The 115,343-nt window shown below is 46.1% G+C and carries 108 protein-coding genes, 12 tRNA genes and 1 rRNA gene (1 of these 121 running past the window's edge); 104 read left to right on the forward strand and 17 right to left on the reverse strand.

Annotated elements, in window-relative coordinates; genetic code table 11:
- The first annotated feature begins 7 nt into the window (after positions 1 to 7).
- The 14 genes from rrf (at position 8) to BLV66_RS00070 (ending at position 1,900) form a co-directional block, all read left to right on the forward strand.
- Positions 8 to 123, forward strand: a 5S ribosomal RNA gene (rrf, locus tag BLV66_RS00005).
- A gap of 10 nt (positions 124 to 133) precedes the next feature.
- Positions 134 to 207 (forward strand) — tRNA-Asn (locus tag BLV66_RS00010).
- A gap of 52 nt (positions 208 to 259) precedes the next feature.
- Positions 260 to 348, forward strand: a tRNA-Ser gene (locus tag BLV66_RS00015).
- A 24-nt stretch (positions 349 to 372) separates the two neighbouring features.
- Positions 373 to 444: transfer RNA gene (locus BLV66_RS00020), tRNA-Glu, on the forward strand.
- A gap of 16 nt (positions 445 to 460) precedes the next feature.
- Positions 461 to 533, forward strand: a tRNA-Val gene (locus BLV66_RS00025).
- A gap of 2 nt (positions 534 to 535) precedes the next feature.
- Positions 536 to 608, forward strand: a tRNA-Asp gene (locus BLV66_RS00030).
- A 19-nt stretch (positions 609 to 627) separates the two neighbouring features.
- Positions 628 to 700: transfer RNA gene (locus BLV66_RS00035), tRNA-Phe, on the forward strand.
- A gap of 13 nt (positions 701 to 713) precedes the next feature.
- A tRNA-Tyr gene (locus BLV66_RS00040) sits at positions 714 to 794 on the forward strand.
- 23 nt (positions 795 to 817) lie between these two features.
- Positions 818 to 888, forward strand: a tRNA-Trp gene (locus tag BLV66_RS00045).
- Positions 889 to 908: 20 nt separating this feature from the next.
- Positions 909 to 981 (forward strand) — tRNA-His (locus BLV66_RS00050).
- 8 nt (positions 982 to 989) lie between these two features.
- Positions 990 to 1,061 (forward strand) — tRNA-Gln (locus BLV66_RS00055).
- Positions 1,062 to 1,083: 22 nt separating this feature from the next.
- Positions 1,084 to 1,154 (forward strand) — tRNA-Cys (locus BLV66_RS00060).
- Positions 1,155 to 1,193: 39 nt separating this feature from the next.
- A tRNA-Leu gene (locus BLV66_RS00065) sits at positions 1,194 to 1,277 on the forward strand.
- Positions 1,278 to 1,522: 245 nt separating this feature from the next.
- Positions 1,523 to 1,900: a MerR family transcriptional regulator gene (locus tag BLV66_RS00070; protein ID WP_086985512.1), complete on the forward strand. Its 378-nt coding sequence runs from the start codon at positions 1,523 to 1,525 to the stop codon at positions 1,898 to 1,900.
- Positions 1,901 to 2,029: 129 nt separating this feature from the next.
- Here BLV66_RS00070 and BLV66_RS00075 read toward each other — a convergent pair whose 3' ends face one another.
- From BLV66_RS00075 to BLV66_RS00095, 5 genes are all read right to left on the reverse strand, one after another.
- Positions 2,030 to 3,796, reverse strand: a complete 1,767-nt coding sequence (locus BLV66_RS00075; protein ID WP_086985511.1) for a 1-deoxy-D-xylulose-5-phosphate synthase — start codon at positions 3,794 to 3,796, stop codon at positions 2,030 to 2,032.
- 35 nt (positions 3,797 to 3,831) lie between these two features.
- Positions 3,832 to 4,185, reverse strand: coding sequence for a MerR family transcriptional regulator (locus BLV66_RS00080; RefSeq protein WP_086985510.1), 354 nt, complete (start codon positions 4,183 to 4,185; stop codon positions 3,832 to 3,834).
- 374 nt (positions 4,186 to 4,559) lie between these two features.
- Positions 4,560 to 7,199 carry a YhgE/Pip domain-containing protein gene (locus tag BLV66_RS00085; protein WP_086985509.1) on the reverse strand — a complete coding sequence of 880 codons (2,640 nt, stop codon included), beginning with the start codon at positions 7,197 to 7,199 and terminating at the stop codon, positions 4,560 to 4,562.
- Positions 7,200 to 7,218: 19 nt separating this feature from the next.
- Positions 7,219 to 7,695 (reverse strand): RrF2 family transcriptional regulator, encoded by a 477-nt coding sequence (locus tag BLV66_RS00090; protein WP_086985508.1) that lies wholly within the window; start codon positions 7,693 to 7,695, stop codon positions 7,219 to 7,221.
- 147 nt (positions 7,696 to 7,842) lie between these two features.
- Positions 7,843 to 8,253 (reverse strand): Hsp20/alpha crystallin family protein, encoded by a 411-nt coding sequence (locus BLV66_RS00095; RefSeq protein ID WP_086985507.1) that lies wholly within the window; start codon positions 8,251 to 8,253, stop codon positions 7,843 to 7,845.
- A gap of 216 nt (positions 8,254 to 8,469) precedes the next feature.
- Between BLV66_RS00095 and BLV66_RS00100 the strand changes: the two genes are divergently transcribed.
- The 4 genes from BLV66_RS00100 (at position 8,470) to BLV66_RS00115 (ending at position 12,942) form a co-directional block, all read left to right on the forward strand.
- Positions 8,470 to 9,327, forward strand: a complete 858-nt coding sequence (locus tag BLV66_RS00100; protein WP_086985506.1) for a methyltransferase domain-containing protein — start codon at positions 8,470 to 8,472, stop codon at positions 9,325 to 9,327.
- A gap of 255 nt (positions 9,328 to 9,582) precedes the next feature.
- On the forward strand, positions 9,583 to 10,740 hold the full coding sequence (gene queG, locus BLV66_RS00105; RefSeq protein WP_086985505.1) for a tRNA epoxyqueuosine(34) reductase QueG: 1,158 nt from the start codon (positions 9,583 to 9,585) through the stop codon (positions 10,738 to 10,740).
- Positions 10,741 to 10,766: 26 nt separating this feature from the next.
- A complete protein-coding gene (gene trmL, locus BLV66_RS00110) occupies positions 10,767 to 11,276 on the forward strand; it encodes a tRNA (uridine(34)/cytosine(34)/5-carboxymethylaminomethyluridine(34)-2'-O)-methyltransferase TrmL (RefSeq protein WP_086985504.1) in 510 nt (169 codons plus the stop codon).
- A gap of 133 nt (positions 11,277 to 11,409) precedes the next feature.
- On the forward strand, positions 11,410 to 12,942 hold the full coding sequence (locus BLV66_RS00115; protein WP_425445307.1) for a phosphohexomutase domain-containing protein: 1,533 nt from the start codon (positions 11,410 to 11,412) through the stop codon (positions 12,940 to 12,942).
- A 69-nt stretch (positions 12,943 to 13,011) separates the two neighbouring features.
- On the opposite strand, the gene BLV66_RS00120 is transcribed toward BLV66_RS00115, so the two are convergent.
- Positions 13,012 to 14,382: a hemolysin family protein gene (locus BLV66_RS00120; protein WP_086985502.1), complete on the reverse strand. Its 1,371-nt coding sequence runs from the start codon at positions 14,380 to 14,382 to the stop codon at positions 13,012 to 13,014.
- A gap of 459 nt (positions 14,383 to 14,841) precedes the next feature.
- Here BLV66_RS00120 and BLV66_RS00125 point away from each other — a divergent pair, with 459 nt between their 5' ends.
- The 5 genes from BLV66_RS00125 to BLV66_RS00145 all read left to right on the forward strand — a co-directional run bounded on the left by BLV66_RS00125 (position 14,842) and on the right by BLV66_RS00145 (position 22,978).
- Positions 14,842 to 16,941, forward strand: a complete 2,100-nt coding sequence (locus tag BLV66_RS00125) for a PBP1A family penicillin-binding protein (RefSeq protein ID WP_086985501.1) — start codon at positions 14,842 to 14,844, stop codon at positions 16,939 to 16,941.
- Positions 16,942 to 17,358: 417 nt separating this feature from the next.
- Positions 17,359 to 17,709 (forward strand): YlbF/YmcA family competence regulator, encoded by a 351-nt coding sequence (locus BLV66_RS00130; protein WP_086985500.1) that lies wholly within the window; start codon positions 17,359 to 17,361, stop codon positions 17,707 to 17,709.
- A gap of 213 nt (positions 17,710 to 17,922) precedes the next feature.
- A complete protein-coding gene (locus BLV66_RS00135; protein ID WP_176974072.1) occupies positions 17,923 to 19,182 on the forward strand; it encodes a metallophosphoesterase family protein in 1,260 nt (419 codons plus the stop codon).
- Positions 19,163 to 21,988 (forward strand): ATP-binding protein, encoded by a 2,826-nt coding sequence (locus BLV66_RS00140; protein ID WP_176974073.1) that lies wholly within the window; start codon positions 19,163 to 19,165, stop codon positions 21,986 to 21,988. Before BLV66_RS00135 ends, BLV66_RS00140 begins: the two co-directional genes overlap by 20 nt.
- A 21-nt stretch (positions 21,989 to 22,009) precedes the next feature.
- Positions 22,010 to 22,978, forward strand: coding sequence for a 3'-5' exoribonuclease YhaM family protein (locus tag BLV66_RS00145; protein WP_086985497.1), 969 nt, complete (start codon positions 22,010 to 22,012; stop codon positions 22,976 to 22,978).
- Between the two features lie 346 nt (positions 22,979 to 23,324).
- Here BLV66_RS00145 and BLV66_RS00150 read toward each other — a convergent pair whose 3' ends face one another.
- Complete coding sequence (locus tag BLV66_RS00150) at positions 23,325 to 24,290, reverse strand: peptidylprolyl isomerase (RefSeq protein ID WP_086985496.1); 966 nt, start codon at positions 24,288 to 24,290, stop codon at positions 23,325 to 23,327.
- A gap of 231 nt (positions 24,291 to 24,521) precedes the next feature.
- Positions 24,522 to 25,394, reverse strand: coding sequence for an aldo/keto reductase (locus BLV66_RS00155; protein ID WP_086985495.1), 873 nt, complete (start codon positions 25,392 to 25,394; stop codon positions 24,522 to 24,524).
- A gap of 146 nt (positions 25,395 to 25,540) precedes the next feature.
- Between BLV66_RS00155 and BLV66_RS00160 the strand changes: the two genes are divergently transcribed.
- On the forward strand, positions 25,541 to 25,969 hold the full coding sequence (locus BLV66_RS00160) for a MarR family winged helix-turn-helix transcriptional regulator (protein ID WP_218131783.1): 429 nt from the start codon (positions 25,541 to 25,543) through the stop codon (positions 25,967 to 25,969).
- Positions 25,970 to 26,072: 103 nt separating this feature from the next.
- Here the strand turns inward: BLV66_RS00160 and BLV66_RS00165 are convergent, their stop codons facing one another.
- Together BLV66_RS00165 and BLV66_RS00170 are read right to left on the reverse strand one after the other, a co-directional pair.
- The gene (locus tag BLV66_RS00165; RefSeq protein WP_086985494.1) at positions 26,073 to 26,453 is read right to left on the reverse strand and encodes a YtxH domain-containing protein; all 381 of its coding nucleotides are present in this window, start codon (positions 26,451 to 26,453) and stop codon (positions 26,073 to 26,075) included.
- A gap of 2 nt (positions 26,454 to 26,455) precedes the next feature.
- A complete protein-coding gene (locus tag BLV66_RS00170; RefSeq protein ID WP_086985493.1) occupies positions 26,456 to 26,890 on the reverse strand; it encodes an HIT family protein in 435 nt (144 codons plus the stop codon).
- 174 nt (positions 26,891 to 27,064) lie between these two features.
- Between BLV66_RS00170 and BLV66_RS00175 the strand changes: the two genes are divergently transcribed.
- The 4 genes from BLV66_RS00175 to trmB all read left to right on the forward strand — a co-directional run bounded on the left by BLV66_RS00175 (position 27,065) and on the right by trmB (position 30,817).
- Positions 27,065 to 27,802 (forward strand): ABC transporter ATP-binding protein, encoded by a 738-nt coding sequence (locus BLV66_RS00175; RefSeq protein WP_086985492.1) that lies wholly within the window; start codon positions 27,065 to 27,067, stop codon positions 27,800 to 27,802.
- The gene (locus BLV66_RS00180) at positions 27,799 to 29,031 is read left to right on the forward strand and encodes an ABC transporter permease (protein WP_086985491.1); all 1,233 of its coding nucleotides are present in this window, start codon (positions 27,799 to 27,801) and stop codon (positions 29,029 to 29,031) included. The genes BLV66_RS00175 and BLV66_RS00180 overlap by 4 nt, the downstream gene beginning before the upstream one ends.
- Before the next feature lie 249 nt (positions 29,032 to 29,280).
- The gene (locus BLV66_RS00185) at positions 29,281 to 30,078 is read left to right on the forward strand and encodes a phosphotransferase family protein (RefSeq protein ID WP_086985490.1); all 798 of its coding nucleotides are present in this window, start codon (positions 29,281 to 29,283) and stop codon (positions 30,076 to 30,078) included.
- 73 nt (positions 30,079 to 30,151) lie between these two features.
- On the forward strand, positions 30,152 to 30,817 hold the full coding sequence (trmB, locus tag BLV66_RS00190) for a tRNA (guanosine(46)-N7)-methyltransferase TrmB (RefSeq protein WP_086985489.1): 666 nt from the start codon (positions 30,152 to 30,154) through the stop codon (positions 30,815 to 30,817).
- Between the two features lie 170 nt (positions 30,818 to 30,987).
- Here trmB and BLV66_RS00195 read toward each other — a convergent pair whose 3' ends face one another.
- On the reverse strand, positions 30,988 to 31,341 hold the full coding sequence (locus BLV66_RS00195) for a PepSY domain-containing protein (RefSeq protein WP_245826652.1): 354 nt from the start codon (positions 31,339 to 31,341) through the stop codon (positions 30,988 to 30,990).
- A gap of 252 nt (positions 31,342 to 31,593) precedes the next feature.
- Between BLV66_RS00195 and pepA the strand changes: the two genes are divergently transcribed.
- The 25 genes from pepA to lplA all read left to right on the forward strand — a co-directional run bounded on the left by pepA (position 31,594) and on the right by lplA (position 56,633).
- Complete coding sequence (gene pepA, locus BLV66_RS00200; RefSeq protein ID WP_086985488.1) at positions 31,594 to 32,670, forward strand: glutamyl aminopeptidase; 1,077 nt, start codon at positions 31,594 to 31,596, stop codon at positions 32,668 to 32,670.
- A 14-nt stretch (positions 32,671 to 32,684) separates the two neighbouring features.
- Positions 32,685 to 32,996, forward strand: a complete 312-nt coding sequence (locus tag BLV66_RS00205) for a thioredoxin family protein (protein ID WP_086985487.1) — start codon at positions 32,685 to 32,687, stop codon at positions 32,994 to 32,996.
- Positions 32,997 to 33,050: 54 nt separating this feature from the next.
- Positions 33,051 to 33,665 carry a YtpR family tRNA-binding protein gene (gene ytpR, locus BLV66_RS00210; protein ID WP_086985486.1) on the forward strand — a complete coding sequence of 205 codons (615 nt, stop codon included), beginning with the start codon at positions 33,051 to 33,053 and terminating at the stop codon, positions 33,663 to 33,665.
- Positions 33,666 to 33,766: 101 nt separating this feature from the next.
- Positions 33,767 to 34,462: a hypothetical protein gene (locus BLV66_RS00215; RefSeq protein ID WP_086985485.1), complete on the forward strand. Its 696-nt coding sequence runs from the start codon at positions 33,767 to 33,769 to the stop codon at positions 34,460 to 34,462.
- Between the two features lie 242 nt (positions 34,463 to 34,704).
- On the forward strand, positions 34,705 to 36,036 hold the full coding sequence (gene murC, locus BLV66_RS00220; RefSeq protein ID WP_086985484.1) for a UDP-N-acetylmuramate--L-alanine ligase: 1,332 nt from the start codon (positions 34,705 to 34,707) through the stop codon (positions 36,034 to 36,036).
- A 286-nt stretch (positions 36,037 to 36,322) separates the two neighbouring features.
- On the forward strand, positions 36,323 to 36,868 hold the full coding sequence (locus tag BLV66_RS00225) for a MaoC/PaaZ C-terminal domain-containing protein (protein WP_086985483.1): 546 nt from the start codon (positions 36,323 to 36,325) through the stop codon (positions 36,866 to 36,868).
- Between the two features lie 21 nt (positions 36,869 to 36,889).
- On the forward strand, positions 36,890 to 39,541 hold the full coding sequence (gene polA, locus BLV66_RS00230) for a DNA polymerase I (protein WP_086985482.1): 2,652 nt from the start codon (positions 36,890 to 36,892) through the stop codon (positions 39,539 to 39,541).
- A 38-nt stretch (positions 39,542 to 39,579) separates the two neighbouring features.
- Positions 39,580 to 40,464: a DNA-formamidopyrimidine glycosylase gene (mutM, locus tag BLV66_RS00235; protein ID WP_086985481.1), complete on the forward strand. Its 885-nt coding sequence runs from the start codon at positions 39,580 to 39,582 to the stop codon at positions 40,462 to 40,464.
- A gap of 6 nt (positions 40,465 to 40,470) precedes the next feature.
- Positions 40,471 to 41,070 carry a dephospho-CoA kinase gene (gene coaE / locus BLV66_RS00240; RefSeq protein ID WP_086985480.1) on the forward strand — a complete coding sequence of 200 codons (600 nt, stop codon included), beginning with the start codon at positions 40,471 to 40,473 and terminating at the stop codon, positions 41,068 to 41,070.
- A 95-nt stretch (positions 41,071 to 41,165) separates the two neighbouring features.
- Entirely contained in the window at positions 41,166 to 41,708 is a 543-nt protein-coding gene (nrdR, locus tag BLV66_RS00245) for a transcriptional regulator NrdR (protein WP_086985479.1), read from the forward strand.
- Positions 41,708 to 43,141, forward strand: coding sequence for a replication initiation and membrane attachment family protein (locus BLV66_RS00250; RefSeq protein WP_086985478.1), 1,434 nt, complete (start codon positions 41,708 to 41,710; stop codon positions 43,139 to 43,141). Before nrdR ends, BLV66_RS00250 begins: the two co-directional genes overlap by 1 nt.
- Positions 43,141 to 44,067 carry a primosomal protein DnaI gene (dnaI, locus tag BLV66_RS00255; RefSeq protein ID WP_086985477.1) on the forward strand — a complete coding sequence of 309 codons (927 nt, stop codon included), beginning with the start codon at positions 43,141 to 43,143 and terminating at the stop codon, positions 44,065 to 44,067. Before BLV66_RS00250 ends, dnaI begins: the two co-directional genes overlap by 1 nt.
- 595 nt (positions 44,068 to 44,662) lie before the next feature.
- The gene (thrS, locus tag BLV66_RS00260; RefSeq protein WP_086985476.1) at positions 44,663 to 46,597 is read left to right on the forward strand and encodes a threonine--tRNA ligase; all 1,935 of its coding nucleotides are present in this window, start codon (positions 44,663 to 44,665) and stop codon (positions 46,595 to 46,597) included.
- A gap of 320 nt (positions 46,598 to 46,917) precedes the next feature.
- Positions 46,918 to 48,108: an amidohydrolase gene (locus BLV66_RS00265; RefSeq protein WP_086985475.1), complete on the forward strand. Its 1,191-nt coding sequence runs from the start codon at positions 46,918 to 46,920 to the stop codon at positions 48,106 to 48,108.
- Between the two features lie 18 nt (positions 48,109 to 48,126).
- Positions 48,127 to 48,684, forward strand: coding sequence for a GTP cyclohydrolase I FolE (gene folE, locus BLV66_RS00270; protein ID WP_086985474.1), 558 nt, complete (start codon positions 48,127 to 48,129; stop codon positions 48,682 to 48,684).
- 85 nt (positions 48,685 to 48,769) lie between these two features.
- On the forward strand, positions 48,770 to 49,549 hold the full coding sequence (gene folP, locus BLV66_RS00275; RefSeq protein ID WP_086986002.1) for a dihydropteroate synthase: 780 nt from the start codon (positions 48,770 to 48,772) through the stop codon (positions 49,547 to 49,549).
- A complete protein-coding gene (gene folB / locus BLV66_RS00280) occupies positions 49,542 to 49,910 on the forward strand; it encodes a dihydroneopterin aldolase (protein ID WP_086985473.1) in 369 nt (122 codons plus the stop codon). The genes folP and folB overlap by 8 nt, the downstream gene beginning before the upstream one ends.
- A gap of 4 nt (positions 49,911 to 49,914) precedes the next feature.
- Entirely contained in the window at positions 49,915 to 50,415 is a 501-nt protein-coding gene (folK, locus tag BLV66_RS00285; RefSeq protein ID WP_086985472.1) for a 2-amino-4-hydroxy-6-hydroxymethyldihydropteridine diphosphokinase, read from the forward strand.
- 260 nt (positions 50,416 to 50,675) lie between these two features.
- On the forward strand, positions 50,676 to 51,179 hold the full coding sequence (infC, locus tag BLV66_RS00290; protein WP_086628383.1) for a translation initiation factor IF-3: 504 nt from the start codon (positions 50,676 to 50,678) through the stop codon (positions 51,177 to 51,179).
- Between the two features lie 30 nt (positions 51,180 to 51,209).
- Positions 51,210 to 51,410, forward strand: coding sequence for a 50S ribosomal protein L35 (gene rpmI / locus BLV66_RS00295; RefSeq protein WP_086628382.1), 201 nt, complete (start codon positions 51,210 to 51,212; stop codon positions 51,408 to 51,410).
- Positions 51,411 to 51,463: 53 nt separating this feature from the next.
- The gene (gene rplT, locus BLV66_RS00300) at positions 51,464 to 51,823 is read left to right on the forward strand and encodes a 50S ribosomal protein L20 (protein WP_086628381.1); all 360 of its coding nucleotides are present in this window, start codon (positions 51,464 to 51,466) and stop codon (positions 51,821 to 51,823) included.
- 112 nt (positions 51,824 to 51,935) lie between these two features.
- A complete protein-coding gene (locus BLV66_RS00305; RefSeq protein ID WP_086985471.1) occupies positions 51,936 to 53,021 on the forward strand; it encodes a M42 family metallopeptidase in 1,086 nt (361 codons plus the stop codon).
- Positions 53,022 to 53,139: 118 nt separating this feature from the next.
- The gene (gene hemG, locus BLV66_RS00310) at positions 53,140 to 54,570 is read left to right on the forward strand and encodes a protoporphyrinogen oxidase (protein WP_086985470.1); all 1,431 of its coding nucleotides are present in this window, start codon (positions 53,140 to 53,142) and stop codon (positions 54,568 to 54,570) included.
- Between the two features lie 237 nt (positions 54,571 to 54,807).
- On the forward strand, positions 54,808 to 55,548 hold the full coding sequence (locus BLV66_RS00315) for an MBL fold metallo-hydrolase (RefSeq protein ID WP_086985469.1): 741 nt from the start codon (positions 54,808 to 54,810) through the stop codon (positions 55,546 to 55,548).
- A gap of 77 nt (positions 55,549 to 55,625) precedes the next feature.
- The gene (gene lplA, locus BLV66_RS00320; RefSeq protein ID WP_086985468.1) at positions 55,626 to 56,633 is read left to right on the forward strand and encodes a lipoate--protein ligase; all 1,008 of its coding nucleotides are present in this window, start codon (positions 55,626 to 55,628) and stop codon (positions 56,631 to 56,633) included.
- 204 nt (positions 56,634 to 56,837) lie between these two features.
- Here the strand turns inward: lplA and trpS are convergent, their stop codons facing one another.
- Positions 56,838 to 57,830, reverse strand: a complete 993-nt coding sequence (trpS, locus tag BLV66_RS00325; RefSeq protein ID WP_086985467.1) for a tryptophan--tRNA ligase — start codon at positions 57,828 to 57,830, stop codon at positions 56,838 to 56,840.
- 388 nt (positions 57,831 to 58,218) lie between these two features.
- Between trpS and spxA the strand changes: the two genes are divergently transcribed.
- The 4 genes from spxA to pepF all read left to right on the forward strand — a co-directional run bounded on the left by spxA (position 58,219) and on the right by pepF (position 63,053).
- Positions 58,219 to 58,617: a transcriptional regulator SpxA gene (gene spxA / locus BLV66_RS00330; RefSeq protein ID WP_086985466.1), complete on the forward strand. Its 399-nt coding sequence runs from the start codon at positions 58,219 to 58,221 to the stop codon at positions 58,615 to 58,617.
- 218 nt (positions 58,618 to 58,835) lie between these two features.
- The gene (locus BLV66_RS00335) at positions 58,836 to 59,498 is read left to right on the forward strand and encodes an adaptor protein MecA (RefSeq protein WP_342746285.1); all 663 of its coding nucleotides are present in this window, start codon (positions 58,836 to 58,838) and stop codon (positions 59,496 to 59,498) included.
- Between the two features lie 488 nt (positions 59,499 to 59,986).
- Complete coding sequence (locus BLV66_RS00345) at positions 59,987 to 61,153, forward strand: competence protein CoiA (protein WP_176974075.1); 1,167 nt, start codon at positions 59,987 to 59,989, stop codon at positions 61,151 to 61,153.
- 82 nt (positions 61,154 to 61,235) lie between these two features.
- Positions 61,236 to 63,053, forward strand: a complete 1,818-nt coding sequence (gene pepF / locus BLV66_RS00350; RefSeq protein WP_086985463.1) for an oligoendopeptidase F — start codon at positions 61,236 to 61,238, stop codon at positions 63,051 to 63,053.
- A 50-nt stretch (positions 63,054 to 63,103) separates the two neighbouring features.
- On the opposite strand, the gene BLV66_RS00355 is transcribed toward pepF, so the two are convergent.
- Both BLV66_RS00355 and BLV66_RS00360 read right to left on the reverse strand, forming a co-directional pair.
- On the reverse strand, positions 63,104 to 63,802 hold the full coding sequence (locus BLV66_RS00355; protein WP_086985462.1) for a DsbA family protein: 699 nt from the start codon (positions 63,800 to 63,802) through the stop codon (positions 63,104 to 63,106).
- A gap of 362 nt (positions 63,803 to 64,164) precedes the next feature.
- Positions 64,165 to 64,758, reverse strand: coding sequence for a CYTH domain-containing protein (locus BLV66_RS00360; protein WP_176974076.1), 594 nt, complete (start codon positions 64,756 to 64,758; stop codon positions 64,165 to 64,167).
- A gap of 301 nt (positions 64,759 to 65,059) precedes the next feature.
- Here BLV66_RS00360 and yjbM point away from each other — a divergent pair, with 301 nt between their 5' ends.
- The 5 genes from yjbM to mgtE all read left to right on the forward strand — a co-directional run bounded on the left by yjbM (position 65,060) and on the right by mgtE (position 70,050).
- Entirely contained in the window at positions 65,060 to 65,701 is a 642-nt protein-coding gene (gene yjbM / locus BLV66_RS00365) for a GTP diphosphokinase (protein WP_086628370.1), read from the forward strand.
- 23 nt (positions 65,702 to 65,724) lie between these two features.
- Positions 65,725 to 66,555 (forward strand): NAD kinase, encoded by an 831-nt coding sequence (locus BLV66_RS00370; protein WP_086985460.1) that lies wholly within the window; start codon positions 65,725 to 65,727, stop codon positions 66,553 to 66,555.
- Positions 66,556 to 66,557: 2 nt separating this feature from the next.
- The gene (locus BLV66_RS00375; protein WP_086985459.1) at positions 66,558 to 67,511 is read left to right on the forward strand and encodes an NAD(P)-dependent oxidoreductase; all 954 of its coding nucleotides are present in this window, start codon (positions 66,558 to 66,560) and stop codon (positions 67,509 to 67,511) included.
- 258 nt (positions 67,512 to 67,769) lie between these two features.
- A complete protein-coding gene (locus tag BLV66_RS00380) occupies positions 67,770 to 68,699 on the forward strand; it encodes an RluA family pseudouridine synthase (protein WP_086985458.1) in 930 nt (309 codons plus the stop codon).
- Entirely contained in the window at positions 68,680 to 70,050 is a 1,371-nt protein-coding gene (gene mgtE, locus BLV66_RS00385) for a magnesium transporter (protein WP_086985457.1), read from the forward strand. Before BLV66_RS00380 ends, mgtE begins: the two co-directional genes overlap by 20 nt.
- A 187-nt stretch (positions 70,051 to 70,237) precedes the next feature.
- Here mgtE and BLV66_RS00390 read toward each other — a convergent pair whose 3' ends face one another.
- On the reverse strand, positions 70,238 to 70,672 hold the full coding sequence (locus tag BLV66_RS00390) for a GNAT family N-acetyltransferase (protein WP_086985456.1): 435 nt from the start codon (positions 70,670 to 70,672) through the stop codon (positions 70,238 to 70,240).
- 156 nt (positions 70,673 to 70,828) lie between these two features.
- Between BLV66_RS00390 and BLV66_RS00395 the strand changes: the two genes are divergently transcribed.
- The 5 genes from BLV66_RS00395 to BLV66_RS00415 all read left to right on the forward strand — a co-directional run bounded on the left by BLV66_RS00395 (position 70,829) and on the right by BLV66_RS00415 (position 78,349).
- Entirely contained in the window at positions 70,829 to 71,905 is a 1,077-nt protein-coding gene (locus BLV66_RS00395) for a M42 family metallopeptidase (protein WP_086985455.1), read from the forward strand.
- Positions 71,893 to 72,996, forward strand: coding sequence for an AI-2E family transporter (locus tag BLV66_RS00400; protein ID WP_086985454.1), 1,104 nt, complete (start codon positions 71,893 to 71,895; stop codon positions 72,994 to 72,996). The genes BLV66_RS00395 and BLV66_RS00400 overlap by 13 nt, the downstream gene beginning before the upstream one ends.
- A gap of 180 nt (positions 72,997 to 73,176) precedes the next feature.
- On the forward strand, positions 73,177 to 74,535 hold the full coding sequence (locus BLV66_RS00405; protein ID WP_086985453.1) for an FAD-dependent oxidoreductase: 1,359 nt from the start codon (positions 73,177 to 73,179) through the stop codon (positions 74,533 to 74,535).
- 177 nt (positions 74,536 to 74,712) lie between these two features.
- The gene (locus BLV66_RS00410; RefSeq protein WP_086985452.1) at positions 74,713 to 76,098 is read left to right on the forward strand and encodes a hemolysin family protein; all 1,386 of its coding nucleotides are present in this window, start codon (positions 74,713 to 74,715) and stop codon (positions 76,096 to 76,098) included.
- A gap of 673 nt (positions 76,099 to 76,771) precedes the next feature.
- On the forward strand, positions 76,772 to 78,349 hold the full coding sequence (locus BLV66_RS00415; protein ID WP_086985451.1) for a peptide chain release factor 3: 1,578 nt from the start codon (positions 76,772 to 76,774) through the stop codon (positions 78,347 to 78,349).
- 98 nt (positions 78,350 to 78,447) lie between these two features.
- Here the strand turns inward: BLV66_RS00415 and BLV66_RS00420 are convergent, their stop codons facing one another.
- Complete coding sequence (locus BLV66_RS00420; protein WP_086985450.1) at positions 78,448 to 78,723, reverse strand: DUF1827 family protein; 276 nt, start codon at positions 78,721 to 78,723, stop codon at positions 78,448 to 78,450.
- A gap of 165 nt (positions 78,724 to 78,888) precedes the next feature.
- The gene (locus BLV66_RS00425) at positions 78,889 to 81,087 is read right to left on the reverse strand and encodes an ATP-dependent Clp protease ATP-binding subunit (RefSeq protein WP_086985449.1); all 2,199 of its coding nucleotides are present in this window, start codon (positions 81,085 to 81,087) and stop codon (positions 78,889 to 78,891) included.
- A gap of 396 nt (positions 81,088 to 81,483) precedes the next feature.
- Between BLV66_RS00425 and BLV66_RS00430 the strand changes: the two genes are divergently transcribed.
- From BLV66_RS00430 to ileS, 37 genes are all read left to right on the forward strand, one after another.
- Entirely contained in the window at positions 81,484 to 81,750 is a 267-nt protein-coding gene (locus tag BLV66_RS00430) for a phosphocarrier protein HPr (protein ID WP_086985448.1), read from the forward strand.
- A 1-nt stretch (position 81,751) separates the two neighbouring features.
- A complete protein-coding gene (gene ptsP, locus BLV66_RS00435) occupies positions 81,752 to 83,482 on the forward strand; it encodes a phosphoenolpyruvate--protein phosphotransferase (RefSeq protein WP_086985447.1) in 1,731 nt (576 codons plus the stop codon).
- 210 nt (positions 83,483 to 83,692) lie between these two features.
- Positions 83,693 to 84,898, forward strand: a complete 1,206-nt coding sequence (locus BLV66_RS00440) for a glycosyltransferase (RefSeq protein WP_086985446.1) — start codon at positions 83,693 to 83,695, stop codon at positions 84,896 to 84,898.
- Positions 84,899 to 85,017: 119 nt separating this feature from the next.
- On the forward strand, positions 85,018 to 85,884 hold the full coding sequence (locus tag BLV66_RS00445; RefSeq protein WP_086985445.1) for an NAD(P)-dependent oxidoreductase: 867 nt from the start codon (positions 85,018 to 85,020) through the stop codon (positions 85,882 to 85,884).
- Positions 85,885 to 85,993: 109 nt separating this feature from the next.
- Positions 85,994 to 86,224 carry a YkuJ family protein gene (locus tag BLV66_RS00450; RefSeq protein ID WP_086628356.1) on the forward strand — a complete coding sequence of 77 codons (231 nt, stop codon included), beginning with the start codon at positions 85,994 to 85,996 and terminating at the stop codon, positions 86,222 to 86,224.
- Between the two features lie 189 nt (positions 86,225 to 86,413).
- Positions 86,414 to 87,703 carry a homoserine dehydrogenase gene (locus BLV66_RS00455; RefSeq protein WP_086985444.1) on the forward strand — a complete coding sequence of 430 codons (1,290 nt, stop codon included), beginning with the start codon at positions 86,414 to 86,416 and terminating at the stop codon, positions 87,701 to 87,703.
- 81 nt (positions 87,704 to 87,784) lie between these two features.
- A complete protein-coding gene (gene thrB / locus BLV66_RS00460; protein WP_086985443.1) occupies positions 87,785 to 88,654 on the forward strand; it encodes a homoserine kinase in 870 nt (289 codons plus the stop codon).
- A gap of 799 nt (positions 88,655 to 89,453) precedes the next feature.
- Positions 89,454 to 89,981, forward strand: a complete 528-nt coding sequence (locus BLV66_RS00465; protein ID WP_086985442.1) for a YqeG family HAD IIIA-type phosphatase — start codon at positions 89,454 to 89,456, stop codon at positions 89,979 to 89,981.
- The gene (gene yqeH / locus BLV66_RS00470; protein WP_086985441.1) at positions 89,974 to 91,101 is read left to right on the forward strand and encodes a ribosome biogenesis GTPase YqeH; all 1,128 of its coding nucleotides are present in this window, start codon (positions 89,974 to 89,976) and stop codon (positions 91,099 to 91,101) included. Before BLV66_RS00465 ends, yqeH begins: the two co-directional genes overlap by 8 nt.
- Before the next feature lie 22 nt (positions 91,102 to 91,123).
- Positions 91,124 to 91,435: a ribosome assembly RNA-binding protein YhbY gene (gene yhbY, locus BLV66_RS00475; RefSeq protein ID WP_086985440.1), complete on the forward strand. Its 312-nt coding sequence runs from the start codon at positions 91,124 to 91,126 to the stop codon at positions 91,433 to 91,435.
- Between the two features lie 77 nt (positions 91,436 to 91,512).
- Positions 91,513 to 92,139 carry a nicotinate-nucleotide adenylyltransferase gene (locus BLV66_RS00480; RefSeq protein ID WP_086986000.1) on the forward strand — a complete coding sequence of 209 codons (627 nt, stop codon included), beginning with the start codon at positions 91,513 to 91,515 and terminating at the stop codon, positions 92,137 to 92,139.
- Positions 92,126 to 92,740: a bis(5'-nucleosyl)-tetraphosphatase (symmetrical) YqeK gene (gene yqeK / locus BLV66_RS00485; protein ID WP_086985439.1), complete on the forward strand. Its 615-nt coding sequence runs from the start codon at positions 92,126 to 92,128 to the stop codon at positions 92,738 to 92,740. The genes BLV66_RS00480 and yqeK overlap by 14 nt, the downstream gene beginning before the upstream one ends.
- Positions 92,740 to 93,105 carry a ribosome silencing factor gene (gene rsfS / locus BLV66_RS00490; RefSeq protein ID WP_086628349.1) on the forward strand — a complete coding sequence of 122 codons (366 nt, stop codon included), beginning with the start codon at positions 92,740 to 92,742 and terminating at the stop codon, positions 93,103 to 93,105. Before yqeK ends, rsfS begins: the two co-directional genes overlap by 1 nt.
- Positions 93,102 to 93,845 (forward strand): class I SAM-dependent DNA methyltransferase, encoded by a 744-nt coding sequence (locus BLV66_RS00495; protein WP_086985438.1) that lies wholly within the window; start codon positions 93,102 to 93,104, stop codon positions 93,843 to 93,845. The genes rsfS and BLV66_RS00495 overlap by 4 nt, the downstream gene beginning before the upstream one ends.
- Positions 93,846 to 93,889: 44 nt before the next feature.
- Positions 93,890 to 95,107, forward strand: a complete 1,218-nt coding sequence (locus BLV66_RS00500; RefSeq protein WP_086985437.1) for a nucleotidyltransferase — start codon at positions 93,890 to 93,892, stop codon at positions 95,105 to 95,107.
- Positions 95,108 to 95,249: 142 nt separating this feature from the next.
- The gene (locus BLV66_RS00505) at positions 95,250 to 96,467 is read left to right on the forward strand and encodes a carboxylate--amine ligase (protein WP_086985436.1); all 1,218 of its coding nucleotides are present in this window, start codon (positions 95,250 to 95,252) and stop codon (positions 96,465 to 96,467) included.
- Between the two features lie 41 nt (positions 96,468 to 96,508).
- The gene (locus BLV66_RS00510; protein ID WP_086985435.1) at positions 96,509 to 97,213 is read left to right on the forward strand and encodes an aspartate/glutamate racemase family protein; all 705 of its coding nucleotides are present in this window, start codon (positions 96,509 to 96,511) and stop codon (positions 97,211 to 97,213) included.
- A 94-nt stretch (positions 97,214 to 97,307) separates the two neighbouring features.
- Complete coding sequence (locus BLV66_RS00515; protein WP_159072195.1) at positions 97,308 to 97,865, forward strand: YceD family protein; 558 nt, start codon at positions 97,308 to 97,310, stop codon at positions 97,863 to 97,865.
- Positions 97,866 to 97,925: 60 nt separating this feature from the next.
- A complete protein-coding gene (gene rpmF, locus BLV66_RS00520) occupies positions 97,926 to 98,105 on the forward strand; it encodes a 50S ribosomal protein L32 (RefSeq protein ID WP_086628343.1) in 180 nt (59 codons plus the stop codon).
- A gap of 150 nt (positions 98,106 to 98,255) precedes the next feature.
- Complete coding sequence (locus BLV66_RS00525; RefSeq protein WP_176974077.1) at positions 98,256 to 98,633, forward strand: DUF3397 family protein; 378 nt, start codon at positions 98,256 to 98,258, stop codon at positions 98,631 to 98,633.
- A gap of 33 nt (positions 98,634 to 98,666) precedes the next feature.
- Positions 98,667 to 99,710, forward strand: a complete 1,044-nt coding sequence (locus BLV66_RS00530; RefSeq protein WP_086985432.1) for an LTA glycolipid anchor biosynthesis glycosyltransferase, IagA/BgsA family — start codon at positions 98,667 to 98,669, stop codon at positions 99,708 to 99,710.
- A gap of 256 nt (positions 99,711 to 99,966) precedes the next feature.
- Positions 99,967 to 100,398: a division/cell wall cluster transcriptional repressor MraZ gene (gene mraZ / locus BLV66_RS00535; protein ID WP_086985431.1), complete on the forward strand. Its 432-nt coding sequence runs from the start codon at positions 99,967 to 99,969 to the stop codon at positions 100,396 to 100,398.
- A gap of 7 nt (positions 100,399 to 100,405) precedes the next feature.
- Positions 100,406 to 101,356, forward strand: a complete 951-nt coding sequence (rsmH, locus tag BLV66_RS00540; RefSeq protein WP_086985430.1) for a 16S rRNA (cytosine(1402)-N(4))-methyltransferase RsmH — start codon at positions 100,406 to 100,408, stop codon at positions 101,354 to 101,356.
- A gap of 95 nt (positions 101,357 to 101,451) precedes the next feature.
- Entirely contained in the window at positions 101,452 to 101,835 is a 384-nt protein-coding gene (locus BLV66_RS00545; RefSeq protein ID WP_086985429.1) for a septum formation initiator family protein, read from the forward strand.
- Positions 101,832 to 103,991 (forward strand): penicillin-binding protein, encoded by a 2,160-nt coding sequence (locus BLV66_RS00550; RefSeq protein WP_086985428.1) that lies wholly within the window; start codon positions 101,832 to 101,834, stop codon positions 103,989 to 103,991. Before BLV66_RS00545 ends, BLV66_RS00550 begins: the two co-directional genes overlap by 4 nt.
- Before the next feature lie 65 nt (positions 103,992 to 104,056).
- Positions 104,057 to 105,022, forward strand: coding sequence for a phospho-N-acetylmuramoyl-pentapeptide-transferase (gene mraY / locus BLV66_RS00555; protein WP_086985427.1), 966 nt, complete (start codon positions 104,057 to 104,059; stop codon positions 105,020 to 105,022).
- An 18-nt stretch (positions 105,023 to 105,040) separates the two neighbouring features.
- The gene (gene murD, locus BLV66_RS00560) at positions 105,041 to 106,429 is read left to right on the forward strand and encodes a UDP-N-acetylmuramoyl-L-alanine--D-glutamate ligase (protein WP_086985426.1); all 1,389 of its coding nucleotides are present in this window, start codon (positions 105,041 to 105,043) and stop codon (positions 106,427 to 106,429) included.
- 15 nt (positions 106,430 to 106,444) lie between these two features.
- Positions 106,445 to 107,545 carry an undecaprenyldiphospho-muramoylpentapeptide beta-N-acetylglucosaminyltransferase gene (gene murG, locus BLV66_RS00565; protein WP_086985425.1) on the forward strand — a complete coding sequence of 367 codons (1,101 nt, stop codon included), beginning with the start codon at positions 106,445 to 106,447 and terminating at the stop codon, positions 107,543 to 107,545.
- 18 nt (positions 107,546 to 107,563) lie between these two features.
- Positions 107,564 to 108,508: a cell division protein FtsQ/DivIB gene (locus BLV66_RS00570; RefSeq protein ID WP_086985424.1), complete on the forward strand. Its 945-nt coding sequence runs from the start codon at positions 107,564 to 107,566 to the stop codon at positions 108,506 to 108,508.
- A 254-nt stretch (positions 108,509 to 108,762) separates the two neighbouring features.
- Entirely contained in the window at positions 108,763 to 110,079 is a 1,317-nt protein-coding gene (gene ftsA, locus BLV66_RS00575) for a cell division protein FtsA (RefSeq protein WP_086985423.1), read from the forward strand.
- A 45-nt stretch (positions 110,080 to 110,124) separates the two neighbouring features.
- Positions 110,125 to 111,414, forward strand: coding sequence for a cell division protein FtsZ (gene ftsZ / locus BLV66_RS00580; protein WP_086985422.1), 1,290 nt, complete (start codon positions 110,125 to 110,127; stop codon positions 111,412 to 111,414).
- 2 nt (positions 111,415 to 111,416) lie between these two features.
- Entirely contained in the window at positions 111,417 to 112,100 is a 684-nt protein-coding gene (locus tag BLV66_RS00585) for a YggS family pyridoxal phosphate-dependent enzyme (RefSeq protein ID WP_086985421.1), read from the forward strand.
- A 23-nt stretch (positions 112,101 to 112,123) separates the two neighbouring features.
- Positions 112,124 to 112,597 (forward strand): cell division protein SepF, encoded by a 474-nt coding sequence (locus tag BLV66_RS00590; RefSeq protein WP_086985420.1) that lies wholly within the window; start codon positions 112,124 to 112,126, stop codon positions 112,595 to 112,597.
- Between the two features lie 12 nt (positions 112,598 to 112,609).
- Positions 112,610 to 112,897 (forward strand): YggT family protein, encoded by a 288-nt coding sequence (locus BLV66_RS00595; protein ID WP_086985419.1) that lies wholly within the window; start codon positions 112,610 to 112,612, stop codon positions 112,895 to 112,897.
- Positions 112,898 to 112,936: 39 nt separating this feature from the next.
- Positions 112,937 to 113,716 carry a YlmH family RNA-binding protein gene (locus tag BLV66_RS00600; RefSeq protein WP_086985418.1) on the forward strand — a complete coding sequence of 260 codons (780 nt, stop codon included), beginning with the start codon at positions 112,937 to 112,939 and terminating at the stop codon, positions 113,714 to 113,716.
- Positions 113,717 to 113,745: 29 nt separating this feature from the next.
- Positions 113,746 to 114,408: a DivIVA domain-containing protein gene (locus tag BLV66_RS00605; RefSeq protein WP_086985417.1), complete on the forward strand. Its 663-nt coding sequence runs from the start codon at positions 113,746 to 113,748 to the stop codon at positions 114,406 to 114,408.
- Positions 114,409 to 114,917: 509 nt separating this feature from the next.
- Positions 114,918 to 115,343: the 5' end (the start) of an isoleucine--tRNA ligase gene (gene ileS, locus BLV66_RS00610; protein WP_086985416.1), read on the forward strand. Its footprint extends 2,355 nt past the window's final position; only the first 426 of its 2,781 coding nucleotides appear in the window; it begins with the start codon at positions 114,918 to 114,920; its stop codon lies off the right edge, out of view.

Consider the following 115,343-nt stretch of genomic DNA (forward strand, 5'->3'; position numbering starts at 1 on the left):
AAAAATGTGCGGTGACGATGGCAAGAAGGTCACACCTGTTCCCATCTCGAACACAGAAGTTAAGCTTCTTAGCGCCGATTGTAGTGAAGGGTTTCCCTTTGTGAGAGTAGGACGTTGCCGCGCTTTTTGCTTTTCCGCAATAGCTCAGTTGGTAGTAGCGCATGACTGTTAATCATGATGTCGTAGGTTCGAGTCCTACTTGCGGAGTTTTTCGGTTAAGTCTCATGCATTTGATATGAATAAGATTTTATCGGAACTTGGAGAGTTGTCCGAGCGGCCGAAGGAGCACGATTGGAAATCGTGTAGGCGGGTTAAACTGTCTCAAGGGTTCGAATCCCTTACTCTCCGTATTCCCAGTTTAATAAATATCTTGGTCCGTTGGTCAAGCGGTTAAGACACCGCCCTTTCACGGCGGTAACACGGGTTCGATTCCCGTACGGATCATTGTTTCCAGCATTATGGAGGTTTAGCTCAGCTGGGAGAGCGTCTGCCTTACAAGCAGAATGTCGGCGGTTCGATCCCGTCAACCTCCATTGGTTCCGTGGTGTAGGGGTCAACATGCCTGCCTGTCACGCAGGAGATCGCGGGTTCAAATCCCGTCGGAGCCGTTTTTTTAAATTTTATTTTGGTCTGATAGCTCAGTTGGTAGAGCACTTGATTGAAGCTCAAGGTGTCGGCGGTTCGAATCCGTCTCGGACCATTTTTTATATGATGGAGGGATAGCGAAGTGGCTAAACGCGGCGGACTGTAAATCCGCTCTTTCGGGTTCGGCAGTTCGAATCTGCCTCCCTCCATTTTTTAAAAGCTTACTCTGAATAGGGGTATAGTTTAAAGGTAGAACTACGGTCTCCAAAACCGTCAGTGTGGGTTCAAGTCCTACTACCCCTGTTTTTTAAATTTATATCATGGCGATCGTGGCGAAGTGGTTAACGCACCGGTTTGTGGATCCGGCACTCGTGGGTTCAATTCCCATCGGTCGCCCTCTTTATTGGGCTATCGCCAAGCGGTAAGGCAACAGACTTTGACTCTGTCATTCGTTGGTTCGAATCCAGCTAGCCCAGTTTTTTTAAATAGTAACACCTCGGCGGTATAGCCAAGTGGTAAGGCACAGGTCTGCAAAACCTCTATCACCGGTTCAAATCCGGTTACCGCCTTTCCATAAGTAAGATGGAAAATTGCATTCTTCATATCATGCCGGCGTGGCGGAATTGGCAGACGCGCTGGACTCAAAATCCAGTGCCCGCGAGGGCGTGCCGGTTCGACCCCGGCCGCCGGTATCACACAGATAAGCTTGCGACGATGATTTCATCGTTGTACGCTTATTTTTTTTTGCGTAGCGAATCCGTATTTGGGGTTAGAATATAACCAGTGAATGTATATGCAAAAGCGGGTAGAGTGATGGGTATCGTTATCAAAAAAGAAGTCTGAAAGAAGCCCCTGTAGGTGAGAGGTCTTTCGGACTTTGTTTTGCGCCATGAAGGCCTAATTGTTGTATACTGTATGCGAGAAGGGGGATAGCGTTATGAATATATCTGAAGCAGCAAAAATTACAGGGCTCACAGCCGCAACGATGCGTTATTATGAAAGCGAGGGCTTGATCCCTCCGGTTACCCGGAAAAACGGTGGTGTCCGGGATTATCAGCAAGATGATCTTGGTTGGATCGATTTCATCAAGTGTATGCGCAGCGCGGGGATGTCGGTCGAGTCACTTATTGAATATACGACATTGTTCAGAGATGGTACGCAGTCGGATGAAGCGCGCAAAAATATTTTGATCAGGGAAAGAGATCAACTGCTTGCCAAACAGAAGGAAATCAATGAAACAATCGAAAAACTGAACAGTAAGATAAACAGCTTCGAAAGCAAACTGCATGATTCGGAGGAGAGCCTGATCCATTGAAGGCTCCTCAGCTCCGGGATAGTCCGGTAACCGAGTGGAATCATTTCCCATAAAGCAAAAAATCATCCAAATGGACGTTGCACCTAAACGTCTGCTTGGATGATTTTGTTGTTGCGTCAGATTATTAGCTTATGCTAGTGCGTCCAAGATGTCTTTTACGATCAGGTCAGGCATCAGGTGGAATTCTTTATACAGCACTTCCAGCGGAACATTGTCCGTAAATTCCTTTTTCGCGCCGAAATTAAAAACTTTAATAGCTGAGGCCCCATAGAAGGAAGCAATTTGCTCACCGAAACCGCCCGCCAATGAACCGTCCTCGAGCGTGACGACCAAGTCATGGGTCGCTTCCAGTTCCTTCAGTGTATCTGCGTCGACCTCGGTGATGGAGCGCGGATTGATCACGGTGATGTCCTCACCGGTTTCAGCCTTCATCTGATCAGCGACGCGTTCGCCGAGGGAAAGGAAAGAACCCAATGCCAGGATTGCCACTCTTTTACCTTTGCGGAGAATTTCGTAGGTTGGCGCTTGGAAGTCAGCCAGTGTATTTTCTCTGGAGACAACAGGTCCGTTCGGTAATCGTATGGCAATCGGTCCTTTTTCCTGTTTCAGAGCCCAATCCAGCATCGCAAGCAGTTCTTCCTTGCTTGTCGGTGCAAGATAGTTGAAATTAGGAATGCTCTTAATCAATGGGATGTCGAACAGACCCAGATGCGTCACTGCGCCACTGGAGATAGCTCCGCCACTGATGATCAGTACAGCCGGTAATTCGTTGATGCCAAGATCATGTGACATTTGGTCATAGGCTCGCTGCAGGAAGGTGATCGAGTGGAAGACAACCGGTTTGACGCCTCGGGAAGCCAGTCCGGCCGCAAACGTAATCGAGTGTCCTTCGGCGATGCCAACATCGAAATAGTGTTCCGGATGTGCGGCTTTGAACGCATTCAGGCCGAACATACCCGGGATGGCCGCGTTGATTGCAGCCAGTTTCATTTCATCATCATCCACAATTTTAATCAGATGATCCATGATGATTGAATTGTACGATTCCCCGGCAGACTTTCTCAAGCTTTCGCCTGTTTCCAGGTTGAAAGGTGAACGCCAATGGTAGTTCGTTTTTTCCTGAGTAGCTTTTTCGTAGCCGTGGCCTTTTTCGGTGTGGACATGGAGCACAAGTGGATGGCCAAAGTCCTTAATTTCGCGGAATGTTTCGATCATTTTCGCCAAATCGTTTCCTTCCTCGACGTAGCGGTATTCGAAGCCCAGTGCTTTGAATGGATTGTTGGCTGCTTCTCCATTTGTCGTACGCAGCTCGGACAAGGAACGATAAAGACCGCCAAAATTCTCATCGATTGACATTTCATTGTCGTTGACAATAACGATAAGATTGGACCCCAATTCTGCAGCGTTGTTCAGACCTTCAAAGGCCAGTCCACCGCTCAAGGAACCGTCCCCGATCAAGGCAACGATATTTCCTGTTTCCTTCTTCAGATCCCTTGCTTTAGCCATACCGACAGCGAGGCTGATGGATGTGGAGGTATGCCCCACCGTGAAGAAGTCGTGTTCGCTTTCGTGCTGGGAAGTGTAGCCTGTGACGGAATGGAAGTTTTGTTTGTCGACGAAGCCGTGTTTGCGTCCGGTAAGAATTTTGTGAGGGTAGGACTGATGGGAAACATCCCGGACAATCTTATCCTTTGGCGAATCGAAAACATGATGGAAAGCGATCGTCAATTCGGCGACGCCCAGATTCGGACCGACGTGGCCACTGACTTGGCTGACTTTGTTCAATACAAGAGACCTGATTTCTCCAGCCAATTGTTCCATCTCAACGAGGTTTAGTGCCTTAACGTCTGCGGGACTGTTCACTTTGTCTATGATTGTTGTTTGTAGTGTATGCAAATCAAAATCGCTCCTTTTGGTTGTACGTGCAGTTCTCAAGGGTGACCCTGCTCGTAATGTTCTATTTTCTTGTTCAGTTTTTCCAGCGTTTTTCCTAGTTCGTTGTAACGTTCCTCCATTTTTTTCTGTTCTTCAATCAGGATGTCCTTCCTGGCAATGACAGTTTCTTTGCCTTGATTGAACAAAGCCGTGTATTCGATCAAGGATTCGATCGACAAGCCGGCATTGCGCATGCATTTGATGAAATCGATCCATCCAAGATCGGAGTCTTCATACAACCGTACGCCGCCGTTGCCCCTCGTTACGGGCGGAATCAAGCCGATCCGTTCGTAATAGCGCAGAGTTACCGCTGTCAGCCCTGATTTTTCTGCTGCTTCTGAAATATTCATGCTTTTCACCTCCTGATTGGAATAACTTGTTTGATAGCTAAAGCTTACAACTTAAAGTGAAGGTTAAGTCAAGGAAAATTTTCAAATGGCCCCGATTTCCCTGTTGACTTAAAGCCAAGGTTAAGTTTATATGATCCTCAGCTCCGGTCAGATGGCGCTCCCCAGAGTACGAAAGTAACATTCAGAAGCATCTCCGGCGAAGGTCTCCTCATCGGAGAAGGCAAACTGAATATTGGCTGAACTTCGGCGAAGCCGCTGTTCACCGGAGCAAGTGCAACAGTAGCGTAACTGGTGCTGTTGCACCCAGAAAAGAACAAAGAAAACACGCACATCCTGTTGAGGTTGTGCGTGTTTTGACATTCATTGCGTCTTTTTTAAGCAGTTTGGATTTCCATAGCGGCCGATTTTTCCTCGTGCTCATAGTCTTCCTGCTGCAATGTTTTTCGTTTGACTGTGTAGAATAGAATGATCAACAGATTGAACGCAATCAGGATCGCTAACAGGATGAACAGATCCGTGTAGAGGCTTCCTCCGATGCCGAACAACTGGCGGTAAGCATCGATCGAATACGTCATCGGCAGGTAGGGATGGATTGCCTCGAAGAAGCTGTTGGACAGTTGGATTGGGTAAGTGCCGCCGGACCCAGATAACTGCAGAATGAGGAAAATCAACATCAGGAAAGAGCCGACTTTATCAAACAGCAAGTTGAAGAGCATGACGATTGATACCGATACGAGCGCAGTCAAAATGGTGATCAAAAGCATTTTTCCGATCGAGGACGGAGCCAATCCATTGACGCTCAAGAGGAGGCCGACCATAATGAGTGCTTGGCAAACGCCGATTGCTGCAAGTACAGAGATTTTGCTGGCCCACCAGCTGATGCCGTTTTTTGGATATTTCCTTGGGGTAAAGCTGTCGTACATTAGGTTCAAGCTGATTGCACCTACGAAGAGGGCTACGGACATCATGTAGGGTGCCATCCCGGTGCCGTTGTTGACTACTGGTGCCGTTTCAATTTGGTTCGCGATTACCGGTTCAGCCATCATCGCGTAGGTGTTCTCGTTTGCATCGACTTCTTTCAGAGCGGTGCTACCGTCGAGCAATTTAGAACCCAGTTCATCTGTGCCGCTAAGTAATGTGGTCAACCCGGCATTCAGTTGCTCTGAACCATCAGCCAATTGACGGGAGCCATCACTTATTTTAACAGCACCATTTGTAAGCTGTCCGGTTCCTTCTACGAGCAGGCTACCGTTTTCTGCTAGCTGCATAGTTCCGTCGGCCAGTGACTGTGTTCCATTCTGGAGTTCCGTTGCGCCTGATGCAAGAGTTCCGGTCTGTTCATTCAGGGTCTGCAGGCCGGCGCTTACTTGTTCGTTACCGTTCTTAAGGCTCTGTCCGCCTACAGCCAATTGTTCGGAACCGGATGTAAGTTGGGACATGCCGTCAGCCAGTTTTTGGGAGCCGTTTTGTGCGCTTCCGATAGCGGTCTGTAATGATTGGGCACCGGATAAAAGCGATTGGCTGGATTGGCCGATTCGGCCAAAGCCCGATACAAGCGTCGTCGCTCCGCTATAGACACTGGCGTAGCCAGTAGAAAGACTGCTGACGCTGGACTGGAGTGCGGCTACTTGTTGCCCGATGGCAGTGGCATCGATGCCACTCAATCCGGACAGAGCGCTGAGGCCAGTTGCCATTGTTTGGATCGAACCGGCTTGTTCATTTGCGACGGTCGCCAGCTGTGTAGAGACAGCTTGGCTGACGGCTGCGTACTGTTCAGATGTCAATTCGGTACCGCTTTGTGCGATTGCGTCCATGATGGCTGCGGTATTGCTGACAGGATCCGCAGCCGCCGTGATAGTATTGAGTTCGGTTTGAAATGACGAAATCATCGTGGATAAACCGTCCAGTTGAGACAGGGTGGTCGCCAAATCAGATGAAAGACTGGATTGCTGCAGTTGACTGTCGAGCGTTTCAATGCCGTTTTTCATTTGGTCGAGGCCGCTCTGCAATGCAGTCAGTTTTGCTTGTTGTTCCGCACTGGTGAGACTCGTGTTAAGCGCCGCTAAGCCTGCAGTCAACGATGCACTGCCTTCCGACACTTGGCGTATGCCACTGTTTAAAGTGTCCATACCCGTCGAAAGCGTGAGACTATTCGTCACCAAACTGGAAAGCCCGTTGCTCAACGATGTACTGCCTTCAGCTGTTGCAACTGCTCCGTCATTCAACTTACCGACGCCTGTTTGCAATGCCGGCATGGAAGCTGCCAGTTTGGAAGCACCATCGTTCAATGCTTGAGCGCCCTCATCCAGTCGGTCAACCCCACCCAGGTAGGTTTGCAATCCGACCGACAACGTATCGGCACCATCACTGAATGTGAGGGTACTGTTTGCAAGCGTTTCGAGATTTGTGGTTAAGCTTTCGTTGCCTTCCTTAATCTGGACAGTCCCGTCGCTGAGTTGTGCGCTGCCTTCAGCCGCTTCCGTCATTCCATCCGCGACAGCCTGCAGTTGGTCAAAGACGGTTTCAGCGTAGATTGCGGTCACTTCATCAGAGATGGTGTCCTTGATTTCATTTGCGGCAGAAGCGGTCAGCTTGGAGGCAATGTAGCTTCTGCCTGCGCTGGTCCGGTAAGTCAATTCCATCTGTTGGGGTGCTTCATCCAACAAGGTAGTCGCATTTTCCGAGAAATTCTCTGGGATGGTTAGCGCCATATAATAGCTGCCATCCTCTAATCCAGCTTCCGCTTCTTCCTGCGAGACGAAATCGAAGTCCAAAGCATCGGATTCTTGTAAACCGGTTACCAGCGAATCGCCGACGGCCAGGGTTTCTTCATTATACGAAACGGACTTGTCCTGATTCACGACAGCAACCGGCAGTTCGGCCAGTTTACCGTAGGGGTCCCACATGGAACTGAGGAAAAGGACTGTGTAAAGGGAAGGGATCAAGCTTATCCCGAACAGGATCATCATCATTTTTTTCGTTTTGAAAATTGTTTTCCATTCTTGCTTCAACAAAATAGTGCACTTCCTTCATTTAAATTTCGGCAGACAGGACGATGGATTCCCAATCTACGTTTTCGACCCTTTCCGAGCCTTCGACCAAGAGGGAATCGAGTGTGTATTGCTGCAAGCGGGCTTTGAATTGCTGTTCTGCATCGAAGAATACTTCAAGGACTTCCTTTTTTTTGTACTTGATTTTTTCCGCACGCAGGAACACCTTTTCGGCCAGATTGGTCGGCCGGACAAAGCTGTGCGTTCCTTCGATTGCTTCATAGATATGCAACATTGTGATTTCTTCAGGGGTCCAGTTCAGTCTGAATCCGCCGTCCTTACCGGCTTCGGAATCGACCAGTCCTGAAACGACAAGGGAGCGCATCACTTTCTTCAGGTAGGAATCGGAAACAGAAAGACGCTTGCTTAGGATAGTGCTTTTGATGGGACGTTGCTCGATTTGGGTAGCCAGCATGATCAATATGCAGATGGCCTGTTCCACGCCGCTTTTCATTTTCATCTTTTTCGCCTTCTTTCGTAGATATTTTTTATCCATAGATGTATTTTATCTCTTGTGGTTTGATTATTCAAGTGAAAAGATCCATTTGATCGCAAAAAAATAGCCGAGCAAACCAAGAAGCGGTTTGCTCGGTATTTTCTTTATAGATCAGAATATTTCAATTTTACGTTTAGTTGGAGGAGTAGGTTCTTTCTTAGGCAGCACCAAGTTCAGTACGCCTTCCGTCAAAGTGGCGGTGATATCTTCTTCGTTGATGCCTTTCAGATAAATTTCCCTGTGGACGGATCCCGAAGAACGTTCTTGGCGGATGATTTGGCCTTTTTCGTCTTTGTCGACTTTTTCCGATTTGCGATGGGCTGAAATGGAGAGAATGTCGTTATCATAATCCACAGTGATATCCTCTTTGGCGTAGCCCGGCAGATCGGCTGTCACTTGATAATTGTCCTCGGTTTCATGAACATCCATTTTTATTTCCTGGAAGAAACGATTTTGGAACAGCGATCCGGTATCCGACAGCAGGTCGAAGAAACTGTTGCTTCTGCGTAACTCGTTTGACATTTGAAAAATCTCCTTTCTTTTTGTTGAACCTTTTGTTCACCCCCAGTATATACCTACGGCCATCATAATTCCACTGATATGGATGCGATTCCAAAACGCGGTTGCAAAGCAATGGCTGATTCCAAACGGGTTGTATGGTAAACTGTTAGAGGAGTTTTGAGTCAGTTAACGCTTTGCGCCGTGTAATCGGGAAGAGGCCAGAAAGGATAATTAAATATGAAAAAAATTGAAGCGGGCAGTCTATATCTTAAACAGCATCGGAATATTTTTCAGTGTCCTATCTGCAAAGGAAGCTTTGAAACGGTGGATGGACATAGTGTTGTTTGCGCGAATGGGCATCATTTTGATGTATCAAAAAAGGGGACCCTGCATTTGTTGATGAAGGGAGGCCAGAACGAATACGGCAAGGAGATGCTGTCGAGCCGGAAAAATTTGGCGGATACCGGCTTTTTTTATCCGTTATTGGATGCTGTTTATGCCCATATCGATAATCCTGAGTCGGCGATAGTCTTGGATGTCGGCTGCGGAGAAGGTTCTCATCTGCATTATTTGACTGAAAAAGGCTTAGCTGGAACGAAAGTAGGCTTTGACATATCGAAGGATGCGATCCAGTTGGCGGCTGGGAACTTTTTTGAGGATGCTTTCTGGTGCGTGGCCGATCTGGCGCATTCACCTTTTGCGGAAAGTGCTTTCGATGCCATCTTGAACATCTTTTCACCATCGCAGTATCAGGAATTCGATCGTGTTCTGAAGCCGGGCGGAAAGGTCATTAAAGTTGTGCCGAATGCCAAGTATCTGATCGAGTTACGGGAGCAGCTGTACGCCTTGGATACGACAAAGAGAGAGTACGACAACCAACAAGTAGTGGATCGATTCTACGAAATATATCCGGATGCTGTCAGCGAAGAAGTCATCTATACAGTGGATCTTGATGAAAAAAGCTATGGATGGCTGATGGAGATGACGCCATTATCCTGGGGTGCTTCCGAAGAATCACTAGCAAACGCGGCGGCAAATCCTTTGAAGTCCGTCACTGTGGCAGTCACGCTTTTGGTCGCCAGCAAAACGATCTGATTTTCGCTCGCCAGCAATGAAGCCCAAGCTTCCAAAAAATGTTGACACAGTGGTGTGATATGCTATAATATGTATATCATTTTGTAGCCATTATTATCGTTTTGTTCCACAAAATGACCTTGACCAACGTATCGCATTCGCCGTGCCTGACACCGAAACGATACGTTTTTTTGTGCGTATTTTCGCAATCTTTTTCGGAGCTCGACGAAGGCACCGAACGGTACAACAAAATACTGATTGTCAGGAGCAAGAAAAATGAATTTTGCCGCATTGAAGGCTGAAATAATAGAAGAAAGCAAAAAGCTAGGTATCGATAAATTAGGTTTCACGACTGCCGAACCTTTTGAATATATGTTGGAAAGTTTGAAAGAGCAGCACGCGAAAGGCCATTCAGTAGGGTTTGAGCACCCGGTTCTGGATGAACGGATTTATCCGGACCGGATATTCGACGCGCCGCAAGCGATCCTTTCTCTCGCGTTGGCTTACCCGAGCAAAATGACCGAAAAGTCTGAGCGCATGCGCGGGGAACGCCGTGGTAAATTTTCGCGCGCTTCCTGGGGAACTGATTATCATGTTATCCTCCGCGACAGGATGGACCGCTTGATTACCTTCATTCAGGAAAAAATTCCGGACGCCCGCTTCAAGCCGATGGTGGACACGGGTGAATTGATCGATACCGTAGTGGCGCAGCGGGCAGGACTGGGGTTCATCGGGCGCAATGGGCTATTGATCACGCGCGAGTTCGGGTCCTATGTCTACTTGGGGGAAATCATCACGGATATCCCTTTCCCAGCGGATGAGCCGGGTGTCTTCGGCTGTGGGGAGTGCACGCGTTGTGTGGACTTCTGTCCGACCGGAGCGATCCTTGGCAATGGCCAATTGAACCCGAATATTTGCCTTTCCTATCAGACACAGACAAAAGGGTACATGCCGGAAGAGTACCGTAAAAAAATCGGACACGTCATTTACGGATGTGATATTTGCCAGCAAGTTTGCCCGTATAATCGAGGGATGGATTATCATTTGCATCCCGAGATGGAACCAGAACCGGAAAGCGTCACCCCTGTTCTGCAACCGATGCTGACGATTTCGAACCGCGAATTCAAAGAGCAATTCGGACATCTGGCAGGATCGTGGCGCGGCAAAAAGCCGCTGCAGCGCAACGCAGTCATTGCTTTGGCGAATTACCGAGACCGGACGGCGATTCCGGAATTGCTGCGGATGATTGAGAAGGATCCCCGACCGGTGCTGCGCGGGACGGCTGCTTGGGCCGTTGCGGAAATTGTGCGCGAAGCCAATCCGGAATTATTGGCTTTTTTCTCCGAACGACTTATAATCGAAGCGGACAAAGAAACCAAAGCCGAAATGGAGAAGGCTTATCTGAAAATACTTGAAATCAACGAAGCAGATTAATATAACAGAATAAAGGAGTTTCACTTATGACCAACCATATCGTACTATTTGAACCGCAGATCCCTGCGAATACAGGCAATATAGCGCGTACTTGCGCTGCAACCAATACAACTTTGCATCTGATCGAACCGTTGGGCTTTTCAACCGATGATAAGCAACTGAAACGTGCCGGGCTCGATTATTGGCATGACGTGAACATCATCCATCATGCGGATCTGGCGGCTTTCCTCGACTATCTGGGGGACCGCCAGCTCTATCTGATCACAAAGTTCGCCGACCGCATCTACAGCGAGGCCGACTTCACGAAGGACGAGGATGTCTTCTTCATCTTCGGTAAAGAGACGACTGGCCTGCCTGAATCTTTCATGCAGGAAAACGCTGAAAAATGCCTGCGCATTCCGATGAACGATGAGCATGTGCGCTCCCTGAACCTTTCGAACACTGCCTGCATGATCGTCTATGAGGCATTGCGCCAGCAAGGCTTCCCCAATCTGGAACTGACCCATACTTATGAGAACGACAAGTTGAAGGGTTGAACGAACCCGTTCGGCTTTTATAATTGAATCGCAATCCGTTCGGCCGAAAGCAAAAAAGCTTCGGCCGTTCTTTTTTTATTTCTGTTGAATAGGTATAATGGATGTAACGGAAAATCGAAAAGGGGATGGAATGATGGAAAAAGCTGCATTATTGGCCTTACAGAATGGATCGGATGTTCGCGGGATTGCGATTTCGACGGAAAAACATGAAGCGACGCTGACGGCGGACAAAGTGACGCGCATCGGATATGGTTTCGTTGACTGGCTTCAAAAAGGGAAAAACATCAGCTTGAGCGGCGAAAAGAAAGTCAAAATTGCAATCGGGCAGGACAGCCGCTTATCCGGAGGTGACATCAAAGCGGCACTAATGGCAGGCATGGCGCCTTATTCCATCGAGATCATCGATGTCGGCCTTTGCACTACGCCGGCGATGTTCATGTCGACGCAGTACGAAGATTACGCGACGGATGCAGCAATCATGATCACGGCCAGCCATCTTCCTTTTGAATACAACGGGCTGAAATTCTTCACCAAAACGGGTGGAGCGGAACACGAAGATATCGAAGAAATTCTGGAATACGCCTACGAAATGCCGGAAGCATTCGCGGAGAAAGAACAAGCCGCAGTTGTGACCGAGATGGATCTGCTTTCGACTTATGCAGCCGATCTCCAGGAAAAGATCCGCAAAGGCATCGCTTCAGCAGAAAATCCTGAGAAACCTTTGACCGGACGCCACATCATCGTGGATGCCGGCAACGGAGCGGGCGGATTCTTTGTGGAACGGGTACTGCAACCATTGGGAGCAGATACTGCCGGCAGCCAATTCTTGGACCCTGATGGTACTTTCCCGAATCACGTCCCGAACCCGGACAACAAAGCCGCAATGAAGAGCATCCAGGATGCCGTGATTGCAAACAAGGCCGACCTCGGGATCATCTTCGACACGGATGTGGACCGCTCCGCGATTGTCGACAGCGACGGAAAAGCATTTAACCGCAACAATCTGATTGCCTTGATTTCGGCGGTGTTGTTGAATGAAGAGCCAGGCGCGACGATTGTAACAAATTCGGCGACTTCCGCTCATCTGGAAACGTTCATAACGGAACTTGGCGGGGTCCAGGATCGTTATCTGACCGGGTACCGGAATGTCATCAACCGCGGCATCGAATTGAATGAAGCGGGCACCAATGCGGTCTTGGCGATCGAAACGAGCGGCCATGCGGCGCTAAAGGAAAACTATTTCCTGGATGACGGCGCCTACCTGATCGCAAAACTGCTGATTGCGGATGCGCAGCTGTCAACGGAGGGGAAGCGTTTGGGGGATCTGATCGCGACGCTTGGTCAGCCGGCTGAAACGATGGAGTACCGCTTTACGATCATCGAAGAACCGATTTTTGAAGTGGGCAATGCCATCATCAAGGATTTTGCAGCTTTCATCGCTGCGACCGAAGACATGGCTTTGATTGCGGATCATCTTGAGGGCGTGCGCGTGAATCTGAGCGGCCAGTACGGGGAAGGCTGGTTCATCTTGCGTTTGAGCCTGCATGAGCCATTGTTGGTATGGACAATCGAAAGTGATGCAGTCGGCAAACTGCCGTTGATCGCGAAGACCGTGCTGCCTTTCTTCAAAGGGCGTCCGGAGTTGGATACAGGGCATCTTCATTAAGAAATTTCATCAAAAAAAGACTTTGCGGCAGGCATTCAAAAGCCTGGTCGCAAAGTCTTTTTCGTTTTCTTATTCGGTTGCTTCGGGTTCTTCTTTTTCTTCTGAATCGGCAGATTCGATATGGTTTTTCAGCTTCCTTGTCGTGAAGATATCGATGACGAGGATCGAGTTTTTCTCTTTTTGGATCGCCTTGAAGCGGTAGCCGTGATATGCGATTTCTTCGCCTTCCTTGACGTCATACTTCTGGTCCAGCAGCCAGCCGCCCATCGTATCCACGTTTTCGTTGTCGATATCCAAGCCGAACAGATCGTTGACATCATCGATCAACATGCGGGCACTGATACGGTAATGGTTTTCGCCAAGCATAATGAATTCGGGTTGATCTTTCGTCTCGAAATCATCACTGATGTCGCCGACGATTTCTTCCACGATGTCTTCCATCGAAACAAGGCCGCTTGTGCCGCCGTATTCATCAATCAAAATGGCGACCTGGTTGTGTTCCTTCTGCATTTTGACCAAAAGTTCCTTGATCGGAATCGTTTCGATGACCGTGATGACCGGACGAACGAAATCAGTGACGGTGAATTTGCTTTCGTCCTTGTTTTGGACAGCTTCGACAAATGCGGCGAAGACTTCTTTGGTGTTGATGACGCCAACGATTGAGTCTTTGTCCTCGCGCATGACCGGATAGCGGGTATATTTTTCCTGTTGGACGACCTTCGCGATATCGGTCAGCGACATGTTGAAGTCCACCGCTACGATTTCCGTACGCGGAACCATGATTTCGCGCGCCATCCGCTCATCGAAGTTGAAGACATTTTCCACGAATTGGTACTCTTCGCGGTTGATTTCTCCGCTCTTCAAGCTTTGGCTCATGATCAGGCGGAGTTCTTCTTCGGACACATTGTCATCCGATTCGCCGATCGTTTTCATCCCGATCGCTTTGGAAATGCCGTTGGCGGTTTTGTTCAGCACAAAAATCAGTGGGAACATCACGCGGTACCAAATGTTCAACGGTTTTGCGATGCGCAGGCCCATTTTCTCCGTGCGGCTCAAAGCGACGTTTTTTGGAACGAGTTCACCGATGATGACTTGGATGGAAGTCAAAACAGCGAAGGAAACAACAAAGGACAGGATGGTTGCGGCCGCATCGGGAATCGGCAGGTTGCCGAAAAGCGTATCGAACAGGCGTTTAAAGGTAGGATCCCCTAACCAACCAAGAGCAAGGGAAGTGATTGTAACCCCCAGTTGTGTCGCTGAAAGATAGCTGTCCAGTTTCACGGTCATATTTTTCAATAATTTTGCCTGCGGATTTCCTTCTTCAACAAGGAAATCCAGCCGGGAAGGACGTATCCTAACGAGCACATATTCGGACATAACGAAAAATGAAGCGATGAAAAGGATGAGGAAAAATAATAGTAAGCCGGTTGTAATTGACATAATTGATTGTCTGCTTCCATTAAGGACAACAGACTTCACCTCCTGTGAAATAATGATCCTGGATAGGAAATTTCTTCACGAGATCTCTGGTTTCACGCTGAAACAAATGAAAGCGACCAAAAGAATCCCTGAAAATACGCGTTTTCGAAAATTCTTTTGGTCTACAGATGATTGTCATCTGATGCGTTCTGTCCCACTGGTGCCACCTACCTTAATAATTATTTAAGTAAAATACGGTTATTTCAAAACGATACTTATGCTAAAATTATAAATCAAAATAGAGAAATTGCAACACGAGCGCACTTCTGCGACTTAAGTCGGGTTTCTTATTTGAGCGATTCCTGTTACTATGATACGGAATCCTGTTATCGCAATGTGCTTTCATGTGAAAAGCTTATGTTGTGTCTCCACTGCCACGCGCACCGCAAAGGCATTCAGCAAGCCGGGGGGATGTAGAAAATGAAGAAGGATGAAAAAATGCAAAATAAATCATTTAAGGAAATGTTAAAAGCCGGGTGGGTCCGTTTCAACGAGAAACGCAAAAACCTTTGGCGGAAATACCGGATCAACAAGTTTATCGTATTGTTCTTATTGATCGGGACTTTGATCAGCAGCACCTATCTTGTTTTCTTGGCAAAGACAGCCAATGTCGAAAACCTGAAGGCCGGATTGGAACAGACAACGGTCATCTACGATCGCTACGGCAATGAAGCCGGAGAACTTTATTCGCAAAAAGGGACGTTCGTGACAATCGACCAGATTTCGACGAACATTCAGACTGCAGTCGTGTCAACTGAAGACAAGCGTTTCTATACGCATACTGGAGTTGATCCGATCGGAATCGGTCGTGCTGCTGTCGGCTTCGTGCTGAATGGCGGGAATATCGTCGGTGGGGGTTCGACGCTTACGCAACAGTTGGCCAAAAATGCCTACCTGACGTTGGATCAGACTTTGATCCGGAAAGCTAAGGAGCTTTTTCTGGCTTTCGAAATCGAAAGCAAATACACGAAAGACGAAATCCTTGAGATGTACCTGAACAACGCCTACTTCGGTTCCGGGGTGTGGGGTGTCGAGGATGCTTCGCAGAAATACTTCGGAATATCAGCAAGCGAAGTCAGCTTAGCGCAAGCGGCTGTTCTGGCCGGAATCCTGAAGTCGCCTAGCTATTACAACCCGATTGATGATTATGATGCGAGCATTGCTAGAAGGAATACGGTGCTGCAGCTTTTGGCAGATAATGCATTTGTCGATCAAGCCACCGCTGATGCGGCAATGGCTGAAGATATCAATGTGATGGGTACCTATTATGCAAACAGCAGCTACAACTATCCCTACTATTTCGATGCGGTCATTGACGAGGCCGTCAATACCTATGGCCTGGATGAAGAGGACCTGCTGAACCGGGGCTACAAAATTTACACCGGCTTGGATCAGGATTATCAGAATCAGATGGATACCGCCTATGCGAATGCCTATCTGGCGACTGCTGAAGAAGAAATGCCTTTACAGAGTGCTTCTGTGGCCTTGGAGCCGGCAACCGGGGATGTGCTTGCAATCGTCGGATCAACGGTGTACAAGGGTTTTCGGAGCTATAACCGTGCAACGCAGATGCCTATGGCACCGGGATCGACGATCAAACCATTGTCCGTCTATACGCCGGCTCTCGAGGCTGGCTATGAAGTGGATGCGGAAGTGCTGGATGATGATTCCTTGACTTACGGCGATGACGATTATTCTGTTTCGAACTATGATCGCAACAGCTTGTATGACACTTTACCGATGTACCAGGCGCTTGCCGAGAGCAAGAACACGTCCGCAGTATGGGTGTTGGACAAACTGGGCATCCAGAAAGGAATCGCCAAGTTGGAGGACTTCGGTATCTCCATCGGCGAAGCGGATGAGAATCTGGGCGCGATTGCGCTCGGAGGGATGAGCACCGGGGTAACACCGGTGCAGTTGGCCAGCGCCTATACGACTTTCGTGAACGAAGGAGTGCGAACGGAAGCGCGCTTCATCACGAAGATTGTCGATGCGACCGGAGCGGTGATCGTGGATAATACCAATCCGGAGACGAACCGTGTCACGACCGCCGCAGTCGCGGAGGAAATGACGAGCATGCTGATGGGTGTCTACGCTGAGGGTGGTACCGGTGCATCGGCGCAACCATCGAACGGCATGTTGATCGCTGGCAAAACCGGAACGACGGAGCTTGATCGGGAAACAGGTTACATCAAGTCGCAATGGATGGTAGGGTACACACCGGATCTTGTCGTCGCAACCTGGTTGGGGTATGACGAAACCAATGAAACCCACAATCTGAACGATGCCGGAAAGACGATGGCGAATTTGTACAGTGCCGAAATGGGCGCGTTGTTGTCGATCAGTCCGCAGACCGAATTTGCGGTCGCCGCTGCTGAAGAAACCTATGACAATGGTATCATTGGTGGATTCAAGACCGGTCTGGATGAGTTCATGAACGAAATGGGTTCGTTCGGTCAAAGCATCGGCGAGGGTTCACAAAAATTGTTCGACTGGGCCAACGAGGCTTTCGGTCAATAAGAAATGATTTAAGGAAGGCAAGCTGTGATGGCTTGTCTTTTTTTAGTGCATATTCACCTCATCAAAAAAATTGTGAAAGAACTTAAACGTCGCACTGTGACATTTGAGTGCCTAAGCTGACTACCACACACAGACAAAAAGCGTCCGCTTTATGTTAGTCCTCTTAGTGCTCGATTTCTACCCGGGATTCATCACGCTCTATGTAAATGCGTTCTGATTCGCAGGGGATTCCGCCTAAGCTGCTATTACGTCACGGCCAAAGAGCGGCCGTTCTCGTAATTTCCTCTTAGTGCTCATCCCCTCCCGCGAATCATCACGCCCTCTAATTTTTCCGAACGTATTTTCGTGTTTTTTGATGGCTTTATTGTTCGGATAATGTTATAGTTTATGTAATATGCGAATGGAAGGAATGGGATAATGAGTAATATTTATGATACGGCTTATGAGTTGGAAAAAAATCTGCGTGAGGCTTCTGTTTTTACTGAGTTGTCTTCAGCTTATGCTGCAATGAGAGAAGATAAAGTGGCTTTTGAGTTATTTGAGGAGTTCCGTAATGTGCAAATCGGACTACAACAAAAACAAATGACAGGTGGAGCGATCACTGATGACGATGTGGCTTCTGCTCAAGCAATCGCTGAGAGAGCATCCGGCAACGAAGTTATCCAATCTTTGATGGCTAAAGAACAACAGTTGAGCCAGTTGATGGAAGAAGTCAACGCCATCATCACAAAACCATTGCAAGAATTATACGCGCCTGCACAAGATTAAGACTTAATTTTTGACGATAAGCTGTGACCATTTCCGAAAAAATGGCCGGATGATAGATAAGGACAGGATTCAACGCATTGCCTATCAATGCCGTCCAATATTCTTCATCCGATATTTAGCGGAAATGGCGCAGTTTTTTTGATTTTATATGACCGATTCCAAGGAGATTTGATTTGCCAAATTAAGTATAGAATGCGGAAAGAAGGACAGCTTGTGATTACATTTATCCATACAGCGGATCTCCATCTGGATAGCCCTTTTAAGGGGATAAAACAGCTGGAACCGCAACTTTTTGATGCCATTTACCAGTCAACTTTTGATGCTTTTCGGGAATTGGTGACGCAAGCCATCTCGGCAGATGTGGATTTTTTTCTGATCAGCGGTGATATCTACGATGAGGAGAATCAGAGCGTAAAGGCGCAAGCTTTTCTGAGGGATGAACTGGGGCGGCTGGATCGTTCCGGTATCCCAGTTTATTTGTCACATGGGAACCACGATTTTCTCGGAAGGGAAGCACTAAAACTGCAGCTTCCCGAAAACGTCACAGTCTTCGAAAAAGAGGTCGCGACAGAATTGCTGACCACTAAAGTAGGGGAAAGGGTAGCCATCACCGGCTTTAGTTATCCTTCCAGATGGGTCGAGGAACGGATGATCGTCGAATACCCGAACCGGAATCACAGCGTGGATTACCACATCGGGATGTTGCATGGCTTTCTTGAAGGCTTGAACTCTTCTGAAGGCGTCTATGCGCCGTTTTCTTTAGGCGAATTGAACGCGAAAAACTATGATTATTGGGCTCTGGGGCATATCCACAAAAGGCAGCAGCTGCAGACGGCTCCGCCTGTCGTATATTGCGGCAATACACAAGGACGCAATCCGAACGAGACCGAAGCGAAAGGCGCTTATTTGGTGACGCTCCAAAAAGGGATGGCGGCGACGCTGTCCTTTCTCCCGACGGCTCCAATCGTTTGGGAAAAAGAGACAATGTCGTTGCTTGGATGCAAAACCCTGAATGATGTATTTACGCGCATCGAAGAACGCATGGACTACTATCGCTCCCAGAGTGGATCGAGCATTTTGTTGTCGCTGCTGTTCACGGATATACAGGAGCTTCATCCAGATGTCGTCAAAAAGATTGAGGACGAAGAGATGCTGGAAGGTGTCAGACAACGGTTGGACCGGCCTTTCATCTACCTTTATCAGTTGAAAGTTGCGGTGGATACGGAGAAGGAACTGTTTTCTTTTGATCAGGTCATGAAGGAAAGTTTTTCGAAAAGTTGGACGGAAATCAGTGGCGATGACGTATTCTATAAACAGCTGGACAACTTTTTCCAACATCCGCTCATCCGGACGACATTCCCTGATTTAAAAAAAGACCGAGGCTTTAAAGAGGAAGTGCTGGCTGCAGCAAAGACCAGGCTGGTGCAGGCAGTCGCGTTTGAGGAGGAAGACAGTGAAGATACGGAAGATTGAAATATACGGTTACGGAAAATGGGTAAACCGAACATTTGATGATGTGCAGGATCTACAGGTCTTTCATGGCAAAAATGAAGCTGGAAAAAGCACGTTGTCCTCCTTCATCAACAGCATCCTCTTCGGGTTTCCGAGTGCACGCAAGAAAGATCAGAACCTGTATGTTCCGAAACAAGCGCAAGCATATGGCGGCCGCTTGTTTCTCGAGGACACGCGGTTCGGGGATGTCATAGTGGAACGGGTGAAAGACCGCAACAAAGGGCAAGCACTCGTAACACTTCCGGATGGTGTACAGCAGATGACCAAAAATCTCGGGAGATTCCTGCTAGGGATGGATCGGGAGACTTTTGAGTCTCTATATACATTCAAAATAGACAGCTTGCTTTCCTTGAAAAAAATCCAAAAAGAAGATCTCAATCATTATCTGTTGAGCATCGGTACCAGCGGGAGCGAACGCTTGCTGCAATTAGCGAAAGAATACCGGGACGAAGCCGCGAAACGATTCAAACCAACAGGAAGCGTGCCGCCATTGAACAAGAAGATACAGGCAGCTGAAAAACTGCAAAGGAAGCTGCAGCAAGCAAAAGCAAAAAATGCGACCTATGAAACTTCGCTTCTCGATTTATTGGACAGCCAAAAACAGCAGGCCGAATTATTATCCCGTCAACAGGAACTGGAGCAGGAACAAACTGCAATCGCAGAAAGTTTACGGTTGGCGGATAGTTATCAGGAGTGGAAACGACTGAATAGGGAAATCACGGCAGTCGACTATAGTGAAGTGCCGGAAGATGCCCGTTATCAGTGGCAAAACCAACAGGAAAAAATGGCAGGTTCGATCCAAGCGCAAACGCAACTCCAGGAAAGGTTAGCGCAGTTGCAGAAACAGTTGGGCGAATTTGTCCATGTGGAATGGTACAAGGAGCATCAGTCCGATTTTGCGGCTTTGCAGCACAGTGCAGCCAAAACGCAAGCCGATCTGAATAAAATCACTTATCTGGAAAATGAAATCAGCAGCAACAAAGCTGATTTGGCCAAACAAAAAATGGGTCTGGGGTTGAATCTGGCCCTGCCCGCTCCGGAGCCGCTCAAGGAAGAAGAACGAGTGCAGTTGCAGCAGTTTGCGCAGGGCATCCGACAGATCGAAGAACAGCTGCTGCGGTTGGATCACAACATCGGTTTCCATGAGGAACAGCTGGAAACCCTCCAGCAAGAAGAGACTCGCCTCCAACACGAGAAGCTCACTGATGAAGCGTATGCCGCGCTGCAAAGCGATGTGCAACAGCCGAATCAAAGAATTGCTGCACCCGCCCCAACGAAAAAAAATCCGCTCGGCATGATGTTACTGACTGCTTCAGCTGTGTTTGTGGTCCTGTCCTTTGTTCTGGCGGACTTCAGAATAATTGCTTGGGTGTTGGCCGCTTTGCTTGCTGTCGCTAGTGTTTTCCTGCTGGGAAAGAAGCCTCAGACGACAATCAAGGATGCCGCCTTCCAGGAAGGCTCCTCCGAAAATGCGATGGAGCAATTTCTGAAGCAGGCTGCTGTTCGGGAAAGAATCTCGGCTGTAACAAGAGAGCTCGAAGAGTTGCAGGATAAGTTTTTGAAACTTTTGAACAACCGTGAAGAGCTGGAAGAGCGCGGAAAAACGCTCAAAACCGAATTGGAGACCTTCCTACAGCAGAAAGGCTACCCGGCCCGAATGACGGCAACGGAAATCCTTCAATTGGATCCCGGTGCCGTGTTGGCGGAGAAGGCTACCCTGATCATCAAACAGGAAGCCGAAATGCGCGAGCTTAATCTTGCTGTGGATAATTGGAACGAGCAAACTGCGTTCATCCGCAGCCACTTCCATTTTGAACATCTGACAGTCAGCGAAATGGTCGCACGCCTTTCCGAGATACAGAATGCCGTCATTTTGGAAGAAAATATGGCTTCAAATCTTAAGGATAAAATCAATGAACTGAAGCAAGAATTGGAACAAATCCAACGCGGCCTTGCCGAGTCCCATCAACAGAGACAGCGGCTATTGGATCAGGCAAATGCAAAAACGGAAGCAGAATTTTATCAACTGTTGGCGCTGAAGGAGAAACAAGAACAGAACCTCAAGCGCAAAGAATTGCTGGATGAGCAAGTCAATGGGCGCGAGCAACTCTTGGATCATTATGGCGATGCCAAGAAAAGCGCAGTCCTTTATGAAAATAACGAACTGGAAATGCAACGGTTGAAGGCCAAACTGTCGAAACTACAGAGAACGGAAGTGGAACTGAAGCATCAGCTTGAACAATTGGAAGAAGGCGGGACTTATAGCGCCTTGCTACAGGAGTTCGCTTTGGCCGAGACCGAGCTGAAGGACCTTGCCGTAGAGTGGGCCGGCTTGGTTACAGCCGGAGAATGGATTGAAGGGGCATTGCGGTACGGGAAAGAGGATCGCCTGCCGCTGATGCTCGATGACACGATAACCTTCTTCAGTCGGTTGACGGAAGGGGCATACACCAGCATCGCATTCCAAAAGAACGGCATGAAGGTGCAACGTAAGGATGGAACAACCTTTTTACCGAATGAATTGTCGCAAGGAACAGTGGAACAGTTGTACATTGCATTACGGCTTGCGTTTGTGAAGAACACTGCCGATATTGTCAGTATGCCGATTTTGATCGATGATGGTTTTGTGAACTTTGATGATGACAGGAAAAATATCATGTTCACATTGCTTGAAGAATTGAGTGAAGATGTACAGGTGCTCTTTTTCACGTTTGATGACGCTTGCGTTCAACGATTTTCACAGAAACAAGTATACATGTTAAAATAGGAGTGAAAGGGGCTGGTAGGCGTGGCCAAAAAAATATATGAACACGAAATAGATGATAATTTTGAAATTTATGTGCTGATCAAAAGTGCGGATATCCGTCTGGCAAAAAATGGCAAGAAATTCATCGCCTTTACTTTTCAGGACCGAAGCGGTCAAATCGACGGGAAGTATTGGGACGCAAAAGAGGAGGACATCCTGCAATTCCAGTCCGGCCAAGTCGTTGCGGTAACAGGCAAAAGGGAAATGTATCAGAACAATCCCCAACTGCGTATCACAAAACTAAGGCTAGCCCACGAAGGTGAACCAAACCGACCGGAACTCTATATGGAGCGTGCGCCCTTGAAATCTGAAGAAATGGTTGAGGAAGTCAGCCAAATCTTGTTTGAAATCACGAGTGCACCAATCAATCGGATTGTCCGCCATATACTCAAAAAATATCAACGGGAGTTTTTCGAGTATCCTGCTGCAAAACGTCACCATCATGCTATCGTAGGCGGACTGGGTTTCCATACGGTATCGATTTTACGGATGGCGAAAACGGTCATCCAACATTATCCTACGGTCAATAAATCGTTGCTGTACGGGGGAGTAATTCTCCATGATATCGGGAAAACGATTGAGTTAAGCGGCAGCATGTCGACCGAGTACACCCTGAAAGGGAATCTGATCGGCCACATCGTTCTGATTGACGAAGAAATCACCAAAGCTTGTCTATCTCTGAATATCGATGAGGATAGCGAAGAAGTGATTTTGTTGAAACATACAGTGTTGGCGCATCACGGCAAGCAAGAATTCGGTTCACCGGTGACGCCTCATCTTTTGGAAGCTGAAATTATCCATCACCTTGATAATTTGGATGCTTCCATCAATATGATCGACACTGCTTTATTGCGTACGACACCGGGTACATTCAGCGAGCGTATTTTCGGGTTGGAGAACCGCAGCTTCTATAAGCCGGTTTTTACCCAACCTACTGAAGAAGGGCAATGACAAAAAGTACATCAGACTGCTTGTTTCTTTAAGCAGCCTGATGTACTTTTTTGCATCCTGAGGTTGAGTAATACCGGTTGATAGATGCTTGCGTGGAGTCACACAGTTGAGATAAGGCTAGGGCGTTGGCTGTTTGGATAGATGGATTCGCTGAACAGTCAAGACAAAGCTCGTCCGTCGGCTGTTTGGAGGTGCTGGAGCGCCAAACAGTCGACGACGGCCCTCCGCCTTGCCGGTGCCACCGGCAAGCCTCAAGCATCTACGAAATTAAGACGCCGCCAACAAAAAAACACGCAAACTCCCAGCATCATTAGCCGGTAGCTTGCGTGTTTTACATTATTAGGTATTAGTTTGCAGATTCGGATGTAGCTGATTCCGCTTCAGAACTAGCTGTTTCTGAAGTTGTTGCTTCAGATGTTGCGTCTGATGAGCTTGTTTCTTTAGCAGGCAAGAATTGATCGATTGCTGCTGCCAAATCTTCGTCCTTGATTTCAACATTTGCAGCTTGGACGATTGTGGACATGACGGAAGTCAAGTAATCGTTGTCGGCAAGTTTTTCGTCCATCATCACTGTTTCGATGTTTTCACGTTCTTCTTCCAACGTTCCTTTTTCTGTCTTCTCAATCATTTTGATGATGTGGTAGCCGTATTCGGTAGCAACAGGTGTTTGTGTCACTTCTCCGACTTCTAGCGCATAAGCAGCTTCTTCGAAGGCTGCGACCATATCGCCTGCTCCGAACAATCCTGTTTCTCCGCCGTTTTCAGCAGTCGCTGTGTCGGTAGAGTTGGCCTTAGCCAATTCAGCGAAATCAGCACCTGCATTGATTTGGTTGATCAAATCTACAGCAGTTGCTTCATCTGCCACCAAGATATGCTGTACGTTGATTTGTGGTTGGTAGGCTTCATAATAGGCCTCCACTTCTTCATCCGTGAAAGTCGTTTCAGCTCTTACTGCTGCTTCGATAAGTTTGTTCAAATATAATACATCTTGGTATTCTTGTTTATTTGCGAAGCCTGATTGTGACAAGATGTAGTTGAATGTTTCTTCTCCGCCGTATTGTTCAATGGTCGTCAACAGTTCAGCTTCTGTTTCAGCTTCCAATTTATTGTCTCCGATTTTATCGTTCAATACATCGATCAAAATCAGACGTTGCAAGACGGTTTCGCCGATTGATGCTTTCATTGCGTCGTATAATTCATCTTTTGTGATATCGCCTGCTGGAGTCGTTGCGACAGTTTCGCCGGTCGAGCAGCCTGCTAATGTGATGGCCGTCAGGAAAGCAACGGATGTCAATGCTAATTTCTTTTTCATGAATGTGGCACTTCCAATCTATTTCTATTTATCTATCTCATGAATAACCATCTATAAATATATCATAAACGCCTTGATTATGGAAAATATTCCTTAAAAACGCTAGCAAACTTCTCAGAAACTTCATATCTGCCGGCCAATCTGAAATCCAACGAAAAAAGCAACATAGAACAAAAAGAGGGGCCTCTGCCGCTTAAGGTGGCAAAGTGCTCCTCTTTTGGATTGTTTTCCTTAATTCGGGCGGATTGAGGTTCTGGTCAGGAATTCCTGGTCATCGGGATTCCCGGAGTATCTTTCGCCGGTGTCGAGGGTCGCAATCTTGTCCATATCATCTGTGGAGAGGCTGAAATCGAAGATATCGCGGTTTTCTCGGATGCGGCTTGGTGTGACAGACTTCGGTATGACGACGATGCCGCGTTCGATATGCCAACGCAAAACGATCTGGGCAGGTGTCTTGCCATACTTCTGCGCAAGCTCAAGAAGCACAGATTGCGTCAATAGGTCATTTTTGCCTTGCCCAAGCGGACCCCAAGCTTCATGGATGATTGTGTGCTGCGCCATGAAAGCCCGCAGTTCATCCTGCGGAAAGGCTGGGTGCGTTTCAATCTGGTTGATCATTGGGATGATTTCCGTGTGCAACATCAGATCCTCGAGATGATGAATCTGAAAATTGGAGACACCGATGGCTTTGATTTTGCCTGCATTGTACAATTCTTCCATCGCTTTCCAAGTCTCGATGTAGTTTGCGGAAGCCCGGTGGATCAGATAAAGATCAAGATAATCCGTGCCCAAACGGTCCAGACTGGCCTGGAAAGCTGCTTTGGTTTCCTCATAGCCGTGGTCATAATTCCAAACTTTTGAAGTCAAGAAGATTTCTTCCCTTGGGATGCTGCTTTCTTTCAAAGCTTGTCCCACAATAGCTTCGTTCTCGTAAATCATCGCGGTGTCGAGATGGCGGTAGCCCGCCTCCAAAGCAACGCGGATTGCTTCACTCAGTTCCTTTTCGTCTTTCATCTTGAAGACGCCCAAGCCCAGTTGCGGGATGGTTACGCCGTTGCTGAATGTGATATTCTTGATTTCATTTTCCAAATCGAACACTCCCATCTGAAATATATATGCGTGCGCATGGTTTTAGGCTAACATAACCGAATTCAGCAAGCAAATCATCTGGTCCGAGTCGTGGCAGATTGCTCAAAATGCCAATATTTGGTATCATAAGCTGATAAAAAGAAAGGAATGGGGGAAACTTTGTGAAATGTGAAATGAGTTCTGCGTTTTGTCAATGGCTGGAAATCAACAATTTTCATTTGAAAGTCGAAAGCGCGTTGGAAAAAAGTTTGCAGACGAACCATAACCTTTCTCTGAAAGAGTTCTACGTCCTTTATTTCTTATCACAGGAGCCGGATCAAAAATTGAAGCTCCAGGATCTGGAGGAAAAGGTCGGCTTAAGCCAAAGCGCCGTATCGAGATTGGTCAGCAAGTTCGAGGCGAAGGGCTGCGGAGCACTGGAGCGGAATGTCTGTGAGCAGGATCGGCGGATCATCTATACGTCCTTAACGAAAACTGGTTCAACAAAACTGGCTGCAGCGGCTGCGACAGTGGAAAAGGTGCTCACGGAATCTTTCGCGACGATGCCGATACAGACGCTTTTCAAACGATCCGATAATCAGAATAAATAGGGGTTCTTGACTGGACTCCTTATGACAGAAACACAGAAAAATACGACGCGCCAAATGACCGTTTATCCGGTTTGCATTTGGTTCGTCGTATTTTTTATTTCAATTATTGATTTGGTGCATCTGTCGTTGCAGGCATTTGCGATTCCATGCTCGCAGCGACTTTTTCCATATCTTCAGTCAATACCGCAAGCTTATCGTTTATGCGGTTGATTCTGGGTTGAGCTTGCTGGGTGAATTTCTCAACGGATTTTGCAACATCTTCAGTGACTGTCGTGACGGAAGCCAAACCTTCATTGGTCAATGATTGGATGGCGTTGCGCAAACCTTGGAGGCTTTCGTTGAGGTCCTCGACCGCAAGCGTATTGTCTTCAAGGTAAGCTTTCGCTTTCTCGCGATTATCTTTTCCGCTGCGGGGTGTATTCAGCAACCCCAACAGACCCCCGACTACCGTACCGAATACTATTCCTTCCATAAATGAACGCATATCTATTCCTCCAGACTCTCTTTGATGGATGCAACTACTTTTGCCAATTCTTCCTGCGAATACTTTCCTTCATGCGTTTTCCATTTCAAACCGAATCCATCCGAATCTGAATCTTCGTAACGCGGCAAGAAGTGGATATGCGAATGGAAAACAGATTGGTAAGCTATGGAACGGTTATTATTCAGGATGTTTAGTCCCAAAATGTCATCGCTGGAACGTTCGATTGCGCGTGCGATTTTAGGAATACGCGAAAATACCTCTTTCGCCAATTCTTCATCATATTCAAAAATATCAGCGACATGCTTCTTGGGTACCAGCAGCGTATGTCCCTTTGTCACTTGTGATAAATCCAGGAACGCAATGACAACATCATCTTCATAAACAATGCTGCTCGGGATTTCGTGATTCGCGATTTTGCAAAAAATACAATCTGTCATATACCTGACCTCTTTCTGTCCATAATCTACTTTTTTCTATATCCTAACTTTATCATATTTGCGTTTTATTTGATATCGTGGGGTCGAATTGACGCTTCAGTCAGCAAGATATTTGGGATGAGGCAAGGCTGTGCTATAATATAAGGCACAAACGCATGCGAAAGGGACGGTTAAATGTCACTATTAATGGAGAATGTCACGGGCGGCTATACGCAATTGCCTGTCATAAAAAATATAAATTTTGAGGTCAAAGCTGGTGAACTGACTGGATTGATTGGATTGAACGGAGCAGGCAAGAGCACGACCATCAAACACATTATCGGTCTGATGATGCCTTTCAGCGGAAAGATTGCAATCGATGGCCGGACGTTGCGCGAAGACACGGAGCGTTATCGCCAGTCCTTTGCCTTTATTCCAGAGACGCCGGTGCTCTATGAAGAGCTCACTTTAAGGGAACATTTGGAAATCACAGCGATGGCCTACGGAATCACGGAAGCAGTCGCCATGGAGAAGGCGATGCGCTACATTCGGGATTTCCGTCTGGAGGACAAGTTGGACTGGTTTCCGGCTTATTTTTCAAAAGGCATGAAACAAAAAGTGATGATCGTCTGTGCATTCATGTTGGATGTGCCGGTATATGTCATAGATGAACCATTCCTAGGACTCGATCCGCTTGGCATCCATTCGTTCCTGGAGATGGTCAGGGAGAAAAAAGCGCAAGGTGCAGCTATTTTGATGTCCACGCATGTACTGGCTTCTGCCGAAAAAGAATGTGACAATTTCGTTCTACTTCACCATGGTGAGGTCAAAGTGAGAGGCACGATGGCAGACCTGCAGGCTGAAATGGGTATGCCGGGAGCGAGTCTCGATGAGCTTTACATCAGCTTGACGAAAGAAGTGGCGCAACCATGAACTTGGACAGTATCTGGAAAAAAAGACAACAGCTTCACCTGAAAAAATTCAGCCGCTACAGCAAATATATCTTCAATGATCATTTCGTCCTCGTCCTCCTCTTTCTGTTGGGAGCTTTGGCTTACCAATATTCTGAATTCGTGAAAACTGTGACACCAGACTTCCTATGGGGAAAGCTTCTGATTGTGGCTATTTTTTCAGGCAGCATTTTTATCGGTAAGCTGGCGACCTTTTTGGAGCCGGCCGACCAAGTGTTCCTTTTGGCTAAGGAAAAGGAATGGGGGAGCTATTTCAGCAAAGCGAAAAAATACAGCCTGATCCTTCCTGCGATTCTGTTGTTCTTTTTGGCAGCTGCAGCAATGCCGATGCTTTTTGCAGGGAGAACAATCGGGGCAAGTGATTTACTGCCGATTTATGCAACCTTGATTCTGTTGAAAATCATTCATTTGGATCTGCAGGAACTTGGCCTGAAGATAGGCGATAGGATAGTTCGTAAAAAAAACGACCTCTACTTGGCTTGCGCGGCGATTTTATCTTTCAGCGTCGCGATATTTTTTCATCCATGGGTTGCGCCGGTACTTGTAATTCTGTATACTATGTTTCTGCGTAAAAAAGTACAAGTGGCGTATGAGGCGCGCTATCCGCTCTATCAATGGGAGCAGATGATCGCCTCGGAGGAACAACGAAAGGCTCGCATAAACCGGGTCATTAATCTGTTTACGGATGTTCCGCAAGTGAAGAGCAAAGCAAAAAGAAGAAAATATCTCGACGGCTTGTTGCGCCGCGTTGAAGGCAAAGGCAATTCCTATCAGTATTTGTACGCGCGGGCATTTGTGCGCGGAACGGATTACAGCGGGTTGTTTTTCCGTTTGTCGGCCATTGGGATGCTATTGCTTCTGTTCACGCCATCTGCCGGCTTTTCCTTAGGTCTCAGTCTGTTATTCCTTTATTTGACAGGCTTCCAGCTGTTGCCGTTGTATTTTCACTTCAATGAAAACATGCTGTACCGGCTCTATCCGACACAGCATGCAGATAAATTTGCCGGCTTTAAGCGTTTATTGGGTTACCTGTTGGGAGTGGAAGGATTCCTTTTTGCGGGAATCATCTTCATCAACAATAGTTTGCAGACTGGATTGGCTTCAATAGCCTTAAACGCCGGGTTCATCTGGTTGTTCACCCAGTTTTACATGGGCGGGCGTACGGAAAAAAGAGAAGCGGCAAATTATTGATGCATGGGTTAAAATCGGTTCAGTACCGAAACCACATGGAATATTCTTGACTGAATATGTAAAGAAATCTAAAATGATAATTGTATGCGAGTGATAGCCGTTGCGTTTTCAGAGCAAAACGAGCTGCGTCGCCGAATGAACACGTAGCGTGTGAACAGAAGAGCAGACCGAGATAGCTGGGGCTTTCGTCCCGGCTCCTTCTTTTCATAGGCATAGAAAAACTAAAGATTAGAGTAAGGAATGAGCTCGATGGATTATAAAATGGACTCAGGGTGGCGGCTACATCCCATCGGAGGAGACACAGGACAAGCTTATATGGGCACTAGAGCCGAGGAAAGAGTCTTTTTGAAAAGAAACTCTTCACCTTTCTTAGCTGCGCTTTCCGTTGAGGGGATCACACCGCGATTGATCTGGACCAAAAGGGTCGGCAATGGGGATGTCCTGACAGCTCAGGAATGGCTCAACGGCAGGGAATTGAATCCGGAAGAGATGAAAGAGAAGACCGTGCGGGAAATCCTGCATCGCATCCATCATTCCGAAAATCTTCTGAAGATGCTTCAGAAGGTAAAGGGTGAAATCTTCAACCCAATCAATTTCTACAACCTGTATGTTGCGGATCTGCCGGATGATCTGAAATCCAATTCGGTCCTTCAACAGGCAACTGAATATGTGAAGAACAGTATCGCCAGCATCGACGACTCGCAAAAGACGGTCTGCCACGGAGACGTGAATCGGAAAAATTTCCTGTTGGATGAGGAAGACCGCTTGTACTTGGTGGATTGGGAAATGGTCAAAATTGCCGATCCGTTCTCGGACATCAGCACCTTGTTGGTACAATACGTTCCTTATGAGGAATGGGGAGTATGGTTGGAGCAGTACGGATTGCGGATGAACGACAATATGGAACGCCGGTTGGAGTGGTACAGCATGATGATGTGCCTCTGCATGATCAAAAAGAGCCATTCGCAGGAACGTAACGTGGAAATGAACCAACTGATTCTGTTGCTGAAACAGCTTTATCAGAATCGCCTAAACAGTTATTTATGAAATCCTCTTCGTGTTTATACGAACGGAAAGGATTTCTTTTTTCGAAAAAAAACAGATAAGAAAGAGGACGATTATGCGCGTAAGAAATAAACCTTGGGCTGCCGAAAAATTGGCTGAGAGTACCCAATATGTAGTGATGGAACCAGCGGATTGGAAAGGGAAATGGCAGGAACGCTTCGGCAACGAGCAACCAATCCACGTGGAAATTGGCTCCGGCAAGGGCCAGTTCATCGTCGAGATGGCCCGCATGCATCCGGAAGTGAATTATATCGGGATCGAACGTCAGACAAGCGTGGCGGTTATGACGCTTGATAAGATGATCGAATCAGGTTTGAAAAATGTCCAGTTACTGAATACGGACGGAGAGAATGTTGCGGATTTTTTTGCGGAAGGCGAAGTAGGCCGCGTCTATCTTAACTTTTCCGATCCATGGCCAAAGTCCAAACACGACAAACGCCGCTTGACTTACAAAAATTTTCTGCGGAACTATGAGCAAATCCTGGTTTCCGGCGGAGAAATCCATTTCAAGACGGATAACCAAGGCTTGTTCGAATATTCGTTGGCCAGCTTCTCGCAATACGGAATGACTTTGAAGCAAGTGTGGTTGGATCTGCACAAGAGTGATTTTGAGGGAAACATCATGACCGAGTACGAAGCGAAGTTCTCTTCAAGAGGAGACCGCATCTACCGCGTCGAAGCAGCGTTCCCGAAAAAAGCAGCGGCTGATTCTGAAAAATAGAGCTCAAACCTCAAACAAAAGGAAGGACCAAAGCTGTGATTGCTTTGGTCCTTCCTTTTTCTGTGGTGCCACTAATGATGTCCAACAATCCAAGATTGCCTCTCGGAAATTAGATGAATCTGACCCTAAATTTCTTTCGAGGCAGAGCGGGCTTGTATCGCATTTCTTTCTTAAAGCTTATACAGATCCAAAATGGTCCCTGTGTATGCGTCGGCGATGAATTCATATTGCACCAAAACGCCTTCTTCTTTGCGGGAGATTCCGCCGTAATACACATCCGTTTTTGAAGAATAACGACTGAGCGGGACAGGGTGCAGTTCGATCCATGAGCCCTCTATTGGCGCTTCAGCCAAGAACATTTTTTTTACGTTTTCCAGGATTTTGTCACCGTTTATGGTCCGTTTTTGTTCATAGCAAAGCGCTGTCACGACTGAGCCAAGTACGAGTCCGGCTCCAAATAAAATACCACCCAATATTTCTTCTTTGTGTTTTTTGCACATGCATTTTTCTAAAAAGTTCATCATGTGTTCCTCCTTAAATTGATGCGCTTTCTTTTTTCTCCCCCAAGTATAGCAATAAAACAAAAAAAATAATAGGGAAATGTCGCATGATTCAGGCCTCCTGAAGGAAACGTTTTCCTTCACTCGGTAATGCTTTGGGATGAAGGGAATCGTTGCTATGACAACAATGCTGCGCTATAATGGAAAGGATAGTCAGACAATGAAGGGGGACCGGGAGCGGCATATGGATAAAGATGTATCCTGCTCCATTCAAATATGGAAAATAAAACATTTGCGATGATCAAAGAATTGACGGAATTGCAGGGGACAAGCGGAAACGAACGCAATATCCGGAACTATATGCATGAGAGAATGGCCCCGTTGGTGGACCGCATCGAAACGGATGGTTTGGGCGGCATTTTCGGAATCAGAGAGCATGAAGATAAGACTGCACCGCGTATCATGGTGGCGGCGCACATGGATGAAGTCGGCTTTATGCTGGCTAGCATTACGGATCGCGGGCTGTTCCGGGTCGTGCCGCTGGGAGGTTGGAATGCTTACGTCGTTTCGGCACAGCGATATACGCTGCAGACTTCCAAAGGCGATATTCCTGTGATTTCTTCTTCTGTCCCGCCGCACTTGCTGCGGGATGCAGGTGAAGGGAAAAAAGTCAAAGTGACGGATATCCTGTTCGATGCCGGTTTCGATACCAAAGAAGAGGCGCTTGCATTCGGGGTGCGGCCTGGAGATTCGATCGTTCCCCAGGTAGAAACGATATGGACGGCAAACAAGAAGAAGATCATTTCAAAAGCATGGGACAACCGCTATGGGAACACGGTCGTATTGGAAACACTTGAAGCATTGAAAAATGAAACGTTGCCGAACACGCTGATCGCCGGCGCCAACGTTCAGGAAGAAGTCGGACTTCGAGGGACAAAAGGAGCCGTGCATAAGTTCAAGCCCGATCTATTTTTCGCTGTGGATTGCTCGGCTGCGGACGATTTGACTACAACCAAGGATACATTCGGCCATCTCGGGGAAGGGTTCCTTTTGCGGATTCAGGATCCCGGCATGATCACGTTGAAAGGGATGCGCGAATTTCTGTTGGATACGGCGGAAACCCACGATATCCCTTATCAATATTTCGTTTCCAAAGGCGGAACGGATGCGGGTGCTGCCCATGTCATGAACGATGGGGTGCCGAGCGCGGTCATCGGCGTCTGCGCCCGCTACATCCACACACATCAAACAATGTTCCACATCGATGATTACGCGGCGGCTAAGGAAATGGTCGCACAAGTCATCAAAGCATTGGACAAGAGCACTTATGAGACCATCATGGACATGAACTAAGGAGGAGCTTGATTATGGACAAACTGAAAGATTTGGATCAATTCAAAGAATGGCGCGATTCGGGAAGAACGGTATTTGTCTTCATGACCAGCTGGTGTCCGGATTGCCATTTTATCCGTCCGTTCATGCCCGAGGTGGAAAATAAATTTGCGGATTTTCATTTCGTCGAAATAGACCGTGATGATTTCGGTACATTGGGTGAAGCGTTGCAGATTTCCGGAATCCCGAGCTTTGTCGCCTATGATAAAGGAGAGCTTTTGGGGCGTTTCGTTTCTCGCAACCGGAAGACGCAAAAAGAGATTGAAGCCTTTTTGGAGCAATTGTGATACTATTTCGTTTGGGCAATAATAAATGAAGAAACATAAAGGAGCAAATACAACATGTGGTTAAGTTTTTATAATCGTGAAGCAGTCGGAGATACATTGATGTTGACGAAAGGGGATATCGCGGTCCGCCAAGAACAGGCCTGCGAATCAAAAGGGAATGTGACGCGCATTTTCAACAATCGTACAAATGAAACGATGGGCTACAATCTATTTTCGATTTCAGATATGCTTACGTTAGATGCAAAAGGACAAGTGCTGTTATCAGATGAAGAAGTGGCAAAAGTGAATGCTTTGATCCAATCGGCAGGTTTCAGTGATATTATCGTTGTCGATCGCTCGCCTAAATTTGTTGTGGGTTACGTCAAGGAATGTGTGCCACATGAAGACTCCGATCATCTGTCCGTTACGCAAACGGAAGTGGACAACGGAGAAGTACTACAGATCGTCTGCGGTGCAGCCAACATCAAAAAAGGGCAACGCGTCGTCGTAGCCAAACCGGGCGCTGTCATGCCCAGCGGATTGATCATCTGGCCGGGTGAATTGCGCGGCGTAGCCAGCCAGGGCATGATTTGCTCAGCCAAAGAATTGCAACTGGAAAACGCAAGCCCTAAAAAAGGTATCCTCGTGTTGGATGACAGCTACACAACAGGCGCAGCTTTTTCCAAATAAGACTATAGAAATTTAGTCGGAAAAGAAGTACTATTATAAAGGAATTCCATTGAGACCGGGCATAGTATTGCCGGAAGCAAAATAAGAGAGGAGCTGACTGGATGAGTCGCTATGATGGACCAAGTTTTTTTCGGCATGACCATCGTTCAGGGGTGGAAGGAAGTCATCCTGCAACAAATAAGTATGATTTTCCGAATTACCTAAAAAAAGAGGACGAAGGGCATGGTATCCTGGAAGAAAAAGGCGATTCTGCACAACCGTCCTCCTATATCTCGCAAGATTTGTTGCATCCGATGGACACTGTCCCGTATATCCGCCACAATAAGGAGGCTTTCGTATCCTTCAGGGATCAAGCTGTGAAGCCTGCTGAAGATGTATTTGCGGTCGAAAAAAAAAGACTGAAGGACGAAAAGCAGAAGGAACGCCGCACGGAATTGGGCATGCACCCTTTCGCTTCCTATAAAAGCAGAAGGCCTTTCCAACTGACAGAAGTACCGGAACCTTTAAAAGGCTGGGAAAACCTGAAAGAAAAGAAAATTGATTATCGCGCGATTGCGGCATTATTGAAGAAAAACAGCTCAGATCTGCTTATTTTCGAACTTGCGCCACCAGTTGAAGACGATGTGGCCCTGGAGGAAGACAGCGTGGAAACAAATGAGTTGCAACCATTGGAAGGCAAATCCAAACGGGCTATGAACCGCTCATTATTGGGCATTATGGAGCAAGAACGCTCTTATGAAGTTGCCGGGAAATTCGTTCAGGAACCTGCCGATTCGGTAAACCACTCTTATTTTTAGTCATCGCATTGTAACATTAGGCCGATTTGTGCACAACACTTAATGTTGCAATGAAATTATTGAGATGTTTGATATCAAATTTTAAATATTTTTAAGTATTTTCTTAATCTGCGCGTGCTATACTGATTGCGATTCAGCAATTGGACAGCAAGTCATCAGGTCCTAAGCGAATGTTTTGAGACACAAACATCAGTCAGAAGGTAGCCGAAAGACTAACCTTCCTTATTCATTTGGAGGTAATTATGGAAACGGAAACGATTTATCATTTTGTCGGCATCAAAGGTTCTGGGATGAGTGCGTTGGCATTAATCCTGCACGGGAAAGGCTATCGCGTCCAAGGATCGGACGTCGAAACTTATTTTTTTACACAAAAAGGTTTGGATGATGCTGGCATCACAATCATGCCATTCAGTGAAGCGAATATTACACCGGGTTTGACTGTCATCGCAGGGAATGCTTTTCCTGACTCCCATGAGGAAATTGCGAAAGCGAAAGAACTCGGTTTGAAGGTCATCCGCTATCATGATTTCATAGGCGACTTGATCAAGAACTATACGAGCGTCGCCATTACCGGTTCACATGGCAAGACAAGCACGACAGGTTTACTTTCCCATGTATTGGATGGGATTGCACCGACAAGCTATCTGATCGGCGATGGTACTGGTTTTGGTCGGGAAGATGCGAAGTATTTTGTGTTGGAAGCTTGCGAATACAGACGTCATTTCTTGGCTTATTCACCGGACTATGCCATCATCACGAACATCGATTTCGATCACCCGGATTATTACAAAGACATCAACGATGTTTACAGCGCTTTTGATTCATTTGCATCCCAAGTGAAAAAAGGCGTCATCGCTTGCGGCGAAGATGCTTATGTCCGTGAATTGAAAGGCAGATATCCAGTTACGTTTTATGGCTTTGCTGAAGATAATGATGTTATCGCAAAAAATGTCACGAAGGACACGAACGGCAGCCAGTTCGATGTGGAAATAAATGGCGAAATGTACGGTCATTTTGAAATCCCATCTTTCGGCACGCATAATATCCTTAACTCATTGGCCATCATCACATTTTGCTGGTTGGAAGGCTTGGATAACGACAAGGTCGCTGCGCAACTGAAGACCTTCTCAGGCGTAAAACGTCGTTTCAGCGAGAAATACATTTCGGATATGGTCGTCATTGATGATTATGCCCATCATCCGTCCGAAATCCGTGCCACCCTCGATGCGGCTAGACAGAAATACCCTACTAAAGAAATCATTGCGATTTTCCAACCGCATACCTTCACGCGTACGGTTGCTCTGCTTAGCGAGTTTGCTGAGTCGTTGGAATTGGCCGATAAAGTCTTCCTTTGCGATATTTTCGGATCCGCCCGCGAAAAGAACGGACAGGTTTCAATCGGCGATTTGGCCGATAAAATCGAAAAAGGCGCAACGGTATTGAACGTCAATAACATGTCCCCGCTGCTGCAGTTCCATGATGCAGTCGCCATTTTCATGGGCGCTGGGGATGTTCAGAAATTTGAACTGGCTTATGAAGAACTGTTGAGCCACAGCATACCGACAACAAATTAATTCAGAAGAACGGTTCTGATTCGCAGATACCACTCCCGTTTAGCAAACAGTGGATGTCCACAAAAGAGGTGGACATCCACTGTTCACTCCAACGTCCGGGTATCTAAACGCGAATCATCACACACTATTAGTCCAGGAATTGCTTCCTGGGCTTTTTTGATGCAAGCAGGGGAACGGCTTGCGTTGCTTTTTGTAATAAATGGTTTCAAACAGCTAAACGGCTTTTATCGGAACGACGTTTTTGATATGATAGACATATATGTGTTCAAAGAAAGGAAAAGTGAAAATGGGTCTGAAAGATATAAAGCTTGGGAAATCGATTGATGAAATTCAAGAGGGGGATTCGTTGACTGTCACCGAAATCATCGAAGACAAAGATATATTGCTGTATCTTGGGTTGACGAATGACGGGAACCCGCTCTATATTCAACATGATTATTCGCAGACGACTCGGTTCCATAAACCGATCGTGCCAACCGTTTTGTTGGTGGGTATTTTGACGAGCAACGTTTCCAAACATTTGCCGGGTCCGGGTTCACATATTGTGGACGTTTCTTTGAATGTGATTGAACCAATCTACCACAACAGCACGATCACGTTCAATTTTGAAGTGGAACGCGTGGATGAACGCCGTGAACAAGTGACGATCAGTGTGGTCGGTACGAATATGGATAACGAGCGTGTGTTGGATGCTGAGTTGATTGTAGAGACACCGCGCAAGTTGATTTTTGATGAGGAAGAGAACGTAATCATGAACGAGCGAACTGAAGTTGAGGAAGCTATCGATTCTGGAGCGGATTCCATATCCATGACAGCAGACGATTCAGAATAAGCAGAGTTAGGATGTAACCAAATGACTGATAAAAAGAATAAATTAATATTGGTGGATGGCAGCAGTGTGGCTTTCAGATCCTTTTTCGGATTGCCGAATCTGGATGGGTTCCGCAACAAGAACGGATTGCATACGAACGCGCTCTACGCCTTCAATAATATATTGGAACGCATCTTCCAGACAGAAGAGCCTACGCATCTGTTGGTGGCATTCGATTCAGGAAAAACGACTTTCCGTAATGCACTTTATGATGATTACAAAGGTGGGCGTGCCAGCATGCCGTCGGAGTTGTCCGAACAGTGGCCTTATTTCGGTGTCTTGGTCCATGCTTTCGGCGGCAAGACCTATGAATTGGTCAATTATGAAGCCGATGACATCATCGGAACCTACTCGCGGATGGCCGATCAGGCCGGCTATGATGTCGTGATCATTTCTGGCGACAAGGATATGATCCAATTGACGACAGATAATATCCGGGTCGACATCACCGTCAAAGGCGTGTCAGAATTGAAATCCTACACCCCGGACGTTATCCGTGAAGAATACGGCATCGAACCGAAACAGATCATCGACATGAAAGGTCTGATGGGGGACTCGTCAGATAATTATCCCGGCGTCACCAAAGTCGGCGAGAAGACTGCTTTGAAGCTCCTTACCGAATATGGCTCTATCGAAAACCTTTACGAGCATGTCGATGAACTTAAGAAAAGCAAGATGAAGGAAAATCTCATCAATGACAAAGAGAATGCATTCATGAGCAAAACATTGGCTACGATCGATCTGGACTCTCCAGTGACACTGAAGCTCGATGACCTTGCGGTTGAAGGCAAACAACTCGACAAACTGACCGATTTTTATCGCGAGATGGATTTCAACAGTTTCCTCGATAAACTGGGCGTGGCTTCGGAAGACCGCTCGGAATCCTTTGAGGATATCCATTTCGAAGTCTTGACCGAAATCCGTCCCGAGCATTTTACAGACCGTATGGCACTGTATGTGGAGATGCTTGAAGACAACTATCACGATGGGAAAATCCTCGCGGTCAGCTGGGGGACAGATGAAAAAATATACACCGCTTCATTAGAAACAGTTAAATCAAGCCCGGCCTTCAAGGAATGGGCTGAAAATGCCGAAGCCAGCAAAATCGTCTACGACGGCAAACGGACTATGGTCATGCTGCATTACGCCGGCATCTCGCTGGCTGGTATCGGTTTTGACATCCTGTTGGCCTCCTACATCCTGAATGCGAAGGACAACAGCAAAGACCTGGCGCAAGTCGCCCAGGAATATGGCTACAACGATGTCTCCTTTGATGAGGCCATCTACGGAAAAGGCGCTAAAATGGCCGTTCCCGAAGACGCCGTGCTGCATGATCATTTGGCACGCAAAGTGAAAGCAATCCAAGCCCTGTTTGCCCAATTGAACGCGGAGCTGGAAAGCAATGTGCAAAAAGACCTGTATTACGAAATGGAGCTGCCATTGTCATTTGTATTGGCGCACATGGAAATTCAAGGAATCAAAGTGGAACCGCAGCGCCTGTTGACCATGAAAGAGGAATTCGCCGGCCGTTTGCTTGAAATCGAAAAAACCATCTATGCCGAAGCAGGGGAAGAGTTCAACATCAACTCACCGAAGCAACTGGGCGTCATCCTGTTCGAGAAGATGGGATTGCCCGCCATCAAAAAGACGAAAACGGGCTATTCGACAGCTGTCGATGTGTTGGAAAAACTGCAGGCGCAAGCGCCGATCGTGGAGCACATCCTGAATTACCGACAGTTGGCTAAGTTGCAATCGACCTATGTGGAAGGACTCCTGAAATTCATCAAACCAGAAACCGGGAAGATCCATACCCGTTATCAACAAACGTTGACGCAGACCGGCCGTTTGAGTTCCGTCGATCCGAACCTGCAGAACATTCCGATCAGGATGGAGGAAGGCCGGAAAATCAGACAAGCCTTCGTTCCGCAACAAGCAGGCTGGAAGCTGTTCGCCTCCGACTATTCACAGATCGAATTGCGTGTGCTAGCGCATATTTCCGGGGACGAGCATCTTCAGGAAGCCTTCCTGGAAGGCCAAGATATCCATACCTCGACCGCGATGCGCGTTTTTGGCATCGAGAAACCGGAAGACGTCACTGCCAATCTGCGCCGACAAGCGAAAGCCGTCAATTTTGGAGTTGTTTACGGAATCAGCGACTATGGTTTATCGCAAAACCTGAATATCACCCGAAAAGCTGCTCAGGAATTCATTGACCGTTATTTCGAAAAATACCCAGGTGTGAAGCAATTTATGGAAGACATCGTCAAAGAAGCGAAAGAGAACGGCTATGTAGAAACGTTATTCCACAGACGCCGTTACCTGCCTGATATCCATAACCGCAATTTCAATCTGCGCTCCTTTGCGGAACGCACTGCCATCAATTCGCCGATCCAAGGCACTGCCGCCGATATCATCAAAGTTGCGATGGTCCGGATGGATAAAGTCCTTAAGGAAAAAGGGCTTCAAGCGAATATGCTGTTGCAAGTGCACGATGAATTAATCTTCGAATGCCCGGAAGAAGAAATTCCAGTATTGGAAAAATTGGTCCCGGAAATCATGGAGCATGCCGTTTCCTTGGCTGTGCCGCTTAAAGTGGACAGTAACTTCGGAGATAGCTGGTATGAAGCTAAATAAACAAGGAACAAACCGATAAAAGAAAGGAGGGGTTGCTTATGCCGGAATTGCCAGAAGTAGAAACCATCCGCAAAGGGCTCATCAATCTTGTTGGAGGAGCCGTCATTATAGATGTTGCTGTCTTTTGGGATCGTATGATTACGCCGCCTTTCTCCACGGAACGGTTCAAGACGGTCTTACGGGGGGAACAGATCCACACTATCGAACGCCGCGGCAAGTACCTGATTTTCTTATTGGACCACTGGGCGATGATTTCCCATTTGCGGATGGAGGGCAAATATGAGGTCAGCGAATCCGGTGAACCGATCAAGAAGCACACCCACGTCATTTTTTATCTCGCTGATGGACGCCAATTGCGGTACCTTGATGTGCGTAAGTTCGGTAAATTCACGTTGTTGCCGATCGAAAAGCGGGATGAATATGAACCTTTCAAAAAAATGGGGCCGGAACCGACCGCAGATTTCTTCAAATTGAGCAAATTCAAAAAAGACCTGTCCAAGTCGCATCGGGCAATTAAAGCGGTCATCCTTGATCAGAACATTGTTGCCGGCGTCGGAAATATCTATGCGGATGAGTCCCTTTTCCAGGCCCGGATCCATCCTATGCGATCTGCCGACTCGATTGGACCGGCTGCAGCAAAAAGATTGCACGAGGCCATCATTGATGTGATCAGCAGATCAGTGGAAGCCGGAGGGTCGACTATCCGGACCTACAAAAACACGTTAGGGGAGGCCGGGAAATTCCAAGTTTCTCTTGCTGTTTACGGCCAAACTGGTCAACCTTGTCCGAACTGCGGCCATCCGATCGAAAAGATAAGGGTTGCACAGCGAGGAACGCATTATTGTCCGCATTGTCAACAACTGCCAAAGACACGTTCGAAGGCAGCGAGCTTCACTGACATTGCGTATAAAGGGGCGAGGTAAACGAAAATGAGTTATATATTGGGTCTTACAGGAAGCATCGCTACAGGGAAATCGACTGTAGCGAAGCTGTTTTTGTCTGCGGGCATTCCGGTTGTCGATGCGGACTTGGGTGCACGAGCTGTCGTTCTTCCGGGTTCACCGGGGTTAGCGGCCATCATCGAACATTTCGGCGAAGCCTATCTGCTGCCGGATGGCACATTGGATCGCAAACGCTTGGGGGCGCTGATCTTTTCAGATAGAAACAAGCGGACGGAGCTGGATGCGTTGCTGAAGGAACACATCAATCATTGGATTCAGGAAGAAAAAGAGCGTTATATTTCGGAAGGGCACGAACTGATCGTGCTGGATATCCCATTGCTTTACGAGGGCGGATATAAGGACAGCTGCGATGCTGTGATGGTCGTCTATGTTCCGGAAGCGCTACAATTGCAAAGGCTGATGAGCCGTAATCATTTGGATGCGGAGGAAGCTACCCGGAGGATGCAAAGTCAGCTTTCGATCGAAAAGAAAAAAGAGCTGGCAGACTTTGTCATCGACAATTCCGGGACAATCGAAGAAACCAAAAAACAAGTCAACGAATGGCTGCGCGGCCGTCTTTCAGTCTAGTCGGTTGGCGCCGGAAAGACCATCTTTTCAAGGATTTTGAGCCCCAAGTATGTTATAATGAAGTGATAATAAACGAAAGAAAAGGGGGAAAACCGATGCAATGCCCAAAATGTCACTATCACGGATCGCGTGTTGTAGATAGTCGTCCGGCTGATGACGGGAAAGCCATCCGACGCCGTCGCGAATGCGAACAATGCCATTTCCGCTTCACTACATTCGAAAGGATCGAGCAAACGCCGCTGCTTGTCATCAAAAAAAATGGCGCGCGCGAAGAATTCAGCCGTGAAAAGTTGTTGCGGGGATTGATTCGCTCCTGCGAAAAACGGCCGATCGCCCTTGAACAACTGGAGACTGTCGTTAATGAGGTGGAAGCTGAAATCCGAGCGCTTGGAGAAAATGAAGTATCCAGCATCGTCATCGGGGAGTTCGTCATGGATAAGCTATCCAAAATAGACGATGTCGCCTACATCCGTTTCGCAAGTGTTTACCGCCAATTTTCGGACCGTAAAACCTTCCTTGATGAATTGAAGAACATGGAGAAGAAAAAAGCCCAACAAGCGGCTGCTGAATCTTCAGACATCCAACAATCCGATGCTCCTCCCCACGAGGCAGCCCCCGGAAAGGAAGACAATGAATAATGAGCTATCCATGGCAAAATATAAGCCCTAAGGATCCTTTCAGAGCAAGCCAGACGAGCTTGATTTCCGATGTGGACCGCAAAATCCTGACGCAATTGTATCAGCCCATCATCGGACCACAAGCTTTCAGCCTTTATTTGACGCTGCTTGCGGAGATTCCGCAAGAGAGCTATTGGAGCAAAGATCTGCTTCATACCGAATTATTGGCTTTATTGAATAGCGGGATTCAAGAGTTCTATCAAGCACGGGTGAAATTGGAAGGGATCGGTTTACTGAAGACATTGCTTGTAAACGAGCCTGAGAAGCAGTACCTATACGAATTGCAGCAGCCGCTGTCCAGTCATGCTTTTTTCAGTGATGACCTGATGGGGTTGCTGTTGTATGAAAAAGTCGGCGAACGGAAATTCCGCGACTTACAGCAGCGGTTCAGCCGACAAGTCCGCGACGTAAAAAATGCGGAAAACATCACCAAGTCCTTTTTGGATGTTTTTTCTTTCTCGGAAAGCGCCTTTACGGAGCAAGTGCGCATGAGACAGAACGATAATACGTTGTTGGGTGATAACGCAGCAAGCCTGCCCGTGATCGAGAATGATGGGTTTGACTTCTCGTTTTTCCGACAGCTGTTGAACAAGCAATTCGTCAAACGTGAATCCATCACAAAGGAATTGGAGCACACCATCACTATTCTCTACACGCTGTATGGTTGCGATGAACTGCAGATGGCCCAGTTCATCCTGGAGGCCGCTGACATCGAATCAGGAAAAGTCGACGGGGAGGCCCTGAAAAAAATTGTGTCTGCTGCCTATGAACAGAGGCACAGCACCCGTTTAGAGATAAAGGACAAAGTCACCCAAAGCATCCAACTGGCAAAAGACACTGAAAAAGGCCGGGAACAAAAATTGATTCAGGCACGCTTTTCCAGTGAAGAGATTGCGTTCATCAAGGCGTGTGAGCAATTGACGCCTCATCAGTTTCTGACCAGCATCAAAAAGCAAAAAGGAGGCATCGTGACCGCCTCGGAAACGCAATTGTTGCGGACGCTGATGGAAAAGGCCGATTTCAAGCCGAGTGTGCTCAATGTATTGACGCATTACGTGTTGGTCATCCTCAATAATCCGCATCTTTCGAAGGCCTATGTGGAGGCAATCGCAAACGATTGGCTGCAGGATGGTGTCGATTCACCCGAAAAAGCCTTGGCGAAAGCGAAGCAATTCGCTGGAGAGATGAAAGCGAAAGCAGAAAAGCGTGCAGCCAGCCGAACAACCGCAAAGAATTACGGGAAAACGGTGGCGCGCAAGAAAGAAAACTTGCCTGATTGGGCTAAAGAGGAACATAAATCGGTTGTGGAAACACCTCTGACGCCGGAAGCGCAACAAAAATTGAATGAACGCATCAAAAAATTAAAAAGTAGCGGAAAGGCAGGGGATGAGTGATGGATCATATCGGAAGAGCATTCTACAAATATATGAATAATCCCGAAATCAGCCAACGCTATAAAGGCATGATCGAAACTATCATGAAGGATGCTGATGTCCAAGCGTTCTTCCAGAAGCACGAAGAGCGCCTGACTCAGGAAATCGTCGAGAGAAGTTATTCAAAACTGCACGAATATGTGCAGGAAAAAGATAAAATCCGGCTGGGGAAAGAATCGCAGAATCCTGGCTATGAGCCGCATCTTGTGCTGAATGCCGGTTATATAGATGTTGTCTATACACCGACCAATGAGACGATGGCGAGGGAAAAGGAAAAGGAATTGCGGAGTCGCGTCCATTCGATGTCGATGCCGAAGGATGTACGCACGGCAACGTTGGATCGGTTTGTCCAATCAAACGAGCGGATGCCGGCCATTCTGGAATCGTTGAATTTCATTGATGCCTTCAATGCAAACCCGAAAGTACACCACCAGGCCCTTTATTTCTATGGTCCGTTCGGAGTCGGGAAATCCTATCTTCTGGGCGCAATCGCGCATGAATTGGCGATGGGCGGACATCTGACGACATTGATGCATTACCCGACCTTCACGATGGAGATGAAGCAGGCAATCCAGAGCAACACGGTCAACGAAAAGATTGATGCCGTGAAGAAAGCGGAGGTTCTGATGTTGGATGATATCGGAGCAGAAGCCAATTCTACATGGATCCGCGATGAAGTGCTCGGCGTCATCCTCCAGTACCGTATGCAGGAAGACTTGCCGACATTCTTCAGTTCCAACTTTACGATGCAACAGTTGGAGGAGCATTTGCGCATGGGTAACCGGGGCGATGACGAGCCGATGAAGGCTAAACGTCTGATGGAACGGATCCGCTTCTTGTCGCGCGAAATTCCTATGACCGGGAAGAACCGCCGCTTCGAGCAATAGGCTGACGCAAAGCTGTTCTGCAATCAAAAGAGTTGGCTAGCTTCACGGGTAAGCCCTTCGGAAAGGATGAAGGAACCCCTTGTCTCTACGAGCCAAGGATACTATTCGACTAACCTGCTGACGCAGGAAGTCTCCCAGCATATTGCGCTCTACGATGCTCAGTCGGCTCGATTCCCTAAATTTCTTTCAGGGCTAAGCGAACCCGTTCAGCTTTTAGTATTTTAAACTTGAAAACAACTGTTTTTTGTGTTTAAATGGACTACAGATGAAACGAAAAACAAATCGATGAGAAAGACACCGATGGATGAACTGATTTTTAGCGAGGGATGGCTTGGTGAAACATCCTAATCAATCATGTGTCGACCCCTTTCGAGAGATTCCCTGAAACTGCAGTAGGGGGAAACGGTACGCTCGTTATCGCGTTCAAGTAAGGATGAGACAGAATCTTAAGTGGATGCCTGTCGCACTCTTTAAATTTGGGTGGAACCACGTAGACACGTCCCATTTCCGGCTTAAGCTGGGGATGGGCTTTTTTTATTGCCTTTTTTGTCATCCACATTGTACGTACAGAATTTAATTAATTGGAGGAATCAGCATGTCAGAAATCAAAATCACTTTTCCTGATGGCGCCGTAAAAGTATTCGAAGCCGGCGTAACAGTGGAAGAAGTAGCAAAAAGCATCAGCAACAGCCTGGCCAAAAAGGCTTTGGCCGGAAAATTCAACGGGGAATTGGTCGACTTCACACGCCGATTGGAGACGGATGGTTCACTTGAAATCGTGACACCTGATCACGCAGACGGATTGGGTATCCTGCGTCACTCGACTGCCCACTTGATGGCGCATGCCTTGACGCGCCTGTTCCCTGAAATTCATTTTGGTGTAGGGCCAGCGATCGAAACTGGTTTCTATTATGATACCGATATGGAAGTGCAGCTTGCCGAAGAAGACTTGTCGAAAGTCGAAGCGGAAATGATGAACATCGTGAAGGCAAATTATCCAATCGTCAGACGTGAAGTGAGCCGAGCGGAAGCTTTGGAAATCTTCGCAAATGATCCTTACAAAGTTGAATTGATCACAGCGTTGCCTGAAGGTGACGTTATCACTGTCTATACGCAAGATGAATTCACTGACCTTTGCCGCGGCGTTCACGTACCGGCAACAGGCAAAATCCAAGTCTTCAAGCTGTTGTCGTTGGCGGGTGCCTACTGGAGAGGGAACTCGAACAACAAAATGATGCAACGTGTCTACGGAACAGCCTTTTTCGACAAGAAAGCCTTGGCTGAATTCATCAAGATGCGCGAAGAAGCCAAAGAGCGCGATCACCGCAAATTAGGCAAAGAGTTGGACCTGTTCATGATCGCTCCTGAAGTCGGCTCCGGCTTGCCGTTCTGGTTGCCGAAAGGCGCAACAATCCGTCGTACACTTGAGCGTTACATCGTCGATAAAGAAGTGAGCCTGGGTTACCAGCACGTCTATACACCGATCATGGCGAATGTGGAATTGTACAAAACTTCCGGCCACTGGGACCACTACCATGAGGACATGTTCCCACCGATGGATATGGGCGATGGCGAAATGTTGGTATTGCGTCCGATGAACTGCCCGCACCACATGATGGTCTACAAGAACGACATCCACAGCTACCGTGAATTGCCGATCCGCATCGCGGAATTGGGCATGATGCACCGTTACGAAAAGAGCGGCGCTTTGTCCGGTCTGCAACGCGTACGCGAAATGACTCTGAATGATGCACATGCATTTGTCCGTCCGGATCAGATCAAGGACGAATTCAAACGCGTGCTGCAGTTGGTCATGGATGTTTATGCAGACTTCCAGATCAGCGATTACCGTTTCCGTCTGAGCTATCGCGACCCTGAAGACAAAGTGAAATACTTCGATGACGACGATATGTGGAACCGCGCAGAAGCGATGCTGAAGGAAGCAATGGACGAATTCGGTTTGGAATATTTCGAAGCGATCGGCGAAGCTGCTTTCTACGGCCCTAAATTGGACGTGCAGTTCAAGACAGCGATGGGCTTGGAAGAAACGATGTCCACTATCCAATTGGACTTCCTGTTGCCTGAGCGCTTTGATCTGACTTATGTCGGCGAAGACGGTGAAAATAACCATCGTCCGGTCGTCATCCATCGTGGCGTTATCTCCACAATGGAGCGTTTTGTAGCGTATCTGATTGAAGAGTATAAAGGGGCATTCCCGGTATGGTTGGCTCCTGTCCAAGCAACGATCATCCCTGTCAATCTTGATCTGCATGCCGATCAAGCATTTGAACTGAAAGCCGTAATGGAACAGTTGGGTATGCGCGTCGAAGTCGATGACCGCAACGAGAAGATGGGTTACAAAATCCGTGCTTCCCAGACTCAAAAAATCCCTTATCAGTTGGTTATAGGCGATCAGGAATTGCTGAACGGAACCGTTACTGTCCGCCGTTATGGCTCGAAAGAAATGGTTACTTTCAGCATAGATGATTTCTTGGCTGAGGTTCAATCTGAAATCAAAAACTTCAAATAATCTTATCAAATCCACATCTTTCTGAGTAAATCATGATACAATAAGTTTCAGTGATGTAGCTTTGATTCTGTTAGCTTGATGAAGGCCCGGAACATGGCAGTTTGTGTTCCGGGCCTTCATCTTTATATTAGAGGAAAGTATAAAATGTTTTATGCAACCAAAAAAGTTGGCTAGCTTCACGGGTAAGCCCTTCGGAAATTAGATAAATCGTACCTATTGCGCTCTATGATGCTCAGTCGGCACGATTTCCTAAATTTCTTTCAGGGCTGAGCGAACCCGTTCAGCTTTTCTTATTTTGCTTAATGGGGGATGATGAGAAGATGTTAAGAGATGAATTGATGAAAATGTTGGATGGCCGCGAAGATGAAATGATTTCTCTGCGCCGTTATTTCCATGAGCATCCCGAACTGTCATTCGACGAGAAGGAAACGGCTGCGTTCATCGCCAGTTTCTATGAAGATAAACCGGTTGATGTGCAGACGAACGTCGGAAACGGTTATGGCATCGTTGTCACGATCAATGGGAAACAACCCGGCCGCACCATAGCGTTGCGGGCGGATTTCGATGCGCTGCAGATTGAGGAACAGACCGGTCTGCCATTCGCATCCAAAAATCCAGGCGTCATGCACGCTTGCGGACATGACGGACACACCGCCTATCTGATGGTCTTGGCTGATTGCCTGATCCGTCTGCGGGACCAGTGGGAAGGGACCGTCAAAATCGTGCATCAGCATGCCGAAGAAATGGCCCCGGCAGGTGCCAAGAGCATCGTGGAATCCGGCTTGCTTGACGATGTCGATGAAATCTACGGCATCCATTTCTATCCGGATTATGAAGTTGGCACCGTCTTTTACACTAGCGGCTACGCTTATGCAGGCTGCAGCGACATCAAAGTCACGATCCAGGGGACGGGCGGGCATGGTTCGCAGCCGCATCGCTCCAATGATACAATCGTGGCGGCATCAAGCTTCGTGATGAATCTGCAAACCATCGTTTCCCGGCGCATCAACCCTTATGACATGGCTGTTGTGACGATTGGCTCCTTCGAGGCGGTCGGCAGCAGCAATGTCATCAAGGACAGCTTGATTCTGCGGGGGGATGCCCGTTACATGGATCTTGCAGTCGGAAAAGTCATCGAGGAGCATTTCCACCGGATTGGCCGCGGACTTGAAGAAATGTATGACGTGAAAGTGGAAATCGACTACAACTCAGATTACCCGCCTTTGTACAACCATCCGAAAGAGACTGCGAAAGCTGCTGCTGTTCTGGAAAAAAATGGTGTCGGGTCATACTTGAACCAGGTCATCGCAACTTCTGCCAACACCGGAGCGGAGGATTTCGGACAGTATCTGCTGAAAATCCCCGGCGCTTTCCTGAATGTCGGCGCTCGCCCGGAACAGGCAGAAGTTTTCAATAATCATCACCCGAAATTTGACATCAATGAAAAAGCTCTATTGGTCGCGGCTAAAACAGTCGCTGACATTACCCTTGCGGCGTTAGCCGGGGAATGAGCGTTTAGGAGGATAAAAATGGATTTAAAAAAGATTGAAACCGCCGTCCAAATGATTTTGGAAGCGATTGGGGAAGATCCGAACCGCTCGGGACTGCAAGATACACCGAAGCGGGTGGCGCGCATGTATGCGGAAATTTTTTCCGGTGTCGAGAAAGACCCTGCCGATCACGCTAAGGTGGTTTTCCATGAAGATACCGACGAAATCGTATTGGTGAAGGACATTCCATTTTATTCCACTTGCGAACATCATCTGGTTCCGTTTTTCGGGGTAGGCCATATCGCTTATATGCCAAAAGATGGACAGGTGATCGGTTTAAGCAAGCTGGCGCGTATCCTGGATGAGGTCAGCAAAAAACCGCAGATCCAAGAACGGATCACGACGACGGTTGCGGATATCCTGATGGAGCATTTGCAACCGCAGGGGGTCATGGTGGTTTTGGAAGCCGAGCATATGTGCATGACGATGCGAGGCGTGAAAAAGCCGGGCAGCAAGACCGTGACATCCGCAGTCCGTGGCGCATTCAAACAATCATTCAAATCCAGAAGCGAAGTGCTGGAATTGATCAAACTGTAGACACATTACACGCTGACGAGGAGAATGAACTTTGAAATTAACGACGAATACAAAAATATATGATCTGTCGCAGCGTAGCCATATTATGGGGATACTGAATGTGACGCCCGATTCGTTTTCCGACGGAGGGGAGTGGAACACGGTCGAAAAAGCCATTGCCCACGCTATCGAAATGGTTGCGGAAGGCGCCGACATCATCGACATCGGCGGAGAATCCACCCGTCCTGGCCACACCCAGATTTCTGATGAAGAAGAAATTGCCCGCGTGGTGCCAATCATTGAAGCGCTCAAAAAGGCGGTCGATGTACCACTTTCGATTGATACCTACAAGTCGGCGGTCGCCCGTGCGGCTTGTGAAGCTGGCATCGATATCATCAACGACATCTGGGGCTGCAAGTACGATCCAGAGATCGCGGCGGTGGCGGCGGAATTTGATGTGCCGATCATTTTGATGCATAACCGGGAAAAATCAGATTATGCATTTTTGATCGAAGATATGTTGGCTGATCTGGCGGAGAGCGTGCGGATCGCAGTGTCCGCAGGCGTCAAAAGGGAAAACATCATCCTGGATCCCGGCTGCGGATTCGGAAAAACCTATGAAGACAATCTTAATGTAGTCCATCATCTAAAGCGATTTACGGAGCTAGGTTACCCAGTGCTATTGGGAACTTCTCGGAAACGGTTCATCGGAACGGCGCTTGGGGATCTCCCTTTCAAGGAGCGCGATCTGGGGACAGCCGCAACGACTGCACTAGGCATCATGAATGGCGCGCAATTGTTCCGCGTGCATAATGTGAGGGCGAATGCGGAAATGGCCCGGATGATGGATATCATGTTGAAAAAAGGAGAGAGCCCAATTGGATAAAATCTATTTGAATAATCTGCAGTTTTATGCCTTTCATGGATTGAATGCGGAAGAAAAGGTGTTGGGACAACGATTCAATGTAGATGTTGTGCTGCACACCGATACAAGAAAAGCCGGCTACAGCGATAAAATGGAGGATTCCATCCATTACGGCCATGCCTACAAGGCTGTTAAAGCGGTAGTGGAGGGTGAAAACTTCAACCTGATCGAAGCTTTGACTGAGCACATCGCCATCGCCTTGTTTGCGCGCTTCGACGGGCTGCAGGCTTGCCAAGTGAAAGTCATCAAACCGGATCCTCCGATCGTCGGTCATTATGATTCCGTTGCGGTTGAAATCTACCGCGAAAGGGAAGGGAGCTAAGATCATGCCTGTCGTCTACATCGCCTTAGGCACGAATCTGGAACCACGCGCGGACCATCTCGAAAAAGCTTTGGAGCTCTTTCGGTCCTTGACGGATTTGGAAGTGAAGCGCGTATCCTCCATTTATGAGTCGAAACCCGTCGGCTATCTCGATCAGCCGGATTTCCTGAACCTAGTGTTCGAAGCGGAAACGGATTTGTTGCCGTTGGATTTGCTGGACAAATGCCAAAGCATCGAACAGGAGCTCGGAAGAGTGCGGACCATCCGCTTCGGCCCGCGCACGCTAGATGTTGACATTGTTTTGTACGGAGTGGAAAGTTTCGCAGAGGAACGGTTGATCGTGCCGCATCCAAGGATGCAGGAGCGCGCCTTTGTACTGTTGCCCTTGCAGGAACTGAATCCCGAATTAACCGTTCCGGAGTGGAATAAAACAGTCAATGAATTGGTGGCGGAATTGCCAGCGAATGATCTCGAAGAAATCTGGAAATACGCACCAGAATACTGAATGATTGACGTATGTTGAAAATGAAGATTTTTAGAGAAATGCTCTTGACGTTTTCATATAAACAAGGTATACTATAAAAGTTGAGAAATTAAGCAGAGGCACCCGCTTCTCGCCTAAGTGGACAATTGCGTCCCTGGGCCAGATATGTACAAGTAACTTGCAGCAATGCGAGTATTGTCGGCGGGGTAGTATGACCCGCCGACTTTTTTCTGCGTTCTTTCTCTCAAATATCATGGAGGTGAACGACCATAGCAAAAGATATGATGGTTAACGACGGCATCCGTGCCCGCGAGCTACGCATTATCGGTAGTGACGGCGAGCAACTAGGAGTCAAATCGAAAAGTGATGCATTGCAGATTGCAGAAGCAGCAAACTTAGATTTAGTTTTGGTATCGCCAAATGCAAACCCGCCCGTTGCCCGTATTATGGATTACGGCAAGTTCCGTTTCGATCAACAAAAACGTGAACGTGAAGCCCGTAAAAACCAAAAAGTGGTAAGCCTTAAAGAAGTGCGCTTGAGTCCTTCCATCGACGAAAATGATTTTCAAACGAAAATGCGGAATGCTCGCAAATTCTTAGAAAAAGGTGACAAAGTGAAAGCATCCATCCGATTCAAAGGACGTGCGATCACCCACAAAGAAATCGGACAAAGGGTCCTTGATCGCCTTGCATCTGAGCTTACTGACGTTTCGACGATTGAATCTCATCCTAAAATGGACGGAAGAAGCATGTTCTTGATGTTGGCACCAAAAGCCGATAAATAAATTTGTAACTTAATTTAGGAGGAAAGACAAATGCCAAAACAAAAAACTCACCGTGGTTCAGCTAAACGTTTCAAAAGAACTGGTAACGGCGGACTAAAACGTTGGAGCGCTTTTACAAGCCATAGATTCCACGGAAAAACGAAGAAACAAAGACGTCAATTGCGTCAAGCTTCAATGGTTAGCGCATCTGATATGAAACGCATCAGCCAACAATTATCACAAATGAAATAATTCTAAACAACAATACGAGATAGAACTTTGGTTCTAATAAGGAGGAAATCACTATGCCACGTGTAAAAGGTGGGACAGTAACCCGTAAACGCCGCAAAAAGATTATTAAATTATCTAAAGGTTATTACGGTTCAAAACATACATTATTCAAAACAGCTAAAGAACAAGTAATGAAATCTTATACTTATGCTTACAGAGACCGTCGTCAAAAGAAACGTGACTTCCGTAGATTATGGGTCACTCGTATCAACGCGGCTGCTCGCATCAACGGCATGAGCTACAGCACTTTGATCCACGGATTGAAACTTGCTGGTATCGAAATGAACCGTAAAATGTTGGCTGACTTGGCTGTAACAGACGCTGCAGCTTTCACTGCAGTAGCTGAACAAGCTAAAGCTGCTTTGGCTAAATAATTTTTGAATCGCTGCCTCTCCGGTCTTTGACTGGGAGTGCGGCGATTTTTTTGTTTTTTTTACTGTGAATGCTATACTGATATTATGTCAGTAAATCAATGGGGGTATCATTTTGGAAGAGAAAGAATTACAGATGCTGATCGATTTGACGGATGCTAGAGGCGTTCCGGGCAACGAAGGGGAGGTCCGTGAAGTCTTCAGACTTTATGCCAAACCTTTCGCCGAAAGCTTTTCGCAGGACGGATTGGGCGGTCTCTTTGCCAAGCATACAGGCATGGAAGAGGGGCCAACCATTTTGTTGGCTGGGCACTTGGATGAAGTGGGATTCATGGTGACGACCATAACCGAGAAGGGATTCATCAAATTCCAAACTTTGGGAGGCTGGTGGAATCAGGTCATGCTGGCCCAGCAAGTGGAGATCACCAACTCGAAAGGCGAGCGCTACCACGGGATCATCGGCTGCAAACCGCCGCATGTGCTCACGCCGGAAGCACGCAAAAAACCTTATGAAATCAAAGATATGTTCATCGATATCGGTGCTTCTTCGAAAGAACAAGTAGCGGAATGGGGCATCAAGCCCGGCGATATGATTACACCTTACACTTGCTTCAAACGCATGAACGATTCAAAATTCCTTCTAGCGAAAGCTTGGGATAACCGTATCGGACTGGCTGTTGCGCTCAAAGTGTTGGAAAATGTCGCAAAAACTGGGCACCCGAATGTGATATTCAGCGGCGGGAATGTGCAGGAGGAAGTAGGTCTGCGCGGAGCGAAGACGGCCACGCATATGATCCGTCCTGATATCGCATTTGCTTTGGATACAGGCACGGCAGGGGATACCCCGGGAATGACGCCTCAAGAAGCGGATTCCGAATTAGGAAAAGGGCCGCAGTTATTGATTTATGATGCGTCGATGATTCCGCATCGTGGCTTGCGCGACTTCATTGTCGGCGTTGCCGAAGAATGCGGAATTCCATTCCAGTACACAGTCATTACAGGCGGCGGCACTGATGCAGGTGCCCAGCATCAGAGTTTGGATGGCATTCCCTCCTTTGCGATCACAGTGCCGGTACGTTATCTGCATTCGCACACGTCCATTATTCATGAAGATGACTATCTGAATGCGGTCAAATTGGTCACGGAATTGGTCAAACGTTTGGACGCCGATACAGTAAAACAGATCCGCGCAAACGTCTAAAAATACGAACAGCATGAATATCTGTCGAAAAGTATCCACATATTTTCGTTGTTGGATAGAGTAAGATATAGATAATGAAAAAGTAGATGTCAATAAAGCAAGAGGAGGGGATGACAGGATGGAGAAGATGAAAAGACGTATCGCGATCATTGGCGGCGGCCTGAGAGGGTTGACAGCCGCTTACGAAATCGATAAAGCCATCCGGGAACAGAACCTCCCGTTTGAGTATGTCATTCTTGAGGATCGAGCCTTGGTTGGCGGCATGATCCATACGATAGATATGGATGGTTATGCGATTGATGTAGGGGCTTCGGCTTTCGATTCGAGACGCGCGGATATTTCCGATTTTCTGCAGGAATTAGGTTTGGAAGATGAAAAACAATACAGCCGAGGGGGAAAACTGGTGTTGTTCGATGGAAATGCGGTCATTGATGACATTATGCCTACTTACCATGGCATGCCGCTCTTTCTGAATGACATTTGGCAGGCCAACGGATTGACTTTGGATGCAAAGCTCCGAGCGTTCATGAACAGCGTGTTTCTGTCTAAAAGCTTGCATGAGAACCCGGAATATTCAACCGACAACTTTTTGGAATTCCGTTTGGGACGAGAAGTGGTCGATTATATGGCTGAACCCTACTACCCGGATAACGTCTATGGCTCCATGGAACTGATGCCAGTGAAATTATTTGATGAAAAATTAGTGACGATCTATGGGAAGGCCCACATCGGAAAAGGCAAAAAAGAGCAGCTGATGCGCTATGCGGATGGCTCCGGTCAGGAATATACCTTCAAGGGAGGTTTGGCAAGCTTGATTAAACGGCTGGCCCAACATACGGAAGGCCATCTATACATGAATCAGAAAGTTAAATCGTTGAGCAATGTGTCAGAAGATCTTCTCATGATTGAATTGAACGGACGTGAATCCATGCGTGCTGGGAGTGTTGTCATCACGACTAACCCCCAAGAAGCTCTTGGGTTTTTGGAAGGATTCGCTAAGGAGAATGATTTCCCGAAGGCCCAAAGCACAAGTGTCGGTACCGTTTTTTTCAAAATAAATAAAAAATCAGTCAATAATCTACCTGAAGGGCAAGGGTTTGTGATTCCGCGGAAAAGTTCCTTTCATAGCACGAAGGTTGTTGTTTTGAACAACAAGTGGCCGCTGTTCGAACAAGCGGATTATTATTATGTACTTGTAGAATTCGGCAGACGTCTGGAAGAAACCTTGATAGAATTAGCCGATGATCTCGTGATGGATATCATCAAAAATGAAGTGAAGGAAATTTTGGCTCTGACCGAGGAGCCTTTGCAGTCCACTTTTTATCGCTGGGAAAAAGCCGTGCCTCATTTCAGTTTGCAGCAAAGACAAGAGATGTTGGAAGAAGTTTATCCAGTTCGTAGAGAGTATGCAAAAAGAGGTGTTTTTATAGGGGGAAATGGAATCACTGGTTATGGTTTGGAAAATGCTATCATTGAGGGGAAACGCTTAGCCCATGAAGCGATCCGTTACATGAAACAACTGGAAAATAATGATAGTCCAAATGCGTAATAGGACAGTCCGCCAATCTGTATGTTTTCAGATTATGGTGGACTGTTTTTAAATTCATATAGAGTTTGTTTTTGTTTGGTGCTATAATGAATCCGAAGATAAAGAACTGTTGTTGTTGAGTGTGAAAACTGTTTCTTTCTGTTGCCGTGAAAGAGTTTACCATTGTCGAGGGCCAAAGGCATGTTATAATCTGAATAGTATTCTTTGTTTATCAGATATTGGATTGGGGGACGTTTAATGGAATTGACTATTTTGGGCTGCATGGGTGGCTATCCTACAAAAGATGTCGGTACGACGGCTTATTTGCTGACATCCGATGACTTCAAACTATTGATCGACGTCGGCAGCAATGCTTTGTTGTCGCTGGAACATCATCTGGACCCGTTGGATTTGGATGCTGTCATTTTGACCCACTATCACGCAGATCACATTGCGGATTTGGGTGTCCTGCAATACACTTTTCAGCTAAAAGAGCCTGCAGAAGGCAAGCTGAAAAAAATACTGCCTATATACGGTCATGCTGAATCGGAATTTTTCCGCTTGTTGGAGATGCCGGGTGTGAGTGAAGGGATTGCCTACGCGCCAGCGGAAACGTTGGAATTAGGGCCATTCCGGATCCGATTTCTGAGAACCATCCATCCGGTCCCGTGCTATGCGTTACGGATCGAAGAAATCACCACCGGAAAAGTATTCGTCTTCGGTGCGGATTCAGCCTATTTAGCAGCATTTGTGCCCTTTGTGAAGGCTGCTGACCTGTTCTTGGCTGATGCGAACTTGTTCAACGGGAACGAGCTTCACCATGCGCATATGACTGCAGGCGAAGTTGGTGCGATAGCGGAAGAAGCGGCAGTCAAACAGCTGGTCCTGACGCATTTGCCTCAAAAAGGCGAGCTATCCGTGTTGCTGGATCAAGCGAAAGAAGCAGCACCGTCCGTATCAGTCACGCTTGCCGAAAAAGATCGGATCATTACAATCTGATTGCATCCATCAACCGCACCAAACCAAACATATAACAAAAAAATAAATGAAATGAAGAATGGGAGAGGTATAAGCATATGTATTTTGTGGATAATCAAGGACAGTTGGACCCTAGCGTAAATATTGCCTTGGAGACATTTTTATTGAAGGAAAAAATCTTGGATGAACCGATTCTGTTGTTCTATATAAATGAGCCTTCGATCATCATTGGCCGCAACCAGAATACGATTGAAGAAATCAATGCGGACTATGTCGAAGCGAATAAGATACACATCGTCCGCCGTATGTCCGGGGGTGGCGCGGTGTACCACGATTTGGGTAACTTCTCTTTCTGCTTCATCACGAAGGATGAAGGTGATTCATTCCGCGATTTCGGAAAATTCACAAAACCGGTTATTTCTTTTTTGCATAGCGTAGGCGTCAAGGAAGCTGAATTAAAGGGCAGAAACGATCTGGTCATCGGTGAAAAAAAATTCTCGGGGAATGCCATGTATGCGACGAACGGAAGGATGACCGCCCATGGGACAATCCTATTCGATTCCGATCTGGATGCCGTAACCGGCGCATTGAAACCGCGCAAAGAAAAAATCGAATCGAAAGGCATCAAGTCGATCCGCAGCCGCGTGACCAACATCAAACCTTTTGTTGATGAGGCTTATCAAAACCTGACTACGGAAGAATTTCGTGATCTGATGCTCTTGTCGATTTTTGATGTCGAGACGCGTGAGGGAGTAAAAGAGTACCTTTTGACCGAAGAAGATTGGAAACGCGTTTATGAAATACGCGAAGAATATTTCGGGAACTGGGATTGGAATTACGGCAAATCACCTAAATTCGAAATCCAAAAACATCATCGTTTTCCTATCGGATCCATTGAAGTCCGCATGAACGTTGAAGATGGGCATATCCAACAGCTGAAGGTTTTCGGAGATTTCTTTGGCTTGGGGGAAATCAAGGATGTTGAAGATGCTTTCATCGGCGTCAAATATGCCAAAGAGGATATGCTGGCTAAATTGAATGAACTTGACATAAAAAAATACTTCGGTAATGTGACAGCAGAAGAATTGCTTGAAGAATTGTACTGATAATGAAAGAGAAGCCCCGCAATTAGCGGAGCTTCTCTTTTGTATCATAAATGCTGAACAACCCGTTCAGCATTTATGATGCAGCTTCACGGGTTAGCCCTTCGGAAATTAGATAAATCATACCTATTGCGCTCTACGATGCTCATACGGCATGATTTCCTAAATTTCTTTCAGGGCTGAACGAACCCGTTCAGCTTTTATATTCTATCTGTGGAGGCCGATTGCTGTTTCCATGCGTTTAAGGGTTTCGGAGGCAATTTCATTCGCTTGTTTCGCGCCTGCATCCAAAATATCATCCAATTCTTTGGAACTCAACAATTCATAATAACGATTCTGCATAGGTTCCAATTCAGCGATGATGGCATCCGCCAATTTTTCTTTGAAATTGCCGTAGCCCGAGCCCGCAAATTCATTTACCAATTCATCAATCGGTTGATCAGTGAAGGCTGAGAAAATCGTCAATAAGTTGGAGATACCCGGCTTGTTTTCCTTATCGTATTCAATGATGCCGCTTGAGTCGGTGACAGCACTCTTAATTTTTTTGCGAATGACCTTTGGCTCATCCAGCAAAGAAATGTACCCTTTGGTGTTCTTGTCGGATTTGCTCATTTTGCTGGTAGGGTCCTGGATGCTCATAATACGACCGCCATCTTCTGGAATCATAGGTTCAGGCATAGAGAGGATCTTTTTGCCTTTTCCATACTTGTTGTTGAAACGCTGCACAAAATCCCTTGTCAATTCCATATGCTGCTTCTGATCTTCGCCAACAGGGACGAAATCCGTATTGTAGAGAACGATATCTGCTACCATCAAAGGCGGGTAGGTCAGCAATCCGGCCGAAACCGTCTCTTGTTTAGAGGATTTATCTTTGAATTGGGTCATTCTCTCCAATTCGCCCAGGTAAGTGTTGCATTGGACGATCCACGCAGCTTGAGCATGGGCAGGAACTTCCGATTGGATGAAGATGGTCGATTTGTTCGGATCGATTCCAAGCGCCAAATAAAGAGCTGCCAATCCACGTGTCCGTTCGGTCAAAGTGGCTGGATCTTGCGGAACGGTAATCGCATGCTGGTTTACGATACAGTAAGTGCAGTCATACTCTTCTTGACGCTGCACGAATTGTTTCATCGCTCCGATATAGTTCCCGATTGTAGGGATACCGCTGGGTTGAACGCCGGAAAATATTTTCTTTTTCATAAAAAGCCTCCTAGGTTAAGTACGTCATTATTTATTATAACGCAAATTGGGTTTGTATTCACGATTTAAATCGAATGCACAAAGTCGGAAGATTGTGGGGGGATGGAAGCGTTTTTAAAATTTAGGCTTAATTCGGAAAAAAATAATTATTAAACGATATTTATTATAAATTGTAAAATTTCGGAATTGAGATAGGTTGATTGGAAACGCCGTTAAATAAGGTTTTCACAAACATTTTACTGACTATTAAAAAGTGTAAATGTGTCGTAGATGTGACAGAAGTGTGTGGAACCCTAAAAAAAAGGATAGCTATTGTGCGTAGCTTGGTTTATAATAATAGTTGTAAGTGGTTCACAAATAAAGCTTACGAATAAAGGAGAGATCAGAGATGGTAACATTATATACTTCCCCAAGTTGTACTTCATGTCGCAAGGCACGTGCATGGCTAGAAGACAATAACATCCCTTACACTGAAAGGAATATATTCTCCGAACCTTTGACAGAAATTGAAATCAAAAGTATCCTGAAAATGACTGAAGAAGGCACTGAAGAAATTATTTCCACTCGATCCAAAGCATTCCAAGAATTAAACATTGACTTAGACGAATTACCTTTAAATACATTATTCACTTTGATCGAGGATAATCCCGGCCTGTTGCGTCGTCCGATCATTTTAGACGAGAAGCGTTTGCAAGTGGGATACAACGAAGATGAAATCCGTCGTTTCTTGCCGAGGGAAGTCCGCGCGTTGGAATTACAAAAAGCGCAAAGATTGGCAAACTTCTAGTCAACAGCAACTAAACAGGAATCAACAGACAAGTGCCCCGGACTGACGGCTGTACTTGTCTTTTTTGACCGCTGAACTTCGATATTTTGAAACGACAGAAACGCTTAGATGAGAAAACAAATGAGAAGTTAAAAGATTTTGTGCTTTTGTCTTTACATTTTTGCGATTTGATTTACAATGGGTATAAGAAAAATAGGGAAAGAAAAGTGGGGTGAAGCATGATGGAAATGGAAAACATCAACGAAAACACAATTCGCGTTTTGATTGAGAATTCTGATTTAGAGGAAAGAGGCATCACCTTTCTGGATTTATTAGGAAATCAAAAGCAAATCGAGAGCTTTTTCTACAGCATCCTCGAGGAGGTCGATGTTGATAATCAATTTCATGAATCAGATGCAATTACTTTCCAAGTGCTGCCTAATGGGAATGGTTTAGAGTTATTCATCAGTAAAGGGATGAACAATGAAGACGACTTCGATATGGCGAATGGCTCCAATCAATTGGAGCATGTAGTGGATTACATCAAAAAACAGACGAAGAGTTTCAATGAACGTGACAAGACGGATGCTGAATCTGAAGAGGATGATATGGCACCTTTGGAAGTCGTATTTAAATTCCAGAGTTTTGATGACTTCTTGGAGTTGGCGAAACGGATGGTCCTGGAGAGCGGCGTATCTTCGCTCTACTACTATGATAATCAATATTATTTGGCGGTTGTTTATTTTATAGATGAGATGACGGAAACGAATATCGATAACGAAATTTTGAAGGCTTTGGAATTTTCAGAAGAATCTGATATTGCTATTGAGATATTGGGCGAATACGGTAAGTTGATCATCCAAGACAATGCATTGGAATTAGCCAGACACTACTTTAAATAATCTGATCCGACCCCGAAAAGGGTCGGATTTTTTTGTACTTCAAGGAGTTTGATTATTTTAATTGAAAATTGCATCACCACAGGTTTTTTATATATTTGCAACAATATTCTGCATCCCCAACCGATGTCTAGCATTCCAAGCCTACCTCTCGAAAAAGGGATGAAGGAATACCTTGTCTCTTCTAGCCAAGGATACTGTTCGACAAGGCAATAGTTCTTGTCATCTTGATGACTTAGAAACATGATACAACTGACCGGCACGGTCACGTTGATTCCTTTGTTTTGGAAGTCTCTCAGCAATTGCGCTCTACGATGCTCATTTGCCTGGGACTCTAAGGGATTCATCCCTTAGAGTCCCAGGACAAGGTGACCGTTGTGAACCTTGCGAGGCCAGATTTCCTGAATTTCTTTCGAGGCAGAGCGGGCTGGGAACGCTTTTCTAATTCTTTCGCGGATGTTATGGGAAAGAGACAGAAAGGGCGGTTGCTTATGCTGATCGCTAGAAATGTAAATGGGGAATTGATTCAGGCTTACCAAGCGTCAAAGGAAAAAGCCAAGAATGGGGAGATGTATTATTGCCCAGCTTGCAAGGGGAAGTTGGTGCTGAAAAAAGGAAATATCATGATTGCGCATTTTGCCCACCACCAACATGCTGATTGCGCCGTTTTTTCGGAAGGCGAAACACTTCCCCATCTGAAAGGGAAGCAACTGCTTTTCGAAAAGTTCAAGAGTGAAGGGTTTGAAGTCACCTTGGAGTGTTGGCTTCCGGCATTGCAACAGCGTCCGGATCTCCTGCTTGTTCTTGCGGATGGAAAGGAAATCGCCGTGGAGTACCAATGCAGTCCAATCTCTCCTTCCGATTTGTTGGCGCGGACCCGGGGATACAAAAGATTCGGCTACGAAGTATGGTGGATTTGCGGAATAAATTATCAACCTGAAAGCGCAAAAATGAAGCAGTCTGTCTATCAATTCTTGAAGTATTCCGTCGCACTTGGAAATTGGATCGGGATTCTGGATACCCAGGAGGAAGAAATAGCCATCTATCACCACCTCAAGTTGGGCAGTGATAACCGTTTCCATTTTGGAAAGATGGGGATTCCGTTGGATGAACTCAATCTTGCCTGCTTAGAAAGCCTCTATAGAAGGGGGGGGATGTCAGATGATTCCGCTTTGAAGCCCAAAGCTTACACAAAAAATGTGGCACGAAAGCATATGCAGGCGAAGGATATCAATCTGTTGCGGTATCGCACCGATCCGGAACACCGGAAATTCTTGTTGGCAGTCTATCTTGATCGGAAGGACCTGTATCATTTGCCGGCATTTCTGTTCGAATTGCCTTGCCGGACATTAGGCATCCGCACACCGGCTTATATCTGGCGTTACTATCTTCTGAGAGATTTCAGCAATAAGGAAACGACAAAGCCGCTCACGAAAAAGCAGTTGCTGGATTGGCTGTCAAAATGCATACGAATGAACATAATCCGGACAAGGACGTCGTTGGAAGCGGATGACGCGAATTTATGGGAACCGTTGCTCCAGTTCGTGATGCGGCTGGTCGAGGAGGGCCATGCTGCAGCCATCGGCAAGGAAGAATGGCTCCTGCTGTACGCGCCGATGGACGGGAAACTAGATAGTCATCATTCATGCCTAGGTTAAAACGTGTTCAACTTGCCAGTACCCTTTAGGTCATAAGGTATGCTAAACTTATACTATTGAAAAATTAGAGGGGGAAAACCGGATGACAAACACAGAGAAACAATTGAAGAGAGCCGAAGTCCCGGAGGCATCTACATGGGATTTGACAGCGATCTTTACGACAGACGAAGCTTTCGAGAAAGCTTTGGATGAATTAGCAGGTGCAGTGCCGTTCGTGCGTGCCTTGCAAGGAACCGTCGGCTCGAGCAGTCACGCCTTGTTGAAAGGGATTGAAGAAGTCCTCAAAATCAACCAGAAATTGGAACGAGTCTATGTTTATTCCCACTTGAAGAATGATCAGGATACAGCGGATAACCTGTATCAAAACCTGCATGACAAAGCCTTGTCGATCTTGACGAGTGTCAGCGAAGCCACCTCTTGGTTCGAGCCGGAAATATTGGAGATTCCGGAGGATGAGCTGGAGGCATACTTGGCGGAAAATGAGCAGCTGCAGCCGTATGCGCATTTATTGGATAGCCTTACCTCTGCTCGTGAGCATGTTCTGTCCGCCAGAGAAGAAGAGTTGTTGGCGGGGGCTGGGGAAATTTTTGCTGCGCCAAGCAAAACTTTCTCGGTTCTCAATAACGCAGATATCACCTTCCCGACAGTGAAGAACGAAGAGGGCAAAGATGTCCAATTGACTCACGGATTGTATGGGAAATTGATGGAAAGCCCCAATCGGGAAGTGCGCGAAGGAGCTTTCAAAGCGCTCTACAAAACGTATGATGGCCTGAAAAATACATTTGCGACAACCTTGTCCACTAACGTGAAGGCGCACAATTACAAAGCCAAAGTGCATAAATATGAATCCTCCCGGGCATCGGCGCTGGCGAATAATCACATTCCTGAAGCGGTTTATGATACGTTGCTGCGTGTGGTTAATGAGCATCTGCCTTTGTTGCATCGCTATGTGGACTTGCGCAAGGTCTTGTTGGGTGTAGAGGAGTTGCATATGTACGATATGTATACGCCGTTGACGGGGGAAGCTCCGATCAAATACAGCATCGAGGCTGCGACGGAAGAAACCTTGAAAGGTCTTCAACCGCTGGGAGAAGATTATCGGGCTATACTCCAGGAAGCATTCGGCAACCGCTGGATCGACTGGCTTGAGAATGAGGGCAAACGCAGTGGAGCTTACTCTTCCGGCGCATATGACACGAATCCGTATATCCTGATGAATTGGCAAGATTCATTGAATCAACTGTATACCTTGGTCCATGAATTGGGTCACAGTGTGCACAGCTATCTGACAAGAAAAAATCAGCCTTATGTGTACGGAGATTATTCGATCTTCCTGGCCGAAATTGCTTCGACGACGAATGAAAATATTTTGACTGATTATTTGCTGAAGACCCAAACCGATCCCAAAGTCCGCATCTATATTTTGAATCATTACCTGGACGGCTTCAAAGGAACGATTTTCCGCCAAACCCAATTTGCTGAATTTGAGCACTACATCCATCAGCAAGCCTTGGCAGGTGTTCCGTTGACGCAAGATTTCATGACGTCCTATTATGCAGAACTGAATGCCAAGTATTACGGCCCAAGCGTCGAAAAAGATCCTGAAATAGGCATCGAATGGACCCGCATCCCACATTTCTACTATAACTATTACGTTTACCAATACGCTACCGGATTTTCGGCTGCAACGGCATTGGCAAAACGTATCGTTGAGGGAGAAGAAGGTGCGTTGGAGAAGTACCTTTCCTATCTGAAATCAGGAAACAGCGACTATCCGATTGAAGTGATGAAAAAAGCTGGTGTGGATATGACCCAGTCCGCTTACATCGAGGATGCCATGAAAGTGTTCGAGGAGCGTCTGGATGAATTGGAACAATTGATTGCAGCGCAACAAGCGTAATAAACAATAAAAGCTTCGCGGTCCGTTGAGGACCACGAAGCTTTTTCCCATCAGTGGGTGATGCGTTGGTAGTTTTTTCCGATTGTCGTGATGTTTGTTTTTTTCAGGTTGGCATTTTTTTGTCCACACTCGACTGAGCAATCTTTGATCACTTCATGGAGTACTTCAGCAGTGATGTTGTCCTCCAACAAAAGGCCATATTGATAATTCAGATTATCGAAGATGACAAGTGACGGATTCGTTTTGATGTTCATCTCCTGTGCGATATGCTGATCTGCTTCGTAGCTGCTTTTAACGAAAGGCGATTCTTTATCTTCAAAGAACATGTCGACGTCCAGATTGGCTTTGGTAGCCACCACCGCCAACAATTCTTTGGAATAGGTGGTCTTGCCGTCCGCAAGTGATTTCTGCAGGTGAAGCAAAAAGTTGCGGCCGCGTTTTTTGCCTTGCATCAAGGCAGCCTTATATGCCAATGAGGCATCATAGATTGAACTGTATATTTGATTGCGTAAGGTTAGGTCTTTTTCCGGCAAATTTAATCTCTTCATGTACTGTGTGACGGTATTGAAATTATGGAACGTGATGAAGCGGAAGTGGACTTTAGGTCCATCCAACGAACTCATGAATTTCAGGACTTCTTGTTCCGTACGGTAGCATTTGTGGCCAATCGGGTTCACGAATAGATAAAGTTCAAAAATCTGTTGAGGAGAAGAGATAGAATCAGCGGTATTCTGTTTTGACCTATACATTTTATCCCTCCCTCTTTCCTATTTTGCTTACTTTAAGTTTACCAAAAAAAAGCCTAAACAAGTAGCAATAAGGCTTTTCGAAGAACTGCCTTTTGAGTCAGGCTATAGTTCCCCCGTGCAACCTTCATTATTCTTGTTCAGTTTCACTTGTTTTATTGTCAAGGTGTATTTTACGAGACAATTAACTTTTTTGCAACTAAATCGACTGATTTTTTTATCTTGTATGGTTTGAAATCCTAAATAAATCAAAGGATTTTCGATTTTTGTCTGTTTTCTCGGAAAGAAATAAAAAAAATCCCCATTCTCCGCATGGATTTCTGGAGAATGAGGCTGGTTTGTATAGGCTATTGCTGGTTACCGGACTATTGGTGTGTCGTCGCATTTGGATAGGCCAGCATGCGTTCAATTTTCTGTTTCGCTTTACGCACTTTGATGTCGTGTCGCTTAAGGAAACTTTGGAAGGCGAGCGCTCCTTCTTCCAAAGACTCGGATTCGAATTCCAATTCGTAATCCATTTGATCTTGGTAGAAACTTTTATCCAGGAAGTAGGTCCCTTTGTCTCCTGGAAAATCATAGCGGATGGTTGAGAGCTGCCCGATGATTCCAAGGTCTTCTGTCGCAATGCCTAACTCCTTCAGTTTGTCGGCTACATTTCCCGACGCTCTCATCTTGTGGGAATCTACCAATGCTTTTGCTTCTTCAAGGGTCAGATCATCGTTCGTTTCCAATTTTTCGTTTTCCTGAATCGGCGTCTTCAGAGTGATTTCGCCTTTATCTTCATACATGCGGATGCGCAGCCCGCTGTTCAGACCCTTCAGTTTATAGTCAGGTGTATCAAAATAGACGTTGGTTTGTTTGATGGGGTCTGTTTCATCAAGGTTGAAGGCAGTAATCAGCGCCTCGTATTCTTCTTTATTCAATAGGTTTTTGAATTCTTTTTCAATATTTTGGCTCATCGTCATTACTTCCTTTCGGTTATGAGGTTCATTTTGATCGCAGTAGTTGTTTGAAAAATTCGAACCTTCGTTAGATTCCGTTCATCAGCGCATATACCATTAGGCGATGCGAAATTTTATTTTTATTGTATCATAAGTTCTACGCAATTAATTATTTTGAGCTGTTGGTGCACATAGACATAGCGTAGCGTATTAATATGAAGAAAAAATGAATTCGGTCCTTTTCGACAAGAATTATATAGAATCATAAATAATTGTGATAAAATAAAGTAGCATATACTATATGATAGGGTGTCGTTCTATGGAAAATAAGGAAGTTGAAAACTGGGATTCATTTTTAGCGCCGTACGAACAAGCGGTAGAGGAATTAAAAGTTAAGCTGAAGGGAATCCGTAAGCAGTATCGCGATGAGAATGTGCATGCACCCATTGAATTCATCACTGGGCGGGTCAAAAAGAAGGAAAGCATATTGGAAAAGGCTGAAGTCCGGGATATTGACTTGACCAGACTGGAACAGGATGTGCAGGATATTGCCGGCTTGCGGATCATGTGCCAATTTGTAGAGGATATACATGAGGTTGTGCGCCTTTTACGCGCAAGAAATGACTTTGAAATCATTATAGAACGGGATTATGTTACACATAAAAAAGAGAGCGGTTATCGCTCTTACCATATGGTGATCGAATATCCGGTCCAGCGTATTTACGAAGAAAAGAAAATACTGGTCGAAATACAGATCAGGACTCTGGCCATGAATTTTTGGGCAACGATCGAACATTCATTGAACTACAAATATCGGGGCGAATATCCGGAAGAACTGCATGACCGCTTGATACGTGCGGCAGAAGCTGCTTTCCGCCTCGACGAAGAGATGTCGGAAATTCGCGAAGAAATCAAGGATGCTCAGCGCTATTTCTCTGACAAAAGAGATGATAGCCGATGAGGCCGGTCGAGAGGAGATCAGATATGAAAATTGCACTGGTCCATAACCAGACGCCAGAGACTTTGTCAGTCGCGGCGAAATTCAAAGAGATGTGCCTCTCTGAAAAAATCGAGATTGTCACGGATAATCCGGATCTTGTTGTGTCGATTGGGGGGGATGGCACGTTGCTGTCGGCTTTCCATAAGTACGAAGACCAATTGAGCCAAGTTCGTTTTGTGGGGATCCATACCGGGCATCTGGGCTTTTATACAGACTGGCGGACCTACGAACTGCCTGAGCTTGTCGAAAGTCTTAAGCACGATAAAGGGGAAAGCGTCAGCTATCCATTGCTTGATGTCCACGTCAAGTATGCGGATGAGGAAGAAGAAACCCGCTACATCGCTTTGAATGAGGCTAGTCTGAAGAAAATGGACGGGACGATGGTTTGCGATATTTATGTGAAGGATGAACTGTTCGAGACATTCCGTGGCGATGGTCTCTGTGTTTCCACACCTACAGGTTCGACGGGGTTCAGCAAATCGCTGGGAGGAGCCGTTATCCATCCACGGACGGAAGCCATCCAGCTGACGGAGATGGCTTCGGTGAATAATCGCATCTATCGGACGCTGAGCTCGCCTATGATTATCGCGAAAGACGAGTGGATTGTCATCTATCCGCACAAAGAAGATCGTTTGATTTTGTCTGTAGATCACTTGACATTTAAAAAAAGAAGCATCGAAAGATTGGTTTATCGGATTGCCCGAGAGCGTGTACATTTCGCGCGTTATCGTCATACGCATTTCTGGGACCGTGTCGAAGATGCATTCATTGGCGTAAAGAAAAACGACAGGAACGAACGGGCAAAGGAGCAGTGAATATGGCGACTAAAAAGTGGATGCTGAATACACGTTTGAAGGAGCAGCACATCGAAAAGCTAAAAGAACTTTATCCCGATTACGAGATGGTTACCGATGACGCGGAAACAGAAGCGTTCAGAGAAGTTGAGTGGGCTGTCGGTTGGAACGACAAATTGACCACACTGTTGGAGGAAGGGCAGATGCCTTCATTAAGATGGGTCCAAGCGATTTCGGCCGGCGTGAACAGCCTTCCGTTGGAAACTTTTGAAAGTCAGGGAATCTATTTGACGAATGCGAGCGGCATCCACAGCGAACCGATTGCTGAATACGTTATCGGCGTATTGCTTTCGCATATGCGCGGATTGCGGACTGCAATCCTGAATCAGCCGCAACGGAAATGGGAACAGACCACGGAGCTCCAGGAGTTGAAAAGCAAAACGATGATGATTGTCGGGGCGGGTCAAATCGGTAATCGCCTGGGAGAATTGGCTAAAGCGTTCGGAATGAAAGTCATCGCTGTCAACCGCAGCGGCAAGGAGATTCCCGGTTTTGATGTGACGGTCAAAATGGATAACGTCGGCACAGTCATCGACTTTGCGGATGTCGTTGTGGACATCCTCCCCCAAACGGATGAAACCTACCGTGTTTTTGATGATGCTCTTTTTTCACGCATGAAAAAAGGCGTTCTCTTTGTGAACGTTGGGCGCGGCGTCACCGTGGACAGCGATAGCCTCATCAAGGCTTTGGACAACGGGACAGTAGCTTATGCGGCTTTGGACGTGTTCGATGAGGAACCATTGCCTGCCGGAAGTCCTTTGTGGAATCATGAAAAGATACTGATCACCCCGCATTTTTCGGGTGTGGTTGAGCATTTTCGGGACAATCTGTTTGAAGTTGTCCTGGAAAATGCTGAGAGTTACAGAAAAGACGGCAAACCAAGCCGCAACCTGATCGATTTTGAAAGAAAATACTAACAGTAAAGCAGGGCTGCGCCAGCGAGTCAGATGGTGCAGTCCTTTTTTGTTGGCATTTTTTTACGCGATGACGGGGCATGAGTTGTAGAATGGCCTCTTTTTGGTTAGAATAGGAATGTATGTTGTCCGGCGGAAGTCTGAAGGTTGCAAAGCCGTTGGATTTGCTGGGTAACCTGTTCCAAGTGCGAATGAGCACAGAACAAACCAAGGCGGCAGGCCCGCAAGTAGAGATTCAGTATAGAGTAGGGGTAGTGTAGAGTGATTTTTAGCTGGATATATGAAAAAGAAGAGACGACACTGATGAAGACTTTTTTACGTTCCAAGGGAATATCAAAAAGTCTGTTGGCCACCATCAAATTCAATGGTGGCAGTATCTGGCTGAATGGCAAGGAAAGAACGGTTTTGGCGACGTTGGAAAAAGATGACAAGGTAATGGTCTGCATTCCGGATGAAGGGGAACACGAAACGACTGTCGGGGTGGATATGCCTTTAGACATTTTATTTGAGGACGACCACTTTTTGGTTGTAAATAAGCCGTTTGGAGCTGCTTCCATCCCATCGAAGGTTCACCCGCGTCTTTCCATGGCGAATCGCGTGAAAGGCTACTATCAGCGTCAAGGCTACGTGGACCAAGTCATTCATATTGTCACGCGTCTGGATCGCGATACGACCGGCGTCATGCTTTTTGCAAGGCATGGATACGCGCATGCTCTGATGGATACGCTATTGCGTAACAAAGAAGTCGATAAAACGTACCGTGCGGTCTTATCCGAACCCGTGCTGACAGAACCGCATGGATTCATCGATGCCCCCATCGGCAGGTCAGAAGATTCGATTATAACGCGAATGGTGCGGGAAGACGGCAAACAAGCGCTGACGGAATACTGGTTGGATAAGTCATATCCGGATGGACAGACTGCGAAAATCAAGTTGCATACGGGCAGGACCCATCAAATTCGGGTGCATTTCACTTCAATTGGTGCGCCATTAGTTGGAGATGATCTGTATGGGGGGAAAGCTGACCCGGACATGTTGCGGCAAGCCTTGCATTGCGAGTCATTGGCATTTGTGCATCCGTTCAGCGGAGAACTTTTAAAGATAGAAGCACCACTGCCGGATGATTTCATCAAATGGGAAAGCAGACAGAGGGACAAGGAGGCTGATATCCATGTTGGAACCACAATATGAATTTGAACTAGACCAAGCGTTAGCGAAAATCCGCGAATCGCTCCAGGGAGAGGATATCGAAAGATTCCGTTCAGATTTTTTGGACTATCACCTCTATGATCAGGCCCAGATTTACCTGGCGTTGGCGCCTGAAGAACGCATAACGATGTACAATTATCTCTCCGCGAATGAAATGGCGGACATGTTTGAAATCATCGAAGAAGATGTGGAATCGATCGAAGAGTATCTTTTGGAAATGAACAATCAGTACGCGGCCGATATGTTGGCAAACATGTATGCCGATAATGCCGTCGATATGCTGAAGCAACTGAAGGATGAACGGATTTGGCTGTATCTGCGCTTGATGCCAGTGGAATCAGCGAAAGAAATCCGGGCCTTGTTGAATTATAAAGATGAGACTGCCGGGGCCATCATGACGCCGGAATTCGTCTCGATCGTGGCCAATCAGACAGTCCGATCAGCGATGGCTATCCTTAAAAGCAAAGCGCCTGATGCGGAAACAATCTACTATATCTACGTCGTCAATGTGGACAATGTGCTGGTCGGAGTCATTTCCTTGAGGGATCTGATCGTAAACGATGAAGACATGATGATCGGCGATATCATGAGTGAGCGGATCGTATCCGTGAACGTAAACGAAGGGCAAGAAGATGTTGCCCATAAAATCAGGGACTATGACTTCTTGGCTGTGCCGGTAGTCGACGAAAACAATGTATTGTTGGGGATCATCACCGTCGATGACATCATTGACGTCATCGATGAGGAAGCCGTCAGCGACTTCTCTGGTTTAGCCGGGGTCGACGTTGAGGAGCAATCGGAAAACCCGTTTGTGGCTGCATCCAAGCGGTTGCCATGGTTGATTACGCTATTATTCTTGGGTATGGGAACATCCACATTGATCAGTCAGTATGAGGGGCTGATTTCAGAGGCATCGATTCTTTCTGTGTTTGTCACCTTGATCACCGGAACATCCGGTAATGCGGGGACACAATCACTTGCCGTCGCAGTCCGCAAAATCGGCATGCAGGATGATGAGGAGAAAAATTTGTTCCGTACCATTTTATCCGAGTTGGCGACCGGTTTGATTTCCGGTTTGGTGACTGGTATAACGATTGCACTTGTCATCGGTGTTTGGAAACAGAACTTCATCTTAGGTGGAATCATCGGCATCTCCATGTTGGTTGCCATCACGGTGGCGAATTTGGCCGGTAGCTTGATTCCTGTCTTGATGGATCGAATTGGCTTTGATCCTGCCGTTGCAAGCGGACCGTTCATCTCGACATTCAGCGACTTGACATCTGTGTTGATTTATTTCAACATCGCAAAACATTTTATCACCACACTTATGTAGGTGAAAAAAACAAGCAATGGACAAGCCCTCCGCTGGGGCTGTGTCCATTGCCTGTTTTTTTGCTCAGTGCTCGATTTCTACCCGGGATTTATCATGCTCTACGTAAACGCGAATTGTCATGGCTCTTGCTATTTTAATAGCTTAGAGACATGATACACTTGGTCGTTTACGACCACAGTGCATCATTCTACTCTATCATTTTGTCCATGTCGTGGTGGAGAATCCCGGCTTCTTCATATTCTTCGCCGCAGACGGTGTAGCCGGCTTTTTCGTAAAAACCGATGGCATGGTTCTGGGCTCCAAGGAACAGGCGCTTTCCGCCGAGTTCGCGGACGTGTCTTTCGATTTCCTGCATTAGGATGCTTCCGTATTTCTTTTCCCTTACGGCTTTGCGGATAGCGACACGCTGCACCTTGTATTTGCCGTTTGCCATCGGGTAGATGCGGGCTGTGGCAACAGGGATTGCTTCTTCATATCCGACGAGATGCAAGGTTTGATCTTCCAAATCATCAATTTCTATGGAGACCGGCACCTGCTGTTCATCCACGAATACTTCTTTGCGGATGTCTAAGGCATCCCGATATGTTTGTGATTGTAAATCTTGTGTCCATTCAAAATGCATCAATACGTATTCCTCGCTTTCAAAATTTGTAGGGCTCGGCGGAACCTCTCCTTTAATTCTACCTGAATCGGAACTTTTTGTCTGAATTAAATGCTTTTGCCTCATTTACCCGTGTTCTTTTGCTATACTTATTTAATCAGCAAGAGGAGGAAAAGTATGCTAGACATAATTGAAACAATCCAACAATTGACAAACATCCCGTCGCCGACAGGATATACTGCGGAAATCATCGACTTTTTGGATGAGAACCTGAAGCAGAAGGGGTACGAACCTGAAAGAAATCATAAAGGTAGCTTGATGGTGACGGTTAAAGGCACCGAAAATCAAAGTCGGCGCTTTGTGACGGCGCATATCGATACGTTAGGAGCTATGGTGCGGGCAATCAAACCGGATGGAAGACTGAAAATCGACCTGATCGGTGGCTTTACCTATCATTCCATAGATGGGGAATACTGTACGGTTCATAGCGCAGCCACAGGAAAAGACTGGACGGGAACGATATTATTGCACCAAACGAGCGCCCACGTCTATAAAGATGCGCGCACGGCCGAACGAAACCAGGACAATATGGAAATCCGTCTGGATGCAGAAGTGCATACCGCCAAAGATGTCTCTGCTCTTGGCATCGGCGTAGGGGATTTCATCAGCTTTGCACCTCGGACAGAGATTACTCCGACTGGGTACATCAAATCAAGACATTTGGACGATAAAGCCAGCGCGGCAATCCTGCTGCAGTTCCTGCACCGTATCGCGGATGAAAACTTGACGTTGCCTTATACGACCTGCTTCTTTTTTTCGAACAATGAAGAAATCGGCTACGGCGGCAACTCGAATATGCCGGAGCACACGGTGGAATATTTGGCTGTTGATATGGGCGCGATGGGCGACGACCAGCAGACTGACGAGTATACCGTGTCCATCTGCGTGAAGGATGGATCGGGTCCTTACCACTTTGGCCTTCGGCAGCAGTTGGTCGGATTATGCGAATCCCAGGGAATTCCTTACAAACTGGACATCTATCCGTTTTACGGCAGTGATGCCTCCGCAGCCATGAAAGCGGGGTGGGATGTTCGCCATGCTTTGATCGGACCGGGAATCGATGCTAGCCATGCCTATGAGCGTACCCATCGGAAATCCTTGGAATCCTGCTCCAAACTGTTGGAGGCGTATCTGTCCGCTCAAATGATCGGCAAACAGTCTGGGAAAGAAGGGGATATTGAATGGAAAAATTAAGGAAAACGAATCTGCTCTATTGGAGTGTTTGGCTTTTGGTGCTGGCGTGCCTGATTTGGGTGTCCACCAAAATCAATTTTATATTTTATCCAATCGGTGCCTTTATCTCGACGATCTTCACGCCAGTGCTTGTGGCGGGTTTTTTGTATTATATTTTCACGCCGTTCATCGAAATGCTCGAGAATAGGCTGAACATCAAACGACCGATAGGGATCCTCATCGTCATGGTTCTTCTTATCGGCATCGTCATCTTTTCGTTTCTGGGACTCATTCCGAATCTTGTGAGCCAAATCAGAGAGTTATTGACGAATTTGCCTAGCGTAGTCCGTTCCTTGAATAGACTATATCAACAAGTGATTGAGCAGGAATGGGTGGAGCGTCTGGATATCCCTACCCAATTGTCTCAGATGAGCGGAAATATCCAAAGCAGCATCAGTGCCTTCCTGAATGATCTGACGGGCAGCATCGGTTCTGTATTGTCGGCCGTAGCGAACGTAGCCTTGCTCGTCATCATCATTCCGTTGATTTTTTTCTACATGTTGAAGGACGGACATAAGTTTCCTGAAGCGGTAGCCCAATTGCTGCCGCATGAATATTCTTCAGACGTGCTTGCATTGCTGAAGGAAATCAACAAAACGATCGCCAAGTACATCAGCGGGCAGGCGCTTGTCTGTTTATTCGTAGGGACATTCACCTTCATCGGGTATCTGCTGATTGGACTGCCGTACGCCTTCCTGCTTGGGGTCACAGCAGCCATCACGAACATCATTCCTTATCTTGGACCATACATCGGCTTAATTCCGGCCGTTATAATCGGGTTGACTGTCGCTCCTTCAAAGGCGTTGCTAGTCTGTGTCGTTGTGTTGGTGGTCCAACAAGTGGAATCGAACATCATTTCACCCAATGTCTTGGGCAAAACGCTGAATATGCATCCGCTGACGATTTTGTTTTTGCTGTTGGCTGTAGGCAAAATATCCGGCGTTCTGGGAATGATATTGGCGATTCCCACGTATGCAGTCGTGAAAACCATCGTTCAATATGTCCACCGTTACGTCAAAAACAGAAAGAAAAAAGTGTTATATAAAGAATAATAAAAATTAATGTGGATTCCAAGGGTTATTGATTGCTTTTTACCTTTGGAATCCTTTATTATGTAAAAAGTGTTAAGGGCATAACGAGTCAATTTGTGCAGTTTTTATTATGAATTATGAGAACGGCGGCAATTGGTTTGTGCAAAATATATTAATACGGAAATTTTAGGAGGAAGTACAATGAAAGTAATCGTAGTGGGATGTACTCATGCCGGAACGTCAGCAGTGAAGACAATTTTGAAGGAGAATCCAGGTACTGAATTAACAGTATATGAAAGAAACGACAACGTTTCATTCTTGTCATGCGGGATTGCGCTTTACGTCGGCGGTGTCGTGAAAGATCCACAAGGATTATTCTACTCTAACCCTGAGGAGCTTGCTTCGCTAGGCGCAAACGTAAACATGCAACATGATGTAACAAACATTGATACAGCTGCTAAAACTGTTTCTGTGAAAAACTTAGTTACCGGCGAAGAATTTCAAGACACATATGACAAGTTAGTTTTAACGATCGGCTCATGGCCAATCATCCCGCCAATCGAAGGCATCCAAAGCAAAAATGTTTTGCTTTGCAAAAACTATAACCAAGCAAAAGAAATCATCGCACGCAAAGACGATAAGAAGAAAATCGTCGTTGTCGGCGGCGGCTACATCGGTATCGAGTTAGTTGAAGCTTTTGCTAACGACGGTAAAGAAGTTACATTGGTCGATGGTTTGGATCGCATTTTGAATAAATATTTGGATTCTGAATTCACGGACATCCTTGAAGATGACTTGCGCGCTCATGGCGTAAAAGTACAATTGAATGAAATGGTTAAAGGCTTCAAAGAGAACAAAGCTGGAGACATCACTACAGTAGTTACAACTGGCGGAGAATACGAAGCTGAAATGGTCATCTTATGCGTAGGGTTCCGACCAAATACGGATCTCGTCAAAGGTCAAGTGGATATGATGAAGAACGGTGCGATTATCGTGAATGATTACATGCAAACAAGCTTGCCAGACGTTTATGCAGCAGGAGACAGCTGTGCTGTAAACTACAATCCGAACGGCGGACATGCATATATTCCTTTGGCAACAAACGCTGTGCGTATGGGATTGTTGGTCGGTAAAAACATCAACGGACCTAAAATGAAATACCGTGGAACACAATCCACGTCCGGACTGTACCTGAATGGCTTCACTATCGGTTCTACCGGTGTGAACGATGCAAGTGCTGAAGCATTCGGACTTGAAACACGCTCCGTAGTTCTGGAAGACTTCTATCGTCCGGAGTTCATGCCATCAAATGAAAAAGTGCTGATGAAACTTGTCTACGAAGTAGGTACGAACCGCATCGTTGGCGGACAGTTGATGTCCAAGTATGACATCACACAATCAGCCAATACTTTATCATTAGCTATTCAAAACAAAATGACGATTGAAGACCTGGCTCTGGTCGACTTCTTCTTCCAACCTCATTTTGACCGTCCTTGGAACTATTTGAACTTGTTGGCACAAAAAGCTTTGGAACAAGAAGCAGAATTAGCTGCTAAATAATTTAAACACGTTACTTTGGAGCCCCTTTGTTAATCAATCCGTTGATTAACAGAGGGGCTCTTTGTGGAATAGACAGTGTTTCTGGATAAAAGACTTGTATTTTTTGCCGGGTCATTAGATAATGAACGATAACGATAAACTTTCAAAGAGATAAAAAAACGAAGGAGAAAACAATCTATGACCACAGACCCCAGTAATCAGACCTTGCTTTGGCAACTGTTGCTGATTGCGGTATTGACATTGGTGAACGCATTTTTTGCGGCATCCGAAATCGCATTTGTTTCATTGAACAAAAATAGGGTGGCAAATCAAGCCATCAAAGGGGATGAAAAAGCGCGTAAAATTTTGGCGCTTTTGGATCATTCTGATGATTTTTTGGCGACTATCCAAGTTGCTATTACTTTCGCGGGATTTCTTTCCAGTGCTTCTGCTGCCAATACATTCGCAGCCAGACTCGATCCCTATTTGAGCAATATACCTGGAGCGGAGCAGGCTGCCATTTTGATTGTGACGTTAGCGCTCTCCTACATTTCCTTAGTCTTTGGTGAACTGTATCCGAAACAGCTGGGACTGCAACGCCCTGAAGAAGTGGCGCGGGCAGGTGCGGGCTTCATCACAGTCGTCCAAAAGCTGATGAAACCCTTTGTTTGGTTCTTATCCTTTTCCACAAGTGTGTTGGAAAAAATGACGCCGATCACGTTCACGAGTGGCAACGATATGTTTTCGCGCGAAGAAGTGCGGGACCTGTTGGAAAAGAGTAGCGATGAAGGGACCATCGAACGGATGGAATTCAACATGCTGAAGGGGGTGCTTTCCATGGATAATAAAATGGCCCGTGAGGTCATGGTGCCGCGAACGGACACCTTCATGCTGAATGTGAACGATGCTGTCGATGCTAACATAGAAGCAGCATTAGACTCCCCTTATACCCGCATACCAATCTATGAAGATGATAAGGATAACATCATCGGTGTATTGCATCTGAAAAATTTATTGAAGGAGTCCAAGAATACCCCAATCAATCAGATTGATCTTCGGAAAATCATGAATGAGCCTCTATTTGTTCCGGAAACGATCATGACCGATGAATTGATGTCCTACCTGAAGAAAAGCCATAACCAATTGGCGCTGCTCCATGACGAATATGGTGGCATGGTAGGGATTGTGACCTTGGAGGATATCCTCGAAGAAATTGTTGGCGATATCGAGGATGAATACGATGAAAGCTATGTGCTTATCGAGCGAATCGGCGATAATGTCTACGAAGCGGATGGAGCTACGCCATTGCATCGCTTCAATGATTATTTTGGCACGCAACTTGAATCGGCGGATGTCGATACGATCGCCGGTTATCTGTTGACTGAGTTGGGAGAGTTTCCGGAAGAAAATGAGGAAGCGTCCATCGAAGAGAACGGATTGATCATCAAAACGTTGGCGTTCGACAATCGCCGTCTTTTGAAAGTCGGGGTGTCTTATATGAACGAGAACGACAGACCCGCAAAAGAACGTTTTAAAGAGGATGAGGCTAAAGAAGCTGCCGATTTAAAAAAAGAAACAGAATAAATGATGAGTAGTTTTGCCTTGATCGATAATAGTCGGTGATGGTGAAACTGCTTTTTTTTGTCCACATACTGTTGCAAGGACAATCTTGTGGAATGCTCGGATTTCTTGTATAATAACAAAGGTATTGTCGTGGGTTAGCGTGTGCATATTGCTCATGCTATCTTTTTGTGTAAAGGAAAGCAGATAATATGCTGAAACCAAAAGTTCCTCACCACAGGTGCTTTATGGCTTTGCAAAATGTTTCATGCTTCCAATTTAGATAGTTAGCTTCACGGGTAAGCCCTTTGGAAAGGATAAAGGAACCCCCAGTCTCTACGAGCCAAGGATACTGTTCGACAAGGCAATAGTTCTTGTCATCTGGATAACTTAGAAACACGATACAACTGACCGGTACGGTCACGTTGATTCTTTTGTTTCGGAAGTCTCTCAGCATATTGCGCTCTAGGATGCTTAGGCGGCACGATTTCCTGAATTGTCATGACTCTTGCGATTTTAATCGCTTAATCCTGTCATCAGGTCATCCAACTGGCCTCGCAGCGAGGCCCTCTGATGTCGCACTTTGATATCAGAGTACTTGACCGATTAGGTCACAGTGTGTCCTTAATCAGGGCTGAGCGAACCCGTTCAGCTTTTCATACATTCACGATAGAGATATTCGAAAAAGGAGAACAATATGACTCAAACATTAGCAGATAAAGTAAAAGCAAGAAGAACATTTGCCATCATTTCCCATCCGGATGCCGGTAAAACGACTATCACGGAGCAGTTATTGCTGTTCGGGGGCGCAATCCGCCAAGCAGGGACGGTAAAAGGGAAAAAATCAGGCAGATTCGCCAAATCGGATTGGATGGATATTGAAAAACAAAGGGGTATTTCGGTAACCAGTTCGGTCATGCAGGTTGATTATGACGGAAAACAGATCAACATTTTGGATACACCCGGGCATGAGGACTTCTCGGAAGATACCTACCGTACTTTGATGGCTGTGGATAGCGCCGTGATGGTAATCGACAGCGGGAAGGGGATTGAGCCCCAGACAAAGAAATTATTCAAGGTCTGCAGCATGAGAGGGATTCCGATTTTTACTTTCATCAATAAATTGGACCGTGATGGCCGCGAGCCAATGGATCTGATTGCGGAATTGGAAGAAGTTTTGGGGATTGAAGCCTATCCTATGAACTGGCCGATGGGCATGGGGAAAAATTTGTTGGGTCTGTATGACATCTACAATAATCGCGTGGAATTAACTCATCCTGAAGAGAATGAAGACAATGATTTCCTTCCGCTGAATGAAGACGGTGAAATCGAAGGCGATTACCAAGTGACGCAATCAACCATCTATACTCAAGCAGTTGAAGATGTTCAATTGCTGAAAGAGGCGGGCAACGCTTTTTCGGAAGAAGCAATCGCAGCCGGGAAATTGACGCCTGTCTTCTTCGGATCAGCTTTGACTGGATTCGGCGTCCAGACATTCCTTGATGCCTTTGTGGATTTTGCTCCGAGCCCAAGTGAACATGTGACCGTAGCGGACGAGATTGTTGAACCTACGGACGAAAACTTTACCGGCTTCATCTTCAAGATCCAAGCAAATATGAATCCGGCTCACCGAGACAGGATTGCTTTCGTGCGGGTCTGTTCCGGTGAATTTAAACCCGGAATGGACGTCTATGTTCAGCGTACCGGCAAAAAGATCAAACTGGCGCATACAACGCAGTTCATGGCCGATTCACGTGAGCAAGTCCAAACGGCAGTAGCGGGCGATATCATTGGACTATACGATACGGGTAACTTCCAGATTGGGGATACGATTTACGAAGGCAAAAAGGGGCTTCAGTTCGAAGCGTTGCCGCAATTTACACCGGAACTGTTCATGAAAGTCACTCCAAAAAACGTCATGAAACAGAAGTCATTCCATAAAGGCGTGCAACAATTGGTTCAAGAAGGAGCCATCCAGTTGTACAAAACCTACCATACAGAGGATTATATCCTAGGTGCGGTCGGTCAATTACAATTTGAAGTGTTCCAGTACCGCTTGCTGCATGAATACAATGCGGAAGTCGAAATGACACCGATGGGCTCCAAAATTGCACGATGGATCGATTCGGAAGATTTGGATCCGAACATGTCCTCAAGCCGTAACTTACTGTGCCGCGACCGTTTCGGCAATCCTGTATTCCTTTTCGAAAACCAATTTGCTATGCGTTGGTTCGAGGACAAATATCCATCAGTTAAATTGACGGCTTTGCTTTAATTTGAACCATCAATAACACAAAACAAAAAACGCACATTGCTGAAAAGCAGTGTGCGTTTTGCGTTAAAAAGATTTTTTTCGATTGCAGAAAATGTCAATCATTTCAGATGAGATAGTTCCACGAAGTTATGACCAGGCATAACTTCCACATCGTCAACGGTAAGGTGCAACAATTTCGTCAGTACAAAGTCGATTTCACTTTGTTTTACGCGACGATTTTTGTTGAGGATAATGACATCCTCATGTGTTACGGCACCGGTAAAGATGACTGTAGTTTGTCCCAAAGAATACACTTTGACAAATTGAGCATCGGTGTTGGCCAATTGCTCACGTACAAGATCAGCGTGGCTATTTGTAACATCGATCAATTTCATGGACGAACACCCCTAACTTAGGTTGGCTGTTTATAGAATAATTATATAACAACTGTTCATTTATTTAAAGGGTAAAGAAATAAATGAATAATTTTCCTGCCCTTTTAAACGAGAAAGGCACGAGAAGTCAACGATAACTCGATGACTTCTCGTGCCTCCTGTTGTTCAGTCTGCTGTTTCTGTGCGTTCGACTTTACTGACGACCATCAGATTGCCTTCTTCATCTGCGTCGACAAACAAATCCTTGATTTTCGGATTATCCAAGTAGAATTCAGCTACCTGATCCTCAATCTGATCCTGGATAACGCGGCGCAGCGGGCGCGCCCCCATGCTTGGATCATATCCCAAATCGATAAGGCGATCTTTTGCTTTCTGCGATACGGTCACTCGGATTTCTTTATCCTTCAACAATTCGTTGACATCATCCAACATCAGCGTGACGATGCTGCTCAAATTCTCTTTGGACAATTGATTGAATTCAACGATCGCATCGAAGCGGTTGATAAATTCAGGCTTGAAGTAATCGCTCAAGCGGTTCAGGATGGAATGCGTCTTGCCTTTCATGGCTGCTCCGAAACCTACACTTGCTTCCTGAACGCCCGTGCCTGCATTGCTTGTCATGATGATGATTGTGTCTTTGAAGCTGACGGTTCTGCCTTGAGAATCCGTCAGACGGCCGTCATCCAGGATTTGCAAGAAGAGATGCATGACATCCGGGTGGGCTTTTTCGACTTCATCCAGAAGCAGAATGCTATAGGGACTGCGGCGGACACGCTCGGTCAATTGGCCGGCTTCGTCATAGCCGATGTAACCAGGCGGCGAACCAATCAATTTGGAGACGGCGTGTTTTTCCATATATTCGCTCATGTCAAAGCGGATAATCGCATCTTCGGTTCCGAACATTTCGATCGCCAACTGCTTGGCCAATTCGGTCTTGCCGACACCGGTAGGTCCCACAAACAAGAAGGAGCCGATCGGGCGGTTTTTGCGGCTCAATCCGATCCGGTTTCTGCGGATCGCTTTGGAAACTTTCTCGATGGCTTCATCCTGGCCGATGACATTTTTCTTCAGATCGCTGTCAAGATTCTTCAATTGTGTTTGCTCTTTTTCAAGCAATTCACCGACTGGTATATTTGTTTTGATCTCAATGATCTTTTGGATATCCTGTTCCGTTACGACGGGATCGCCATCAGCTGGCGTCGGATTTTGTTTCATCTTATTCAGATTTGTGATCTGATCGCGATAGTAAGCAGCTTTTTCGTAATCTTCCGCATGCAAGGCAGCTTGTTTTTCTTTTTCGGCCGCTTCGATACGTTCATCGATCTGTTGCGGATCGATGGGCTTAATGGTCAGGTTCTTTTTGGATCCGGACTCGTCAAGCAAGTCGATGGCTTTATCCGGAAGGAAGCGATCCTGGATGTAGCGATGCGATAATTTGACAGCCGCTTCCAGTGCCTTATCCGAATATTTGACGTGATGATAATCTTCGTATTTCGGACGGATGCCCTGGAGAATGATCAACGTCTGTTCAGGAGTCGGTTCATTCACCCGGACGGGCTGGAATCGGCGCTCCAATGCAGCGTCTTTCTCGATTCTGCGGTATTCATTCAGCGTTGTGGCACCGACCAATTGCAGTTCGCCTCTCGCAAGGGCGGGCTTCAGGATATTGCCTGCGTCCATACTTCCCTCAGCGTTTCCGGCCCCGACGATTTCATGGATTTCATCGATGAAGAGGATGATCTGTTTGTTTGCACGGATTTCATCCATCAATTTCTGCATCCGTTCCTCGAATTGGCCGCGGATGCCGGTTCCTTGGACGAGTGAAACGACATCCAAACGAATCACTTCTTTGTCCAGCAATTTTTGAGGAACATCGCCGTCCACGATTTTTTGGGCAAGGCCTTCCACTACGGCTGTTTTACCGACACCGGCTTCCCCTGTGAGTACGGGATTATTTTTCGTGCGGCGATTCAGGATTTCGATGACGCGTGCGATTTCACTGTCTCTTCCGATGACTGGATCGATACCACCATCGCGGGCCAATTGCGTCAGGTTGATGCCGTATTCATCGAGCAAACCACCTTTGCCGCCGCCTTTTCCTCCGCGGGCTGCTTCAGGAGAAGGGGGCTGTTGGTAATTCTGTTCTTGATTTTGCTGCATTTTTTTGAAGAAGGAATCCAAATTACCGAAAGAAAAAGGGTCTACAGGGCCTTGGGATCTTGGATTCGGATTATTTTGTTGTGATTGAGCGGCCTTGAATTCTTGATAGCAGCTCTGGCATAAGTCGATTTGGCGTCTTTGTCCATTCACGCTGGCATACAGATGAATGGAAGCTTGGTTTTTTTCACAATTTTGACAAAGCATGGCAATCTTCCTTTCTATATGGATCATAGCTACATGTATATTATAGTAGTAACGGCTAAGGAATTCTCGTGAGAAGGTTTCCTGACCAACTCTGACCTTATGAGCCCATTATACATTGACCTATTTTGACTTTCAAGTAGTTTGACCTGTACAAAGAAATTTTTTCTTCGCGGGACGGCTTCAAGTTAAAAGGAAAGGTTGTATTAAATTAGTGGCATTTCAGCAATTATGACAAAAATTTGAACGAATCTGGTTAAAACAGTTGTAGTATAAAGCGAAAGATGGTAATCTTATTCAATGAAAGGGTTATTTTTAATCCGGTTTCCCATTTTTCTGTTATAATGGAAACGTATTAAAAATACCTTAAATAAATACATCTCAAAAGGGGTTTATGACATGGAAAGAAAAGAATATCACGTAATCGCAGAAACAGGGATTCACGCACGTCCAGCAACTTTATTGGTGCAAACTGCAAGCAAATTTAATTCAGACATCAATTTAGAATACAAAGGTAAATCAGTTAACTTAAAATCCATTATGGGTGTAATGTCATTAGGCGTAGGCCAAGGCGCTGATGTTGTCATCACTGCAGAAGGTCCGGACGAAGCAGACGCTCTGGCTGGAATTACTGAAACAATGGTAAAAGAAGGGCTAGCAGAGTAATATGAAAAACCACTTACAAGGAATAGCAGCTAGTGACGGTATTGCAATTGCGAAAGCATATTTGCTTACCGAACCGGATCTATCCTTTGAGAAGCGTAAAGTGGAAGATTCGGAAGGCGAAATTGCTCGCCTTTTGCAAAGCTTTGAAACCGCTAAATCAGAGGTAAGTGCAATCAGAGACAAAGCGGCAGTGTCACTTGGCGAAAAAGAAGCACAAGTTTTTGATGCACATTTAATGGTATTATCCGATCCAGAAATGATTGGATCAATGAATTCAAACATCCGCGACAACGGTGTGAATGCTGAATCAGCACTTTCTGATGTTGCTGGCATGTTCATCGGCATGTTCGAAGCGATGGAAGACAATCCATACATGCAAGAACGTGCAGCGGATATACGCGACGTTACGGAGCGTGTATTGAGCCACTTGTTGGGTGTCAAAATCCCTAATCCATCGTCAATCACAGAAGAAGTGATCGTCGTTGCCAAAGATTTGACTCCTAGTGATACGGCTCAATTGAACCGTGATTATGTTAAAGGGTTCGTTACCGATATCGGTGGACGAACTTCACATAGCGCAATCATGGCCCGTTCTTTGGAAATTCCTGCAATCGTAGGTTCAAAAGAAATCACACAAATCGTCAAAGATGGCGATATCATCATTTTGGATGGTTTGGACGGCAACGTCTACATCAATCCTGATGAAGAAACATTGGCTGCATACAAGAAGAAAGCTGAAGAGTTTTCTGCGATGCAAGCTGAATGGCACAAACTGAAGAATGCAGATACAGTGACAGCAGACGGTAAACATATCGAATTGGCTGCCAATATCGGAACGCCTAAAGATTTGGAAGGCGTTGTCGCTAACGGTGCTGAAGCAATAGGTCTATACCGTACTGAATTCCTGTACATGGACTCTTCGGACTTCCCGACAGAAGATGAGCAATTTGATGCTTATAAAGCTGTTTTGGAAGGCATGGAAGGCAAACCTGTCGTTGTTCGTACAATGGACATCGGTGGGGACAAAGAATTGCCTTATTTGGAATTGCCTAAAGAAATGAACCCATTCTTGGGTTACCGTGCAATCCGTATTTGTTTGGCTGAACCAGAGATGTTCCGTACACAATTGCGTGCATTATTGCGTGCTTCCGTTTACGGTAAATTACGCATCATGTTCCCAATGATTTCAACTCTGAACGAATTCAGAGCTGCAAAAGCGATGTTGGATGAAGAAAAAGCAAATCTATTGGCCGATGGCGTAGAAGTTGCTGATGATATCCAAGTAGGTATCATGATCGAAATCCCAGCGGCTGCTGTATTAGCTCATCAATTCGCTAAAGAAGTAGATTTCTTCAGTATCGGAACAAATGACTTGATTCAATACACAATGGCGGCAGATCGCATGAACCAACAAGTTTCTTACTTGTATCAACCTTACAACCCAGCTATCCTTACGCTGATCAAGCATGTTATCGATGCTTCTCATGCGGAAGGCAAATGGACTGGTATGTGTGGCGAGATGGCCGGCGACCAAACAGCGGTTCCGTTGTTGGTGGGTCTTGGTTTGGATGAGTTCTCAATGAGCGCATCCAGCGTCCTGAAAACACGCAGCTTGATGAAACGCTTGGATTCCAAAGAAATGGAAACATTAGCGGACAAAGCAATCAATGAATGTACAACTGTTGAAGAAGTCATTGCATTGGTTGAAGAAATGAAAGCTAAATTAGTCTAAGCCGATTCAGGCTAAAAAGGCCCGGCCTTTTTGTGTGTCTGCGAGTAGACACACAAAAAGGATGCAGCCTTTGTTGATTGCGCACCTTGTTTCGGGCGAATATATTTTAAAAAAGTAGGTCTGGCGGATGAGTGACAAATATCAAAATGTTCTATATACTGAACATATTGAGTCATTATAAATTTGATGGGATTTTTTCGAGGTGAAATCATGAGAATAGGCATGTTTACAGATTCGTATTTTCCTCAAGTGAGCGGAGTTTCCACTTCAATCCGCACCTTGAAAGAGGAATTGGAGGCAGAAGGTCATGAGGTCATCATTTTTACCACAACCGACCCGAAAGCTGACGAATCTGAAAAAAATATAATCCGTTTGACCAGCATCCCGTTCTTATCTTTCAAAGATCGTAGGGTTGCGGTCAAAGGGATGAACAAAGCGTTGAAGGAAGCGAAGAGGCAGAGGATAGATATTGTACATACGCATACGGAGTTCAGCTTGGGCTTGACGGGTAAATTTGTCGGGTACATGCTGGAGATTCCGACAGTGCATACCTATCACACTATGTACGAGAAATATCTGCACTACATTGCTAAAGGGAAAGTTGTGAAACCCCGTGCGGTTAAGATAGCCTCCCGTTATTTCTGCAATAGTACGATGGGCATCATTGCTCCAAGCGAGCAAATGAAAGAGAAGTTGGCATCCTACAATATTTATAAGGAAATCCGCGTCATTCCAACAGGTGTCAAGATACCCGCACAGATTGTGGGCATCAAATCCCGTAAGCGCGAAGAGTTGGGCATTTCGGATTCCGAATTGGTACTGCTCTCCCTCAGCAGGTTGTCTTCAGAAAAAAATTTGGATAAGCTTGTTCATGCCTTTCCTGAAGTTGTCGAAGCCTGCCCGTCCGCAAAACTTGTGTTTGTTGGGGATGGACCGATGCGCCATGAGTTAGAGATGTTGGTATCGGAAATGAATCTGACCCCTAACGTGATCTTCGTGGGCGAAGTCAGAAATGAAGATGTGAGCGAATATTACCAAATGGCGGACATTTATATCAATGCTTCTGAATCAGAAACGCAAGGCTTGACCTACTTAGAATCGATCGTAAATGGGTGTCCGGTCATCGCAAAACGGAACGACTATTTATCCGGTCTGATAACAGAGGACAGCCTAGGGATGTTGTTTGACGAGGATGACAAAATTGGTAAGACCATCATCGCTTATGCGGATTTTTATCACAGCTCCGATGTTGCGACAAACCAAGAAGTGTGGGATGAACTGATGCAGAAAATTTCTTCAAAAGCATTTGCGGAGGCCGTATTGAGCTATTATCAAACAAGTATCGACATTTATGAATCGCAGCCGCGCGAAGAAGTGAAATTAAGAGTGAATCTCTTGGAAAAAATCAAACGTTGAGCCGGAACGCCGGTAAACAGATTGCTTGGATAATCTGTTTACCGGCGCTTTTTTATTTTTATCTGCGCAGAGCGTAGGGTATACTGTTAACATAGCTTTTAGAAGGGGCGGATTTATAAATGAAAAATATTGGATTTATCGGAACGGGTGTCATGGGCTCGTCCATTATCAGGCATCTCTTGAATGCGGGTTATCCTGTCCGTGTTTTTAATCGGACAAAAAGCAAGGCCGATGCGGTTATCGCTGAAGGTGCAAAATGGTGCGATACGCCTGCTGATGTGACGGCGCAATCAGATATTGTCATCACGATAGTAGGCTATCCGAAAGACGTTGAAGAGACCTATTTTGGGGAGAATGGTATCTTTTCGAAAGCGGATAACCACCATATTCTCATTGATATGACCACGAGTACCCCGACTCTGGCAGAAAAAATAGATGCTTTCGGGAAATCAAAAGGGATCCGGACTCTTGATGCCCCGGTATCAGGGGGAGACAAGGGTGCGCAAAACGGAACGCTCACAACGATGGTCGGTGGAGATGAAGGAACATTTGAGGCCGCAAAAGAAGTGTTGTCCGTTTTTTCCAGCAAGGTGATGCTGCAAGGGCCAGCCGGAAGTGGCCAGCACACAAAAATGGCCAATCAGATCATGGTGGCCGGTACGATGACCGGTATGACCGAGTTGCTTGTTTATTCGAAAGCTGCCGGATTGGATTTGGAACGCGTAATCGAACAAGTCGGTTCCGGTAGTGCCGCGAACTGGTCTTTGACGAACTATGCCCCTCGGATCCTGAAGCAAGATTATACCGCTGGATTCTTCGTCAAACATTTTGTAAAAGATCTTAAGATCGCACTGGATGAAGCAGATAAGATGGGAATCGATTTGCCGGCTACAAGACAGGCGGCAGTGCTTTACGAACAATTAGGGGGAAAAGGTTTCGCTGATGATGGTACACAAGCATTGGTGAAGCTTTGGTGGGGCGAATAAAGCGCAATGCTCAAATATTGATTTTCTTGGATAAATTACAGTAAATTGATGCGCAGTCAGAAAAAAATGCTAGAATAAATAAGAAGTTAGTCTTGAAAGGGGAAATATCATGAAACCTTCACAGCTCTCAGCGATCCTTCGTCGCCTAGAAGTAATGATGGAAGACAATGGTGATGTCGAAATCCGTCGTTTTGAAAAAGCAGGCGTAGAACGTTGCGTCGTTAAATACAATCGCGATACGGAAAGTTTTGAATTGGAAGAACACGATTCAAACCAAACTTATCAATTTGATGATCTTGATTTAGTTGCCATCGAAATTTACGAATTATTACAAGATTAATTCATCCATCCTTGCATGAACTAAGGCAGCGGGAAATGAGTAGGCCTCATTTTCCCGCTGCCTTTTTTTGCCCATTCCATTTTCATGGGAATAAAGTGGCAATCATTAAAATTTTTTAATTTTTATGTAGAGTAATTCCGCAACATTCAGTATACTGTGTAATAAGGAAATAATTGAAGAGGTGGAATAATGGCAAATAAGATTTACGTAGGTTTATTAGGACTAGGAACGATAGGGACTGGCGTTGCCCGCATCATCAGTGGCCACCAGAATAAAATCAATCAAGTGGTCGGACAAGAGGTAGTCATCAAAACGGTTTTGGACCGCGATATTGATAAATGCAAAACTTTTTTTGGTGAAGCTGTTCATTGCACAGATAATTTTGATGAGATTTTGAATGACGAAGAAATTTCGATCATCGTAGAATTGATTGGATATGTTCCGGTAGCAAAAGATTACATTTCTAAAGCATTGGCGGCTGGAAAGCATGTCGTTTCAGCGAATAAAGATCTTGTGGCTTTGCATGGGAAAGAATTGGTCACTCTGGCGAAAGCAAACAAATGCGATTTCTTGTATGAAGCAGCTGTTGCTGGCGGGGTTCCGATTCTGCGTGCGATCACAGAAAGTTTCGCTTCAGACAATATTCAAAAAGTCATGGGTATCGTGAACGGTACGACCAACTTCATGATGACGAAGATGGACAAAGAAGGCTACTCTTACGATGAAGCCTTGGCATTGGCGCAGGAATTGGGCTTTGCTGAAAAAAATCCGACAAGCGACGTCGATGGGTTGGATGCGGCGCGTAAAATGGTAATTTTGGCTCGTCTTGCCTTCGGAACGAATGATGTGACTTTGGACGATGTTGCAGTGACGGGTATCCGCAATGTTTCTATCAACGACATCAAGTTGGCGAATCGTTTAGGCTATAAAATCAAGTTGATCGGTACTGCCGAAAAAATCGACGACAGCGTCAATGTGGAAGTCGGACCGGTATTTGTTCCGGAATCGCATCCTTTGGCCAGTGTCAACAATGAAATGAACGCTGTCTTTGTGGCTGGGGAAGCTCTTGGGGAAACCATGTTCTACGGTGCTGGAGCAGGCGAATTGCCTACTGCAACAGCCGTCGTCAGTGATGTGATGAATATAGCTAAAAATATTCTTTTGGGAACAACTGGAAACATCTTTAATGAGTATGAAGTAGAGACCTTGATCGCGAAACCTGAGCAGGTCATCAATCCTGTATTCATGCGTTTAGAAGTTACCGATCGTGCAGGCCAATTTTTGGAATTAGCGAAAATATTCGCTACTGCAGAAGTCAGCTTCGATAAAATCATCCAAGAGCCATTGGCAAACGGTAAAGCGATCATTGTCATCGTTACGCATCCGATGTCCAAAGCGCAAGAAAATGAGATCATCCAAGCGATGGAAGACAATGATGATATGAAATTGAAAGTCCATTTCAAAGTGTTGGAACACTGATCGGATTTCTTTCGTATTTCGAACACACTAAAGAGTAAGAAATGATGGACCATCGTTCTTTGGAAAGGGTTGATTAGTAGGATGTTTGATATCCGTGTACCGGCAACTTCCGCCAATTTGGGACCAGGCTTTGATTCCCTTGGATTGGCTGTATCATTATATTTGACATTGACTGTAAAAGAAGAGGCCGACGAGTGGGAAATTCTCCATGATTTGGGAGCCGGGATTCCGACTGATAAAACGAATTTGATTATTGAGACGGCGTTGTCTTTGGCGCCGAACATGGCACCACGGAAAATCACGATGACGAGTGAAGTGCCTGCTGCCAGAGGTTTGGGCAGTAGTTCCGCTGCCATCGTTGCAGGAATCGAGTTGGCCAATCAATGTGCAAATCTGCAATTGAGCATTGATGATAAGATTCAAATCGCGACACGCATCGAAGGCCATCCTGACAATGTGACGCCTGCTATCACGGGGGATTTCACTGTTGGAACCGTTCTGGATTCCAAAGTATATTGGACAAAAGCAAGTTTCCCTGAGGTTGCCTTGGTAGTGACGATTCCGGAAAAGGAATTATTGACGAAGGCAAGCAGGGCCGTTTTGCCGGATTCGCTTCCGTTTAAGGAAGCGGTCAAAGGCAGCAGCATCTCGAATATGTTGGTAGCGGCTGTTTTTTCGGGTGACATCGAAAAAGCGGGCGCATTGATGGAGCAGGATGTTTTCCATGAGCCTTATCGGGGCGCATTGGTTCCGGAGTTGAGTCAAGTCCGGGAATTGGGGCATGAGATGGGAGCGTACGGTACTTACTTGAGTGGAGCCGGCACGACGATTCTCACGATGATCCATCCTGAAAAGGCAGCAGCATTCGTTGCTGCGGCAAAAGCCGCCATCAAAAATAGTGAAGTCAAGTTGCTTCATGTTGAAAAAAATGGTGTGCAAGTAATTAAATAATAGTGGGCCCAAGGAGAAATCCTTGGGTTTTTTGTTTTTTGGGGTTTGTGAAAGCAATCTTAGGGCCGAACGAAGGCGGAAAAGATGAATAATGGAAAGTTATCCATCTTTCTGGGCCCGAGCGCAAGCGTCCTCTTATGGCGCAGGCCATCGCGCTCCTCTTAAACGCGCACTGACCTACAGGGGGTTCCGCCTAGTGCTCTCAAGCTGCCAACGGACACAGCGCCATATCAAACGTGTTCTGAATCCCAGAAATCTGTTCCTAAGCTGACTACCACACACGGACAAAAAGCGTCCGTTTAGTGTTAGTCCTCTTAGTGCTCGATTTCTAACCGGGATTTGTCATGGCTCTTGCGATTTCAATCGCATAGAGACACGATAGACTTGGGCGCTTGCGACCACAGTGCTACCCGACACTCTCCCGCATAGCATCGCGCTCCTCTTAGACGCGCTCTGCTATGCAGGGGGTTCTGCCTAAACGGATTAGCCTACATGGGCAAAAAGCAGCCCATTGCGGCTAATCCGTTTAGTGCTCGCCCCCTACCGCATAGCATCGCGCTCTTGTATTTTTTTGTTTATGCTTTATAATGTTACTGGAATGGGGTTATAATATACAATTGGATAGTAGTGAGGCTGGGTCAAAACTTTTTTGTGGGGTACAGGATGCTTGTTTCGGATTGTGTGCCGTGCAGTTTTTTGGTTTTGGGGCGCGACTTGGGGGGGATTTCTCTCGGGTTCTGCTTGAAAAGTGACGTTGTTGCTTTTTCCCGTCCTCTTATTTTTTTGATGAGGAGACATTATGTTAAATAAATTCAAACCGACATGGATGGTGGAGTCCATCTATCACATCACTCCGGAACAACTTGAAAAGAACAACATCAAAGGTGTACTGACCGATCTGGACAATACCTTGATCGCCTGGAATAATCCGGAAGGGACACAGGAATTGAAGGATTGGATCGCTTTGATGAAAGAAAATGCGATACCTGTCGTCATCATTTCCAACAACAGCGATAAGCGCATCAAGATAATCGCGGATAAGCTGCAATTGTCTTATGTGCCAAGATCCATGAAGCCTTCACGCCGCGGGTACATCAAGGCAGCAGAACAGCTGCAGATTCCGTTGGACCAATGCCTGATGGTTGGAGACCAATTGCTTACGGATGTTTTTGGCGCAAATCGAGCGGGAGTCAAGAGTGTGTGGGTAATGCCGATCATCAATTCGGACGGATGGAATACGCGCATAAACCGATTCTTTGAAAGAAAACTGCTGAAACGTTTGTTGAAAAATGATCCAGGAATGATATGGAGGAAATCACTTGACTAAAGAAGAATTAACAGAAGATCTCTATTGCATCGGCTGTGGGGCGAAAATCCAGACCGATGATCCGACCGAACGAGGGTATACCCCGGCGGCCGCTCTGCAAAAGGGATTGGATTCTGGGCAATTATACTGCCAACGCTGTTTCAGATTGCGCCACTACAATCAGATGGAAAAAGTTTCCGTCACGGATGATGAGTTTTTGGCGATGCTGAACACCATCTCGATGGAAGATGCCTTGATCGTGAACGTCATCGATCTGTTCGATGTTTACGGCAGCATGATCCCCGGCTTGCATCGCTTTGCGGGCAATAATAAAGTGTTGGTTGTCGGAAATAAAGTGGATGTTTTGCCGAAGTCGGTCAAACTGTCCCGTGTGAAGCAATGGTTGACCGAGCAGGTGCAGTCAGTAGGCTTGCGCCCGGTCGATGTTATGTTGGTAAGTGGCAAGAAAGCAACTTCCATCGATGATCTGTTGGAAACAATCGAAGAACACCGGGATGGCAAAGATGTTTATGTCGTGGGCGTTACGAACGTGGGTAAATCCACTGTCATGAACCAGATCATCCGTGCGGCTACAGGCAACAAGGAAGATGTCATCACGACTTCCCAATTCCCTGGCACAACGTTGGATCAAATCCGTATCCCTTTGGACGATGGGCATTTCCTCATCGATACGCCGGGAATCATCCATCATCATCAAATGGCGCATGTGCTGAGCCCGAAAGAATTGAAGCTCGTAGCGCCGCAACACGAAATCAAACCGATCACTTATCAATTGAACCCGGAACAGACGCTGTTCTTGGGCGGCGCATCGCGTTTTGATTTCATCAGTGGGGAAAAATCTTCCTTCACTTGCTATTTCTCGAATGACTTGAAAATCCACCGCACCAAATTGGAAAAAGCGGATGAATTCTATGCAAAACATCTGGGGACCCTTCTTCAGCCGCCGTCTGCGGAAGACGCGGAAAATTTCCCGCCGTTGGTCAGACGAGAATTCAATGTCAAAGTACCGTCCGATATCGTATTTTCCGGATTGGGATGGATAACTGTCCGCAAACCAGGCAAAGTCGCAGCATGGGTTCCGCAAGGCGTGGACACAGTAATGCGCAAACCGATCATCTAATAATAAAAGACTGAGGTGTCAAATGGAATTAAGAGGCAAACAAAAACAATATTTGAAAAAAGAAGCGCACCATATGAATCCGCTCTTCCAAGTGGGTAAAGGTGGCTTGAACGAAGAGATGCTTTACCAAATTGGGGAAGCGCTGGAGAAAAGGGAATTGCTGAAGGTCGCTCTTCTGCAGAACACGGATGAGGAAACGGAAGATGTCGCTGCAGTGATTGAAGAAAAACTGCAAGCAAAAGTCGTCCAACAGATCGGACGCACGCTTGTGTTGTTCAAACCATCAACCAAAGAAAAGAACCGTCGCTATTCGACTATCGTTGAAAAAATCTAAAGGCAGGCCAATCCCTATTTTATTGAGGTGAGAAAAAATTGATCACAACTTTAAATTTGATCGGACAAACGGATTATATGATCATCGAAGAAACCGAGGTCGAGACGCAGATTGCTTTCCAGGACCGGAAACGCATCGGCATCATGGGAGGGACCTTCAGTCCGCCCCATTTAGGCCATCTGATCGTCGCGCAGCAGGTTGGGGAACAACTCGGCTTGGATAAGATCTATTTCATGCCCGATGCCGAACCGCCTCATGTCGATGAAAAAGAATCGATCCCGGCGAAACATCGCGAGTCGATGGTGCGGTTGTCCATTGCGGGCAATCCGCTGTTCGATATCGAAACGATCGAGTTGGAGCGGGGCGGTAAGAGCTTCACGATCGATACGATGAAATTATTGACTTCCATGCATCCGGACACCGATTATTATTTCATCATCGGCGGGGACATGGTGGAATACTTGCCGAAGTGGGAACGCATCGATGAATTGGTGCAACTTGTGCAGTTCGTCGGCGTCGCCAGGCCAGGATACGGAAGGGAAAGCATCTATCCGATCATTTGGGTTGATGCGCCGTTGATCGACATCAGTTCGACGGAAATCCGCAAGATGGTCAAAACCGGCCGCTCGATCCGTTATTTGGTGAAAGAGGACGTCAAAGATTACATTTTGAAAGAAGGACTCTATCTCGATGACGAATACTAAACTTGCATATACAGGGATATATACGGATTGGACGCGGGAAGCCATTTTGTCGGAAGTGGAAAAACAGATGAAGCCATCGCGTTTCCAGCATGTGCTGCGGGTTGAAGCCTGTTCCATCCAATTGGCGGAAAAATACGGTGCATCCGTGGAAGCCTGTTCGTTGGCCGCTCTCTTGCACGACTACGCGAAAGAACATGCTGTGGAAAGCATGAAGGAAATCGTCCGGTCCGAAGGGATGGACAGCGAAATGACCGGTTACGGCAGCGAAATCATGCATGGACCTGTCGGCGCTTATTATGCCGAAACGGTATTCGGAATTAAGGACGAGGCTATACTTGACGCAATCCGCCAGCATACAATCGGTGGCGAGACGATGACCCTGATCGGGAAAGTCCTCTTCATCGCCGATTACATCGAATCGGGACGCGCATTCAAGGGCGTTGACGAAGCCAGAAGACTGGCTGAGGACAGCCTGGATGAGGCAGCTTATTTTAAAATAGAAAAAACAATCATCCATCTGGTGAAGAAAGAACTGCCGATTTATCCCGGCACAATCTATGTCTACAACAGTTGGATCCAAAGAAAAGTGGGGAAATCATAATGAAATTAACAAGTGAAGAATTATTGGAAGTAGTGGTTAAAGCAGCAGATGACAAATTGGCTCAGGATATCATGGCATTGGATGTACGCGGTTTGACATCAATCGGTGATTACTTTGTCGTCATGAACGGCCGTAATGAAAAGCAAGTCGCTGCAATCGTGGAAGCAATCGTGGAGAACGTGCACAAAAACAAAGGCGAAGTCAAAAATGTTGAAGGCAAAGATTCAGGCAAATGGACATTGATCGATTTGAACGACGTCATCGTGCATGTATTCAACCATGAGGAACGCGGCTATTACAACATCGAAAAATTATGGAGTGATGCGCCAATGGTCGACATCTCGGGGATGGTCACTGAGCAATGAGTTACGACATCTTTGCCCATTACTATGATGAAATAATGGACCAGTCTGTCTACGACAGCTGGCTTCTTTATGTTGAAAAATACACAGCCGGGAAATCCGGTCTGGACATCATGGAATTGGCATGCGGGACAGGGAAGATTGCAGTGGAATTGGCGAAAAAAGGCCATCGGGTAACAGGGGTCGATCTCTCCGACGAAATGCTTTCGCTTGCATACAACCGGATGCAGGAAGAAGGCGTTACGCTTTCTTTGGCGGTAGGAGACATGCGTTCACTGGAGCCGATGGGGGATTTTGACGTCGTGACGTGCTTCTCTGATTCACTTTGCTACATGACTGATGAAGCTGAAGTGGCGGAAGTCTTTCAAAGCGTCATCCGGAATCTCGGACCTGGCGGTGTTTTTTTGTTTGACGTCCACTCGATGCATCAAGTGAATAACGTTTTTCCGGGATATCAATACATCTATCAGGATGAAGCGGGAGCCTTCCTCTGGGAAAGTTTTGCCGGCGATGTTGCGAACAGTGTCGAGCATGATTTGACTTTCTTCGTGGGATCCCAGAGAAATCCGGAATTGTTTGAACGCCATTCGGAATACCATCGCGAACGCACGTATCCGCTGGAAGTCTACAAGCGGCTCCTTGAAGAAGCTGGATTCACCGATGTGACGGTTACGGCCGAATTCGGTGAAGCTGACGTGCGCGATGACAGTCCGCGCTGGTTTTTTGCCTGCAAAAAAGCTTAAGCAAGACCGCGCAACCATACTATGAAACCAAAGGGGGCGCTTCGATGAAAGCTTGTGGTGTAATCGCAGAATACAATCCTTTCCATAACGGTCACCGCTATCAACTGTCTGAAGCCAGGCGGATGACCCAGAGCGATGTCATGGTTGTCGCAATGAGCGGCAATTTTGTCCAAAGGGGCGCGCCCGCTTTGTTGGATAAATGGACGCGTGCGGAAATCGCGTTGCGGAACGGTGCGGATATAGTCGTGGAAATGCCCGTGTTGGGAAGTGTGCAGGCCGCGGATCTGTTTGCAAGTGCAGGCATCCGTTTGCTGCAGGCGATGCAGTGCGATGCCTTTGCTTTCGGTGCTGAAGAAGGAATAGCGGAAGATTTCATTTCGCATAGCCGCTTCTTGCGTGAACACGAATCGGAAATCGATCGGATTTTTCAGACTTACCGAAATGATGGCAGAACCTATGCTGCGCAACTGGAAACGGCGATTGCCGAAGTCTTGCGCCCACAAGGTTCTGCTATTTCCTTTTCAACGCCCAACAACCAGCTCGGATTGGCGTATGTCAAAGAAAATGAACGGTTCCCTGAACCTATGGAAACGGCCATTGTGCTCAGGCGCGGTGCCGGACATAACGACAGTGACGCTTTCGAACAAGAATTTGCAAGTGGGACCGCCATTCGCGAATGGTCACTCCGCCACGGAAAAGAAACAGGAAGGAAGGACATTGGCAGGTTTGTACCGCAAGAGACGTTAGAGGCTCTGGAGAGGCGTCCTCTGCTTGATTGGGACAATTACTGGGGAATGTTGCAATATCAGCTCCTGTTGCTTTCGCATACGGAACTCCAGAACATCTATCAGGTTGAAGAAGGTATCGAGTACAGGCTGAAAAAGGAAGCCGAGGACACAGCTGATTTTACGGCCTTCATTCGGCGCGTAAAGACCAAGCGCTGGACATGGGCCAGGCTGCAGCGGGTCTGCACCTACATTTTGTTGGGGATAACCAGGGGAGAAGCGAATTCTTTCCAGGAAAAAGCGGATTCCATCCGGTTGCTCGGATTTACGGAGGAAGGAAGACGCTATCTGAACATTTTGAAAAAAAATACGGAAACCCCGATCGTCACGAAATTACGTGAGCCACATACATCGGACTTGCAGCTGGAAATTCGGAGCGATCGCATCTATCGTTTAGGAGGCCTTCCGGTTTTGGAGGAGCAGAATTTCACCCGATCGCCCATTTATATCCGTAACGAGCCAAGGAATCAGAGCTAAGTCTTTCAAGGGACTTTATGAAAACTTTAATGAAAAAATGCAAGAAGCGTTTGACTGACCACAACCAAAGAAATATAATGGATAGGTTAATAGATGCTAGAGCCTTTAATATTCGGTTTTAGGCACTAAGGAGGACAATCAAATGAGCGAAGAAGCCAACTCCGTCAGTTTCGTTCCCGTAATTGTGGGGGGGAACAGAGGAGCCTATAGTTTGGCGAGAGCTTTCTATGAAGCGTATCAAGTTAAAACGAATCTCATCAGCCCGATGATCATAGGTCCTATCGGCAATTCCCGCATCATCAAGCACTACATCCAACCGGGAATCGATGACCTAGATCATTTTTTTGAGACTATTCAACAAATCGGCCGTGACTATCCGAACATGAAAAAAATCATCTTTGGGGCAGACGATCGCTATGCAGAATTGTTGATCCGAACGAAGGACCGCTTCAGTGATGATTGGATCATTCCGTACGTGGATGAAGATGTATTCCTGCGGGCGACAAATAAGGAAAGTTTTTACGCCATCTGTGAAAAAGCAGGTGTTCCTTATCCAAAGACTGTAGTTATGGATGAATTTTCATTGAACTTGCCGTTTGAATTTCCAATCATCATCAAGCCTTCGAATGCCATCATGTATCAGGGACTGCATTTTGAAGGGAAAGAAAAAGTCTTTATCGGACGGGATGAAAAAGATCTTGAACGCATCTATCATTTAGTGCGTGACAATGGTTATACAGACAACCTGATCCTGCAGGAGTACGTGCCCGGCGATGACACTTATCTTGGTGTTGTAACGGTCTACACATCTCCAAGAGATAAGGAAATTAAGCTGATCGCATTCGGCCACATCCTTTTGGAAGACCATACACCGTCCGCCATCGGAAACCACCTGACGATTTGGGCAAGGGAAGAGCAGAAGATTGTTGCTTCCGTCCAAAAACTGGTTGCGGAAACAGAGTTTTATGGTTTCTCCAATTTTGACGTGAAGTATGACGAGCGCAAAGATGACTATGTTTTCTTTGAATTGAACGGGCGTCTGGGCGTCAGCAACTATTACGTTACCGCCAGCGGCAACAATGTCGCGAAATACTATGTTGAAGATTACATAGCCAAGAAAAAACTTGGTGTTACGATCAATAAGAATGAAACTTTGTTCACTATGACACCAAAAAGCCTTTTGCTGAAGTATGTCAAGTCCGACATGTTGCGGAAAAAAGTAAAAGAGTTGTACAAGGATGGTAAAGTAGTGCATCCCTTGGATGCGCCTTTTGAAGTCAGCCCGAAAAGAAAATTCTATGTGTGGGCTTCCAAATTCAATTATTACAAAAAATTCAGAGAGTATCCGCCAGAGGAATAAGCTGAATCAAGAAACAAACTGGAAACGAGGGATGAGAAAGTATGAAAAAATTTTTTGGCATTCTTGGGGGAATGGGAACGCTGGCGACGACCAACTTTCTTGTTGAAATGAATAAACGCCATTTCCCCGAAAACGACCAGGATTATTTCAATTACGTTCTGATGAACCACGCCGATATTCCGGATCGTACGGAATATATTTTGGATCCGACCAAACCGAATCCGGTGGACGCCGTGATAGAAGATGTTCATATGTTGAATCTTCTTCAGCCAGAATTCATCATCATGCCCTGCAATACTATCCATTATTTCTTCGATGATATTCAAAAGGAAACGGATATTCCGATTCTGAATATGATCGATCTTACGGTCGACTATATTGCGGAACATTATGAGGGCGCAGAAAAAGTCGGATTATTTGCCACAGAGGGAACGCATCAGAGCCGCATCTACGAAAATCGGCTTGTTGAGAAAGGTTACCAAGTGGTATTGCCGGACAGAGAATTACAAGATAAGATCAATAAAATGATTTATTATTACATCAAAGAGAGATCACATTTATTTTTCCCTTTGTACTACGAAATTTTGGAAGACTTCAAAAATTGCGGTGCGGACATTGTACTGTTGGGTTGCACGGAAGTTTCGTTGATGAACAGTGAAGATGAAGAACAACGCTATCCGATCGTCGACGCGGAAAAGGTGCTTTTGGACAAAACAATCGCGTTGGCAAAAGAATTAAAAGCATAAAAAAACGTTTTCCTTTTTAGATGTAAAGGAAAATACATTGACAAACTTTTTTTTCACTAGTATAATTCAATTTGTTATTTTAGGGGTGATGGAAATGCAATGGCCATTAAAAGAATTACAAGAACATCGTGGTGAACCGTACTATTTCTCTCGGATGATAGACCGGGAAAGTTCATTGATGCAAAGAAATAATGAAATCAAAGCAGTGTCGCCGATTAAGGCGGAAGGTTTCTTATTATACGAAAATCATTCTGTGCTTGCCAATTTCCGAATCGATTTAACGATTACCCTGCCTTCGTCAAGGTCGTTGGAATTAGTTGATGTACCCTTGCAATTAGCAATCGAAGAAGTGTACACTGAGAGTGAATCGCTCTACCTCGAGCAGGATAACCCTGCGGAAGTTGTGTTGCCGCTTGAAGGTGATGAAGTGAATCTAGTCCCCGCTATCGAGGACAACATTCTGCTGAATCTGCCTCTACAAGTCTTCACGCCGGAAGAGATGGAGTCTGAGGACATGCCTAGTGGCGCTGAATGGGAAGTTGTTTCCGAAGAATCTTTCGCAAGAAAGAGACAAGAAGAAAAAACCGATCAGATCGATCCGCGATTAGCTGGTCTGAAGGCCCTGTTAGAAGACGAAGAAAAAACAGAGTGAAATTTTTGACGCTGATCTTTTTAAATAAATACAGCGATTAATACAGGGAGGTGTAAGGAAATGGCAGTACCTAAAAGAAGAACATCTAAAGCAAGAAAAGCAAAAAGACGTACGCACTTCAAGTTATCAATTCCAGGCTTGAACGCATGCCCTAACTGTGGCGAATTGAAAAAGAGCCACCACGTTTGTGCATCATGCGGTCACTATGATGGAGAAGTAGTTATCGAAAAACAAAGCTAATCATGAAATGCCATCCGCAATTCCAGTCAGCAGAATGAATTTTCTGCTGGCTTTTTTTGTTCTCATTTTTCAAGGAGGCATAATTTTCCGGAATGAGGTAAAATGTATTTATGCGGCATGGACGCTATATTTTCGCAAAGGAGCGTTGGAATGCAAAACTTCCACTATTTTGAAATTCTGTTGTATGTTTTTCCGATTTTAGAAATCATTCTGATCAATAAATTTTTTAGGCAGTATCTCAGGTACAAACAGATTATCCAATTGACGGTTGCGGACGTCGTATTGCCGTTTTTGTTTGTAGGCATCCATCTGCTGAGTGTCTACAGTTTGACTTATTCGCTGTTGCCGCACTTTTTGCTGGCGGCCTGTGTCGTCGGTCTGCTGCAGACACTGTATTTCGACAAACGCAAAAAAATCCATCAGCCGAAGCGGTTCTATCGTTATTTCATAAAAATACTGTTTTTGATGGCGCTGCTTTTTTATTACATGTTGGTGCTGTTGCGAATTTATTTCCTTGTAAGAGGGTAGTCCGAAAATTGAAGAATGAGGTGGCACGAAATCATGAAAGTATTATTGTACTCTGAAGGCATGAAATACATCGGGAAATCCGGTTTAGGCAGAGCCATCGAGCACCAGAAAAAAGCTCTCACACTGGAAGGAATATCTTTTACGACAGATTACAGAGATGATTTTGATCTGATGCACATCAATACCTACTTCGGGCAATCTTATCGTCTGTTGCATAAAGTCAAAAAGCAGGGGAAACCAATCGTTTATCATGCCCACTCAACAAAGGAGGACTTCCAGAATTCTTTCATCTTCTCCAATGCGGCTGCGCCTTTGTTCAGCAAGTGGATTCTGCACTGCTATAGCCATGGTGATGTTGTCTTGACGCCAACACCTTATTCCAAAAAATTGTTGCAGCAGGCGGGGCTGGAACAACCAATCATACCGATTTCGAATGGAATCGATTTGTCGTTTTACCAAGCGACTGCGGAAATGGGGAAATCTTTCCGCCAGAAATATGGGTATAAAGCAGCAGACAAGGTCGTTATGTCGGTCGGCCTTTACATCAAGCGGAAAGGGATTCTTGATTTTGTCGCTTTAGCCAAAGCGATGCCCGCTTACCAGTTCATCTGGTTTGGATACTTGAACCTCCATCAAGTTCCGCGCGAAATACGTGAAGCGGTAGAGACAAAATTGCCCAATCTGCAATTTGCCGGTTATGTGGCTCCTGATGAGCTCCGGAACGCATACTGTGGTGCTGATTTGTTTTTCTTTCCAACTTACGAAGAAACGGAAGGAATCGTCCTTCTGGAGGCACTCGCCATGGGGCAGGAGATCCTGATTCGGGATATACCGATTTATGAGGACGATTTCGTCGATGGCAAACACGTCTACAAAGGCAAAACGAATGATGATTTCCGAAGGCTGATCAGTGGCATTCTGGAAGGGGACCTGCCTTCTTTGAAGGCTGCAGGCCAGGATCATGTACGCCAGAAAGACCTCAGCTACATCGGTTCGGAATTGAGAAGTGCTTACGAAACTGCGATCCAGTTGAATAAGTCCGACAAAAGCCCCATCTCGGTCCCACAAACAAAATGATGTTTTGTGGGGAAAATCCCCACATTCGTTAAAATTTTCGGAAACGGCCGGTCCGAACTTAGCTTTATCTGCGTGGCACTGGTGGTGTCCCATCCTTGCACCGAGCAAAATGATAGATGATAACTGAAAACAAATTGATTTCGATTATTTGTCGAAATCAATTTGTTTTTTTTATGAATTGTTCGGGAAAATGTGGTAGAAAGTGGGGGGATGTGGTAGACTGAAAACATATTTGAAGGTGGGGGCGAGTGTCTTTATGTTGATGGGCGAATTCAAACACAATGTAGATGCTAAAGGCAGATTGATCATGCCCGCAAAATTCCGTGAAGAATTAGGTGATACGTTCATCATCACCCGTGGATTGGACGGCTGTTTGTTCGGCTATCCGTTAAGCCAATGGGAGCTGCTCCAAGAGAAATTAAAACAGTTACCCCTTGCCAAAAAAGATGCGCGTGCCTTTACCCGTTTTTTCTATTCAGCCGCTATGGAAGCTGAATTGGATAAACAAGGGCGCATCAATATCCCTCAAACATTATTAGATTATGCGAAAATTGAAAAAGAATGTCGTATTGTCGGAGTAGCCGACCGTATTGAAATATGGAGTAACGAGAAGTGGGAAGAATTTGCTGATGAGGCTGCCGAAAACTTCGAAGATATTGCTGAAACGATGATCGACTTTGGATTGTAGGTGTAAAATGGAAAAATTTGAACATTATAGCGTGTTGTTAAAAGAGTCCATCGATGGTTTGAATATCAAACCAGATGGCATATATGTCGATTGCACTTTAGGTGGTGCCGGACACAGCAGCGTGATTTTATCAAAATTGAACGAAAATGGGCATCTGTATGCCTTTGACCAAGACCGTATCGCTATTGAAAATGCTGAAGTGGCGTTGGCGACTTATATCGAAAAAGGCATGGTGACACTCATCAAGGCCAATTTTCGGAATATCAAAGAAGAACTGGAAGACCGTGATGTATTTGGCGTAGACGGCATCCTGTACGATTTAGGAGTTTCTTCCCCGCAATTGGACCAAGCAGAACGAGGGTTCAGTTACCGTTATGATGCACCGCTCGACATGCGCATGGATCAAGAACAGGAATTGACGGCCCGCGTCATTGTGAATGAGTGGTCTTTTGCTGAGTTAGTGAAGATTTTTTATCGTTATGGCGAAGAAAAATTTTCAAAGCAGATTGCCCGTAAAATCGAAAAAATCAGAGAAACCCAACCGATCGAGACGACCGGCGAACTGGTCGAAATCATCAAAGACTGTATTCCTGCACCTGCCAGAAGAAAAGGCGGGCATCCGGCTAAGCGCATTTTCCAAGCTTTGCGTATCGCCGTCAACGACGAATTATCAGCTATTGAAGATTCGATAGAAGATGGCTTGAAGATGCTGAACGTCGGAGGGCGCATGAGCGTCATTTCCTTCCAATCATTGGAGGATCGGATCGTTAAAGTGCTTTTCAAAGAAGCCAGCTCGAAAGAGGAAACGTTACCGCTGTTGCCTATTCTACCCGAGGAATATGAAGCGGACTATAAGTTGATCAGTCGAAAACCAATCATGCCCAACGAGGCGGAATTAAGTGAAAATTCACGTTCTCAAAGTGCAAAATTGCGCGTCATCGAAAGGGTCAAGAAATAACAGGAGCACAGCAGCTCTTTAACTAAGGATCATCAGTCGGAAGCAATGAATTGTGCCTGAACTGCACAATTCATTGCTGGGGAGGAGAGGATTAAGTGGCATTACCTGAATATAGAGCGGCAATAGCACCACAACCGACGCTGCCTAAAGAACAGACAGAACCCATAAAAGGCCAACCTGAACCGAAAGGCTACAAGGCCGTTAGAGATAGATATGTCAAACTTGAAAAATTTGCCATCACCCTCACGCTGTTAAGTGCATTGGTCGTATTACTCTTGTCACTGGCTACACAAGTGACCCTCTCCAATCAGAATAGAGCGTTACAGGACTTACAAAATGATAGCGTTGCGATCGGTTTAGAAAATCAAAACTTGGAGCAAGAAGTCCAAGAGCTTTCAAGATACGACCGCATCATCGAGATAGCAAAAGAACTTGGTCTGGAAATGAATGAAGCAAACGTTAGGAATGTTACGCGATGAAAAAAACAGCTAATCCTCAAAAAAACCGAAAAAAAATGACTCGCATCATGGTTGGTTTAACAGGTTTACTATTTCTTGTATTTATTTTTCGTTTTTCTATGATCATGATCACCAAGAAGGTAAATGGCGAGAATTTAAGCGAGCATGTTAATAACTTATATACCAGAAGTAGTATCCTTGCCGCAAAAAGAGGTACCATCTATGACATAGGTGGTAATCCCATTGCCTTGGATGCTACTTCTTATTCGTTGGTTGCCGTTTTGACCGATGAATGGAGTGAAGATAAAGAAAATCCGAATCATATTGTCGACAAGGAAAAAACTGCTGAAGCTCTGGCACAATATATCAGTATGAGCAAAGAAGAGATTCTGACCACTCTGAACCAAGAGGGGTTGAAGCAAGTCGAATTCGGAAGCGCAGGAACCAACCTGAATTATGCGACCAAATCCAGCATTGAAGCGGAAGAACTTCCGGGGATCACGTTCGAGGAAACACCATCCAGACTTTATCCAAACGGGATTTTTGCGTCCCATCTTGTCGGCTTTGCGCAAAGTTCAGCCAGCGAAGAAGAAGCGGACACAAACGAAGAGAAGAAATTGGTCGGCATGATGGGAATAGAATCACTGTACGATAATGAGTTGGATGGCAGTGATGGTGAAGTCACCTATCAAGAAGATTCCAATGGCTACCGGATTCCGGGAACGCAGATTCAGGAAAAGGAGCCCGTTGAAGGGAATAATCTTTATCTGACGCTCGACAGTCGCCTACAGATCTATCTGGAAAGCTTGATGTCGCAAGTTTATGCAGAGGCTGAACCGGAATCGATGACCGCTATGTTGGTTGATCCGGACACAGGCGCTATCCTTGCGGCTTCCCAACGTCCCACCTTCAACGCCACAACCAAAGATGGCATTGATTCGCAATGGCAGAATCTGTTGGTGGAGGATACCTACGAACCGGGTTCCACTTTCAAAATTTTGACCTTGGCGGCAGCTGTGAACGAGGGGGTATTCAGTCCATTTGCAACATATACTTCCGGTAGTGTGGAAGTGGAAGGAGGAACCATCCGTGACTACAATAAGGATGGTTGGGGCAATATCACCTATCTCGAGGGATTGGCCCGTTCAAGTAACGTGGCGTTCGTGAAACTGGTGCAAGCAATGGGTTACGATGTTTGGGAGTCCTATATGAAGGCATTTGGAATCGGACAATCAACCGAATCGGGACTGGAAAATGAAGCAACCGGGAATTACAGCTATACGTATCCGCTGGAAAAGGCGAATACAGCTTTCGGACAAGGGGTAACAGTTACGCCTTTCCAATTGATGCAAGCTTTTACGGCAATCGCAAATGAGGGCACCATGATGAAACTGAATTATTTGGATCGTACAGAAGATCCGAATACGGGCAAGGTCACCGTTAACGAACCGGAAGAGGTCGGATCTCCGATCAAGGCGGAAACCGCTCAGACGGTCCTGACCTATCTGAAAGAAGTCGTCTATAACGAGAATGGATCCGGACAGGCTTATCAGATCGAAGGGACAGAGATCGCTGCCAAAACGGGTACGGCGGAAGTGGTGAATTCTGCAACAGGCGCATATTATACTGGTTATTCCAATTATCTTTACTCGGTAGTCGGATTCGCGCCAGCGGATGATCCCAGCTATATCTTGTATTTGACAATGAAACGTCCTGCAAACTTGGATAGTCTGAATGGCTCCAAGTATCTGTCGGAAATATTCAATCCATTCATGACAAGGGCAATCGAGTACGACAACCTGAATACGGAAGTGACGGGGGACGTCAACCAGGCTTCGATGCCGGAAGTGACAACTTTATCCAAAGATGAAGCTTTGGCGGCACTGACTGCTGTCGGATATAATGATACAGCGATCATCGGCAGCGGCAGCCGAATCGTGCAACAATATCCATATGCCGGAACACAAACAATCATGAACCAGAAGACGATCCTTATGACAGAAGGGGCTATGACGATGCCGGACGTTTACGGTTGGTCAAAAGACGATGTCCTCAAAGTATCAGAAATCGCAGGCATAAACTTTACTTTTGAAGGCGAAGGCTATGTGGTTTTCCAGAGTCTGGAGACGGGATCCATCCTGAACGCTGCCACGGAAGTCAAGATCATTTTGGAGTAAGCGTTCAGAAGCAACACTCAAAATATTAATCAAAAAATGTAAAACACCTATTAGGAGGAAATCATATGCATTGGACAGAAATGCTGTTGCCATTATCGATCAGCTTTGCCATTACAATCAGCATGATGCCAATTTTTATCGGCTATTTTAAAGTGAAACAATTCGGACAGATCACAAGGGAAGAAGGTCCGAAATGGCATCAAGTGAAAAGTGGCACACCGACGATGGGCGGAGTCGTATTCATCATCGCTGCAATCCTTACCGTTATCGGGACAGCAATCTGGAAGGATGTGCTCACCGTAAAATTGGCTATGTTGCTGTTCGTGCTGTTGTTTTTTGCAGCTATCGGCTTTTTGGATGATTTCCTGAAAATATTCAAAAAACAAAATGAAGGGCTGACTTCCAAGCAGAAATTCGTTTCGCAATTGGTCGGGTCTTTCGTCTTCGTTGCGCTGTTCTTCTTTTCGGGTTCAGATCCTTTGATCACCCTTCCTTTCTTGGGGCAGATCCAAAACTGGTTCGTGTTCGCTGCATTCACGATTATCTGGATCACAGGTTTTTCGAATGCTGTGAATCTGACCGATGGGTTGGACGGATTGGTTGCCGGCACAGCAGGCATCGCCTATACTGCATACGGCATATTGGCATACCGCCAAGGACAATTGGAAGTACTACTGTTTTGTATCGCGATTGTGGGCGGCCTGATCGGCTTCTTCTTTTTCAACAAAAAACCAGCTAAAATCTTTATGGGCGACGTCGGTTCGTTAGCATTGGGTGCCGGACTCGCCGTTGTTTCCTTGGCGTTGCATCTGGAATGGTCTCTGTTGCTGATTGGCCTTGTTTTCGTGATCGAAACGGCCAGCGTCATGCTGCAGGTAGGCTCCTTCAAATTGCGCGGCAAACGCATCTTCAAGATGTCTCCTATCCATCATCATTTCGAAATGAGTGGCTGGAGCGAATGGCGCGTTGTCCTGACTTTCTGGGCCGTCGGTCTGGTTTCTGCAATCTTAGCCTTGTGGCTGCTTGTCTAAGCGAAAGGAGAAAAAGACATGAAAACAAATAATCGATTTGAAAACAAAAAAGTATTGGTGCTGGGCTTGGCGCTCAGCGGAATGAATGCGGCCAAACTGCTTCTGGAACTGGGCGCTATGGTCACAGTCAATGACGCAAAGGAATTGAACGACAATCCGGATGCGAAGGAGTTGATTTCATCCGGAATCAAAGTCATCGCTGGATCCCATCCGATCGAGTTATTGGATGAATCTTTCTCGTTCATGGTCAAGAATCCGGGCATCCCTTACAACAATCCGATGGTGAAACGTGCTCTTGAATTGGGAATCCCTGTATTGACAGAGGTAGAGTTGGCAGCAGAAATCCTCGAAGGCCGCCTGATCGGTGTGACGGGAACGAACGGAAAGACCACTACCACGACGATGATCACTGAACTCTTGAATGCAGGCAGGAAAATAGGCAAAGCTTATAAAGCCGGCAATATTGGCGTTCCCGCATCCGCAGTGGCGCGGGTAGCGACTGCAGACGACGATGTCGTGATGGAACTGTCCAGCTTCCAATTGATGGGTATCGAAGCGATGCATCCTGCCATAGCCGTCATCACTAATATCACGGAAGCCCATCTGGATTATCATGGGGACCGCAAAGAATATGTTAAAGCGAAGTGGCGCATAACCGAGAACCAAACCGCGGATGATTATCTTGTTTTGAATTGGGATCAAGCGGAATTGCGTGAAATGTCTCAGCTTTCAAAAGCGCAAATCGTTCCTTTTTCACGCACGCAGATTCTGAAGAATGGCGCCTATGCGTCAGAAGGTTCACTGTATTTCAAGGGCGAAAAAGTGATGGATATTTCCGATTTGAGGGTTCCAGGCGAACACAATGTCGAAAATGCACTTGCTGCAATCGCTGTAGCGAAACTGTCAGGTGTATCCAATGATGCCATCATATCAGCCTTCCACCGTTTTTATGGCGTAGAGCACCGGATCCAATTCGTAGCCGAGCTCAACGGAAGAAAATTCTACAATGACTCGAAAGCGACCAACATCCTAGCAACCAAAACTGCTCTGAGCAGTTTCCGGGCACCAATCATCCTCTTGGCGGGAGGATTGGACCGCGGGAATACCTTCGATGAGCTCGTTCCCTTTCTTGAAAACGTGAAAACGCTGATCGTCTTCGGGGAAACTGCCGAGAAACTCAAGGATGCGGGAGAAAAAGCCGGCATCAAAGAAATCGTCGGGACGGATGATGTCGCCAGTGCGGTTCCGATCAGTTACCAGTACAGCGAAGAAGGCGACACGATTCTGTTATCTCCGGCCTGCGCGAGTTGGGATCAGTACAAAAATTTTGAAGTGCGTGGCAAAACATTCACCGATGCTGTCCATTCCTTGGTCAAAGCCACGAGTGAGGAGGAAGGTTCTTTCTAGAGAACCTATGTGCATATGAAAATAGTATTATCCGGTGGGGGAACAGGTGGGCACATCTACCCGGCGTTAGCCCTGATGAACCGAATCAAAGAAAAATATCCGGACAGCGAGTTCCTTTACGTGGGAACAGACCGCGGTTTGGAAAGCACAATCGTTCCGAAGGCGGGCGTTGCCTTCAAATCTGTCAAAATCCAAGGTCTGCGCCGGAGTTTGTCGCTTCAGAACCTGAAGACAGTCTACTTGATGATCAAGAGCATTTCGGACTCGAAGAAAATTATTAAGGATTTCCAGCCGGATGTCGTTATCGGGACGGGTGGCTATGTTTGCGCCCCCGTCCTGTATGCCGCATCCAAACTGAGCGTGCCAACCATCATTCATGAGCAGAATTCAGTAGCAGGCGTCACCAATAAATTTTTGAGCCGAGTTGTGGATCGCATCTGCATTTGTTTTGATGATGCCCGCGGAGACTTCTCCGCCTATCCAGAGAAGATTGTTTTCACCGGGAATCCCCGGGCGCAGGAAGTAGCCTCCTTGAAGGAAAGTGCTGACCTGAAGGACTACGGATTGAAGGAAGAATTGCCGACTGTTTTGATTTTTGGCGGCAGCCGTGGAGCCAGAAAACTGAATGACTCTTTCGTAGCCGCCTATCCGCTCTTCAAAAATAGGCCTTACCAAGTGCTGCTGGCAACCGGAGACATCCACTACAATGCGGTGGAGCAAGCAATCAATACGTTGACGGACCATTTGGATAACGTCCGTATTGTGTCCTACATCCATGATATGCCGAAATTGTTCAAGCGTACCGACTTAATCGTATCGCGCAGCGGAGCGACCACATTGACGGAAGTGATGGCTTTGGGCTTGCCGAGTATCCTGATCCCCAGTCCCTATGTCACGAACAACCATCAGCAAAAAAATGCGGAAAGCTTAGTGAAAAACGGGGCAGCCGAAATGATTCTCGAGAAAGACTTGCAAGCACAATCATTATTTGAAGCCATCGACAAGCTGATGACCAATGTAACAGCACGCAAAGAAATGGCATTCCAAGCCAAGCAGATGGGCATAACCGATGCATCAGACAGGATCATCGATGTCATCTTGACTTTGAAGAAGTGAGAAAGGGAGGGAGGCCAGATGATTTTTGGAAAAATCCGGCAGAAGCTGAGCAGTAAGAGTTCGTCGGAATTGACTCCCTGGCAGCGCGTAACTGCTGAATCAGAAAAGAAAAATAAGGCGCAATTAAAGCAGAAAATCACTATAAACGGTCGCATGCATCGTTTGATAAAAGAAAAAAAAGAAAAGTTAAACTCAAGAAAACACCCTCCCGAAACCACAAATACAGACAAGCGCCAAGGGTACTTGGGATGGTACAGCATTTTCTTGATTGGGGTCATCGGCAGCAGTTTTCTGATTTCTCCCTACGGTAAAGTCAAAGACATCTATGTAGAAGGGGCCGAAGATGTTCCGGAACAAAGTATCATCGATGCCAGCCACATCACCGGGAAGCTTACCGCATTGGGTGTCGTTTGGAATGACGAAAAAATTGATGCTTACATCACTAATACTTTGCCCGTAGTCAAAACAGCGGAAGTGACGCTGCGCGGCTTGAACGATGTCACGATCCATGTTACGGAACACGAAACCATTGCCTACGTTTATTCGGGCGGCAGCTATTATAACGTTCTGGAGAATGGCACTGTAGCGGACACGGAATTGAAGGTTCCAATCGGTAATAACCCGATCATCACAAGCTTTGAAATGAACCAGAATCTGGAGGATCTGCTCGAACAATATATGCAATTGACTGACAGTGTCCAGAACAGTATCTCTGAAATCAAATATACCGGAACGGAAGAAAATCCATATGCAATCACGGTATATATGAATGACGGGAATGAAGTGAAGGCGATCTTGCCATCCTTTGCCGAGAAGATCTTATACTACCCTGACATTGTGAGCCAATTAGGCGAGACGAAAGGGACCATCGATCTTGAAGTGGGTGTCTACTTTACGCCCTTTGCGCAAACGACGGAAGAGGAAGCGGCGGCTTCGGAAGATTCCGTCACTCCAGTCGAATGATCCAAAAGAGATTAGGATTGACTTGCAGTCAATCCTTGAACAATGATCGGTATCATTGTTGAGGGATTGAAGAACTTTTGTCAGACTTCCTTCTGATAGAATTATTTGTAAAAATCTTCGTAAATGAAGAATTATTATGATAAAATGATAAGGTATAGCTTTCTGGCATCACGTATCAGTAACCGATTATTTTTTTCGGAACAATGCGGATGTTTACACAAGCCATTATGTCAAACGGAGGTTTCAATAAAACCATGAAGAATTCAGGAATATACGTCAGTCTAGATATTGGAACCACTTCAATAAAAGTTGTAGTCGCAGAATATGTGAAAGATCAAATGAACATTATTGGAGTCGGTAATGAAATTTCCAAAGGTCTTAGCCGTGGCGTCATCGTTGATATCGATGAAACGGTAGAATCGATCCGCAGTGCAGTCAGTCAAGCTGAAAGAAAAGCGAATATTCAGATATCAAATGTCATCGTAGGCATACCAAGCAATCAAATCAGCATCGAACCTTGCCACGGGATGTATGCAGTCGCAAGCGAAAACAAGGAAATCACAGACAAAGACGTCCAGAACGTTTTTGCTGCTGCAAAAGTCCGTTCCGTTCCGCCAGAAAGAGAAATCATTTCCGTCATCCCTGAAGAGTTCATCGTAGATGGGTTCGATGGCATCAGAGACCCAAGAGGCATGATTGGCGTACGTCTTGAATTGTACGCAAGCATGATCACTGGTCCGAAAACAATCATCCATAACATCAAACGTTGTGTAGAAAAAGCAGGTCTTCAAATCGAAGATATGGTTGTACAACCATTGGCCATTTCGAGCGTAGCCATGAATAAGGGCGAGCGGGATTTCGGGACCATCCTTATCGACATGGGTGGCGGCCAAACAAGCGCCTCTGTCATGCACGACGATCAATTGAAATTTTCATTTGTTGATCCTGAGGGCGGCGATCTTGTCACCAAAGACATTTCCATCATCTTGAACACGACCTTGGAAAATGCGGAGCGCGCAAAACGTGAATATGGCTATGCCATTTCCGAAGATACATCCGATGAGGAATTTTTCCCTGTCGAAACAATCGGTAAAGAAGAACCAGTAAAAGTGGACGAGAAATATCTGTCCGAAATCATCGAAGCGCGACTTACGCAGATTTTCGAAAACATCAAACGTGCCTTGGATAAAGTGGAAGCTCGCGATCTCCCTGGCGGTATCGTTCTGACTGGAGGCGCAGCGGCATTACCAGGCGTCGTTGATTTGGCAAAAGAAATTTTCGAAATCAATGTCAAATTGTACATTCCGGAGCAGATGGGGATGCGCAACCCAATCTATGCAACGAGCATCGGCTTGATTAAGTATGTGGCAGGTCTGGACGACATCTACCGTGTGGCCAAAGGAAAAGTTCACGTGACAGGAAAAGTGATCCCTTTGCAATCCAAAACAGCGAAACAGCCGACAGTCATCGAAGAACCTGTCTATGAAAATGAAACATATGCCGATGAGGATCATTACGAAGAGAGCTTAGTCGGAAAATTAAAACGTTGGTTCAATAATCTGTTTGAATAATCACGCTAAACATAAAAAGAATGGTATGAAATAGGAGGAAATGAAATGGAATTGGAATTCGATTCAAGCATGAGTGATGGAGCAAAAATTAAAGTTATCGGTGTCGGTGGGGCAGGAAGCAACGCCGTTAACCGTATGATCGAAGAAGGCGTTAAAGGTGTTGAGTTCATCGTGGCCAATACGGACACACAAGCTTTGAACGCATCAAGCGCGGAAACAAGAATCCAACTTGGACCTAAATTGACGAAAGGATTGGGCGCAGGCTCAGTTCCTGAAGTCGGCCGCAAAGCTGCAGAAGAGAGTGAACAACAAATCTCTGAAGCCTTGGCTGGTGCAGATATGATTTTTGTCACATGCGGAATGGGTGGCGGTACTGGTACTGGTGCAGCCCCTATCGTAGCCAGAATCGCTAAAGATCTTGGCGCATTGACTGTTGGTGTTGTGACGCGTCCGTTCACTTTTGAAGGACCTAAAAGAGGCCGTTATGCTGCAGAGGGTATCGCTGATTTAAAAGCAAACGTTGATACATTAGTCATCATCTCAAATAACCGTCTGTTGGAAATCGTCGATAAAAAGACGCCTATGCTGGAAGCTTTCCGTGAAGCCGATAATGTATTACGTCAAGGCGTTCAAGGAATCTCAGACTTGATCACAGCTCCAGGATATGTCAACTTAGACTTTGCTGATGTGAAGACCGTCATGAAAGATCAAGGTTCTGCTTTGATGGGTATCGGTATCGCTTCAGGGGAAAACCGTACAGCAGAAGCAACCAAAAAAGCTATTTCTTCCCCATTGTTGGAAGTTTCCATCGATGGCGCTGAGCAGATTTTATTGAACATCACCGGTGGTTCAGACTTGACGTTGTTCGAAGCACAAGATGCAAGTGATATCGTGGCACAAGCTTCATCATCCGAAGTAAATATCATTTTCGGTACATCCATCAATGAAAACTTGGGCGACGAAGTTATCGTTACAGTAATCGCTACTGGGATCGACGACAAAAAAAAAGATGAAAAAAAAACCGCTAATCGCGGCGGCAGTGCTTTTAAGGGGCGCAAAGAAGTAGGGAACGCACCTGCTGCATACCCGGAGAAACAAGTTCCGACTGAAAGAGCCGAAGAAAAACCAGCCAAAGACCTCTTTGGTGACTGGGATATCCGCAGAGACACAAGCGTGAGAGAACAGGCGCCCCAATCGGTCCAACCTGAGCCAGAAGAGTACTCTGTCAAACAAACAGAAGATAATTATCCACGTTATCACGAAAATAAAGAAGATAAAAACGGTGGAGAGGATTCATTGGATACACCACCTTTCTTCCGCAAGAGACGCAGATAAGAATGAATATTGAGCAAAATTGCCGGAAAGTGGAGTCAACTGTGGAAGCAGCTTGCTTGAAAGCCGGACGCAAACGCGAAGATGTGACGGTCATCGCAGTCACGAAGACGAAGCCTGCAGAGCAAGTAAAGGAATTGTACCGCTTGGGTTACCGCCACTTTGCAGAAAATCGCCTCGAAGGTCTGCTCGAAAAGCAGGAAGCTCTTCCGCAAGAAGATATCAGCTGGCATTACATCGGTACCTTACAGACAAGGAAAGTAAAGCAGGTGATCAATCGCATCGCCTACTTCCATGCATTGGATCGTCCGTCATTGGCAAAGGAAATCAACGAGCGGGCGGAAAAACCTGTTTCTTGCTTCGTTCAGGTCAATGTGACAGGCGAAAGTTCAAAACATGGGCTTTCCGCATCCGAAGCAGTGCCTTTTATCAAGAGTCTGGAAATTTTTCCGAATATCATCGTTGTCGGATTGATGACGATGGCACCCATTGATGCAACAGACGTGGAGTTGCGTCAATGCTTTAAAGATCTGAAAATAATGCAAGAGCAAGTAGCGGCGTTGAACTTGGCTTATGCTCCATGTACGGAGACGAGCATGGGCATGAGTCAAGATTATCCGATAGCGATTGCCGAAGGTGCGACTTTCGTACGTGTCGGATCAGCATTCTTTGCTGATACAGAAGCATAGACGAAGAAGAAGTGAGGGGTCTTATGGGTCTGAAAGATTTATTCCGAAAGTACTTTGTAATTGAAGACGAGGATGACGGATATGAGGAAGTAGATGAACCATCGACTGTCGTTCCAGTCCATAGGTCCGAGCGCAATGAAGAAGGGGCCCCATCTCAAAGGAGCACCCAAAAAAGATCGACGAAAGCAAAGGTAATTCCTATGAATCAACAAGCAATGACCGAAAAAGCCAGCATCCATGTCGTGGAGCCCAGAGTTTATTCCGAGGTGGAGAAGATTGCCGATAATCTGCTGAAGAATCAAGCAGTTCTTCTTAATTTCAAAAGAATAGATGCGGAACAAGCAAAACGGATTGTGGATTTTCTGACCGGAACGGTATATGCAATCGGGGGAGAAATCCAACGCGTTGGCGATGAAATCTTTTTATGCACCCCCGCTTCAGTCGGAGTCGAAGGCGCACTGGCCGAAACACTGGAGGAAGAGCGTTCGTTCTACTAGAAAGGAAACAAAATGACACAAATATTGATTTGGCTATTACAGATTATCCGTTGGGGCATATCGGCGTATTCGACAGTCTTGCTTGTATACGCATTGATGAGTTGGTTGCCGGGAGCCAGAAGTTCCAAATTCGGCTATTTTATCTCCAGCATTGTGGAGCCTTACCTGGATATATTCAGAAGATTGATCCCATCTGTAGGCATGATGAGCTTCAGTGTAGTGGCCGGCATCCTGTTCCTGAATTTGGTGGAGTATGGAGCGCAGGTCGTTATCTTGTTCCTGATCAGAATGCTGAATTGACGGACATTTTTTCATCAAACGAAAAAGTGAGGGATACGTATGCAAGAAGTTTATCAACATTTTCGCAAGGAAGAGCAGCCATTCATTGACAGTGCCCAATCTTGGATTACGCAAGCGGAGGAAACCTACTCACCGTATCTAACGGATTTCTTGGATCCGAGACAGCAGTACATCCTTGAGATGATGGTCGGGAAAAAAGGTGAACTCCATGTCCAATTTTATGGGGGTTACGAAGCGGCGGAACGCAAGCGGGCAATTATCTGCCCTGAGTATTTCAGTCCGACGCAAAACGACTTTGAAATGGAACTTACTGAAGTTGTGTACCCATCGAAATTTGCCAGTTTAACCCATGGAAAAATACTGGGGACGCTGATCGGAACCGGCATGAAAAGGGAGCTTTTCGGAGATATCCTGTCTGACGGCATCCGTTGGCAGTTTTTGTTGGCGTCGAATATAGCAAGCTATGTGCATTCGCAAGTCACTAAGATAGGGAAGGTCAGTGTTCGCTTAGAGAGCCGTTCCTATACGGATTTGATCATACCTATCGATGATTGGACGATTGTGCATGACACGGTTAGCTCGCTGCGGTTAGACACAGTGATTGCTGCCATCTACAACATATCGAGGCAACGCGCAAAAGAATTGGTGACCAGTGGAAAAGTGAAATTGAACTGGGCCGCATTTGAACGTCCAGATTTCGAATTAGGGCTGTTGGATATCTTGTCCATCCGCGGTTATGGCCGTATTCAGATAAAGGCTATAGAAGGAAAGTCCAAGAAAGATAAATGGCGCGTCGAATTTGGCGTATTGTACAAATAAGAATGACAAGAACGAAAGGTGTGTATAAGATGAGCTTGACTCCATTAGATATTCAACACAAGGAATTCCCTGTCAAAATAAAAGGGTACGATAAAGAACAAGTCAATGACTTTTTGGATACTGTCACAAAAGAATTTGAAGAAGTCATCAAACAAAATAAAGACCTGCAAAAGCAACTGAAATTTGCCGAAGAAAAACTTCAGTATTTCAGCAACTTGCAGGATGCTTTGAACAAGTCTATCGTAGTGGCGCAGGATGCAGCCGACAGATTGAAAGAAAATTCGCGCAAAGAAGCCGAGATCATTTTGTTCGAAGCCGAAAAGAGTGCGGATCGTTTGTTGCATGAAGCAGCCGGAAAAGCGACAAAAATCAATGAAGAAACTGACGGAGTCCGCAAGGAAAGCCGCAACTTCAAACAGAAACTGCAACTTTTGGTTGAGTCACAATTGAACCTCATCATGAATGATGAATGGAACAACTTGTTGAACGCTTCACCGGAAGGTCAAGTTTCGACTCCTACTTTGAATGAAGTGTTATCCAACCGCACACGCATAATCGACGAATTGGTCGCCAACTCTGAAGATGCTGCCGAATTCGAAGTCGGCGGAAGATTGGCCGAAGAAGCCAGAGCTGAAGAGAAACTTGCAGAAGGTGCAGTAGAAGCTATTGAAATTCCGGAAGAAAACAAGTAAAATCTAGATATTGAAGAATGGAACACCCGAAAAAAAGAAACTTCCAGCGAATTGGCGAATGGTGAAAGGCCAATAAGTCCCTCTATTTTAAGGATCCTCCATGAGAATCTTTTTGAACAAACATAAGTAAAAAAGGTCGCCTGAACAGCGTTAACGGTTTGAATGAGGAAGCATGACAGCCTGTTCCGGCCGTTGTCGCTTTGAATTTGGGTGGTACCACGAAGACTTCGTCCCTTTTGGAGACGGGTCTTTTTTTGTATGCATAAAGTAGTTCATAAAATTTTTTAATTTAAAAAGTGCATCACCATAGGTGTTTCACAGATTTTTAAATGTTTTATGCATCCATGAATGATGGCTAGCTTCACGGGTAAGCCCTTCGGAATTTAGATAAATCGTACCTATTGCGCTCTACGATGCTCAGTCGGCGCGATTTCCTAAAATTCTTTCAGGGCTGAACAAACCCGTTCAGCTTTTCTCAAATAAAATTAATGACAAGGGAGCTTCCGACAATGAAAATGAAAGAAACGCTGCACCTAGGGAAAACAGCTTTTCCTATGAAAGCTAACCTGCCTGTCCGCGAATTGGAATGGCAAAAGGATTGGGAAGAAAAAGATATTTATGTTAAACGACAAGAAAAAAATGCGGATAAACCAACATTTGTCCTTCATGATGGCCCTCCATATGCCAATGGTGCTGTCCACATGGGACATGCTTTGAACAAAATCAGCAAGGACATCATCGTCCGCTCAAAATCCATGTCCGGGTTCCGTTCGCCTTTTGTTCCGGGTTGGGATACGCATGGTCTGCCGATTGAACAAGCCTTAACGAATACTGGTGTGAACCGCAAAGCGATGAGCTTGGCCGATTTCCGTAAATTGTGCGAAGATTATGCTTGGAATCAAATCGACGGACAAAGAACCGTTTTCAAACGTTTG

The organism is Trichococcus collinsii (assembly GCF_900107505.1).
Lineage (GTDB): Bacteria > Bacillota > Bacilli > Lactobacillales > Aerococcaceae > Trichococcus > Trichococcus collinsii.

Excerpts from the sequence above, each read along its gene's own strand:
- BLV66_RS00100 (WP_086985506.1), top strand. The coding sequence starts at position 8,470 with ATGAAAAAAATTGAAGCGGGCAGTCTATATCTTAAACAGCATCGGAAT.
- BLV66_RS00405 (WP_086985453.1), top strand. The coding sequence starts at position 73,177 with ATGAAAGTAATCGTAGTGGGATGTACTCATGCCGGAACGTCAGCAGTG.
- BLV66_RS00155 (WP_086985495.1), bottom strand. The coding sequence starts at position 25,394 with ATGGGAGTGTTCGATTTGGAAAATGAAATCAAGAATATCACATTCAGC.
- BLV66_RS00070 (WP_086985512.1), top strand. The coding sequence starts at position 1,523 with ATGAATATATCTGAAGCAGCAAAAATTACAGGGCTCACAGCCGCAACG.
- mraY (WP_086985427.1), top strand. The coding sequence starts at position 104,057 with ATGCATTGGACAGAAATGCTGTTGCCATTATCGATCAGCTTTGCCATT.
- BLV66_RS00345 (WP_176974075.1), top strand. The coding sequence starts at position 59,987 with ATGCTGATCGCTAGAAATGTAAATGGGGAATTGATTCAGGCTTACCAA.
- trmL (WP_086985504.1), top strand. The coding sequence starts at position 10,767 with ATGACCAACCATATCGTACTATTTGAACCGCAGATCCCTGCGAATACA.
- nrdR (WP_086985479.1), top strand. The coding sequence starts at position 41,166 with ATGCAATGCCCAAAATGTCACTATCACGGATCGCGTGTTGTAGATAGT.
- BLV66_RS00120 (WP_086985502.1), bottom strand. The coding sequence starts at position 14,382 with ATGTCAATTACAACCGGCTTACTATTATTTTTCCTCATCCTTTTCATC.
- BLV66_RS00390 (WP_086985456.1), bottom strand. The coding sequence starts at position 70,672 with ATGCATTTTGAATGGACACAAGATTTACAATCACAAACATATCGGGAT.
- BLV66_RS00480 (WP_086986000.1), top strand. The coding sequence starts at position 91,513 with ATGATCATCGAAGAAACCGAGGTCGAGACGCAGATTGCTTTCCAGGAC.
- BLV66_RS00165 (WP_086985494.1), bottom strand. The coding sequence starts at position 26,453 with ATGCGTTCATTTATGGAAGGAATAGTATTCGGTACGGTAGTCGGGGGT.
- rplT (WP_086628381.1), top strand. The coding sequence starts at position 51,464 with ATGCCACGTGTAAAAGGTGGGACAGTAACCCGTAAACGCCGCAAAAAG.
- BLV66_RS00590 (WP_086985420.1), top strand. The coding sequence starts at position 112,124 with ATGGGTCTGAAAGATTTATTCCGAAAGTACTTTGTAATTGAAGACGAG.
- rpmF (WP_086628343.1), top strand. The coding sequence starts at position 97,926 with ATGGCAGTACCTAAAAGAAGAACATCTAAAGCAAGAAAAGCAAAAAGA.
- BLV66_RS00250 (WP_086985478.1), top strand. The coding sequence starts at position 41,708 with ATGAGCTATCCATGGCAAAATATAAGCCCTAAGGATCCTTTCAGAGCA.
- BLV66_RS00595 (WP_086985419.1), top strand. The coding sequence starts at position 112,610 with ATGACACAAATATTGATTTGGCTATTACAGATTATCCGTTGGGGCATA.
- thrS (WP_086985476.1), top strand. The coding sequence starts at position 44,663 with ATGTCAGAAATCAAAATCACTTTTCCTGATGGCGCCGTAAAAGTATTC.
- BLV66_RS00265 (WP_086985475.1), top strand. The coding sequence starts at position 46,918 with ATGTTAAGAGATGAATTGATGAAAATGTTGGATGGCCGCGAAGATGAA.
- BLV66_RS00510 (WP_086985435.1), top strand. The coding sequence starts at position 96,509 with ATGAAAAAATTTTTTGGCATTCTTGGGGGAATGGGAACGCTGGCGACG.
- BLV66_RS00500 (WP_086985437.1), top strand. The coding sequence starts at position 93,890 with ATGAAAGCTTGTGGTGTAATCGCAGAATACAATCCTTTCCATAACGGT.
- pepA (WP_086985488.1), top strand. The coding sequence starts at position 31,594 with ATGGAAAATAAAACATTTGCGATGATCAAAGAATTGACGGAATTGCAG.
- BLV66_RS00495 (WP_086985438.1), top strand. The coding sequence starts at position 93,102 with ATGAGTTACGACATCTTTGCCCATTACTATGATGAAATAATGGACCAG.
- BLV66_RS00455 (WP_086985444.1), top strand. The coding sequence starts at position 86,414 with ATGGCAAATAAGATTTACGTAGGTTTATTAGGACTAGGAACGATAGGG.
- BLV66_RS00420 (WP_086985450.1), bottom strand. The coding sequence starts at position 78,723 with ATGAAATTGATCGATGTTACAAATAGCCACGCTGATCTTGTACGTGAG.
- dnaI (WP_086985477.1), top strand. The coding sequence starts at position 43,141 with ATGGATCATATCGGAAGAGCATTCTACAAATATATGAATAATCCCGAA.
- BLV66_RS00440 (WP_086985446.1), top strand. The coding sequence starts at position 83,693 with ATGAGAATAGGCATGTTTACAGATTCGTATTTTCCTCAAGTGAGCGGA.
- murC (WP_086985484.1), top strand. The coding sequence starts at position 34,705 with ATGGAAACGGAAACGATTTATCATTTTGTCGGCATCAAAGGTTCTGGG.
- BLV66_RS00600 (WP_086985418.1), top strand. The coding sequence starts at position 112,937 with ATGCAAGAAGTTTATCAACATTTTCGCAAGGAAGAGCAGCCATTCATT.
- BLV66_RS00115 (WP_425445307.1), top strand. The coding sequence starts at position 11,410 with ATGGAAAAAGCTGCATTATTGGCCTTACAGAATGGATCGGATGTTCGC.
- BLV66_RS00505 (WP_086985436.1), top strand. The coding sequence starts at position 95,250 with ATGAGCGAAGAAGCCAACTCCGTCAGTTTCGTTCCCGTAATTGTGGGG.
- spxA (WP_086985466.1), top strand. The coding sequence starts at position 58,219 with ATGGTAACATTATATACTTCCCCAAGTTGTACTTCATGTCGCAAGGCA.
- BLV66_RS00180 (WP_086985491.1), top strand. The coding sequence starts at position 27,799 with ATGAACTTGGACAGTATCTGGAAAAAAAGACAACAGCTTCACCTGAAA.
- coaE (WP_086985480.1), top strand. The coding sequence starts at position 40,471 with ATGAGTTATATATTGGGTCTTACAGGAAGCATCGCTACAGGGAAATCG.
- rsmH (WP_086985430.1), top strand. The coding sequence starts at position 100,406 with ATGGAAAAATTTGAACATTATAGCGTGTTGTTAAAAGAGTCCATCGAT.
- BLV66_RS00175 (WP_086985492.1), top strand. The coding sequence starts at position 27,065 with ATGTCACTATTAATGGAGAATGTCACGGGCGGCTATACGCAATTGCCT.
- ftsA (WP_086985423.1), top strand. The coding sequence starts at position 108,763 with ATGAAGAATTCAGGAATATACGTCAGTCTAGATATTGGAACCACTTCA.
- BLV66_RS00550 (WP_086985428.1), top strand. The coding sequence starts at position 101,832 with ATGAAAAAAACAGCTAATCCTCAAAAAAACCGAAAAAAAATGACTCGC.
- BLV66_RS00400 (WP_086985454.1), top strand. The coding sequence starts at position 71,893 with ATGGAAAAATTAAGGAAAACGAATCTGCTCTATTGGAGTGTTTGGCTT.
- BLV66_RS00315 (WP_086985469.1), top strand. The coding sequence starts at position 54,808 with ATGGAATTGACTATTTTGGGCTGCATGGGTGGCTATCCTACAAAAGAT.
- BLV66_RS00525 (WP_176974077.1), top strand. The coding sequence starts at position 98,256 with ATGCAAAACTTCCACTATTTTGAAATTCTGTTGTATGTTTTTCCGATT.
- BLV66_RS00430 (WP_086985448.1), top strand. The coding sequence starts at position 81,484 with ATGGAAAGAAAAGAATATCACGTAATCGCAGAAACAGGGATTCACGCA.
- folK (WP_086985472.1), top strand. The coding sequence starts at position 49,915 with ATGCCTGTCGTCTACATCGCCTTAGGCACGAATCTGGAACCACGCGCG.
- ptsP (WP_086985447.1), top strand. The coding sequence starts at position 81,752 with ATGAAAAACCACTTACAAGGAATAGCAGCTAGTGACGGTATTGCAATT.
- murD (WP_086985426.1), top strand. The coding sequence starts at position 105,041 with ATGAAAACAAATAATCGATTTGAAAACAAAAAAGTATTGGTGCTGGGC.
- infC (WP_086628383.1), top strand. The coding sequence starts at position 50,676 with ATGATGGTTAACGACGGCATCCGTGCCCGCGAGCTACGCATTATCGGT.
- BLV66_RS00130 (WP_086985500.1), top strand. The coding sequence starts at position 17,359 with ATGAGTAATATTTATGATACGGCTTATGAGTTGGAAAAAAATCTGCGT.
- BLV66_RS00445 (WP_086985445.1), top strand. The coding sequence starts at position 85,018 with ATGAAAAATATTGGATTTATCGGAACGGGTGTCATGGGCTCGTCCATT.
- BLV66_RS00465 (WP_086985442.1), top strand. The coding sequence starts at position 89,454 with ATGTTAAATAAATTCAAACCGACATGGATGGTGGAGTCCATCTATCAC.
- BLV66_RS00125 (WP_086985501.1), top strand. The coding sequence starts at position 14,842 with ATGAAGAAGGATGAAAAAATGCAAAATAAATCATTTAAGGAAATGTTA.
- BLV66_RS00410 (WP_086985452.1), top strand. The coding sequence starts at position 74,713 with ATGACCACAGACCCCAGTAATCAGACCTTGCTTTGGCAACTGTTGCTG.
- mraZ (WP_086985431.1), top strand. The coding sequence starts at position 99,967 with ATGTTGATGGGCGAATTCAAACACAATGTAGATGCTAAAGGCAGATTG.
- BLV66_RS00095 (WP_086985507.1), bottom strand. The coding sequence starts at position 8,253 with ATGTCAAACGAGTTACGCAGAAGCAACAGTTTCTTCGACCTGCTGTCG.
- BLV66_RS00225 (WP_086985483.1), top strand. The coding sequence starts at position 36,323 with ATGGGTCTGAAAGATATAAAGCTTGGGAAATCGATTGATGAAATTCAA.
- BLV66_RS00150 (WP_086985496.1), bottom strand. The coding sequence starts at position 24,290 with ATGAAAAAGAAATTAGCATTGACATCCGTTGCTTTCCTGACGGCCATC.
- BLV66_RS00450 (WP_086628356.1), top strand. The coding sequence starts at position 85,994 with ATGAAACCTTCACAGCTCTCAGCGATCCTTCGTCGCCTAGAAGTAATG.
- folE (WP_086985474.1), top strand. The coding sequence starts at position 48,127 with ATGGATTTAAAAAAGATTGAAACCGCCGTCCAAATGATTTTGGAAGCG.
- rpmI (WP_086628382.1), top strand. The coding sequence starts at position 51,210 with ATGCCAAAACAAAAAACTCACCGTGGTTCAGCTAAACGTTTCAAAAGA.
- BLV66_RS00425 (WP_086985449.1), bottom strand. The coding sequence starts at position 81,087 with ATGCTTTGTCAAAATTGTGAAAAAAACCAAGCTTCCATTCATCTGTAT.
- rsfS (WP_086628349.1), top strand. The coding sequence starts at position 92,740 with ATGAAATTAACAAGTGAAGAATTATTGGAAGTAGTGGTTAAAGCAGCA.
- BLV66_RS00170 (WP_086985493.1), bottom strand. The coding sequence starts at position 26,890 with ATGACAGATTGTATTTTTTGCAAAATCGCGAATCACGAAATCCCGAGC.
- BLV66_RS00090 (WP_086985508.1), bottom strand. The coding sequence starts at position 7,695 with ATGAAAATGAAAAGCGGCGTGGAACAGGCCATCTGCATATTGATCATG.
- mgtE (WP_086985457.1), top strand. The coding sequence starts at position 68,680 with ATGTTGGAACCACAATATGAATTTGAACTAGACCAAGCGTTAGCGAAA.
- BLV66_RS00215 (WP_086985485.1), top strand. The coding sequence starts at position 33,767 with ATGAGTCGCTATGATGGACCAAGTTTTTTTCGGCATGACCATCGTTCA.
- BLV66_RS00530 (WP_086985432.1), top strand. The coding sequence starts at position 98,667 with ATGAAAGTATTATTGTACTCTGAAGGCATGAAATACATCGGGAAATCC.
- folP (WP_086986002.1), top strand. The coding sequence starts at position 48,770 with ATGGGGATACTGAATGTGACGCCCGATTCGTTTTCCGACGGAGGGGAG.
- BLV66_RS00205 (WP_086985487.1), top strand. The coding sequence starts at position 32,685 with ATGGACAAACTGAAAGATTTGGATCAATTCAAAGAATGGCGCGATTCG.
- BLV66_RS00585 (WP_086985421.1), top strand. The coding sequence starts at position 111,417 with ATGAATATTGAGCAAAATTGCCGGAAAGTGGAGTCAACTGTGGAAGCA.
- queG (WP_086985505.1), top strand. The coding sequence starts at position 9,583 with ATGAATTTTGCCGCATTGAAGGCTGAAATAATAGAAGAAAGCAAAAAG.
- thrB (WP_086985443.1), top strand. The coding sequence starts at position 87,785 with ATGTTTGATATCCGTGTACCGGCAACTTCCGCCAATTTGGGACCAGGC.
- BLV66_RS00195 (WP_245826652.1), bottom strand. The coding sequence starts at position 31,341 with ATGATGAACTTTTTAGAAAAATGCATGTGCAAAAAACACAAAGAAGAA.
- BLV66_RS00080 (WP_086985510.1), bottom strand. The coding sequence starts at position 4,185 with ATGAATATTTCAGAAGCAGCAGAAAAATCAGGGCTGACAGCGGTAACT.
- BLV66_RS00335 (WP_342746285.1), top strand. The coding sequence starts at position 58,836 with ATGATGGAAATGGAAAACATCAACGAAAACACAATTCGCGTTTTGATT.
- hemG (WP_086985470.1), top strand. The coding sequence starts at position 53,140 with ATGGAGAAGATGAAAAGACGTATCGCGATCATTGGCGGCGGCCTGAGA.
- BLV66_RS00570 (WP_086985424.1), top strand. The coding sequence starts at position 107,564 with ATGATTTTTGGAAAAATCCGGCAGAAGCTGAGCAGTAAGAGTTCGTCG.
- murG (WP_086985425.1), top strand. The coding sequence starts at position 106,445 with ATGAAAATAGTATTATCCGGTGGGGGAACAGGTGGGCACATCTACCCG.
- mutM (WP_086985481.1), top strand. The coding sequence starts at position 39,580 with ATGCCGGAATTGCCAGAAGTAGAAACCATCCGCAAAGGGCTCATCAAT.
- lplA (WP_086985468.1), top strand. The coding sequence starts at position 55,626 with ATGTATTTTGTGGATAATCAAGGACAGTTGGACCCTAGCGTAAATATT.
- BLV66_RS00370 (WP_086985460.1), top strand. The coding sequence starts at position 65,725 with ATGAAAATTGCACTGGTCCATAACCAGACGCCAGAGACTTTGTCAGTC.
- BLV66_RS00355 (WP_086985462.1), bottom strand. The coding sequence starts at position 63,802 with ATGTATAGGTCAAAACAGAATACCGCTGATTCTATCTCTTCTCCTCAA.
- polA (WP_086985482.1), top strand. The coding sequence starts at position 36,890 with ATGACTGATAAAAAGAATAAATTAATATTGGTGGATGGCAGCAGTGTG.
- BLV66_RS00395 (WP_086985455.1), top strand. The coding sequence starts at position 70,829 with ATGCTAGACATAATTGAAACAATCCAACAATTGACAAACATCCCGTCG.
- yqeK (WP_086985439.1), top strand. The coding sequence starts at position 92,126 with ATGACGAATACTAAACTTGCATATACAGGGATATATACGGATTGGACG.
- yhbY (WP_086985440.1), top strand. The coding sequence starts at position 91,124 with ATGGAATTAAGAGGCAAACAAAAACAATATTTGAAAAAAGAAGCGCAC.
- ftsZ (WP_086985422.1), top strand. The coding sequence starts at position 110,125 with ATGGAATTGGAATTCGATTCAAGCATGAGTGATGGAGCAAAAATTAAA.
- BLV66_RS00360 (WP_176974076.1), bottom strand. The coding sequence starts at position 64,758 with ATGAGCCAAAATATTGAAAAAGAATTCAAAAACCTATTGAATAAAGAA.
- BLV66_RS00375 (WP_086985459.1), top strand. The coding sequence starts at position 66,558 with ATGGCGACTAAAAAGTGGATGCTGAATACACGTTTGAAGGAGCAGCAC.
- yjbM (WP_086628370.1), top strand. The coding sequence starts at position 65,060 with ATGGAAAATAAGGAAGTTGAAAACTGGGATTCATTTTTAGCGCCGTAC.
- BLV66_RS00185 (WP_086985490.1), top strand. The coding sequence starts at position 29,281 with ATGGATTATAAAATGGACTCAGGGTGGCGGCTACATCCCATCGGAGGA.
- BLV66_RS00415 (WP_086985451.1), top strand. The coding sequence starts at position 76,772 with ATGACTCAAACATTAGCAGATAAAGTAAAAGCAAGAAGAACATTTGCC.
- pepF (WP_086985463.1), top strand. The coding sequence starts at position 61,236 with ATGACAAACACAGAGAAACAATTGAAGAGAGCCGAAGTCCCGGAGGCA.
- BLV66_RS00515 (WP_159072195.1), top strand. The coding sequence starts at position 97,308 with ATGCAATGGCCATTAAAAGAATTACAAGAACATCGTGGTGAACCGTAC.
- trpS (WP_086985467.1), bottom strand. The coding sequence starts at position 57,830 with ATGAAAAAGAAAATATTTTCCGGCGTTCAACCCAGCGGTATCCCTACA.
- trmB (WP_086985489.1), top strand. The coding sequence starts at position 30,152 with ATGCGCGTAAGAAATAAACCTTGGGCTGCCGAAAAATTGGCTGAGAGT.
- ytpR (WP_086985486.1), top strand. The coding sequence starts at position 33,051 with ATGTGGTTAAGTTTTTATAATCGTGAAGCAGTCGGAGATACATTGATG.
- BLV66_RS00605 (WP_086985417.1), top strand. The coding sequence starts at position 113,746 with ATGAGCTTGACTCCATTAGATATTCAACACAAGGAATTCCCTGTCAAA.